Raw genomic sequence first — 115,343 nt, forward strand, 5'->3', positions numbered from 1 at the left:
TCGGTTTTCAGCCCCGAACTCAAGCTCTTGACCACCTCGTTGCCAAGGTCGTGGAGGTTGACGATGGTAGTAAGCCGTTTGCTCAGGTTCTTGATCGTCGTCTGATAGGGATGGCGCTTGGGAATAATGACGACATCGACAATATAGGAGAGCAGGTTGCGCAGTGGATGAATGATCAGAACCGTAGCAACTCCGAGGATGAACGAGAGCTGGAAGATGTTGCCCGGGTCGAAGTTGGAGTTGTTCATCTGGATGAAGGAGAAGATCAGTAAATACACCACCGAGGCAGCTGCCGCGAGTATGGTGGAGTAGATGATGGAGAGCCCCAGACGCGAGTAGTTGATCAGCTTGTACTTGTAGATGGTGTAGAACAGGAGAACGGCGTTGATGGTGGCGGCAAAAATATCGATGGGATAGCGACCGAGCTCGGGAAAGACGTTCATGAAAATGCCGATGAGCATGATGGCCACACCGATCAGGGGAAGGGCGAGATTCTTGTGAAACCCTTGGCTGGAGCGTCGTTTCGCCCCGAAGAGCAGCATAAGCAAGGTGAAAATCAGATAGACGTAGCTTAACGAGTATGCAGAGAGAGCTCCAGGAGCGAGCTTATAGTAGAATAAATTATCCGCAGTAAAACCTACATCGCTGACGATATTTCCGGAGAAATTGAGGTACATCAGGGGGATGATCAGCAGGTAACTGAGCTTGATGATGACAAAAATCGTCCGTTTTTGTATTTCCAGGATGTCGACAACAAAGCTGCACAGGGCGTAGGGAACCGAAAGAAGGCCGATGAGCATGATACGGTTCCAGAACAGGGGCGTATACAACGGGCTGTTGAGGTGCATCATCATCGAGCCGAAGCTCCAGATGGAGACAAAAATCATGTAGAGCTGGAAGGACCAATAGAAACGATCTTTCTTGTATTGGAGAAATCCGAATATGACAAATGACACATATAAGATAAACGCTACCGCAGGGATGATGGTCGAGACATCAATAATCATGGGGATTCCTCGTTTTTTCTTTCACTTACGTAAAATTTGTATTAGTATAAAGTCAATTTATGAACTTAATCAAACTATTTCTGCTGGGAGCATGCGGGTATTTGCTTGCAGCCCTATACGATATTGCGTTGCTGTATAAAAAAACCTGGCTTGTCAGGCTTTTGTATGCAGGCTTCTTCCTGACAGGACTTCCGTTTGTCTTCTTTTTCTTTCTCCATACTTCCCCCCACCCTGTTGCTCTGCAAGTCGTCCTTCTGCTTCTGATGGGCTTTTTCCTGCTGCTGACCATCTATTCGGTCCTCTTGGAGCTCCCCTTGCACGGGGACGGGACACTCTATACCAAGGGAACGTACAGCATATGCAGGCATCCGGGTTTTCTTTGGTATTCTCTTTTCACCTTGTTGACCGCCTCATATTTCTGGTATGCTCCACTTGCTTGGGTGTGCCTCGGATACATATGCTGCAATCTCGCCCTTATAACGTTGGAGGATTTGGTGCTGTTTCCCAGAATGTTCACCCAATATGAGTCCTATAAAAAGACAACACCTTTCCTCATCCCCTTTTAGGGCTGGCGGAACCGGAGAAGCTCGCAATGACTAGACATATTGTTACTACTGATGATGATCCTGCTATCCGTAAAATTCTGCAAATCATGCTGCGCAAAGAGGGGTACCTGGTGACTGCCTGCGAGGAGGGCAACGCTCTTCTGAACCTTCTCAAGGGTAGTGAGAACTCCATCGACCTTATTCTGCTGGATATTAAAATGCCGGGGTTTTCAGGACTTGAGCTGCTGGAGATGATTTCAGCAAGCTATCCCCAGATTCCCATCATTATGATCACCGCCTTCAACGACCTCGATACCGGCATGCGTGCCATCCGCCTCGGCGCCGCCGATTACCTGGCAAAGCCGGTGCACCGCGAGGCTCTGCTTGCCACCGTCAAGCGCGTGCTTGAACAGGCCGAGAAAGAGCGGCAGTTGCTGGAAAAGCAGTTCAAGTCTCAGCATCAACAGGCGTTGCTGGAAACCGAGCTCAAGGAGGTTCTCATCTCCCTCAAGGACACGACCATGGCTACCTTGGAAGCGTTCAGCGAAACCATCGAGCAAAAGGATTCCTATACGAAGGGGCACTGCAACCGGGTGCGCAACCTAGCTGTCGCGCTGGGCAGGGTACTGAACCTTCCCGGTGAGACTCTGGATATTCTTGAAGGTGGATCACTGCTCCATGACATCGGCAAGATCAGCATTCCTGAAGACATTCTCAATAAGGACACCTCGCTCAGCGAAGAGGAGTATGCGATCATCAAGACTCATCCGGAAGCCGGGCAACGCATCGTAACACACCTTCCCTACCTCAAGCGCTACATCCCCATTGTACGCAACCATCACGAGCGAATCGACGGGCTGGGATACCCCGATGGGCTGAAGGGTGAGGATATTCCCCTTGAAGTGAGAATCGTCAGTCTTGCCGATGCCTATGATGCCATGACCAGCAGCCGGGCCTACCGGGCCGCCCTTCCCACCGAGATTGCCATTGAGGAGCTCAAGTTCTTCAGCGGAACTCAGTTCGATACCGATTTGGTAAATATTTTCATCGAAAACGAGTTATATCTGCTCTAGTGGGCTGTAAACACCAGTACTTGAATATTTGCTTCGAGCGAAAACGGTGAGTAGCAAGGCCAAGAAGGAGAAGATATCTACGATATCTGATCCGACGAGAACGCTGCTACCCGGCGTTTGGGCCGAAGAAAATTAAAGAAATATGATTTACAGCCCACTAGACCTATGTGCCAAATCGAGCGAGACTGAGACAAGGAGGCTTTTTATGGCGGATCCTTGGTATGTCTCTCTGTTCAAGAATTATGCCGAGCACTACGACAACGAATCCTTCACCCAAGGTACGCTTGGTGAGTGCGACTTCATCGAACAGGAATTGGGCTATGACAAGAGCCTTAGTATTCTCGATGTAGGCTGTGGAACCGGCAGGCACACCATCGAGTTGACCAAGCGCGGCTATAGGGTGACAGGAATCGATTTAAGCGAGGCGCAGCTCAGACGCGCCAGAGAAAAGGCGGCCAAGGAGATGCTGGACATCACCTTCCTCCAAGCCGATGCCCGCCGTTTACCCTTTGAAAGTCGATTCGATGCCGCCATCATGCTCTGCGAAGGCGGCTTCTGCCTGATGGAGACCGACGAGGAGAATGAGGCAATACTTGTCAGCATTGCAAGAGCACTGAAGGATGACGCCCTTCTTCTCTTCACCGCCCTCAACGGACTGTTCCCGCTCACCCACTCCCTGACCGAGTTCTACGGCAACGTCGATGATGCAGGCTCGGCATGCCAAGAGAACCACTTCGATGCAATCAGCATGCGCGACAGTAATACAACCATCTTCACCGATGACGATATGATCGAGCACAGCGTCAGCAGCACCGAACGTTTCTACATTCCCAGTGAGATTCAGGCGATGCTTCAAAAGCTTGGGTTTTCGACCATAGAATTCTTTGGTGCAACACTGGGTTCTTTCAGCAGGGATAAGCCGTTGACCAGCGATGATTTTGAATTGCTGGCTGTTGCAAAAAGAAAGCTTGCTTCCAATACCCTGCTCAGTCTCTACACCAAAAGCCTTCAGTCGGGCATGCATCAGAGGGCTTATCGTATGGTTCTCTCCTTCCTAATCACTTTGCAGTCAGCATTGCAAGAGGATTTTCCCCAAGCAAAGGTCACGTCTCTCTATCAGGGGTATCAGGATATGAGTTATATAGCCCTCGTTCCCAAAGCATTTGAACCTCTTGGACTGAAGCTTGCCGTCGTTTACCTGCACAGGGAGAACTCTTTCGAGTTCTGGTTGGCTGCCAGGAACCGCAGCCTGCAGGATGTTTGGAGGGAGAAGCTCAGAACCAAGGTGCATGAGCCTTATACCTTGGTTGAGAAGGGCAAGGGCATCGATGCCATTGTCAGCACCACGTTCGATGGTGAAATTTCCTTCGACAACCAAAGCAGGCTGATCGCCCGATTATGTGATACAATACAGGCGATGCTTTCGGATCTGGACGAACTACTGCAGTAGGAGTTGGGTATGTGGGACGCTGGAAGGTGGTATGAGCAATTCGAAAAGGCTTCTCGCGAGCAGGACTATGACAAGCTGCATGCTCTGCGGCGGGATGTGTTTCTCGATACCGTCGGGGATGTAAGGAAGGGATTTTATACGTCCTCCGGCGGGAAAAAACGTATCTTTGGTGATGAGAAGCCGATGCTTGAAGGTTCAGTCCTCTACCAGAATGAGCTGAAGGCGAACCGACACGAAGAGAAGAAGAGCTCCGTCGTAGAGGTAAGACAACTCGATACTCTGCAGGCCGCCAGGTTGTTGGAAAACCCTCTGGTGCTGAACATGGCCAACCGCCACCAGCCCGGCGGAGGAGTACTCAGCGGGGCAGGAGCCCAGGAGGAGTATCTCTTTCGAGTTTCCAACTACTATCGTTCGCTCTACCAATTCAGCGATATCGGCCTCTCTTTCGACGTCCCTAGACGACAGGAGTCCTATCCGCTGGACCGAAACCATGGCGGTGTCTACTCCTCTCATGTCGCGGTGTTCAGAGGAACGGAACAGGAAGGTTATCCCAAGCTCGAACACCCGTCGGTCTTCTCGTTCGTGGCGGTGGCGGCGATCAACGAGCCCAACTTGATGCGGGACCACAACGACCACTACTGGCTTGAGGACTCCTTCATCGAGCCGACCAAGCGAAAAATCAGGACCATATTCAATATCGCCCTCGTCCATGACCATGAGAACTTGGTGCTCGGGGCTTTTGGTTGCGGGGCGTTCAAGAATCCACCGAACCATATCGCACGGTTGTTCAAGGAGGTTCTTGAGGAACCTCTCTACAAGAACCAATTTTCGCATATCATCTTCGCAATTCTGGATAATCATAATTCATACAGGTATTTCAACCCTGAAGGCAATTTCAAACCATTTCAGCAGGTGTTTGAACCCATCCAAGGACGTTAGACATGCCATTTTTTCTCATCAAAGGTGACATTACCACGCTTTCGACGGACGCCATCGTCAATGCAGCCAATACCGAGCTTAAGATGGGTGGTGGGGTGTGCGGCTCGATTTTCAAGGCTGCAGGCAGAGAACAGATGGAAAATGCCTGTTCAGCCCTCGGCCCCATCAAAACCGGGGCGGCGGTTATCACCCCGGCTTTCAATCTCAAGGCAAGGTATGTCATCCATACAGCCGGTCCTGTCTACAGGGACGGAAAGAGCGGCGAGGAAGCAGAGCTTCGTGCCTGTTACACAAACAGTCTTGCACTCGCAAAGCAACACCGATGTAGAAGCGTCGCCTTTCCTCTGATCAGCAGCGGCATCTACGGCTATCCGAAGGAAAAAGCCGTCAAGGTGGCAACTGATGCAATCCGAAGCTTCCTCAAGGACTCTGACATGGAAGTCTCCTTGGTACTCTTCGATCGGACACAGATACACACACCCCTGCTCAATGAGGTGCAGAAATACCTTGATGCGGCATATGATCCATCGCAGGCCCGATCATTGCTGGATGAAGAGCTGCAGGCTCTACACCATGTCTTTGAGCCGGTGACAGGGGCACCAATGCAAGATGGTTTACAGGCCATGTTGCAAAACCTTGATGAACCATTTTCTGATACGCTGTTACGAATGATCAGGGAACAAGGCAAATCAGAAGTGGAAGTCTACAAGAGGGCCAATCTCGACCGCAAGCACTTCTCCAAGATCAGGAGCGGCAAGGGCTACCTGCCAAGCAAGAAAACAATTCTAGCCCTCGCCCTGGCACTGGAGCTGGACATACAGGATACGGCCTGGCTGCTTGAGCGTGCCGGCTATGCTCTCTCGCCTGCAAGCAAGTTCGATGTCATTGTCGAATATTTCATCAAGGAACAGATCTACGACATCTTCGCAATCAATGAGGTGCTGTTCAGTTACGACCAACCGCTGCTTGGCAGCTGAAAATGTCGCTTTCCAAGTGACCGCCTTGCATGAAGGAAATGGTACTCCTTAGGGGCCTAAGGAGGGCGTTCACATGCAAACTGGATTAACGGAATTGGTTTTCATCCTGGACAAGAGTGGTTCGATGAGCGGTTTGGAGTCCGATACCATCGGAGGGTTCAATGCGATGCTGGACAAGCAGAAGAAGGTTGAGGGAGAATGCTTCATAACGACGGCTCTCTTTGACAACACGTATGAACTGCTTCATGACCATCTCCCGATCAAAGCGGTTAATCCTCTTACGGAGAAGGAGTATTGTGTGGGCGGCAGTACTGCGCTGCTTGATGCCATCGGTCGGACGGTGCATACAATAGAGAATGTTCAAAGGCATATGAAAGCAGAGCAGATCCTGATGGTCATCATCACTGACGGGCAGGAGAATGCAAGCAGGGAGTACAGCTCTGATGCGATTAAGGAAATGATCAAGGCAAAACAGCAAGAGAAGTGGGAGTTCCTCTTCCTTGGTGCAAACATCGATGCGATAGAGACTGCTTCCCACTTCGGCATCCAAGCTGACCGGGCTCAGAGCTTTCATGCCGACAGCGAGGGGATTCAGGTCAACTTCAATGTTGTCTGTGATGCGGTCAGCAGCGTCAGGACATACAAGAAGGTTCCCGAGAACTGGAAAGAAGGGATCAAGCAGGATTTTGAGAAGCGCCGAAGCAAGAAGCGGTGACAACCAAGTCACAAAAGGGGCTGGGGAAACTCCACCCCGGCCCTCTTCCCGATCGCGCTCAGCTGTTCAAACACCTTCAATGAGAGAGGGACGCCGTTGAGGTTGCTGTTTCTTTCTGCTTCATGCTCCTTCTGACCAGCATAATAGACCCGTTCACACCCTTGAGCAGGCTCGGTGTTGTTCAATTCTTCCAACAGCCTGTCCATATCGGTTTTCAATTCCTCGGGGTCCCGGAATACGTCAAGGCGGATGGCTCCGAAGAAATGGCAGACGCGTGCACTGGTGGCCTCACTGTCCATGACGGACTTGCCGAATACCCCGCCGCTGGTGATAGCGGTCATGATATCGACCATGACTGCCAAGCCATATCCCTTGTGCCCGCCAAAGAGTTCTCCCGCACCTCCGAGGGGAATGAGCCCGCCTCCCCTCTGATAGAGCATGTCCTGAAGCAATTGGCCTGCATTGCCGGTTACTTGTCCCTTGGTATCAACCGCCCATCCTTGGGGCAGCTCCCGCTGCTCGCGCTCATACACTTCAATCTTTCCTCTTGTCACCGCCGTGGTGGACATATCCAGGGTGAAGAGCTTGCCTGAGTGACCGGGTATGGAGAAGGCGATGGGATTGGTGCCGAACATCGACATCCGACCGAAGGTGGGCACCCCCAACGCAGCGGTATTGGTCATGCAGATGCCGATCATGTCGTGTTTGGCAGCCATCTCCGCATAATAGCCGGCTATTCCATAATGATTGCTGTTACGAATTGAAGCAAATGCGGCCCCGCTTCCTTTCGCTTTCTCAATCACCTTGGTCATCGTCTGTTTGCTCAGGTACATACCCATGGCTCCGTTTGCATCCAGAACCAAGGAAATCGGTGTTTCACGGAGGATTGACGGAATAACAGAGCTTGCCATGATGCCTTTTCGTATTCCATTCTCATAGCGCCAAAGCCGGGCCACCCCATGGCTGGGGATGCCGCGGGCATCGGCTGCAACCAGAATCTCAGCTGAATCAGCAGCCTCCTCGGATGAGAGGCCCAGGTTGCTGAAAACACCTGCAACAAACTGTTCCAACGCGTTTCGCCCGATCCTGATTTCTTCTTTCATGCGTGACCTCCTGTGAGATTTCCATATGGTAGTGATGATATCTGAAGTGTGCTCTGATGGGTTCGGCCTTTTTCAAGGACCACGGCTGCCTTCCCGCTGTTGACCTGCTCGACACAGACAAAATCCTTCCAGGCATCCAATACTTCCGGATTCTGCCTTGCTTTCTCATCACCGGGATTCCAGACAAAGACCTGTTTCAGGTTTTCCTGTTCCATTCGGATGGTTCGTCCAAGAATAGGATCGTGGAGCACCACAACCGGTCCTGCATGCTCAAAGATGCGGACAAATTCCCCGCCGACGAACACAAGCCCGTTTTGGGAGTACTCCCGATTGCCGTCAGCTCGGTCAACGACGGGACATCCCTCCAGCCCTGTGATCGAGCAGTCCGGCAAGCTGCCGATGTGAAAATACGTGTGGAAGGCTTCTTCAAACGAGATTGGCTGTTCATCAGCATTGGTCACCTGCAGCTCCAATCGCAGGAAAGCGGCGACGGTTATCGTCAGCTGCAGGGAGAATCGATGCGGCCAAATGGAGCGGGTGCATTCGTCATCCTCAGTGGCCAAGATGATCTTGGTCGAACCGTCGGCAATATCATTCACCTCTCTCAGTTCCCATGCCTTGGTGCGAACCAAGCCGTGGAGATACAGATCATCCCTTTTCGGATGCTTGCCAAACCAAGGAAAACAGATTGGAATGCCTCCCCGAAACGGCTTTCCTTTCTCGTATGCACTGTATGGACTCATGAATAATAGATTGCCCTGGCCATTCGGAGTGAAAGAGGCTACATGAGCTCCCTGCAGGTATACCAGGCACCGGGCTTGCTCATTTTCAATAAGGAGAACGCTCAATCCAGCAGGCTCTGAGGCCATCCGAACTGTCTGGGAGAGCTGATGCACGTGTACATGTGCTGCTGTTTCCATCGTTTCGTCTCCTTCTGTGATGGTGAAAACAAGAGCCTTTACAAATCGATAATGCTAAGATATCATTTATCTAAGATATCAGCAAGCCTAAAGGAGGTTCGTTGTGAAAAAGATCATCAGTATCATCTCACTCTTGCTCATCATCGCTTCCGTACTGCTTCCCGCCGCAGGGGTACAGGAAGCGCCCGCACAAAAGCAGTATGTTTTGCGTTTCAATCATGTATTAACACCGCAAGATCCGTATCATGCTGCATTCTTGAATTGGGCTGAAGCGGTCAAGGAAAGGACAAACGGAGGCTTGACCGTCGAAGTCTATCCCAGCGCCCAGTTGGGGGTTGAAGAGGACATCCTCGAGCAAATCCGTCAGGGGGCGAACATCGGACAGAATACCGATGCAGCACGTCTAGGCATGTATGTTCCCGACATGGCCGTGATGAATGCCCCCTACTTTGTCGAGACGCTCGATGAAGTTCAAAAACTGAACACGTTGCCGACCGTACAGGCATGGAAAGCCGAGCTCGAACGGACCCAAGGCTTCAAGGTCCTTTCATTCTTCTGGGTGCAGGGATTCAGGCAAACGGTCACCAATAAGCCGATCACCAGCCCCAAAGACTTGAATGGACTGCGCATCAGGACACCGGGTGCGCCGATCTGGCAGGAGTCCATCAGGGCCATCGGGGCCATTCCGGTAGCCATGAACTACGGGGATATGTTCAGCGGCTTGCAGACCAAGGCCATCGACGGGCTCGAGCTCTCCTTCACCGCCACCTCGACAGGGAATTTCCATGAGGTTTGCAAGTATGTGAATGAAACCAAGCATATCTTGCTGATCAATTTCGAGGTCATCAGCAGCAAGTGGTTCAATTCACTGCCTCCCGAATACCAACAAATCTTGGAAGAAGAGTGCAACAAGGCAGGATTGGAGGTTTCCCGCCAATATCTTGAGGAGTTGGATCCGAAAAACCTTGCACTGCTGAAGAGCAGGGGCATGACCGTCATTCCCGAAGCGCAAATCGACATGAAGGCGTTCAAGGCTGCAGGAGAAGCTGCTTACGTAAAACTCAACCTGCAGGCGGCCCGGGACAAGATCTATGCTGAAATGGGCAAAGCCAAGTAAGCAAGCAGGGTCTTGATTCGATTGTACAGTCGGTATTCTTTTACCACTTTTACCAGGTATGCGGGTGCGTGCAACACGCTCCCGCATCATGATACCAATGCATGTTTTCTGCAGTCTTGAGAAAGGGGGTTTCCATGCGGAAATTCTATGAACGAATATGTAGACTGGAAGTCATAGTCTCGGCAGTATTCCTGTCAGCCAGCTGCCTGCTCATATTCATTGGCGCCTTGGCCAGATCGGTGGACAAGCCGGTGAACTGGTCCCAGGATTTTTCTCTTTTCTTGTTTGCTTGGAGTGTTTTCTTGGCTGCAGATGTTGCATTGCGCCATGACAAATTAGTGAAAATGGAGCTGTTGCTGCTCAAAATCTCGGAAAAGAGTGCCAGAATCATCACCATCATCAACTACCTGCTCATCGTCGTATTTCTTGCCGCTCTCGCAGTCTACGGGGTGAAGCTCAGTTTCATCTCCTATCGAAGAGTGTTCCAGGGCATTCCAGGCTTCAGCTATACCTGGGTGATCCTCTGTGTACCTGTTGGTTGCACGCTGATGATCATCACCTCGATTCTAAAACTCAAGAATCTGTTCCAGAGCTGCAGGAAGGGGGTCTGACATGCTGCTTGTAACAATCCTATTCATCGTATTTCTTGTCATGGGCATGCCTGTGGCCTTCGCAATCGGAATATCAGGAATGGCATTCTTTCTTCAGCATCCCGAGCTGCCCTTCACCATCACGGTCCAGCTGCCTATTTCCCAGACACAGAACTTTGCCATGCTTGCTGTCCCCCTGTTCATTTTTGCAGGGAATCTGATGAACTCATCGGGAATCACCAAACGCCTGATGAAGCTCTCCTCGGTCCTGACCGGACATATGCACGGGGGACTGGCACAAGTCAGCGTGGTGCTCTCCACCTGCATGGGAGGGGTTTCCGGTTCTGCCATTGCCGATGCCTCCATGGAGGCACGGGTGCTCGGGCCTGATATGATCGAACGGGGATACTCAAAGGGATATACCGCAAATGTCATCAGCTGGACGGCCCTCATTACTGCAACCATTCCTCCAGGGGTGGGCATCATCCTGTATGGGACTGTCGGAGAGGTCTCCATCGGCCGGCTTTTTGCTTCAGGCATGCTGGTGGGCCTGCTTATGATGATCGGCTTGATGATTACCGTTTGGATCACTTCCACACGCCGCGGCTACGGGGCTGAACGGAAGAAAGCGACCACAAAGGAAGTATTCTCTGCAATCGGAGAGAGCATTTGGGCTCTATTATTCCCCATCCTCTTGTTGGGAGGCATCCGCAGCGGCATCTTCACACCTTCTGAAGTGGGAGCCTTTGCCTGCATCTACGCCATAATCATAGGCGCTTTCATCTATCGGGAGCTGGACTTCCTCAAAATTGCCAGAACACTCGGAGACACGGTCATCGATGTCGGGGCTATTATGTTCATCATCGCCCTCTCAGGTATTTTCGGATATGGGATTCCTCTGGAAAACATCCCCAAACTGCTTACGGATGCAATATTGGGTATTTCCCAAAACCAATATTTGGTCATGCTCATCATCCTCGGAATTTTAGTCATTCTTGGCATGTTCATGGATGGTTCGGTCATCATCCTCCTTTTCACCCCGATCTTCCTTCCTTTGGCGAAGGCGGTCAATATTGATCCGGTCCACTTCGGCATCCTGTTCTGTACCATCATCACAATGGGAAACATGACCCCGCCGGTGGGCTTGGCTATGTATGCAGTGTGCCAGATACTCGATATTCCATTAACCGACTACATCAAGGATATGTGGGCGTTTTTCTTCACCGTCATTGTATTGGTGGTGATCCTGATGTTCTTCCCCAGACTTGTTTTATTCCTGCCGAACTTGTTGTTCGGGTAAATCATAAGGAGAGTCGACTATGAAATTGGATGGAAAACTTGCCGTCATCACCGGTGCAGCCCGCGGTATAGGAAGAGAGATTGCAATCCGCTTTGCAAAGGAGGGTGCTGCAGTAGTCCTGGTTGATGTACGGATTCCGGCCGAGACCGAGCAAGTAATACAAAGCTTCAGCCCGAATGTGTTGTCCGCTGTTGTTGACATTGCCGATGCTGAGGCTGTGGAGCGCCTGGTCCAACAGGTTCATGCCTGGAAAGGTCCTGTTGATATTGTAGTGAACAATGCAGGTATCATCACACGGGAAGGAATCCTCGACTTGACCCCGCAGCAGTGGCGCAAGGTCATCGACGTCAATGTGAACGGAACGTTCTATATGTGCAAGGCATTCCTGCCCGATATGGTGGCCAAACGCTGCGGGAAAATCGTCAATGTGACGTCCATAGCGGGAAAGATCGGCGACATCACCGCAAGTCCTGCATACGGCACCTCCAAAGGTGCTGTCAATACCTTCACCCGTTCACTTGCCCGCCAGTTGGCGGAGTACGGCATCACAGTCAATGCCGTGGCTCCCCATGCCATTGAGACGGACATGAGTGCTGAATGGTCGGAGGAGAAACGAAGAAATGTGGTCGCTTCGATTCCTCTCAAGCGGATGGGGACATCCGGCGAGGTAGCCGCTGCAGTACTCTTCCTGGCCTCTGATGAGGCTTCCTTCATCACCGGGGAGACGTTGAACGTCAATGGTGGTTACTTGATGGACTGAGATTCTTCATCGCCGGCAAGAAAAGCACCGCTGAGGATGTTTTTCTTGCTGGTATGCAGATGCTTCTCTATGATTTTCAGTGCAACCGGCGAGTGATGTTCCAAGGCTTCCAGGAGATCGATATGGTCTTGGAACGTCTGTGAGTAGTTCGGCTTGATTCCGATATCATACATATACTTCATATTCAGGTGCAGGTTCAACTCCTTGTAGGACCGATGGATGAACTCATTGTCACACAGGGAGCAGAGCATGAGATGATATTGGCAGTCGAATTTTATATACGTAGGGAGATTCTCTTGCGCCAGAGCTTCCGCCATCGCAGAAGTGAGGGCCTTCAGGGGTTCCAACCTCTCTTTCTCAATGGTTTCATAGATGCTCTTTACGGAATAGACTTCCAGCAACTCCCTCATCGCAATTGCAGAGAGGATGGTTTTCTTGGTCGGCGTCCTGAGCAAGCACATGCTTCTGGGCCTGATTTCCACCAAACCATCGATTTCCAACCGCTTCAGGGCCTCACGGATCGGCATCATGCTGACATCAAGTTCCTTGGCCAGCTGCTTGGTACTCAAGGTATCACCATAGTTGAATCGGCCACCGATGATGGAATCACATAGATACTGATAGACTTGCTCCGCCAAACTCCGTTTATCAATTACAGCAACCGGTTCCTGCTTCATAGGACTCCCTGATACTCATTATTCTATCTTAAATCTATTATATCAGAATTTGAAATCGTTTTACAATGCACCGAAAGGTGAGAGGGTAATTTACACCCAGGCACTCTTTGTGGTTTGCGTGTCACGATGGTTTTCAGATTCCTTTCCAGCTTCCTTCCTGCATTGAATCAGCATATTCTGCCATGGTAGAGTATGCTGATTTATTGATGAGGAACCCATGTATAAAAATGCCCTGATCGTCCTTATGCTCTTTTCTGTATTGTTCTTTTCCAGCTGCCAGAAGTCGGAAGGGACTTCCGAAAACGCCAGCCCCCCAACCCTGACCGTCGGTATGATGAGTGCCGTCGACGCTGCTCCCTTTTATGTTGCGCTTGAAAAGGGGTATTTTGCAGAGGCCGGAGTCGATGTAAATCTGGTTCTCTTCACCAACGGCCAAAACCGCCAGACTGCCTTGCAGACCGGGCAGGTCGATGGGGCCATGACGGACCTCGTCGCCCTCATCACCCAGACAGCCAGCGACTTCAAGCTCATCGGTACGCTTTCAACCGACGGCGACTTCCCTCTGCTTGCAAAGCCGGGCCTTGAGGAGAAGCAGGCTGTTTCAGCTGGAACAATGGAGATCAGCGTGACCAACTACCTGGTCGACCAGTACTTGTCCAAAAACCATTCGGTCTCCAAGGTCTATATCAATGAAATCCCCGCTCGCCTTGAGGCGGTTGTCTCCGGTCAGCTGGACGCCGGCATATTCCCCGAGCCCTTCGCCTCCATCGGGGCCCTCAGGGGCTTGGAGAAGCTTTTCTTTCCAGGTATTCCGTCCGAAAGCCTGAACCTCATCGCCTTCACTGAGAAAGCAATCCAAGAGAAAGCGCAGGCGCTCAACATTTTCCATAAAGCGTATGCAAAGGCGGTGAAGGCCATCAAGGCGGACGAGAATCTTGCACGTGATGTCCTGTTGAAATACATTCCCAACCTTCCCTCTGAAATCCAGGATTCAATCCATCTGCCGGCCTACCAGGACCCCAGGCTCCCCAGCACTGCTTTCATGCAGGAAATCATGGACTGGACGGCTTCGGTTACCGGTGCATCCTACCAATTCGCTCCTACCGCCATGATCGACTCCCGCTTCATAGAGGGCCTTTGATGCTGAGCATCCAACATGCCGAGCTGTGCTATGGCACCAAGGTCGCGTTCTCCAACTTCTCGTTGGAAGTACAAGAAGGCGATATGGTGAGCATCATCGGCAAGAGCGGATGTGGAAAGACCAGCCTGCTGTATGCAATAGCCTCATTGCTGCCGCTGAGCAGGGGCGCTATTGCAACGCAGGGTGAGTGTTCGATTATGTTTCAGCAGGACCGTCTCCTTCCGTACAAGCGGGTGTTGGACAATGTATTGCTGGGCCTTCCTAAAAAGATGGAAGACGAGGCGCAGGCGTTGCTCTCCTTGGTGGGACTCGAGGAGAAAACAAACAACTTTCCCAAGCAGCTCAGCGGAGGGGAGAGGCAGCGTGTCGCCTTGGTGCGCAGCTTGATCCGCAATCCTCGTCTTCTCTTGCTCGACGAGCCCTTTGCTTCCTTGGATGAACAGACACGCGAGCGGCTGCAGGATGAGGTGAAGATGTATGTCCGGGAGCATCAGATTACGTTGCTGCTGGTCACCCATAGTATCAGCGAGGCTGTGTTCATGGGCAGGCGAATCATCGTTATGACTAAAGAAGGTATCTCCTTTGAGACGGAGAATCCTTATCATGAGCTTGGCGACGTACGCAGCAAAACCCAGGCATTTGAGTTGCAACAGACCTTGCGCTTGCACTTGGGAGGCAACCGATGAAGTACCTGAGAGGTTTTCTGGTTGTGCTCATTGGTTGGTACCTGCTTGCCTTCTTACTGCAGGGACCGATCATCCCCTACCCGCATGCAGTCTTCTTGCATCTGGTTTCCAGCATGCAGACGTCAAAACCTTACCTGCACTTGTTGTTCTCTCTGTATCGGATTGTCATGGGGATGGCTTTTGCCCTGCTCTTGGCAATTCCTGTTGGTATGCTGGCAGGAAGGACCCAAAAGCTCGACCAGCTCATTTCCCCGGTGCTCTACCTGCTCTACCCCCTGCCCAAGATTGCGTTCCTTCCGGTTTTCATGGTGCTTTTCGGTATCGGGGACCTCTCCAAGATTATGCTCATCGCTGTCATTGTGTTCTTTCCTGCGGCGGTTACGATCCGTGATGGAGTGAAGGAAATCCCGTTTCAATATCTTGAGCTGGCTGCAGCGTACCATCTGACCGCGAAACAGATTATCGCCCATATCGTGTGGCCGGCAATCCTTCCCAGAATCTTCTCTTCCCTCAGGATCACCGTGGGCATTTCGCTTTCTGTTCTGTTCATCAGCGAAAACTATGCAGCTGAGTATGGGCTGGGCTACTACATTATGAACAACTGGGTGATGGCCCAATATGTTGGAATGTATGCAGGCATCGTCCTGCTCAGCCTGCTTGGGTTGAGTCTCTATATAGTCTTGGACGGTCTTGAACGGCTGGCAATTCCAGAAGAAGCCCGATAACAAGCAAAGGAGGAACAAGCCAACGGCTTCTTCCTCCCAACGTTTATTTGCTTACTGTAGTGAATATACTGATCAGGCTTTCTCGCGTGCACTCTTGAGTGCAGTCGCCCACCAGGAGAGCTGGTCGAGCATGTTATTGACCTGGGGCTCAAGATTGGCAAGGTCCTTGACCTGCTTCTCACCGTTCATGATTGGGTAGAAGTCATTGCCCATAATCAGTACCGACTGACGTACCGGTGCCATCTGAAGCTCTACACAGATGTCACGAAGGTGCTGTACTGCCCGTGCACCACCAGCTGAGCCATACGAGAAGTATGCTGCGGCCTTGCGGTTCCATTCGGGATATGCATAGTCCAGGGCGTTCTTTAGGGCTGCAGTGATGCTGTTGTTGTATTCAGCGGTGACGAAAATGAATCCGTCCAGGCTGGCAATCTTTTTCTGCCAGGTTTGTGCAACCTCATTGGTTGAGGGAACGTATGCGTTCGAGGCGACTTCATCGAAAAACGGCATGGGGTAGTCGCGAAGATCGACAATCTCAAAGGCGAGGTCGGTGCGCTTCTTTGCCACTGTTGCTACATATTCTGCTGCCTGCTGTCCTACACGAGCGGCTCTGGTACTGCTTATGATAATTCCAATCTTTGGTACGTTCATGTTCAATCTCCTTAACAATGTTGTATTGCTATATATGTAGCATACAATTTTATTTTGTAATCGTCAAGTAGTTCAATAGGAATTATTTTCTTCCCCGCCTTGTCACAACCTTTACGACGCACTGACCGAGCAGTACACTGTGAATACATAAGCGAAAAAGGAGTCAGGACATGGCAAAAGATCCCAAGGCATCACTACAGGCAGTTGCATCCAAAAAGTCACTGCAAATTCTTATTGCACTCTTGTTTGTTTCGATGGGAATCATCGGGTTCACCTCGGGACGTGGATTGGGCAACCAGATTTCCCGTGAACTTTCCAACATGTTCGGCGGTGACAGTGAACTGTTGCTCTATCTCATCTCCACACTGCAACTGGTCAGCGGTTTGTTTTTGGGCGCCCAGCTCTTCTCCAATTTGATTCCCGACAAGATTGCCAAAATCGCCCATCTGGCCATCCTGATTTTCTGGCTCGCCCTGATCGTCATCCTCGATGTCCTTACCATCGACTTCGGTCGCATCAGCGGTTCCGATTGGTTCACCTGGATCGAGCAGGTGGTGCTGCATTTGATCGTGCTCTCCGGTATTGTGCAGATCCAGAAGTAGGATGCATTATTGGGTAGCTCTTGTTCTCCACACTGCCATTGGATGATTATGGATTCGTTCAATGGTTGTTTCATCATCGAACAGCAGTCCAGGATTATAAGCACCATTCCTAAAGTCTTTACAGAACTGTTTTTCCTTTTCGTTGAGGACAAGTACTTCATCCAAAAACTCTTTGACTATCAATAGTGCCCGATCACATGAGAAATCATCATTCTTTGCAAGTACAGGTTTCAGATACTTCTTTATTTCATTATACGTATACTTTTTTAGGACATTCGATGAGATTGTATCAATATCCATTCCACCACCGACCAAGTTATAAAATACCAAACACTTACGAAATAAAGGTATGTCTGAGATTATTCCTTTTTGGATCAATTGATACATATCATAGAGGTCTCTGGAAGCCTGCCTGGAAAGCAGTGCATTTGCCTTACTGGCAATGAGCTCAAGAGGATCAAGCATACGTGTTTGTGCCTTGTGTGATCCCAACATGATTGTTGACAGTACGCAATAGGGAAGGATATGAGCTCTGTCCAAGTAATCTCTAATTCCCTAAATCTTTTCTCACCACAAGGTGGGAAACCAGTTTGATCTATACTAACCAAGATTCCAGCGGCTTTTCCGTATAATTTCCTGCAAACATGTTGTATTTATGTCCGAGTCGTGCTATAAAAGTGGTGAGAATATTTATTATCACCACATGGAGGCATGCATCACATGGCCAACAAATTCATCCGGTATGAGCTGAAAAACGGAGCCGAATACGCCTCGGTCTGCCTCCCTATGCGCGTCGACGGCAGGAAAGTCAACAAAACCGAGAACCTCGGGCGTGTTCTGGACAAGCAACAGGGTATTTTCAAGAACCGTGAACGCGGCGTCTTCCGGTACACCCTCGAGCAAGGCTACCAGGACGCTCCCGCAGAAAGCCATGCCATGGCATTGAAACCCAAAGGGCCGGAACGTCTGATCCTCGATTTCGGCGACGTGCATGTCCTGCATGAGTATCTGAAGACGACCCCCTACCATGCGGTTCTGACATCCCTGCTTCCAGACCAGGGCGACACGCTGCTTGCCCTGGTATACTACCAGATCCTTGCAAGCGGGGCCCGCTGGTATGCCGGGTCCTGGTACGAGGGAAGCTACGCGAGGCTGCTGCTCCCCCGCGCCGCCCTGGGCAGCCAGCGGATCAGCGAGTTCCTTTCCGTTTTGGGTGACGAGGCCCTGCAAAGACGGTTCTTTTGCACATACCTGGCCAAGCAGTTCCCCGCCGAGACCGTCCACGGGCTGCTGCTCGACAGCACAGGACTGCCGAACAGCATCGATTTCCCCTACACTGCATACTCCAACCATGGCGGGCAGGTGAGCGTGGAGACAAGGCTCATCTATGTCACCGACCGGCTCAGCGGGATGCCCTTGTACTTCAGGTATGTTGCGGGCAACGTGATCGACGTATCGACCCTCAAGGCGACCATCGGGGAGCTGCAGATGTGCGGGATCGCTGCCGACTACGCCATCCTGGACGCCGGATACTTCACCGAGGACAACATCAAGGCTCTGCATGAGAACGAGATAGCATACCTGACAAGGCTGAAGCCCAACCGCAAGCTGTACAAGCAGCTGGCCGCCGCCCATGCGCAGGCTCTGCAGCACGGGGGCAATCTGGTCAGCTACAATGGCAGGGCTGTCTATATCAAACGGGTCCCCTGCACTGTAACCTCCGGCATCGACGCCTTCGCTTACATCGGCATCGACATGCTGCGCAGGTCCTATGAGATGAATGCGATGCTGGTGAATGCCGTCGAGGATGATCTCGGCCCGGAGGAGATCGACGGCAACCTCTCCAAGCTCGGATTGTTCATCATGATATCATCCGAGGAGATCGACACCAAGGAGTTGCTTCCCCTGTACTATGCCCGCCAGCAGATCGAGCAGGTGTTCGATATCACCAAGAATTATGCCGACATCCTTCCGCTGAGGGTACATGGTGAGGATACGTTCAGGGGGCACCTGTTGCTGTGTTTCATCGCCACCATCATCTGTAAGCGGCTGCAGGGGGAGTTGGACGCAAAGGGTGTAAACCTCATCGGCTTGTTCAAGGAGCTGAGGAACCAGAAGTGCAAGGTGTACGATTCTCTGGTGGTGGTCCAGGAAGCAACCAAAAAGGTGAACGACTCCTACAAGGCGCTCAAATTGAAGAGCCCGGACAAGATCCCTAGGTAGCTTGGCCAAATTTGTGGTGAGAAAAATCATCGGGAATTAGAGGTAATTGATTTCTACTCTGATATTATCCGTATTTCCACTTATCGTGTCATACGTAAGAAGAAAACTGTCCATCGCATAGTGCCCTCGAGCTTTCTCAGAGATGGAATAACCTGAATCCAACACAAATTCATAAAATGTTCTTTTGAAGGCTTGCCTGACTACTGCAGTATCCTCTTTTGAAAGGTTTTGTGCAAAGTCCAAATCAATGTCAACAGAAAGTCTCGGTATATCCAGTATACATAGATTTATTGCTGTCCCCCCTTTCAAGGCAAATTCACCTGTATCCGGGGAAGTAGTATGTATATATGAAAGTATATCAATCAAACGCACAACCTTTTCAACATTACTCTTGATAAAATGAGTCTTCGCCGCAATAGCCTCTATCTCTTGTTTTGCATACACGTTCACATCTACCTTCCTCCATGCAGAAGCGTTTCCAAACTTTCATAAGCAGGGGCATACAGCTTCCAATCAGGATGATAGATGTAAGGCATGCCCATGTCGGTCAGCCAATATTTCTTTCCCTCACCTACCTGACTTTGCATGTACCAGAAGAAAGCATCGGACAAGAGAAGCTCCTCCTTGAACATCGATAGGAGATACCCTGCTTTCTGGTAGAGCCGCTTGTTGTCGTATTGCTTCAATATCTCAAGGACATGTTGTTCCTTGAGATGCTTGACTGCATCCAAGGCGTAGATTACTTCTTCAATTCCTCCTGCATATTTCAGATTGTCTATGCAATCGATGATTGTCCGTTCCTTGCTCGTAACTCGCAGTATTGCACCATAGTTGATGTGCTCAATCCAATCAGGACTGGTACTGATTACATATTCGTAACGGACGTCGTCATATTCAAAAGGTCGAAATTTTTTTGAATCGGAGATGTATAGAGTAGCATACGCTTGATTTGCTAAACCATGATAATCGAGAGCTGCATGATAAGAGACGTAGGCTGTCTGGCTGATGGAAGAACCGATTAAGAATTTATTAGCATAAACACTCCCTGTGGTCAAATCCATGACTGCATACATATCCCTTCGAATGCGTGCAATGAGATGATTCTCGATCGCCATTTCCAGCCAGTATCGACAAGCTGAGGGGGTTTCGAATAGAGGAAGGATATCATTTTTTGTAAACACTACTTTGCTGGTAATATCGATTATGTTCATATGCAGACCTTCTATTCTTAGAATAACTCAATAGAGTTGCTTTAACAACCTTTATGTTCTATTTTTAGAATTTTTATCAAAAGTCCAACCAGTTTATACGAAATACGGGCAATACACCCATGCCGGATACATTTCCCATCCTATGACATGCTGAACCGTGTATTACACTCTGCCAATGAACTCCTTGATCCCCTCGTGATATACCTCGGCATCATCCCACATGGCCATGTGACTGCCCTCGGGACAATACAAATAGGAGCCATTTGGCAGCTGTTCGCTCATCCACTTCATGTAGGCAGGGTCCATGGTGTCATACTCCGCCCCGATGACAAGGGCGGGTGTCTTGATATGCTTGAGGTCTTTTGATCTGTCCCAGGTTGCCAAAACACCGGAAATCCCGAATTCACTGGGTCCCTGCATGTAGACGTAGAGGTCCTGATTGACATGAGTCAGGGCGTTCATAACGCACTCAGGCCACTGATCCATGGGACGGCGAAGCACGTGCTTCTCGTAGTGATGAGGCATTAAAAGAGATTCATATTCCTCGCTGGAGTACTGCCCTGCTGCTTCTAGATCCTTGATGCGGGCAAGCACCTTAGGGTCCATCTGCGGCCCGAGTACGTCATCTGCATACTTCTGATAGGCCGTACAATCTGCCATCATGTTGCTGATGATCAGGCCCTTGAGCGCCTCTGGGTGGGCAAGTGCGTACTCCATTGCCAGCACCCCGCCCCAGGAGTGGCCGAGCAGAAAGAAGTTCGAGGCATCAAGGCCCAAAGCCTTGCGTACTTGATCGACTTCATCGACAAAGCGCGCAATGGTCCAGAACTTTCGATCGGCAGGATTATCGGAGTTGAGGCTTCCAAGCTGGTCGTAGTAGATGTACTCGATATCACTGTCGGCAAAGTGGGTATCGAAACTCTGAAAGTACTCGTGCGTCATCCCAGGTCCACCGTGGAGAAGAAGCAATCTCTTGGTTGGATTGCTGCCGCACCGCTGCGTCCAGACTTTATATTCGCCGTACGGGGTGGTGATGGGTATCATTCTGACTTCTGTTTGCATGAAATGCCTCCATTGGGGTTAGATGATACCAGTATAGCGTAGTATTGGGATTTATTCTCGATTGGTTGAAATACGCAGAAGAGTAAGTATCACTACCCTTCTGCGTCAGTATTCATACAATCGTGATGATGCATACAGTCCTGTGTCGAGAATTGCCTTTCCTTTCAGCTTTTCGGAACCTGCAACACTCCTGGGTCCGAGGCATGGAATTCCTTGTCAAACCAGAACCCCTTGGGATGCAACTTTGTCCTGTAGCGATTACGGGGGGCTGGTATAGGGTCGGTTGCCCGAAGCATCGCAGCCGTCAACTCAGTGAGCATGTCCGCCTTTATCGCTTGATACATTTCTCCATCCCAGAGGTTATTAATTTCCATCGGGTCGTCTTTCAAGTTATAAAGGTACCCTGTCCCCAGCATATCAACTTGAATCTTGTACTCACCTTTTCTGAGCATTCTCACCTGGCTGCACTGCGTCCAGGTATTGAGACAGTCGAAGGTCTCCCACAGGTGGCAGGCTTTCTCCTCTTGAGGAGTGAGATTGTCTTCTTCGTCCCAATAGAGACCTCCAAATCCAGTCTCACTATAAGCAACCTCATACTCCTTGGGATCATAGGCAGTGTTTTCCAAGAGCGGGCGAAGACTCTTTCCCTGCACTCCGAACGGTGTATGAACACCCAGGTAATCACAGAGGGTGGGAAGAATATCTACGATATTCACAAAATTGGCTCCCACCCTGCCCTGGTTGGCAATACCCGGGCCCCGCCAGATCATCGGAATATGAGTCAACACATCACTAAGGTCGGGACCTTTGCGTACCAAGCCATACTCTCCCATGAAATCGCCATGGTCGGAGAGGAAAATCACCAGGGTGTTGTCCAACAGGTTTCGCTGCTCAAGCCCCTCGATGAGGCGTTTGAACTGGTCATCGATCAGGCGCAACATACCCAAGTAGTTTGATCGGTCTCGATTGATTCGTTGCTCGATCTCAGTTCCCAGTACCTTCTCCCAGATACCACGAATCCACGTATACCGAGGACCTTTCCCTTCCAAGTTTTCCGGTCCTGTAGAGAGTGGAGGAAGCAGGTGGGGAGGAAACATGCTGAAGTACGGCTCACACACTTGGTACGGATTATGAGGTTCAGCGAAGGAAACCCATGCAAAGAATGGTTTTCCAGTTTCCTTCACTTCGTCCACAAACTTCAGTGCCGAACTCACATTGCGATACGGAAGCTGGTCTGATACATCACCAGGAGAGGGCTCCATTGAGTCAATGAATTTGAGTGTTTTTAAATAGTCATCAAGTTTCTGCTCAGACTGAGAAAGATGTTGCCTATCCTCCACCCCCAGATGCCCGTTCACCTCATGAAAATCAAATTCCTCTACCTTGTGATGGCTGTGGTTTTTCCCGCAGAGAGCGGTTGTATAGCCTTGTTGTTTCAGAACGTCCAACAAATCCTCGGTATACACGGCATCAGCTGCATTATGGTTGGTACGCACACAGTGCGATTGGCAGTAGCGGCCGGTGAACATGCTTACCCGAGCAGGCATGCAGGTAGGATTGGGCGTATAGGCTTGTGAAAAATCAACACCCTTTTCTGCAAAGGAGTCAAGAAAAGGCATGGTATCCAGAGAATACCCTGCCGCCTTCCTAAGGTCGTGGCGTTGCTGGTCGGTCATCACAATGACAATGTTTGGTTTCATACATTACCCCTTTACCGCCCCGATCATGACGCCCTTCACGAAATGCTTCTGAACGAAGGGATAAAGAACCAGGACTGGAACACTCGAAACTACGATTACTGAATATTTTATACCTTCGGCCATCTTGATCTTGTCCCCCATGCCTACATCATTGGTACCCATCTGCTCGGTTTGACCCAGCAGCAGGATGTCGCGCAGGATGATTTGCAGCGGAAACAGTTCCTCGTTGCGCAGGTAGATCAAAGCACTGAAATAGGAATTCCAGTGGGAGACTGCATAGAAGAGAATGAGAACGGCAATGATCGAGGAAGAAAGCGGTAGAACTATGCTGATCAGCGTCCGGATATTGGAGCTGCCGTCGATCATTGCCGACTCATACATTTCATGGGGAATGCTATTCTCAAAAAACGTCTTGGCAACGATGAAGTTGTATGTGGTGATGGCCACCGGAAGCACAATGGCCCAGATGGAGTCGTAGATCCCCAAATCACGCACCAACAGATAGGTAGGAATCATGCCGCCGTTGAAATACATCGTAAAAACTACAAACAATGTGATGGGACGTCGGAAAGGCATGTCCTTTCTGGAAAGCGGGTATGCAAGCATGATGGTCATCACTACGTTGATGATGGTGCCCAGCACGGTATACAGAATCGTATTGCGATAGCCGAGCCAGATGCTTTCGTTTTCCAGCACCATTTTATAGGGTTCCAGGGTCAATCCTCTCGGAAACAGTATCACTTTGCCCCTGAGGACCAAATCAGGGTCGGAGAAGGAGGCTGAAAGTACAAAAATCAAGGGATACAGGACGATGAGAATCGTACCAATGGAGAGCACATTGACCACAGTATTGAAAAGCCGGTCATCGGAGGTTATCGAGCGGTGTGCCATTTCTGCCTCCTACCACAAACTGGTTTTGGTGAATTTTTTCACCAATGTATTGGAGAAGAGCAACAGCAGGAAATTTATCAAGGAGTTGAAAAGTCCTACTGCAGCACTATAGCTGAACTGCCCTTTCTGGATGCCGTTCTTGTAAATGAACGTGGAGATAATCTCGCTGCTGCTCATGTTGATGGGATTCTGCATCAATAAGACTTTCTCAAAGCCGATCTCCATCAGGCTTCCCATGCGCATGATGAACAGTATGAGAATTGTCGGCAGCAACCCTGGCAGTGAGATGTGAATGATTTTCTTAAAGCGGCTGCAACCGTCGATGGTAGCAGCTTCATAGAGCGTGGAATCGATCGCCGTCAATGCAGCGATGTAGATGATCGAGTTGAATCCCATCGACTGCCAGACGTTGGAGAAAACAAACAATGTTTGGAAATACTGGGCCTTGGCCATGTAATCGGCAGCGGGAAACCCAAAAAGTCCTAGGAACTTATTGAAGATCCCATAATCAACATTGGAAAACAGGTTGAGCATGCTTACCACCACAACCACTGAGAGAAAGTGCGGAATATAGGTGATGTTCTGTACGGTTCTTTGCAGGCGCTTATGCTGTATCTCATTTATCAATAATGCGAGGAAAATCGGAATCGGGAATCCGATTGCCAGCTGATAGATACTCAATGAGATGGTGTTGTAGATAATCTCCCAGAAATAGTATGAATCGAAAAATTGGCTGAAATATCTCATTCCCACCCAGGGACTGGCGGTAATACCCAAGGAAGGGTTGAACCTTCTAAACGCTATCTGCAACCCATACATCGGCACATATTTGAATACAACATACCAAGCAAGGGGAATGAGCAACAAAAGGAACAAGTCCAGCTTTGCGTACACACGCTTCCAAACACGTTTAGACATACAGCCTCCTCAGCCAATTTGCAGGCTTTCCGTGTGTTGGGAAAGCCTGCAGTTACTCGTATGGTTTTACAGCCGATCGAAGGCCTGCTGATACAATTTTTCGAGCTTTGCAATGCCAATCTTATCCAAGGTGGCGCAGTATTCGTCCCATTTGTCGAATTTCCATTCTCCGAGGATGAACTTTGTCACTGCTTCGTCACGATACTTATAGAGGTCTTGAACTATGGTGACAAACTCCTCGCTCTCCTCCTGGGTGAAGCTCGGTTGCAGGTAGACTTGCTCGGGAAGGTAGGGCACCATCATCGCCGACACTTCTTTGGTGAGAGCTGACGCAACCACACCGTCGGTATCGTTGGTGATGACCTGCGGGAAGCCGCCGCCGGGTACCAGGTTTATCTGCCCGAGAGCTGTCATGAAGCCCTTGGGATCCTTGAGGATGGAGTCGACGAAGACCGGGGTGCCGTTTGCGTCAAGCGTATAGGTTTCATTCTCAATCCCGTAGCGGAAGAAAAGCGATCCTTCTTCAGAGTAGAAGTAATCGACCCAGCGCATGGCCACTTCAGGATTCGTACACACATTACTGATCGCAAAGGCCCCGACTGCCAGAACGCCGGAGTTGGCATCGCTCCACAGCTGGTCTCCATAGGGGCCCTTGATCGGAGCATAGCCGGTGAACTGGTTCTCAACCTTGAGGAAGACATCACTGTAGGGCATGTAGAAAGCGCCGAAGAGTGCGTTGGAGAGGTTCGAACGCCAAGAGGGAAGGTCACGCTTGTAGTAGTCCTTCCACAAGAGTTTCTCTTCATACAACTGGTTGAGGAATTGCAGGTAGCTCTTGAACTTCGCGTCCTTAAGCCAAATATGCACCTTGCCGTTTTCAATGTTGATCGTTTCCTTCATCTGATGATCGAGACCGAAGGAACCTCCGAGCACATAGATGGAGCTTGCTTCACGGATTCCCAGTGGAATTTCATCCTTCAAGCCGTTGCCGTTCGGGTCCTTGTCGCGGAAGGCTCTCAGGACTGTAATCAGCTCATCTGTGGTGGTGGGAGCCTTCAGACCAAGCTTTGCCAGCCACTCCTTGTTGATCCACTGCTTGAATCCCATGCGGCCGGTATTGCTCAGATCCAGCTCCGGCAGGGCATAGATGTTACCGTCTGCACTGGTGATGGAGGCAAGAATCGTGGGATACTTGGCCATGAGTGCCATGAAATTGGGAGCGTACTGCTTAAGCAGATCGTTGAGAGGAATCAGCTGGCCGCTTTCCATACCATACTTGGCAATTTCCACTTTTGACAGCTGGGCACGTACGAAGACATCAGGAAGGTCGTTGGAGGCAAAGAGAAGGCTCTTTTTCTCATCGTATCCCTGGGTGGGAACTTCCTGGTAGTCCATAATCACATTCGAAAGCTTCTGGTATTCAGTAAGCATCTTCACGTTCTTCCACTCTGCGGTATTCTGGTCGCGAACACCAAAAACCTTCAAGGTAACCGGCTCGGCAACAATTGGAAAGCCGGATGCGTTCAGTCCAGCCGTTGGGGCTGCGGGAACTGTGACAGCAACTTCCTTGTTTCCTGCTGCAGGGATTGACATCAGCAGCACAACAAGCACAAACAGTACCATTACTGATTTTTTCATGGCATTATCTCCTTTTCTAGAAAAAGCGTACCATGGTGTTTTCGTTCGATGGAAAACTTGTACTCTACATACTTTATCGATTACTCAGTTTTTTTTACCCAACTCTTGTTCCATGTACCCAATTGGTGTAATTCCTTCTACATCCTTGAATACCTTGAAAAAGTAATTATAGTTTTTAAATCCGCAATCGCCGGCTACTTGCTTGAGAGGGCACCCTTGGAGAATCTTGGTTTTTGCCTTTTGAATTCTTGTCAGGCTGAGATACTTGGAAAAGGTAACCTTCATCTCATGGTGGAAAATCCTGCTTAGATACGATGCATTCACTCCAATGCTTTTTGCGCATTTCTCAAGGGAGATGTTCTTGTAGTAGAAATGATCAACATAGGAAGCCGCCAATTGGACATTATGAGAGGCTGAGCTCTGCTGCAGCAATTCCAGAAGCGAACGATATCGATCTGAGAGACCTGCAGCCAACAGTTGTCCATCCCCCTGATCAATCAGGCGTATAAGAAGGGACAACTCAGGTTCGCTCTGAAAGGAAAGAGAGTACTTGGAAGCAAATGCTGCAAGGAAATCGAGAATTTCCTTGGTGATCATCAGCCTTGAAGCGGTAAACTGCATTGCAGGCAGACTGTAGACATCCTGCAAGGCGGTGGTGAAGGAAACCAGGTTCCTCTGTTCGATGGCAAGCAATATATGGTTTTGTTGCTCAAGGGTAAGAGCCAGTTGATGACTCTCTCCCGGTTTTTGAGGTTCGATTTGCAGTGATGTCTCGATGCTTGGCTTTGCCGTTGATGACGAAGGAGCGAATATCAGGTTGGCTTCCATGGATTTCAAACATGCCAGCAATTGATCTCCGGTAACACGGTGCTTGAGGATGTAGTCATGAGCTCCATTTTTCAGGATCTCACGTACATAGTCATAGGTATCATAACTAGAGAGCGCCAGCATCCCGACTCTTGGATAGTATTTGGCTATGAAGGATGAAAGCGACACCCCGTTCTCCTCGGGCATGAAAACATCGAAGATTACGATGTTGATGACCATTGTTTCCAAGGCCTGCTTCGCTTCAGCAACGCTATGTGCAATGGCGCAAACCCGATATCCATTGGCAGACCAATCGACAAGGCCGGCAATATATTGAATGGCTAGGACTTCATCGTCCACTAATAATATGTTCATAAGGGTATGTGTAGTTCCACAACGGTACCAACATTCACAAAGCTGGTGATGAACCCATTATATGGCTCCCCATAAATCATGCGGATCCTGCTGAAAACATTGGAAATCCCCACACTGCTCAAGTAGTGCATATCCTTGGACACCTGGGCCACCAGCTTGTCAAGGTGCTCCTTCTGGATTCCTTTTCCATTGTCGGTGACGGTGATATGAATGCCATCGTCAAGTTTGTACGCTTTTACGGTGATGTTCCCGTCCTTCTTGTTGGCGATGCCATGAATGAGCGCGTTCTCCACGATTGGCTGCAGTAGCAATTTAGGAATCTTATGGGACAAAAGCTCTTCATCTATCTCCCAAACGGTTTCAAATTCCTGCTGATACTTGAAGCGCTGAATCAGAAGGTACTGCTTGATGTAGTGAATCTCCTGCGAAAGAGGTATGAACTCATCACCTTGTCCCAATACTGCTCGCAGTAGTTCCACCATGGCTGTTGCCACTACCTCGATTTCCTTCACTCCCTTTAAATGCGCATAGTATTTCATGCTGTTGATGGTGTTGTAGACAAAGTGCGGCTGAATCTGCGACTGCAGGATGGCAAACTCGCTTTCACGTTTTTGCTTCTCTGTCTGCTTGATTTGCTCAAGCAGATCCTCAATTTGATCCATCATGGTGTTGAAAACGGCAGCCATCTCCCCTATCTCATCTTCAGATACTACAGAAGAGCGGACGTGGAGGTTGCCCTTCCCCACTTCGTGCATGCTCTTTCTCAGCTCGCTGATATTACGGTACAGCCGGGATGTGAGCAGCCAAGAGGCGAGGAAAATCAAAGGAAGTGAAATGAGAATGATCAGGATGACCGTCGAACGAAGCCTCAGTGCATCCCCGAGTAGCACCTGGTAGGAGATGATGCCTATAGTGGAGATACCTTCAGTCTGCCCATCTTGAACCAACATGAGGTTTTCACGGGTATAGCTTTCCATATCTGTTTCGCCCAACAGTACCGCAGCTATTTCGCTCTGTGAGATTGGTTGCTGCGCAGACGCTTTATTATCAAAGAGCAGTTGCCCGTTGAGATAGGTGGCAAGGTAGAGCTGCTCGGCCGAGGTAAAAGAGAAAAGTTTCGAGGAGAGATAGGAATAATCGAGCTCTGCCACCACCAAGGCGAGAGGCTCCTTGTCGGCAAACAATGTACGAGTATAGACTAATCGTTTTTCTTTTGCAAAGTAATGGAGTTTGGGAGCGAGCGTCGCAAAGGCAGCCTGCATCCAAGGTTGCATCATCTGGCCTTTCAGCAAGAGGCTGCCTCCCGATTGAAACACATTCCCGTTGGCACTGAAGACCGATAACTGGCTGATGTACTCCTTGTTAGTCACGAGATTGCTCAGGTAGGAATCAACTGCTTTCTTCTGGAGAAACCACTCATAGGAAGCTTCCACCAAGGAAGTAGTTGCAGCTTCCTTGATAACGGGATTCATGGTGACCATCAGGGTAATGCCCCGGGAATCCTCCAGCATGGAGTCCAACTCGGAAGCATTGTTCCCGATGATGCCCTGCATATATTGCAGGGCATTGCGTTCAATGATGACCACTACTTGGCGATAGATGAATACGAGTGAGATTACCATGACCAGCAAGGCTACCAGCATGGTCATCAGGAAGATTTTGCTTTGCAGGGAAAGTCTCTTTCGTTGCACCCGTTCATTCCACCTATTGGTTACTGATATGTTTTGGGAACCTTGGAGAATATGGCGGCTATCCGCTGCATGTCAAACTTCAAGGTTCTGTCGTAGTAGTATATGCCATTTTTCTCCTGTTCGACATCAGTAAGCTGTGTGTAGCAGTAGCCGCACGCATGATCCATTTCGAGAATAACATCGGTAAGGGCCTCAAGCCGGGCATAGAACTCTTCCAAGGTTTTCGGTGATTCGCCATAGCCCCATGAAACAAGGTTCTGGCCTACAATCAGTTCTGAATTCAATTGCGTTGCTGGATCCCACTTGATGCCTCCGTACTCATCGACCAGATAAGGCTGGCCGCTGTACTCGCTCTCGAACTGAGGGAAGTTGCGGAAGGGCTTGCCATCCTTCATCTCCAGCTTGGCTGCAAACTTTTGGGGATCCTGATCATAGGCATGTACTGTCCACAAGTCGGTGACAAAGTGAATGTACCCACTGCTGTCATTTACCGGACGCGATGGGTCGAGCATCTTGCATAAGTTGTATGCATCGCGGTGGAGGCGACGATGTGCATGGGCATCGGTGAAACGGAAGGTTTCGTTCAGCGGCGTCCACGTGATGATCGAGGGATGATTACGGTCGCGCGCAATGATCTCCGCCCATTCGGAGAGGAAATTACGAGCAGGTAATCCCTCCTGATTATATTCCAGACCCCAGCTCGGGCTTTCGCCCCAGCATAAATACCCAAGTCGGTCGGCCCAGTAGAGATAGCGAGGTTCAAATACTTTTTGGTGCAGACGAGCGCCGTTGAATCCTGCCTGTTTGGCAAGCAGGATGTCTTGTCTCAACGCTTCGTCGGAAGGGGAAGTCCATTGGCTGGATGGGTAGTAGCCTTGATCCAGGACAAGGCGCTGATAGAGTTTCTTGTGATTGAGGTAGACTTGATTGCCTTGCACTTGAACATGGCGCATGCCCATGTAGGAGGAGACGGTATCTACAACCGAATTCCCAACCAGTACGGTAAGCTCAAGGGTATACACATAGGGTTTATCAGGGTCCCAGAGTTGCATGAAGGGAATGCTGAGGACGACGGGCGAACCTTCATTGGCCAAGCATTTAGCGAAAGCAGCCAACGAACCATCCTCAGTGAACACTTTGCAGCCGAATTCCATTCCTTCTGCAATTGCTGAGAACCGTGGGATTATTGTCAGCTGTTCACTGTCAATATCGCAGTTCATCTGCACACTTTCCAAACTGAAGGGAGAGACGGCTTCCATCCAGACGGTCTGCCAAATGCCGGTAGTCCGGGTATAGAAGCATTTATAGGAGTGAAGGAAGCTTGATTGCTTTCCCGATGGAATACTTCCATCCTGCAGGTTGCTGGTTGCCTTCACGACAAGGTTATAGCTTTTTCCAGCGCTGACATGCCTTGTAAGATCAATGGTAAAGGGGGTGCTGCCTCCGTCGTGAAAGCCTACCTGCATACCATCGATAAAGACATCGGCATGGTAAAAAACAGCTCCAAAATGCAACAGAACCCTTTTGCCTGCATAGGAGAAAGGAATCTCAAGCGTTCGGTGGTAGAAGATCGAGAAGATCAGGTCCTTGTAGGCCACACCCGACAGCTCACTCTCTGGTGAGAACGGAACAACAATGGTCTTGTCAAAGCCGGTACTCTTCTCTTCCTGGTTGAAGGACTGTTTCTCAGAGAAATAGGGCGGCCTCATATTGATGGTATAGGTCCACTCTCCATTGAGGTTGGTCCACTCCGACCGCATAAATTGCGGATTGGGATGTTCTGGCTTAGGCAGGATTGTCATTGTTCTCTCCTCTGTATTATAAAGTCTACCAGCAACCACAAGTCAGCTGGATTCTAAGTACTCCCAATATTTTGGGGGGTACTCAGAGATTTTTACTTGAAGTAGCATTATAAAACTACATTTAAGAGTGAACGATGAAGGAATTGTTATCACCATGTTGATAAACCAAGCAAAAAACTTCGATATAGAAACAGATTTTCGCTGAAATATGAAGGCATCTTCTGTGAATCATCAAAAGGATTTACGCCCTCTTTGAAACTACATCATACTCATATTCGATTGCTTTAATGTCCAGAACCTTGGTTTTAGTGCAGTGAAACACTGACTCCTTGAAAACTGCAAGGTTTCTCCCCTCTTCGCTCATGGTACTCGTATATTCAATTCCATCGAATCCAAGGCTTTTGATAAAGTCACTGATATACTGTGTTGGCAGATAGTCCAAGGTACTGTCATGTCTGCGAAGAGGTTTTGCAATTTCCGCTCTCATCTTACGTAGGACATCCTGATTGACTGCATACTGTACATAGTCGATATCTAATAAAGAGTTGGCAATAAATGGACTGACTACATCAATTTCAGCAAGATTGATGACTTCGATTTGCTTGAGCAGTCTAAAAGTTCCGATTGAAACATAATCATACATACCAGCACAAATTTCATGCAGTGTCGTTTTCTCTGTATTGGAAAGGTAAAGAACTTGAACACCCTCGGGATTGGCCCTCCCTGCATTCACCCTATGAGCCGGAGGAGCACCCATTTCACTCTTCTTGAATCCTTTTAAATTGGGACAGATTCGCGCCCGATAGAAAACCTCAGCAGGTACATACGTTTTTCTCACACATCGAACGAACGCCTTCAGGACTTCCCTATTCACAAAATTTGTGTGAAATCTGTTGTTCCTCTTAATATCATCAACAAACTTCTGCCATGAGTAGGTTTTTAGGATAGCGTTATGCTCCAGATATTGAGGATTGCAATACTCCGCTATCCCTACTTGTGATTCAAAAAGCTCAGGCTGGGCTAAATACTTGTCATTGCATATCGCAATCATAAGTTTCTGAATAGCTTCGGGATTACTTGAAAAGAGTGTCCAATCTCGAAACAGGCATTCACACAATAAGGCTTTACGCTCATCAGGGTACTCTGAAGGCAAATCTTCAACCACCGAATAGATGTCCAGAAATCCTTCGAATAGTTCTGTAAGAATTGTATTTGATGATATCTCATAGACAGCAGTATGCTCATGTCCACAAAAATCACAGGTCCCAATAGCTTTGGTTGCTTCAACAACTGCAATGATTTCAGAATCCTTAAAACAATGAACACAACATTTCATACAAATAAACCCCCATCAAGCAATTTCTCCATCAATTCGAGATGATGCATAATGGTGAGCTTCTTTAAACTTCCAAGCCCGGGATACGTTTGAGCCTGATAATGATCCAACAATATCTTCAACCCCAATGTTAGAGGCACAACTCTCTCGTTTTCATACCATTCAACCATTTTCTTCAAGGCTTGATAGAATTTCTGGGCAGGATTGTTGATGTCTTGGTTGGAATCAGAAACAAAGTGCCTGACCCTCAGGCTTTTATCGATAGCTGGATACACAATATGGATTGCCACAGCGTAGGGAGCAAAACCAGCCGCATTGTATGAATCACCGATTATTGAGTAGTCTGCGAATCCAACATACCCTTCACTCCTATAATACAGATGAGCATCAGAAAAGAATTCGTCTTCTTTCTGAGAGTAATCGGCATTACGCTCCTGCCGTTGAAAGGAGTCTGTCAGCAAGACTTTATTCGTTGTAATATTGCGCCTGAATACGCCTTCATCTGGAATTACTGTAAAGCGGGGCGCATCCGGGGCAAACAAGCTCTGATACGGTTTGAGCATGTCCCGATCGTTAAGCACGACTACCAAATCTTGCTTCTCAATGCCTGACTCAGTTACAGCAGAGAGAACTCCAGGCAAATCGTTATTCATGATCAGGGCTTGCAGCATAAAAGGTTGCAACATCTCTGCAGCAAAGTCCTGTTTTCTTGAAACATTCCCGGTCGCTCCATCGAAAGCTCCAAACTCTTCCGAAAAGGAACCCACTTCAGGGTTACGAATTATTGCAAGCGGATGCTTCCTTGCATTGAACTGAGTGATTGTGGATACCAAGGTTGAGGAAAGACTGACCGGTTCGATTATCGGGACAATGTGGTCATGCAATAGGTTCTTCTCTACCAAATCACGCAGTGCAAGCAAATCAAATTGTCGCCCTCGAATATAAGGAAAATACATGCGATCACCTCCGATATTGCTGATTCAGAAAGGATTGCAGGGATGCAGCATCCAGAGCTGTTCCCGTATTGAAATAGGCAAGAGAACGCAAGGAATACGGAACTGCTTGTATCTGTTCCTGTTCTATGGATACACGATTTTTCAGCGTTTTCAGTACCACTCGATAGGCTTGATCCAGAGGAATCTTGGAAAATAATGCTTCACATGCTTCATACCAGAAGACAGGAGTCGCTTCAGGCAGGAATCCATGATAGGAGTAAACGACATGCTCGTATTCCCGTTTTCGGAGTAGCTTGAACAAGGCTTGATGAGAAAGTTTACTTGAATCGGCAACAGGCTCTTTTTTCTGCTTTGTGCTGATAGTATTACGCGCTGTCAGGACATAGATGCCGACCGGGCTGTTTGAGAACATGGTGTTCAACCTCGAAAAGGAAGACTCGGGGGCCACCACACAAACATGGTCGAACGCATGGTAATAGGCTTCTATCTGACTTTCCAACCGATCAAACGAATCCAGGTCAGACTTGATCTCATACACCACCGCTTTTCCATTGATGAGGATGAAATCTGCAACAGCCTTTCCAACGGTAACCTGGCTTAATGCCGTTGTCGTGCGTACGCTATGTTTTCCAAGCAGCAAGGTATTGAGCAATGTGTTCTGGTAGAAATACTCATTACGGTAGCACTTGGACATCTGACTATAGAGCTTGTGAATAATCTCACCATTGCTCAATAGATGGGGATGCTGAAAATCAGCTTCAGCCAGTGCTTGATACACTGCATGGCCCTTCTTGGACATTAATGCTTCAAACACTTTCTGTGTAAAGAGTTTATTGTAAAGGCCGTCATGCTTACTCATCCCTATCTGTTCCTCTTCACTGCCTGCCTCATCTTCGCACATCTGCTATACAGATGCAACGATTCTGAAGTCTTGCTTCAAATGGCATCTGTAAGGCTAAGGTTAATCGGATTCTATTTTGCTTGCATGGTATCATTGTCTACAGGAACTTGGCATGAGCAAATCGGATTTGGCCTCTTGAGAGAAATTTCGAAATGCCAATTGAAATCAATCAAGGCTATCAAAGATAACTTACCTATATACATGCTCTGCATGCCACATAAGGTACTCTTTTAATGGTCTCTCCTCTGGATTATTCGGCAGATTTGGAAGTTCCTGCCCATGGTAGGCATAATAAATCTTTCCGTTACCGTAGTCCTGTTTCAGACGGGAACTGACTTCCACATGGTAGGAGGGAGTGACTGTCAGGTATCCTTTGTCATAGAGCGTGTGGATATCCGTTCGGAGCAGCAAGCCATTCTGTACAGAGTAACTACCCTCTTCACTGAAGGGAACGATGTGGGCGGCATCGAGTACGGGAAGCGTCTTCTCCCCGCTGATGGCGCACCTTCTATGGTAGGCCTCGGTAACCATGACTCGGAAGGTCCCTTGCCCGATGCGGTATTTTGCCAGAGTCAAGCCCTCTCTGGCTCCTTCTTCCTTACCTACTGATTCTCTCTCATAAGGCTTTCTGATTCTCTCAAACACAGCATCCAGCAAAGAGTTTCCAATTGGGCTATCCGAATCATACGTTTTACCTTGCACGATGCTCTTGCCCCAATCAGATGGCGCCGGTATCCAATCAGATTCGGGAAAGAAGAAGGGAGAACCGAGAATGATGCACCCAATCTGAGGATTTGAATCGGTGGTCTTTCGATATTTAGCGATACGATTCTCCAGCTCCTCGAAGCTCCGCGTACCATTCTTCTGTCCAAAAGCTTCCCAGGCAAGAAAGCTTGGAAGAATATGGAACCGCACGAAGTAAGCGCCACCGACAATGTAATTCAGCGGGGCATGGAGCTTGAACAAGAAGAGCTCCCCTGGTTCAAGCGCCTTGAAATTGGTACTGCCACCTGGTTTCCAGAAGTTCACTTCGTCATAGGCTTGGGAAGACAACCTCTGATACCACTCATAGTCGGTCACCCCGACAAATGCTTTCATCTCGGCTCCTCCGCTGCCAGCACTCCACTCTCTTCGAAGGCATACCCATCTATTCTGGTCCTGAGAAACAGAGCCAAAGCCTTATCGGTGCAATACACATAGCAACCCTTCATGCCACGACTCATCAGAGTCCTGTAGGTATTACGGATTATGATGTCCACATCCTTGGTTGCTTGTATGTCGCCTTTTCTTACTTTGCCAATCAAGCCATGCAGGGACTTGTCACTCTTTGCACGCTTGGAGAAATCGGTAATGACGCGCCCTTTTTCAAAACGCAGGTCGTTGCCGATGATTACGCCGACATAGGAAAATTCCAGACCTTGAGTGGTGTGGATACACCCAACTTGGTCGATGGAACTCTTGGAAATTGCAAAGGTCGGATCGCTGCTAAGGTTCCAACGCATGGCAAAGTCACCAAGTATAATGTCATTCTCGGTATTCGAACCATTTTTGCTGACCCACTCCCAGCAGTAGCCGGCAACCAGGCGGGCTTTGTTGTCAATACAGTTCTTCTCCTCAATGAGCCTTCTGAGCTCGATGGGGTCATCGAGTACTTTAAAATCGTACTTGATTCCTTCCAGTGTTGGATTAGCCGTCTCCTTCTGGATTCCCAATACACCATCCAACCAAGACAGGTACCCATCCGATCCGTTGCAGCGGAATTGGGAGACAAGCTCCCCTTCCTGCACCTGTGCTCCATACTGCTTTGCCCAGTAAAGGATTTGCTCCCTGTCTCCGTAATCCTGGGCAGTGACCCGCTGATCCTCGTCTAGGAAGAAGACACTGCAGGCGGCAGCGTTCATGATTTCTTTAATCTGGTCTTCACCTGTGATCTTCGGCCCAAGCTGGGTTCTCTTGTTCAGTCGATGTGCCTCATCAACAATGAGCGTCCCGAAGTCATTGGAGTCTGAATCAATGAAACCAGATGAACTCCTGAACAAACTGGATATATTCTTGGTCTTGAACGAACCTTCTTTCAGCCGTCTTTCAAACACGTTGCGCGGAGCACTGTTTTTCGTAACGTATGAGCAGACTTGGCCTTCATTGCTCAATTGGACCAGGAGGTTGATTGCAACGACAGTCTTACCGGTTCCAGGCCCTCCTTTGACCAGAAAGACGCGTTTCTTACCATCAGAGAAGGACTTTCTTGAAAGGGAGAGTATCTGCTCATAGACGATTTTCTGCTCGTCAATGAGCACAAACTCCCGGTTGCCCCGAAGCATTGAGGCTAGAGAGTCCTGCAGGCTCTTCGAAGGCCTGATCGTCCCGTTCTCGATGTAATATAGGGTCTGCTTGGCGTCACCCTTACGGATGTATTTCTTAATAAATGAGCAAAGCTGTTCTGCATCAGAGCGACAGAACAATGGCGACTGTTCAAGCAATCCCGAGAAATAGGGCATAAACAAAGGGTCATTCTGAGCTTTGCTGTAGTAGTTATGCAGGTAGGCGCAGCTCTGCAAAGCAATAGGAACATCTTCAACGCTGGAGTTGTAGTCGGTTATAAACGCTCGGTAGGACCATGCTTGGTAGGAGGGATGCACAGCCTTGTGCTTTCCTCCTCCAAGAAACGTCTTCACGTGCTTGATCTCAGCCTCTTCTTCGGCAAGCAGTAGTTGATCAACTGCTTCCAGAGGGGATACCTCACTCCACTGCTTAAGCTCAATAATTACAGCATTGTGGCGATTGTTTTCATCCAGACCGCTGATAATGAAGTCGACACGCTTGGAGGTATTGGGAATGGCAAACTCGATGGCTACTCCCGAGTCCTGGGGTATCTCAGGATCGAGAAGAATATTCTGCATATGGGTCAATGAGTTGATCCACGACTGCTTTTCACTGCTTCCCACCCGTTTATGCAGCTTTGTTGCCACCAAGTCCTCAATCTTGCGATCGATGGCGTTGGTACGAACGTCGTGAAGAAATTGCTGTTTATCCCCTGCATATACAAGCATTCAAGCCTCCAGGCTAATCGGTTTCTGAGAACTCGGTGTACTTCTTTGCATTTCCATATGCTTTATCTACGGCATACTTCTCACCGTTCTTCTTGAGCTTGTTATGTATGATGGTAGGAATATCGACACCAATTGCATCGGCAAAGAGCACGCTGTAGATAAGAATGTCAGCAAGCTCTTCCTCCATCCGAGCATGCTTGCTCTTTGCTTCTACGTCACTACCCGACCACTGAAAGCATTCAAGCAACTCAGCAGCCTCAAGGCTCAAGGAAATCGAGAGATCCTTAGGGGTGTGGAACTGTTTCCAGTTGCGCTCGTCCCGAAAAGCAAGGATGTCAGAAACAGGGAGAGTACAAGTTGAAAACATAGGACCGACTCCATCAACAAGATACTGCTTGTTCACACCAAAGACAGAAGAGAGGGTCTTAATCAGGGATGAGGGAGGATCTAGAACACTAAGAAGGTATTCTTCCTCAGTAATACCTAGCTTCTCAGCAATCTCGGCAGAAGAGAGTCCAAGGTGTTTCTGAAGAGTGAGTATAGGGTTGTAGTTGGTTGGCATGCGGGTGTCCTTTTTCAAGGTGATAGTATAGCACTTGTAAAACTGAACACAAAGCTACTTTTATGCCCTGCCGGATTATTCATGGTAGTAAAACCCATCGAAGAAGAATCAGACCAAACCCTTAACCAACATCTCCTCAATAAAGTCCTCAGTTGTAACATCATCCGTCGGCTCAAAGCTATAGATGAATTGAGTATGATAATCCAAGAATTTGCCGACGCCATCAGGAACCTCTCTCAGACATATATTGTCATCGACATGCATCCTGTTGAGATTATTCCACATGGTACGGGACTGGTGTTCTGGCAATATTATTTTCCCATTGCTTGACGAGAAGGAAATCACTCCTCGATCAAAAAGCTTGTCAAAGTTCGGAGTCAACAAGAGTGAGTTATGTGGATCCAGCCGCTCTTCATCTGTAGATTCACGCCATGGCTTTATATGACTTGCAATAAGCCAGCCTTTATTATCGACACCGGTGACAGCACACTGTTCGTGCCAAAACGATAACACATTCTTTCGATAAGTTGATTGAGCTGTACGTATGGTAGAAAACTTCTCGGTTTCAGTTCGTTCAGGCAGACTTGAAACTGCATACCCATGCTCTGTTTGGATAACCTCGTCTGCCTGATATATTTTACTTGATCGCAAGTTCATAGCTTCAAGGGATGCAGCATACTCAACCAACTCAAAGACAATATGCGATGGCTTGCCCGGTTCCCAATTAATCTGCATCCGGGTTGGGATTGCCCGACCATAATACACATACGGAGTCTTTCGGCGCTCCTGAAGAAAGATGAACGTGTCATGGGTACCTGCAATAAGCTTTTTCTCAGTTGCCTTGAGTACGTTCTGCCCAGTCCAAAAAAGCCTGGAACCAGACAAGTGATCAAAGTACCCGGGAGTCGAATACTTATCTTTTTCAAGAGTCACAAGCAATATTTGGGCATCAGAACCATCACTGGTAAGCACACCTTTCCTAGAAACCGCATTCGGTTTCTGATTAAGGATGCTCGCCATTTCTTCAAGCGTATAAGCATTCCCGATTTTTAGGATTGATACCAGTTTTCTTGCCAACCCATCCTGTTTTTCCGCAAGGCCATTCATAAAGCCAGGGTACAACAAGTCTGTCTTGAATTCCAGGTATTTTCTAATCTAAATATGCAAGAAACAACTCCCCTACACCCCCATCCCCGCCTCAAACACTGCTTTCAATCCCTCTGGAATCTCTCCTGTGAGTACATAGCCCATGTAGTTGAGGTCATGGTTATAGCCTTCGTAGACTGAGACAGTGAGATTGTGTTTGCCCAGCTTCTTGAAGAGTTCTTGTGTTGCATAGACACCATTTACTGAGGAGTTCTGATCGAACGTGCCGTGAATGATGTGGATGGGGATATCAAGTTGGGGAAGAATCTCCTTGTTTGCCGGCATCTGCTTGTGGGCAGCAAACCATTCGGGAGTGAGATGAATTCCATAGTCGTTCTTCAGGTATTCACGATCTCCTTCTTCAATTGCTTTATAGAGCTCATTTCGTGAAGGTTCGAGCATAATTGCAAAGTCAGCTTCATCAAGAATTCCATCCTTGTTCTGATCCATGTAGTCATAGGTAATGCCAAAGTATCCGGCAATCCCGTTCCTATCTTCAGCAAACTCCTCGGGCGATACAATGCCATCCTTGTCGTAGTCGAAATAGTTGCGATAGAACACCATGCTTGAACCACCGGTCTGCTGCCAGTCCAGGATGGTCATCATATCATCGTACATATAACCACAGAGAATCAGGCCGTCGATGTGCGTTTCTTTTGCAACAAGCGGGGCGATCAGGGTGCCTTCGCTCCAGCCCAAGAGAATAATCTTTGCATGCTTGAGTCCAGGAAGTTTTCTGAGGTACTTCACCATTTCAACCACATCTTTCACACTTGTCTGTGGGATATACTGCTTAAAGAGCTCATCATCGACATAGGTGAAGTATGGAGGCTCATCAGAAGTAGTAACTCCTCGTGTATTGTAACTGAAGAAAGCAATCCCGCGCTTCGTAAACTCTTCTCGAAATAGGTCGAAATAGGTGAATTTCCTATTCTCATCAAGCTGACGCTTGTTGTCGTAGGTATTCGGACCCGAGCCATTGACGTAAATGACCAGTGTTTCAGCTGTATTGCCTTCAGGCATGGCAAGCATGCCTTCAATGGGGTACTCATCGAAAGAAGGAATTATCTGTATTCCCGATTCAATTGTTCTTGTTGAGAGCGAAGCACACCCACTGAGCAACAGTATGGCGCCCAAAAGACAGAGTAACAGCTTTTTCATGAAAACTCCCTTGTTATTGATATCTATCTTATAGTTATAACAATACAAAGAAAGAATTTCCAGTGAAACCCACCCATTATCAAATATGTTCTACTATCTCAAACTCATACGACTGGAAATCTGCGTGCAGCTCAATAGACTCTGATTCTGTCTTCCAAGAAAGAATCAAATGCTGCTTATCATTGAGCTGTTGAGAGAACTCACCCTTGAACGCAGGATGTGTTGAGCGCAGTTCCATCAAAGCAAGAAGCTTTTGCACAACCGGTCGTTTCACTTCCTGTTCAATCTCTTCCAGGGTGTAATAGTGACGGTTGATGTTCCTGCCCTCTTTTGTTTCTTCCAGCAATTGGATGTCATTTTTACCTGCCAGCATCCCCACATAATAGACCTGGGGTGTACCAGGGGAGAAGAACTGCAGGGCACGGGCGAAAAGGTATGCCTTGTCATCCTCCCCGAGGGCTGAGTAATACGTGCAGTTGATCTGATAAATATCCAGGTTGTTGTACTTGGCCGTATTGTAAATGCGCTTCACATTCGCCCCGTAGGTGAACAGATGCTCCTTGGTCGCTTCAATCTCCTCGTCAGGGAGCAAACCTCGCACATCCACCACTCCGATGCCATCGTGGGTATCGAGGGTGGTGAACTGGTTTCTCGGACAAATCTCGTACCAGTTCGAAAGGTAGGAGGCTTCATGAAAGTACAAGGCATGCAATACGAGCATCGGCAGAGCGAAGTCATAGACCGGATAGCCATTTCTCGCAAGCTTCTCCTGAATTGAAAAGTGCTCGTGGATTTCTGGAAGAAGACCCACATCGTAGGCCCTAAGTACATCGGCACAACGCTTTAAAATCTCCCAAACCTTCGGCTCTACGAAGAAGCAATCGGTATCCTTTACTTTTGTCGTATAGGCAAAAGCATCGAGGCGAACCATGGCAGCCCCATGCTCAGCCAAGAACCTTAAGTTATCGTCGAGAAAGCGAAGCCCTTCCTCAGTCTCCAAGTTGAGGTCCACCTGATCATCACCAAAGGTGAACCAGATATTGCGCTTCGTCCCATCAAAGAAGGTAATTGAGCGGATGGGGGCCAGCGGCTTGCGTTTGTAAATCCTGCCGATCTGCTCCTCGGTGGGTGTGCTCCCCCAGAACTTGTCGAAATCGATGAACAGATTTTTGTACTGTGAATCATCACCCTTATCAACGAAGTCTTGAAAATACTCGCTGCTCGTAGAGATGTGGTTGATCATATAGTCGAACATAAGATCATAATCGTCGGCAAGCTTTTTCATATCCGCCCAATCACCAAAGGAGGAGTCGATCTGACGATAGGTCATGGGGGCGAAGCCCCGGTCACCCGAGGAAGGGAAGAACGGCAGAACGTGAATGCCGGTTACGGCCTTTGAGAAATACTTGGAGACGACTTGTTCCAAATCGCTAAGATTGCGACCAAGAGAATCAGGATAGGTTATCAGCATTACACCGTTCTTCATGTAATGCACTATAAGAGAACAACATTCAACAGTCAATTCTTCCTTGTATTTGCCCCTTGCATCCTCTTCATATCCTACCTATACTGTAGGAAACGAGGAGGATGAAATGGATCTATTTGACATCGCAATCAAGCTCGAGCAGGAAGGTGCTCAACTGTATAAGGAATTAGCAAAGAAGGCTCCGACAGAGGGCTTTGCCACCATCTTCAAGATGCTCGCCGACGATGAGAAGAAACATGAAAGCTATTTTAGGGCACTGCAAGGAAAGAGTGCCTTGGTAACGGTCAATTCCACGGTTCTCGAACAGGCAAAACAGGTATTCAAGGCCTTCGACCCCGAAAACTTTACTGTGACCGACGGCCAGATTCCTGCCTATGAGGAAGCTTTGGCAGTAGAGAAGAAAAGCATCGACTTCTATTCAGAGCAATTGTCTTCTCTAGAATTCGAAGCGGAAAAGAAAGCCCTTTCTCAGATTATCTCCGAAGAAAAGCGTCACTATGCAATTCTTGAAGAGATGCTCAAGCTCGTCACCCGCCCCCATCGCTGGGTTGAGGATGCCGAGTTCGGAGTACGGGAAGAGTATTAAGGCTAGACGGGCATGCTGAAACGGCATGCCCATTCCATTTTTCATCAATTCTCGCGTTTCGCAGAGGAGAATCAGACTAGAGCGGCAGAGTTTTTCAGAAGGTTTTTATAGCACGACCAAGTTCTGATGTTATTGCCTGTAGGATATCCTCTGAACTGAATCGTCTCTGGTCACTCTCAGCTTCCTGTTCTGCAAAGAGAAGGCTTTCATATACCAAATCAGCAACATCACGTTCATACTCTGTGTCTTGGCTCATGGATTTAGCATACCATAGTACCAAGACGACCATCACAAATTCCTTTCGCCATACTCATGTTCTTGTTTTGTTTCCAAAATGCACTATAATTAGTGCATCATGGAAACAAATGAACGTGCTTCATATCTCACATTCCGGTCTATCTTCTCTGAAATGGGTTGTTTCTCGATGAACCAAATACGCTTTGGTGGAGGATACAAGGTAGGCAGGAACTCCATCTCCCGTTGGGTCAAGGAGGGCAAGCTGATACAACTCAGACAGGGTATGTATGCGTTTCCTGAAGCATTGCAGGACGGGGACGCCCCGTTCTACATTGCCAACAAGCTCTATGCCCCATCCTATGTCAGCATTCATTCGGCACTTGCTTTCTATGGGATGATTCCTGAAGCAGTAGTCCAAATAACAAGTGTCAGCAGCAGGAAAACCAGCTTCTTTGAGAATGAGCTGGGACAGTTCAGCTACCATACAATCAAGAAAGAGGCCATGTTCGGCTACACCATCGAACAAAGTGCCTTCCATCCGACTTGGGGAATGCTCATCGCTGAACGGGAAAAAGCAATCCTTGACTTGTTGCACCTGTATCCACAGTACACGAGCAAACAGGACATGCTTGACCTGCGCCTGGACCTTGATGACATCGACTTTGCCAGACTCGATGCCTATACAGAGCAGTATGGAGTGAAAGCCCTCGAACGTCGTGTAACCACCTTGAAGGAGGCATATTTATTATGATTGATCTACAGGCATTGCAACACTACTTTCCCGCCACGGTACAACGACGAACCGATTTGGCTGCTTACATGGTAAAAGAATACCTACAGTGCCAAATCTTGGAATACCTAAGCCATACTCCATATATGGAGAACCTCTCTTTCATTGGTGGAACCAACCTTCGATTGATCAAGCGTATCGATCGTTTCAGTGAAGATCTTGATTTCGATTGCAAGAACCTCAGCTTTGAAGCATTTCAAGCGATGACCGACTTGGTAGTCAAGCATCTATTGGACCAAGGGTACAACGTTGAACCCAAACAACAGGAGCATGAGGGACTGCATGCCTATCGAAGAAGCTTATACTTCCCCCAGCTTCTCTTCTCCTTGAACCTAAGCGGTTATAGAAATGCAAAATTCCTTATCAAGCTTGAGATGCAAGACCAAGGATGCGCCTATCCTGTTCAACGTGCCTTTATACAGAGCTGTGGCTTCCATTTTCCCGTCCCTGTTCCTCCTGACGACATTCTATGTGCCATGAAAATCTCAGCTCTGCTTTCAAGGACAAAAGGAAGAGACCTATACGATGCTCAATTTCTTCTTGGGCAAACAAAGCCTAATTACGATTATCTGACTGCCAAACACGGGATTACTTCTGAATCCGAGCTCAAGCATGCAATCCTGGAACGCCTCAAACAAGTCGACCTGTCTCTGAAACAGCATGATTGTGAACATCTGCTCTTCGATAAACAGAAGAGCAGCACCATCCTCTACTTCCCTGACTTCATCCAGTCCTACCTCATTGATTGAGTGCTGACAGTCACTCCCTGTCCAGCAGAAAGGCTCATGCTCACTGTTCCACCGACATCGTAACCAACCGTCTTGATGTGGTACCTTCCTGCCTTGAGGTTATGTGTATGGCTAGCATAGCCAGAGCCTTGGATGAGTGTGACCACCTCCTGTCGAACTTCGTCGATCAGGACAAGCTTGTAATGCGTCGTATCCACCGAACTGGAGGTGGAGATCGTTACGGTTCCACCTTGGTCGCTATCGAGGCGGTAGAGCGTCTCAATGCCATGGAAGCCCCGGAATGACAAGTTTGCACTACGGTTTGTGAGACTAATATCGCGATTGCGATAAAAGAACGAGTCACCGGCCTGCAGCATTCTCTCCTTGTCATCGACCAGGTCCGGTGAGTATGAGCCGAGTGAAAGATTGCCCAAAAAGGTACACGAGGCAAGAACAAAGCAAAGACTGATAATGGCCACGAGACGAGTAGTTTGTTTCATAATATTCTCCTAATACAGCACAACCTTACGTTTGTTACAAAGAAAAAGCACTCAGAAACTCTTCGTAGTTGCGCTTCACTACGAGCAAGTATTGCGTATCGGACAGTGCGATGGTACGCTTTTTTCCTATGAAGCATTTCATCCTGTTGGCCTATATCCTGATCTTCTCCACCGGCTTTGCATCGCTGGCCGGCTTGGCTGTCCTTGCACTTCGACTCTCCCACCCGTTCATCAAACGGATGCTGCTGGTGCAGAGCCTGTTCATCGCCAACCTTGCCCTGGTTGCCGGCTACTATTATGCCAAGCAAGTGATGGATCTTGTGGGAACGACTTCTTCGGTTGACTTCACCTTCGCTGTCATCGCTACGCTTCTCAACCTTGCTCTCTATGGATCGTTGGTCTACTTACTGTCACTTCACTCATTTCGCACTGCACACAAAGGGCTCTCTACAACAGCGCTTGCCCTCTGTCTGACAACCATGGCCATCCAGCTGCACCTTGCTTCTGCATTGTTCGGCGCCCAAGCTTTGACATCATCAGGCCAGTGGTCGGTCATTACCTATCTAGTAGTCGGCTGTGCAATGCTCAGTCTGGGAATCCTGTTGCTCAAGAGCCGGAAGAATGACGACCATCCTTCCTTGAAAACATTGTATGGAGGAATCGGTCTGAGCTGCCTGCTCTTCGTCCCCTTGGGGGCGATGGAGTATGTGTTGGGAGCTTTCACCCAGTTTGCATACCAGCCCCTCAGCCTGGAGTACCTGATGTACCTGCTCATCAACACAACCATTTTGATCGCTGCAGCAAAGGTGCTTGCCAAGCAGCCGCAAAGCGGCTCTGCTTTCGGCGAGCTTACACCCGATACCGCCAAGCGTTTTCTGCTCACCGCCCGCGAACAGGAGATGGCATCCCTCATTGCACAGGGCCTGACGAACAAGGAAATCGCCTTTCGCCTTGGAATATCAGAGGCCACCGTGCGCACCCACATCTACAACCTGTTTCAGAAAGTCGGAGTGCAAAGCCGCATCGAACTGCTCAATGTCCTGCATCAATAAGGTTCTACGACACAGTACGTAGGCTTCTCAACCATTCTTCCGATAGGTTTCTCTTCTTGAACTCCCTACACTTGGGTTCATCAAGGAGTCAACAACCATGCATCACAAAACTATCGTAGTTAGCGTACTTTTACTCTGCTTGCTTCTTCTGGCAACCTCCTGCACTCACACTGCGAAGGTGTTCGATGAGAATGGGAATGTCCTCACCCTGAAGCTTTCCGGCAAAGAGCGGGTATCGATCAACAACACCAAGCAGACCATTTATACTGCAGGAACAACCAAGGACAACCCAATACTTCTTTGGCTCGACGGAGGCCCCGGCGGCTCGGAGCTTGCCTGGGTAAGAAAGTACCTCGGTCCCCTGCACCAACACTTCACCATCGTCTGCTGGGACCAACGGGGTGTTGCTGCAAGCTTTAGTGCAACTAAGAAAGGCAATGCCGTCGAAGACTATGTCCAGGACGTCGTCGCCCTCTCCGAGTACTTGATGGAAAAGCATGGACAAGAAAAAATCTTCTTGCTCGGCCACTCCTGGGGCGGGTTCATCGGAGCCTTGGCCGCCCAGAGAAGACCTGAGCTCTACCATGCTTTTATTGCGGCTTCTCCGCATGTGAACTCCACCGAGAACGACACGATCGGCTACCAGATGATATTGGAGGGAGCAAAACAGCGGGGCGATACCAAAACAATCAAAAAACTTGAAGCCATCGGCCTGCCACCCTACGAAAAGCTGGACAAAAAAGGGAACGTAGTCGGTGACGGGGATGCCTACTATGCAGTGCTCTCCCGTCTGTATTCCTACAGCCCAAACGCCCCTTCTGATGCCGGCTTTCGCTCGGAAATTCTATTTCTCGCCCCCGAGCACTCGCTCTTCGATCGAATCAATCTGATCAGAGGCTTGATGAAAGGAGTGAAAGAAGTCTACCCACAACTGAGGCATCGCAGCCTCGAGGACGAGGCAAATCAGTTCGAATGTCCGCTTATCGTAATCAATGCCGCATACGACTACAGCTGCGTAGCAGCCATCACCGAGCGATGGTTTTCCCACACTAGTGCTCCAAGCAAGCACCACCTCTGGCTTGAGAAATCAGGGCACAATGGTGTGTATACCGAGCCATCGGTGTTCATCGACTTCATGTTCAATGAAGTGTTGCCGCTGAAAGATTAAGGAATAGTTTACAAGATTTTGTAAACTTTTTACCGAAAGCTTACAAATATTTGTAAACATCTTGCATGAAGCAGTTCACCCCTCCTCTTTCCTTATTATTGCAGGGAGGAGGCATGTCGGGTAGGTTTGGGTGAAAAGAGAACAACGATTAGTCGTTATCCAACACCTTTCACTACCAGCTTATAAGTTAAATATAATATTATGCTTGATTTTTACTTATAACTTGCTTATATTATTGATGAAAATTGAATGGAAATTGAAAGCTATCAAACTGGCAAATCATCGATATGCTTATCGAATGAGAGTTGGAAGCTATCGAGTACTATTCAATATACTCGAAACAGTTGAAATCATAAGCGTAGAAGAGGTAAGAAAACGTGATGAACGCACATACTCAGTATAGCAGAGTAGTTGGATCGGACGGTAAAACACATTACTACCTCGTACCCGTAGAAGACTTTCAGAGATTGCTGGCCCATACAAAGCAGGATGAACAAATCACTATCCCCAATGCTGTGGTAAAACTCCATCTGTTGGATGAGCTTTCTGTCATTGCAGCATGGCGAACATATCTGGGTTTAACCCAGGAGGAAGTAGCTCATCGGCTCAATATTTCTCAAGCTGCCTACTGTCAGATGGAAAAGGCGAAACGTCCCAGGCAAGCATCAAGGAAACGGGTTGCCCAGGCGCTAGGTTTGGATGAACAACAGCTTTCTTTCTAAACCTCAAACATCCATCGACTTCATGGTCACTGAAGTGTTGCCGCTGAAAGATTAAGGAATAGTTTGCATGATTTTGTAAACTTTTTATCGAAAGCTTACAAATTTTTGCAAACCTCTTGTCTGAAGCAGTTCACCCCTCCTCCCTCCTTTCATTGCAGGGAGGAGTCAAGTATGGTAGGCTTGAGCAGAAAAGGAACAAGTGTGATGGCAAGATTGGAGAGACTATCAGTAAAAGGATTTACGTCAATACGAAGCCTTGAAGATTTTCCGCTTGCGGATAGTAATATTCTCATCGGGGCAAATGGCTCAGGCAAGAGTAATTTCCTGGAACTTTTCAAATTCATCCGGGCATTTGCCAAATTGCCATTGCCAAACCTCAACCATGCTGATGTGAAGAGTTATGTTTTGGATGCTGGAACAGCCACCGATCTTCTTTACAAAGGAAAAGACTCTGCTCAGCACATCGATATAACACTACACTTCGGAGAGTTTGGATATCGTTTCTCATTAGTCCCAACACAGGATGATTTGTTGCGTATTGAGAGTGAACGTATACAAGATAGCAGTGACGGACCTTGGAGAAGCCTACACTCAGAAGATGGATTCACGCCCGCCCTCCTGGAAGAAAAAGAGAAATCAAAAACACATTCTGAGGAGGCAATATTCGAATCCATTAAGAATTGGCAGATATATCATTTCCATGACACCGGTAGGCTCTCTCCACCAAAACGAACTCAGGATGTATTTGACACGTCATATCTTCGTTTCGATGGATCGAATATTGCCAGTTATCTCCTTTTTCTTAGAAATCATCCCAACTTTGCATCATCATACCGGGACATAGTATCAGCAGTGCGGCTGGTTGCACCCTTCTTTGAGGATTTCATACTCAAGCCTTTTTCAGACGATAAGGTTAGATTACTCTGGAAACAAAAAGGAACAGATTCCCCTATGAAGCCCCAAGCCCTATCTGCTGGAACGCTTAGGTTTGTCTGCCTGGCAACTGTACTTCTACAGCCAAAACATCCTGATACCATTCTTATCGATGAACCTGAGTTGGGATTGCACCCATATGCTATTACCATTTTGGCTGAACTCATGAAAGCAAGAAGCAAAGACACTCAGCTTATTATTGCCACACAGTCAGCGGAGTTGATCAGTCAGTTTGAGCCTGAGGATGTAATTATTTGCGATAGAAAAGAGGGGCAGTCCACATTTAGTCGTCTACAAACAGAACCATTATCAACATGGTTGTCTTCTTATTCACTCGGGGACCTCTGGAAGAAGCAAGTTCTTTCTGGAGGTCCGGTTCATGAGTGATGTTTACTGTATTGTTGAAGGCTACACAGAGCAGACATTTATGCGAGATACTCTTGCTCCTTACTTGGCAGAGAAAGCATGCTTTCTGCATGCAAGACTCATCGGCACACCTGGACACAAGGGAGGTGTCGTTACATTTGCCCGATTTGCAAACGATGCACGCATACTTCTCAAGCAAAGCTCATATACTATGCTCTCTTCTATGTTTGATTATTTTCGTCTGGATGCTTCCTGGCCGGGAATGAAAGATATCCAACTTGCTCACGCCAGCGGAAGAGAATTGTCACCAGAGGAGATTGAGACAATTCTTTCCTAAGCTACAAAAAATGCACTTCATACGCTCTATCCGAACCTTGATGTACAGAGACGTTGCATTCCATACTTCTCAATGCATGAATTCTAGGCTCTCTTGTTCTCTGATGTGAGAATTCTGGGGGATATGCTGCCTCTGGATGGAAACAAATTATGTTCAATAATGGCTGAATATGGAGGAAACCCGGAAAAGATCAACACAAACCGGGCACCTTCAATAATTCTTATCGATATGTACAATGCATACAAAAAGACCATCCATGGATGCACCATTGCAGATTCCATCGGAATACCACGAATCCGTGAGCAATGTTCATGTTTTGAAACGTGGATTGCTTCACTTCTAGAATGAGAAAAACCTTCTAGCCAATCTTCGGCGTTCTGACTATCCTCGGGTCGGTGAAGATGTCCTCTTCATCAAAGCTGGGGGTTGAGAACTCCGACACCACCGCTCCCTCATCCCCTGCCTGAAACCAGTGCTTGGTATTGGGCTTGAGGGTATACTGCTCTCCCGGAAGCAGCTCGATTTCATGAAAGACCGTGTAGAGCCCATCGACCGCTTTGGCCTTGATGGGGTTTGTTCGTTCACCCTCTACGTAGAGAAGCACCCTCCCCCATCGGCAACGGAAGGTCTCCTCCTTGCCGATGTAGGAGCCGAAAGCGGGGTGACGGTGCTCAGGGCACGTCTGGCCGGGAAACAATACCAGCTCCTTGGCACAGACGCGCTCGGTATTCAGGTAGGTGACCAACTCAAGGCCGGTATGAGAAAGGTCGTTCAAACCAAAGTCGGCAACCTCGATTGCATCTTTCTCTTCCTCGGTGAGCACAATCTGTGCCTTCCCAAAGAAAGAGATGGTCCTCTCCACTGCCTTCTCATACTCGCTCTTGCTGATCATACCCTCCCCCTTAATACTGCAAATCCGAGGCCTTGAGCATCTTGTCAAAGAGCTCGCGGGCCTTGTCCAGACTCAAATTCATCAATGGATCGGAGAGGAAGGCGGTGAACAAGAGGTTGTCATCATTATTATAAATCGCCTCAAGGGTCATCTCCTGCACGTCGCTGACCTGCTTGATCAGGTTCTGGATCGCAAGCGGTGGATCGGTGGCTACGATCGGTCTGATCGAATCCTCGCTGATAAGCCCATTGCTCTCCACAATCCTTCCCTTGGGCAGGTAGCTGATCTGTCCCTCGTTGGGCCGGTTGATGTTGGTGACCATGCTCTTATCCCCCATCAGGGAGCGCATGATATCCACGCCCTCCTCATCGGAGAGAACAGCCTTGAGGTCCTCGTCCTTGAACATCTTGCCCCGCTTCTCCGCCGCAGTCCTCATCCTCCACTCATACGGGGTTCTGATCACCCCGTAGGTGTGCAGGTTCTCATCGCTGGTAAGGAAGTAGGGTACAAACTCGGCGAGGTGGCGGTCGCCGGCAGCACCGAGGGCGCCGAAGTCACGCAGGAAAGCCAGGGCGATCTTCTGGTCGCAGTCAAACCACTTCTCATTGGCAAGACGCTCCTTGGCGATTGCAGTCTCATCGGCGAAGGTCGCAGGATCCTGTACTTCCTCGATGAGCTTTGCCATCAGGTCGTGGCCCTGCCAGAAGGCCTTGGTCACGAAGGTGAAGTGGTTCACACCCGTCAGGTCGATCTTGATCTCCCTGCGGTCGGGGGTGGCGACGCCAAACCACTGACTGACCTTCCTTGCCAGGAAGTTCTGGGTATGGAACACCTCATGGCAGCAGCCCAGGGCCTTGATGGCGGGAAATGCCTTGTACAGTGCAGCGGTGCAGAGCGTCATCGGATTGGTGTAGTTGATCACCCAGGCATCGGGGCAGAACTGCTCGATCTTCTTGGCCAGATCAAAAAATATGGGAAGCGCACGGCGTGCGCGCATGATGCCGCCCGGGCCGGTGGTGTCGCCGACCGACTGCAGGATGCCGTACTGCTCGGGAAGCACCAAATCGCCATAGCGGCACTCCGTCTTGCCCGGCTCGATGGAGATGATGACCATGTCGCAGCCGCTGAGGGCCTCTCCAAGATCGTCGATGGCGATGACGTTGAATCGTCCCTCGCTCTTATTGACGGCAAACACCTGATTGGCAACCGCAATGTTGTTGCGGGCGGCCTCTTTATCGATATCGTACAGAACCAAGGTCCCATGGGTCATGGTATTATACGCAAGGTCTTTCATGAACTGGATGGCCCACAGACGGCCACCGCCTCCGATGATGCAGATACGGGTCTCTTTCATCTCATCCCTCCTATCAGTAGGTATAGTCTCTCCCCTTGCTGTCTCTGGGAACAGGTTGTTTACCTTGACATTGAGTATCTTTTTTTGACATTTCCTAGTAGAGTATGCCTATGTATACGCTGGTTATTGTAGACGATGAAAAGGAGCTCTTGGAAGGGCTCAGCAACTACTTCCCCTGGGAATCGATAGGGTTTCAAGTGGTCGGGGCCTTCGGCGACGGCCGAAGCGCACTCTCCTACTGCAGAGAGGAGCGTGTTGATGTCGTACTTACCGACATCCGCATGCCCTTCATGAGCGGCCTTGAGTTGATCGAGCAACTGAAGGCTCTTCCAAGCAGCCCTCTTTTTTGCATCATGAGCGCCTACAACGATTTCGAGTACGCCAAGAAGGCAATAGGCTACGGAGTACAGGAGTACTTGGTCAAACCCGCAGCCTTCGAGGAGATTCGCGCAACCTTTGAAAAGATTCGTCACACCCTCGACGGCACCACCCCTACAGCACACACAGTCTCTCTTCAGGAAGCAGGCAATCCCCTGGTGTCTCAAACCTTCGCTATCGTAGAGAAACGCCTCAGTTCCTGCACCCTGCAAAACATTGCATCAGAGCTCGGTGTGACCACCAGCTACCTCTCCCGGCTCTTCAAGGAGGAGACAGGGCAGAACTTCCAAGACTACCTGCTCTCGGTGAAGATGGAGACAGCCAGACGGATGCTGGAAAGCAAAATCGGGTATAAGAACAAGGAAATAGCCCGTGCTCTGGGGTATCAGGATACACAGAACTTCTGCCGCACCTTCCGAAAATTCTTTGGCAAGAGCCCGCAGAAATTCAAGACGGAGATGGGACAATGAGTGCACGACCATATCGGATAGTCAGGATTTTCATGCGTCACAGCCTCCCGTTGGTCATCGTGGCCTTTCTGTTGGGAGGAGGGGCCATGCTGCTGTCACGCAACTTCATCCGCAGCAACTCGGTGCTCCAGGCGAACCAGAAACTCTCAGCCGTCCAAGCCTATTACGATGTAATCTTGGATGAGATGGACAGCCTGAGCCTGATGTTCAGCACCAACCCCGAGATGATGGCCCGCCTGATGCGGGTCCTTCAGGAAGGGGGGCTTGTCGATCTGGACAACTACCGAGAGCTCCGTCTGATCCGCTCGTTCCTGTCCGCCCCGGCCAACGCCCGGCCGTACATCCACAACATCTACGTATACCTGCAAAACCCGCAGGGCCTGGTCCTCAGTGCAGACCTTGCCTTCATACCTCTCTCACACCTGGAGGACAGCTCCTGGTTCACAACCTACCAGAGTCTGCCTCCATCCAGTCAAAGCTATTCCGAACGCGTACAGCTGAAGGAGGGAACTCCTACCGAGCAGACGATCATCCGCATCATGCGCCCGATAACCAATCAATTGAATGCCCGCATCGGTGTGATCGTGCTGGACATCAAGGAGAACTCATTGGCCCAAGCCTACCAGTTCCAGGAAGGGGAAGTGCTGGAGGTCCGAAGCAGAAGCGGCGAGCTGCTGTTCTCCAATACACCCCTTCAGTACGCAAAAGAGGACATGCAGTACTTTGAAGCGACTTCCAGTAAATACGGATGGGAGTATACGCTTGGAATGTACAAGCCCCTGCTCTACCGACTCTCAACTACCCTGATGTACTACACCATCGCCCTTACATTCATAGCATTGTTGCTGGGCCTGTACCTTACCCATCGAACCAATCGACAGGAGCGCAAATTCCTCTCCAATGTCATGCGCCAGCTCACCCAGGTCGCCGATGCCGACCTTACCGGCGAGGGACCCGAGCAGTACCGCAACATTTTCGACTACCTGAACCACCATGTGATCAAGACATTTTTGGAGCAGGACTATTTGAGGTGGCAGAAGGAGGCGATGGAGTATCGGGCTTTGCAGATGCAGATCAACCCTCACTTCCTGTTCAATACCCTCGATACCATCAACTGGAAGGCGGTCAAACTGTCCGAAGGGGAGAACGACGTATCGCGCATGATCCTGCTGCTCTCCAAACTGCTGAAGTACTCGCTGCAGGTGGATGACTTTGCAGGAGTCCCCCTTTCCAAGGAGCTTGAACAGACCAGCTATTACGTAGAGTTGCAGAAAATCCGATTCCCCGGCCGGTTCACCTACACCGAACAGGTCGATCCGACCCTGCTCGAGGTGAGGGTTCCCAGCCTGCTTCTCCAACCGATCCTGGAGAATTCCTTCAACCACGGATTCGTCGAGAACAGGTTGCTCAACATTACCTTGACGGCTTACACGGCTGAACAGATGCTGAAAATCGTTGTCTCTGACGACGGTAAGGGCATCAATGAATCAGAGCTTGCCGGGCTGAACACCATGGACGGCGATGTGCTGAAGAAAAAGAAATCCCTTGGGCTGATGAACATCAACAAACGTCTGATGCTCTTCTCCCAAGGGAAGTCCCCCATTGTCGTTGCCAGCAGTCCTGAAGGCGGGGTGACCGTTACAATCGTCCTTCCACTGCGAAGAGAGTGATCAGTTCTTCATGCCGGTGGTGGCAATACCCTCGACAAAATACTTTTGGGCGGCGAAGAACAATACGATCGGAGGAGCGATCGAGATCAGGCTCATCGCCAGGATCTGGTTCCAGTCGAACTCGGTGGAGATGTCCATCGTCATTCTCAGGCCCAGTGCCACCGGGTACTTTGCCACACTGCTGATATAGATCAACACATTCAGAAAGTCGTTCCACGTCCAGACGAACTGGAAGACGATGACCGAGAAAATGGCTGACTTGCAGAGTGGAAGCAACAGGTCCCTGAGAATGATGAAGCTGTTGCAGCCATCCAGCTTGCCCGACTCATCCAATTCCAGCGGCAGGCCCCGGAAGAACTGGACCATCATGAAGTTGAAGAAGGGAAAGCAGCCCAGCATCGCAGGAACAATGAACGGCAGGTAGGAGTCCAGCCACCCCAGGTTGCGGAAAAAGATGTAGCGGGGGATGAGGATGACGGTCGCCGGCAGCATCATCGTGGAGAGCATGATGGTGAACAGCGTCTTCTTGAAGGGAAACTCAAAGCGTGCAAAGCCATAACCGATCAAGGTCGCGCTGATTGCGGTGAACAAGACGGTGGGGATGACCATCAAAAAGGTGTTGTACAGGAAGGTGGAGAAGCCGTATTGGCCGGTTCCTTTCCATCCTGCGGCAAATGCACCGAACATCGGGTTCTTGGGCAACAAGCCGATGGTGCCGAAAATCTCCTCGTTGCTCTTGAAGGCCGCTCCGATCATCCACAAAAGCGGATAAGTCATGATGTAGGCGAGGGCGATCAAGAAGAAATAGGAGAGAAATCTTGATAGAGGGGTTTTTCTCTTGATCATAGCGAATCTCCATAGTGGACCCAGGACTCGGAGGAGCGGAAGGTCAGGCTGGTGAAGAAGAGGATGATGGCGAACAGGATCCACGAGAGAGCAGAGGAGTAGCCCATCTTGAAGAACTTGAAGCCTTGGTCGTAGAGCATGAGGCCATAGAGGTAGGTCGACTTGAGCGGACCTCCCTGGGTGATGACGAATGCACTGGTAAAGTCCTGGAAGGCGTTGATCATCTGCATGATGAGGTTGAACAGGATTATCGGAGAGAGCTCGGGTATGGTGATTTGCCAGAAGATGCGCATCCGCCCCGCCCCATCTATGCGTGCAGCCTCATACTGGCTGACGGGTATCTGTTTCAGTCCTGCCAGAAAGAGCAGCATGGAAGAGCCGAACTGCCAAACGGTGACCAGGCTGATGGTTCCCAGTGCATAGCGGGGATCGCCCAGCCAATCCACGGCCTTGATGCCGAAGATGCCTATAAGGTTGTTCACCACCCCTTGGTTCATAAACAGGTACTTCCACAGTACGCTGATGGCGACGCTGCCGCCGAGGATGGATGGTATGTAGTAGAGGGTACGAAACAGGTTGATACCCTTGATGTTCTGATTCAGGATGATCGCTATGACCAGGGCGAAGGAGATCTTGAGCGGGACGGCGATCAGGACATAGTATGAGGTGACTTTCAGCGACTGCAGAAACGTCGGGTCGGCGGTAAAGATTTTCTTGTAGTTTTCCAGACCCAAAAACTTAGGGTCTCCCAAGAGTTGAAAATTGGTGAAGGAGTACCAGAACGAGTTGATCAGGGGAACGAGCTGGAGAACCAGAAACCCAATGATCCAAGGCAGGATGTACAGGTATCCCGTGTAGTTGTAACGTTTGCGTATATGCATCTCAATTCCCTTTGCAAGAGGCCATCCGTCCGTGGTGGACGGATGACCGACGATAACGATTTACAGTGATGCGAGGGTGGCCTCAAGATTCTTGATCAGCTTTGCGGAAGCCTCGGCGGGTGTGAGCTTGCCGAATCCGAACTCATCAATGACGTCCTGCATGACCTGCATGACTTCGCTGTTCATCTGGTAGACGCTCTGAGGAAGGCCTGCCTGGGCGATGCCTTCATTGGTAGCATTCTCCGCCATGGTTGTGATCATGCCTTTCTGTGCAAGGACGCTTCTTCCGACCACGGTGGAAGGAATGCCGCGGGCAAGGCCGAGCAGCTCAAGCGCCTGGGCGTCGGTGAACAGGTAGTTCAGGACCTTGATGGCCTCTGCCTTGTTCTTGGAGTTGTTGTTGACAACGAAGATCTGGGACGGTCTCATCAGGACTCCGCTGTTCTTGGCTCCTGCCATCACGGGGAACTGACGGGTTTCCATCTTCCTGGCTCCGATGTCCTTGTCCATGGAGCTTACCCAAGTCCAGCTGGTGGCCATCTTGCCGTTGATCCAACTCGGGTTCTCCTGGAACTTCTGGTAGAAGAGGGATGTCTGGCTGAAGGGAGCTACAATGCCTTCGTCGAACCAACGCTTGAAATAGGTGAAAGCTTCGGTACCTTGAGCCTGGGTGAATGCAACCTTCTTGTTGCTGTCTACAACTGCGCCGGCAAGCTGTGCAATGTAGATTTCAAACCAGTAGCGAAGGATGTCCGGAGTTGCTCCGCTGAAGTAGGCAGTCTTGTCCTGTGCGTTGATCTTCCTGCCCTCGGTGATGATATTGTCCCAAGTCCATACGGTATTGGGATCGATGCCGAACGAAGAGAGCATGGCCGGGTCGACGATGAGGGTGTTGACGTTGGTTCCGGTGGGAAGACCGAGCAGCTTGCCTTCGTAGGTGCAGTAGTTCTTGAGGAAGTCTGCATCGAACTGGGAGAGGTCGACCATGGAGCTGTCGATGGTTGCAAATACGTCTCCCTTGGAGGCGAGCTCGGCAAGCCAGGGCTGGTCGATCTGGATGATGTCGGCAGCGGTGCCGCCGGCGATCTGGGTGACAATCTTCTGATAGTAGCCGTCCCATCCGCCGTACTCGCCTTCCAACCTCACGTTGGGGTTCTGTGCGGTATAGGCTTCCATGGCCTTGAGGGTCGGCGTGTGGCGGGAGTCTCCACCCCACCAGCTGAGTCTGAGGGTGACAGGTCCGGTTTGTGCTGCAGCTTCTTTCGATCCAGCTGCAAACACAGTTCCCATTGCCAGAAGGGCGATGAGAAGCAGTACTAGGGTCTTTTTCATAACAAGCCTCCATTTGTGAACTAGGTAAGCGTAGTCTGCGGTGGTTTTGTCGCTCTTACCAGCAAGAGAGTTTTGACAAAGTAGTATCATTTCTTGACATTGGTGGAAACGAAACCTCCATTGACCGATGGCTCAAACACTAGTAGCGTACAGGAAACGAGGAGGCCTTGCCATGACTTATATTGATGCCCATGCCCATATTTTTGAACAGCTGTGCGGCTTTGGAGCCGACGGGGAATTGAGGGCTCTGCCCAATGGAAAGGCTGTCTGGGCCACCGGGGAGGTAATCGACCTCATCCCCGCTTCCTATGGTGACACCACCTTCCCTGCCGAGCGACTTCTGGGAATAATGGACGCCCACCATGTCGAGAAGGCTGTACTGCTGCAGGGTGGTTTTCTAGGCTTTGCCAACCACTATCTCCAAGAAATAACAATGAAATACCCCACCCGCTTCAGAGCTGCCGCCACCTTCGACCCTTGGTGCCGTAACGCACAGAAGATCATGGACAACCTGCACAAGAGCTTTTCCATCTTCAAGTTCGAGATGTCCACCGGCTGCGGCATCATGGGAAGCCACCCCGACTTCGCCTTGGACAACAGTCTGATGATGGGTTTCTACGAGCAGATTGCAGCGAAGAAAGGAGTCCTGGTCTTCGACCTTGGAAGCCCGGGCGACGGTTCCCACCAGCCCAAGGCCATCAGCAACATTGCAAAGCACTTTCCTGCTCTTGAAGTGGTCGTCTGCCATCTGGCGAGCCCCAGAAGGCATCACAAGATAGAGCTTACTGAAGCCCTCCAAACCATGAAAGCAGAGAATATACACTTCGACCTGGCAGCCCTGCACCACAAGGTGCGCCCTGAAGACTATCCCTTCCCGACTGCACAGGCGTTCATCAACTTGGCAAAGAGCATAGCAGGCTCAGAACACCTGATGTGGGGAACCGACGCCCCTTCAACTTTGGTGCAGTACAGCTACCAACAGCTGCTCGATTACCAGTTGGCTCTCTTCAGTGAAAAAGAGCAGGGCATGGTGTTTTGGGGGAATGCCGAACGTATATATTTCTTACGATAATTGCATTGTCTCAATACACTAAACTGTACACGATCTCTTCTGACCTTACCCAGCAGCTGTATCTTGTATTTTCAATTTGTACCCGGCCTAGGTCTATGCTAAACTAACAATTACTATTGCTAAACCTTGATGCTGGATGGATTCATGAAATTAAAAGTTATCATAGCTGACGATGAACATAGAATATGCCAAATGCTTGCGAGATTCATTGATTGTGAGGCGCTGAACCTTGAAATTGTAGATATGGCTTCTGATGGGGAAGAGTTGCTGAGCAAAATCAGAACAGAAAATCCAGATATCGTAATAACCGATATTTGCATGCCAAAAGAAAGTGGGATGGAGGTAATTCGTCAAGCAGTTCAAATGGGACTAACTTGTAAATTCATCATAATCAGCGGCTTTCGCCAATTTGATTATGCGTATACTGCGCTTAAATATGATGTTTCTGATTATTTACTCAAACCAGTAGACAAAAACGAATTAAACACTGCATTAGGGAAGATTGCATGGCAGTTACGACATAAAAATGAGAGTATTCCCAGCGGTAAAGAACAGGACATACATCATTATTTCATTCTCAAAGGCGCAAAAAAACTTCTTGCAAAACCAGTTGCTCTGGGAGAACTCAATACAACATACAGAACCAATTTTCAAAAAGGCCTTTTTCAAGTAATTCTCATTCGCATCGATAGTATCGGGAAACCCCGTTCTATTCCAGAAAATCCAGCATCCATTCATCGTGAAGTCCAGAACAAAATTATTGGACATTTGTCTCCGTATTGTCATGATATTATTGCAACAAGAGAGTGGGATGATATCATTGCAATCCTCAATTATCCTGAACGGAATACTGAATCGCTACAATCAGTATTGTATGAGTTGTTTTCCGTCGTCAAACGTAACGTTGAAATGTTTGGTGGAGTTACAGCCACTCTGTGTATCGGTAGTGCTTATGCGGACATCAATAAAATTGACACATCAAAAACTGAAGCAACAGATGCTGCTTGGAAACGGATGGCATCAAAACTGGGAACCATCATCACTGCTGAGGCTCATGGATCCGAACACCAACCATCCCTCGAGCCTACACTACATGCATTGGAACAGCGAATCCAGAAAGCATTCGAGACTTTGAATATCAAAGAGTATTCGACGTGTATTGAGGAACTCTTCTCCTTCCCGTCGCAAGTAATCAGTAGCAGTGAGGTCAAGCACTTTGTCAGAAGCATCCCAGAACTTTTCTTTGAACAACATGAAAGTACACTCGCCGAGATGTATACCATAGAGCACATTGCAAAGGAAATTAGATATGAACTGCGAATGGTTACATCGTTTACCACATGCCGTAGTACACTTATTCGAGTGTTGTCTGGTTTGATGGACGAAGTCCGTGACCATATGTATCAAAGAAACACAAAGCCAATTCGATTAGCTATGGATTTCGTAAAAAGCAAGTATGCCAATCCAATCACCCTCGACGATGTAGCTTCTGAAGTAGGCTTAAGCTCGGTCTATTTCTCCTCCATCTTCAAGAAGGAAACCAGCCAGAATTTCACTGATTTCTTGATGGAGTATCGTATGACTATTGCTAAGAATTTATTGAAAAGCAGCAATCTGAGTATTAAGGAAATCGCTCATGAGGTAAGCTTTTTAGACCCTAGATATTTCAGCAAAGTGTTTAAAAAGATTGTGGGGATTAAGCCGACAGACTATAAGAAAATCTACAGTTAGGATGTTCTCTTGAAAAAATACCATATTATCAGCGAAGAGAAGTTGCATCGAATGATCGATGAGCGAGTCGCAAACCAAATTCTGGAAGCCAACAACAATCACGAACGTGAGTTGCTGATGAAACAAGCGAATATCAGATCTCTACAAGCTCAAATCAATCCCCATTTTCTGTACAACGCTCTTGAGTGCATCCGTGCACAGGCAATAATCGATGGAGCAGAAGAAATCGCTTCAATCACAAAAGCCCTTTCACTTTTCTTTCGATACAATATCAGCATGAAAGGGAACCTGATCACCTTGCAGGATGAATTTGAAAATGTTCAGAACTACATGACTATCCAACAATATCGGTACAAGGACCGCATGTCACTGGAAATTCGGTGTGATCAGCATGACGCAGAACTCATGGATATGCTCTTGCCAAAGCTTGTACTCCAACCGCTTGTGGAGAACTCAATCGTCCATGGGTTCCGTGACATGACAAGCGGAGCATACATCATTATTAGTGCTGAGAAGATTGCGAATCATACCAGTATCAAGGTAATTGACAATGGAAAAGGGATGAGCATTGAAGAATTGAACGCCTTGCGTGATAAATTGAGGAACCAGGAATCCATCCTGCATGATACTCAGGATCAAAATGAGAATGGGATTGCTTTATTGAATGTGAATAGGAGAATCCAACTATTCTACGGTCAAGATTACAGCATGAATATTACCAGTTGCAAAGGTGAAGGAACCCAGATTGAGCTCTTTCTCCCCCGCAATGAAATTTCAAATGCCTATGAGTAATGAACTTTTTCGTGCAGTTAACATTAGTGTCGAGAAGAATAACCAACGGAAATTAAGTCAAGTAAATTTCTCCCTTCATTCCGAGAAAGTACTAGGAATTTTTGGCTTATATGATTCCGGAAAGCGGACGATCCTAGATGCTATTACCGGTAAGGTCGCACTTGATAATGGGTTCTTCTTCGTACGAGGAAAAACCTATCACAAAGGCATGAATGAGTTCAACGAGTTAAAGCTTCAGCGTGTTTCCAATACATCCTCACTGATTCAAGGCCTTTCCATTTGGGAGAATCTAGTTGTCCTCAAAAACCATGGATACCGACAAGTATTTCTTCATAAGACATTTATAATCAAAGAAGTTGAAGAATGCCTGCAAGCCTTCCTGCTGCCATTCAATCCTATTCAGCTTGTAAGTACACTCACCCCATTGCAACAGTTTTTCATCGAATTGCTTCGCTCCTATTTTCTTGGAACCCATATCATTCTAATCGACGATCTTTCACTTGAGCTATCGCGAGAGGAATTGGAATTACTCTCCCAGTTTATCAATCGACTGAAGAAGAGGGGGCTTGCCATTCTTGTGACAAGCAGAAAAGTAACAATATTAAAAGCTATTTCAGATACCATCGTTTTTCTCTCAACTGGTAGCATTGTGCATGCACTTGAGAATGTTTCGCTGGTTTCTGTAGAGCGAATTGATTCCATTCTTATGAACATTTTCCCTGATAAACATAGTTTGAAGCATGTACCAATACAAAGAGATGCCATCGTCATTAGGGCAGACGGGATGCCTTTCGGCAATGACACGAGTTCGTTTGTATTGTATGAAGGAGAAGTTGTTGCATGCATAGATCCTTTCAAGATGGTTAGTGATGTGTTGGAAAAAACCATTACGGCTAGCGCTAAAAACAATCAATTCAGAGTACGGGGAAAGTTACAAAAGCATCTTGGATGGAGGGATAGAGTTGTATTCGTAAATTTCTCAGTTGAAGGAAAAACATTCCATAGCATTCCTCAGTTGCACAATCTTTGCTTTCCCCTGCTATCCCGTTTGACTCGGTGTGGATTCTACTCACACCGATATGAAGCATTCGTTGCGAAAGACTTCTCAAAATGGGCACAGCAGGATATGAGTCCACTTTTAGCATCCCGCGTAAAGGAACTTACTAAACGAGACATTATTTCCATTATCTTGTACCGCCTTCACCTTGCCAACCCGGAAGCAATCTTTTGTCAAGATCCATGGAATGACACCGATTACCTCTCAGGGAGGGCTATTTATCGTGAGCTCGAAACACAAGCACATAAGAATAAAAAAGCCGTTTGCTTTATTATTTCCAATATTGAGAACCTCGATGATTTTGCCGACAGATATTTAGTCATTTCAAGAGATGGGACCCTATACGAAACAGCATTTGATGACATTAGAAAAACTGTATTTAAGTATGACCAAGCAGTAGATACTCTCTAGGAGGCCGGATTCGTGCGTAAAAATACCTTGCTGTATATACTCTATTTGCTCATGATTCTCTTAAGTTTCGGGTGCAGCAACAAAAAAGATGTACAAAAACCACTTGCTGGCTTAAGTCTGCTTACCAGTTCAGATTCTTTTGCATCGGAGATTGCTCAAACTTTTGAGAAAACTATGAATGATTATGGCTTCCGGACGCAAATCCTATTTTGTGACAATAGCATTGAAACCCAGCAACGGCAAATTGCAAATTTCATTGCCAATAACGCAAAACTGATTTTTATCCATTGTGCGGGCGACGGGAACGACTACTGTGAAGTCTTTACTCGGGCAAGAAATAATGGCACCAAAGTGGTGGTGATTGCTCGCGACCTCCTTGATTGTACTGATGTACAATCCGTTGGTGATAGTTTATTAAAAGGTGTAGCTAAAGCTGAAATGGTGAGCCAATTCTTGGATACAGCGTTTCCCGACGCTGCAGATGGTAGTGTAAACGTATTGCTTTTGGAACGTTTGACAAAAACTGGATATATCATGACTTCAGCAGGCATGAAATTACTACAAGAGAAATTTATCAGGCATTTTGATTACAAGAGTTTAGATTTCCAGAAGTATGAGATAGAAGCTGCAATTACTTACATTGACAACACCGGAGAAGAGTATGAGGTCGATGAGCCTGCCGGCGGATTAATGCTTGATGAAACTGGTCATGCGGTTCTAAATCCGTATTATGACTCGAGAATAAGGCTCTATTCTGCTGGCAACAAAGACATCCAAACCGTGTTGGAAGGGCAGGAAGCGGTTGATGAGTTCATTGCAAGGCCGGAAGGCTCAACGCTGCATATAGTCATGGCCTTTAGCGGAGATGCCGCCATCGGGGCAAACCAGAGAATGATGCGCTATGTACGTGATGGTAAGATCCAAAGTGGGATTACCCAATTGGCTGTATTTGGATCAGATGATACAGAAGCGAACAGAGCTCTTTTACTTGAAAGCGGCCTCAATGAAAGTGTGTTTCGAGGTTTTGTTGGATATCGCAGTATTGCATGGGAGGTAGAAACTATGCTGAGAATGGCGATTGAACAAGAAGGGAGGCAGGTTTTGGAACTGGAAGTAACAAAAACAAGGTATGATGCCCAGGAACAAGTAATCAAGCAAGAAATAGGCTCGTATGATTTTCTGAAAAAGTATCAGCTATTTCAGAATTGGATCTAATATAAAGGACTTTGTATGATGGAAAGATTCAGTATCAGGCACCGGCTCTTTTTCAAATTTCTTAACCAATATGTTGTTGCTCTATTCCTTGGATCCCTCATAATTGGTTTTTCAATCATATCACATTCATTTCTTAACGCTGAAAACCTGCTCTTTTTAATTACTCATAACTCCCCATTGATTATTATGGCAGTGGGACTTTCATTCATCATGGTAGGAGGAGGCATCGACCTGTCATTGGGATACCAAATTTCATTGTGCTCTGTAGTCATGGGATATCTTCTTGCGAATGATGCTCACCCACTGGTAGCTATGGCGATGGCTGTTCTCACTGGTGTTGCATGCGGAGCATTGAATGCTGCAGTCATTATCTCCCTAAATATTCCTCCATTTGCTGCCACACTGGCAACACAGTTTATCTTTCGTGCAGTAGCTAATACCATCTCGTCCGGCCGAGCTTATACACGTTTGCCACAGATCGGAAACTGGAATGTACTGAAACCGTTGCTTGGAATAACAACTCATACATGGATTGCTTTACTCTGTTTGCTTCTCTATGGCCTGATATTTTCACTGACCCCTTTTGGAACATATGTGAAGGCCTTGGGCGAGAATGAATCTGCTGTAAAACGTATCGGAATCAGGGTAAATAGAGTCAAATTTGTTTCCTATATTATCGGGAGTTTCTTTTTTGCCATCCAAGCAATCATACTCACATTCCTGAACGGGGTGGCCAGCCCCTCGACAGGAATCGGCATGGAAATCATTGCCATCACTGTAGTATTTCTCGGATGTAATTCATTGCTAAGAAATGAAAGTACAAACATTATAAGTCCTATGTTTCACTTGGGATTAGGAGTGATGATCTTAGCCGTTCTAGAAAATGGTATGCTCTTGGCCGGCTGGAGTGTCAATGCACAATTACTGGTACGAGGCTTTGTCTTAATTTTTGCAATTACACTCTACTATCGACGCAAAATCAATCTACCTCATGCTGAAGACTCCTAAAAGCAAGAACACCTACTCCCTCTCTACCTAGAACTCTAAAAGACACATTAAGAGATTGCACGTATTATTGAAACCGTTGGCTTTACGGCTCCTTTTTACTGCAGCTTAATATAGGTAAAGATTCGCTTTTTGCTTCTCTGAAGCTTAAGTGAAACAAGGAGGATTGATTGTGTTAACTGATTTACACCCAATGGTTCAATTCAAGCCTAATACTTGGGAAATTGATGAATTCGATTGTGCAAGTATTTTTCTGCTTGAGGGGAAAGAGAAGGCAATGCTCATAGACTGCGGAATGGGTATAGGAGATCTGCGTAGCGTCGTTCGAAAGATTACGCGAAAACCATTGGTAGTTGTCATTACCCATGGACATATCGACCATACAGGAAACGCCAGGCAATTTGAAGAAATTTGGATCCACCCCAAGGATGCAGGACATCCTATTCCTCAAGATATTGAGCGCCGACGTGATGATACAAGGCTCATCGCAGCCCGTCAGAAGAATATGTATCCCTATGATTTGTATGTTGATATCCGGGAACCTGGGCCGGACGAACCAATGCCCATCATTCATCATCTTTACGATGGCCAAAAATTCGATCTTGGCGGACGTGTTATTACTGCCTACGAATGTCCTGGACATTCGGTCGGACAAATGATGTTCCTTGACGAGCAATCTCGTTCACTCTTCTGCGGTGATGCCCTTAACTACAATCTTGGTATGCGGGCAACCAGTATTGAGGTAGCAGTACAATCATTGGAACGAATTAGGGATTTAGGATCATACTATGATGGGATCTATAATGGGCACCATGATTTTAGAGCATTGGGGAAGCCTCTAGGTGATGATTGTCTTCCTACTGCAATCGAGATTTGTCATGACTTGTTAGAAGGCACGGCAACACCAATAATGGTCCCAAGTTTCTGGGGTCCTGAACGGCCTGGTAGATTGATGGTTCAGAAAGGCAAGAACTATATCGCATTCGATCCAGACAATATTCATGAGAAAAAGTGATTTGTAGCATACTATTATGAGCTGTCGCCTAAGCCTTTCACTTTTGCGGCAGCTCTTTTTTTATGTTATTGATGATAGTATTGCAAAGAGCATGTCATGCATGCTTTTTTCTTTTATTCACAAGCACATAATATAGAATAGTTGCAATGATCACAGGAATCGTCATCCCTAGGAACATGTTTTTATATCCTGCATAGGCAACGAAAAATCCAGCAATATTACTACCGATGAATACACCAACATCCACACCGATATAACTGGTATTGCTTGCACTTCCCCTTTTCTCTGATGGAGCGGATTTAACACATTCCGCCATTAAAATCGGTTGTTCACCAGCAAGAGCCAAACCCATGAGAATGGATGCTATGATAAAGTATAAAACCGATTGAGCACTTGAAATTACCAACATGGCGACAATGATGCAAAGCTCGCAAGGAATTAAAACCTTCAACGTTCCAAAGCGATCAGACAACCAAGATACCAATGGCCTGAAAGCAAAAACTGTGATTGCCTGGATAGTGAAATAGATACCGATATTCTCAATTCCCATATCAAGAGCATAAATTACCAAGAATGCATTGATGGACCCTTTTGTTACAGAATTACAGAGAATGACAGAAGCGGGAAGAATCGCAGGAAAATATACAATATCCTTGAGTTTGATTGAGTACTTCCTTTTTTGAGGCGGTGTATATTCAATCTTCAAGAAGAACGTGAGAAGTAGACAGATTGTCATCAAGGCTACATTTACATAATACAGATTGTTGTATCCAAACCGGTTTGCAAAGGGAAAAGCAAACATCGGAGCAACAGTACGTGCCAAAGTCTGCCCTATCCCATAGATTCCAATACCGGTAGCCATATTGGTTGCAGAGAAACAAGAAGAAGCGAGTGTCATCATCAACGTAGAACCAACGCCCCAAGCGAATCCGTTCAAGCCCCTGAATACAAGCAGCATCCAGTATTTGTCGGAAACGGTTAGCCCAAATAGGGAGACCAAGATTACGGATAGGCAAACCCGCAGCATAACCAGTTTATTCTCGTTATCCACTATCTGACCAGAGAAGGGTCGCATCAACAGTGCACACATCGCGAAAATTCCCGCCAAGAGGCCAACAGCTTGAGCACTTGCTCCCAATTCATTTGCATATTTCGGCAATGTTATTGATAGCATTGTGCTAGAGTTGTAATTAAAGAATGCAATGACCATGATCACTACAAACATTCTATTGAAAATTGTTCGATCTTTAGTTACCATTTTTCCGACCGATTGCTCTCTTACTTTCACGTTTCCCACCTATATACACTGGATACAATGAGATGCCCATGTATGAATAAATCGAGAATATCTTAAATTTTTAACACGCGCCGATTATAATCCATTCAGCTCCCGTGCTCTGCAACAAGCACAGAAGTGTTTTGGGAGCAATTCTTCCAGTTTCTGTGGTTGATGACATGCATCAACAGCGAACTTGCAGCGTTTGGCAAATCTACAACCAGGCTTGGGATTGATTGGAGATGTCAACTCCCCTTCAATAATTTCAAGTTCTTTCTGGTTATCAATATCAGTTGAAGGAATTGCTGAGAGTAAAGCTTTTGTATATGGATGCAACGGTGTATCAAACAATTCATTCACAGGGCTTGTCTCAACCATTTGTCCTAAATACATAACGCAAATATTATCCGAAACGTGCCGAACGACGGACATGTTGTGAGTGACAAACATATACGTCAAATCGAACTCATCCTGTAAATCTTGTAAGAGGTTCAATATCTGGGCTTGGATAGAAACATCAAGAGAAGAAACAGGTTCGTCACAGACGATGAAATCCGGCTTCAGTGAAAGTGCTCTTCCGATACCTACTCGCTGACGCCTTCCACCATCCAATTCATGTGGATATGCCATCCGCAGTCTATTTTCTATGCCGACCAATTCCATAATCCTGTCGGTTTCTTTCTGCATTTCTGCCTTGGTCATACGTTCATAAAGTTTGAGAGGTTCCATTATCGTTGCCTCAACTGTCATCCTTGGGTTTAGGGACGAATAAGGATCTTGGAATATAATTTGCATCTGGTGACGTAATTGCCTCAATTCATTACCCCTGACATTGGTAATATTCCTACCTTTATAGAACACATCGCCGCTTGTACTGTCTAAAAGATGAATAATTGTTCTTCCTAAGGTAGATTTTCCACATCCTGATTCACCTACAACGCCGGTAGTTTTCCCTGCGTCAATCGAGAATGTCACCCCATCAACAGCATGCAACAATCCACGACGGGAATTAAAATATTTACAAAGATTTTTTACCTCAACAACTGGTGCCATTTGTGTGCTCCTTTTTACTCATTTTTCCGATATTGATACATCGGCAAAGATGGTTCCCCTGGATGGGTAGCAGTGAGATTGACTGCTCGCTGCACTCTGGAGTGGCATAAGAGCAGCGAGGATGGAATTTACATCCATAAGGAAGGTTTGAGGGATCGGGTGGTAGCCCTTTGATATTTGCTAGCCTGGATACATCCTCATTCAGTTTTGGGATGGCACCGAATAGCCCAAGCGTATAGGGATGTGAAGGCTTTCTGAAAATCTCTTCCTTCGACCCATACTCAATAATCTCCCCGGCATATATCACGGCAACGTAATCGCAAACTTGTGCAACAACACCCAGATCATGAGTGATAAGAATCATGGATGTCTCTTTTTCATTTTTCAGTTTGTTGATCATTCGTAAAACTTGGGCTTGGATGGTTACATCCAAAGCAGTAGTTGGTTCATCTGCCAAGAGGACATCTGGGTTACAGGCAAGGGCCATTGCAATCACGACACGTTGCTTCATTCCGCCTGAAAACTGATGGGGATACTCAATATGTCGTTCTGCTGGGATTCCTACAGTTTCCAACATTTTAATCGCGACTTGGAGCGCCTCCTCATAGGATACTTTACTGTGAAGGGAGACTACTTCTGCAATTTGATCACCAACTTTCATAACAGGATTCAATGCTGTCATTGGATCTTGGAAAACCATACTGATACGTTCTCCTCGTATCTGCCTCATTTCCTCCTCATCCAATTCAAACAAGTTTGTTCCTTCCAACATGACCTTTCCTGATATGATTTTTGCAGAAATATCAGGGAGTATTCGCATAAGTGCTTTTGCAATAGTGGTTTTTCCCGCACCAGTCTCTCCAACCAATCCAAGCGTCTTTCCTCGATACAAATCGAATGAAACGTTGTTTACTGCGTGGATGACAGCTCCATCGGAGGTATAGTCCACTATTAAATCACGAACAGACAGATAAGCCTTATCATGTGTTTGCATCGTACTAATTCCTTCTAATTCTTAAGTTTCGGGTCACAAGCATCTCGAAGGCCATCTCCGAACATATTTAGGCCAAGAACTGTAATTGCAATGAACAGCCCTGGGAAAATCACCAGATGTGGGTAGTCGCGTATATAAGCCCTTCCTGCTGAAAGCATGGCTCCCCATTCAGGAGTCGGAGGTTGGACTCCAAGGCCAACGAAACTCAAGGAAGCTGCAATCAGCATAGTATTTGCAATCCACATGGTTGCTGAAACAATCAAAGGGGCCATGGCATTGGGCAATACATGCACAAAGATTATCCGATATCGTTTTGCTCCGATTGCCTCGGCAGCCTCAAGATACTCCATTTTTCGGATATTCATGATTGCGGCTCGCAGAATTCTCGCAAATGAGGGAATTTGAGCTAAACCGATAGCAAGCACCGTCTTGTCAAATCCCGATCCAAACGCTGAAGAGATGGCTATTGTTAACAGGATACCTGGTACAGATTGAATTATATCCAATAGTCGCATAATAATATTATCGATTTTTCCTCCGAAATACCCGGCTATAGATCCTACAACCATACTGATGGACAACGCTACAACTACTGATGATATTCCAATACTCAGTGAGTATCTTCCCCCATACAGAATTCGACTTAAGACATCTCGTCCCAGGTCGTCGGTACCGAAGGGATGTTCCCATGAGGGTCCTTCCAACATAGCACTCGGATTCATCTCGAAGTACGAGTACTTCATAATGAATGGAGATACCAAGGATAGGAAAATTAAGATGACAAATAAAGCAAGTCCAAACATGGCGGCCTTATTCTTCATCAAGCGCTTGATGATTGCTTTTGAATTGCTATTTCTAGACATGCTTCTTTCTCCTTGCAACACCCTCGTACTGAGCTTTGATTCTGGGGTCGATAAAAGCGTACAAAATATCAACGAGAAGGATTATGAAGCAGAAACTGACTGCCAGAAGAATAACGGACCCTTGGACTACCAAGTAATCGCGTTGATTGATAGCAGTTACCATATAGGACCCTATTCCAGGCATAGAAAATACATTTTCGATAATTACGGTTCCACCGAGAGATCTACCAAAATTGCTTCCGGCAACTGTTACAATTGGTATTAATGCATTAGGCAGCGCGTGCTTATAAATTACCTTGTTTTTGGTCTGTCCTTTAGCATGAGCTGTAACGATATAATCCGAGCGAATGACTTCAAGCATACTAGATCTGCTTTGTCTTGCAAGCATGGCCAATTGTCCTAGCGAGTTTGCAATTGCGGGAAGAATGAAATATTGAATTCCCCCAATTCCATAAGCCGGCAGCCAACCTAGTTTCAATGAGAATAGCAATACCAGCATCAAACCCAGCCAAAATGCAGGTATGGATACACCAGCAAGTGCAATCAGCATGCTGATTCTGTCACCCCATTTGTTTTGATGTACCGCCGCATTCACACCAAGGGGAACACCACCAGCCACGGAAATAAGCATGCAAAGCACTGCAAGAGTAAAAGTATAAGGCATACGTCGAACCAATTCGGTGGTGATACTATTATGAGTTATATATGATTCACCAAAATCAAACCGCAAGAATACATTTGCAAGATATTCAACTAATCTAGTAAGAAATGGCTCATTGAATCCCAATTTCTCTCGTAATAGGTTTAATTCCAATTCGGTTGCATCAGAACCCAGGATGATAGCTGCAGGGTCTCCTGGGACGAAATACATAAGCGAGAAAATAAATATCGCGACACCCAGAATTACTGGAATCATCCAGAGTATTCGCTTGATAATATACCTAATCATCCTTTTTCTCCTGATTACACGTGCCTTCAAGAAATGAGGATGTGGAGACAAGTATTGTACAGCTTTACCACATCCTCTTATTCGGGATGGGAGACAACCCAGAGTTATCATCCCATCCATACAAAGCTATTACGTAATGAGTCAATCAATATTTGGCATTGAATTCTGTATTTGCAGGTGCTGGATAGCATTTTGCATCATAGGTGAGCGTCTCTATCCCATCACGACCAACCATGAATGTTATATGAGAGAACAGGCCCATAGCATATGCTTGCTCTTTCATGTAATAATGAAGGTTGTCGACGTCAGTGGTTGAATGTCCATCGAGGGCGTTAGCACGGTCTACATACTTCTGCAACGTTTCATCTTTAACACCATTGGTCGTACCATTCGAATATTGGCGGGAATCAAACTTTGCGCGGTACATGGAGACCAGATAATCTGAAGCTCCTGTATTATCCAGCATGATATCCCATTCATATTTGTCTTTGGTATCAATCTTATAGTTGTTGAATAATGCTTGGTCGTACTGAAGAATGGTTGCTTTGATGCCGGTTGCCATCAAATATCCTTGGATCATTTGAGCAACTTTATTCCTTATGGGAGTATTGTCAGTCATTATACGCAGAGTCAGCTCGTTCGGCTTATACCCAGCTTCAGCAAGCAGTGCTTTAGCCTTTACAGGATCATAGTCATTGTAGTCTTCATTCTCCCATTTTGGGTTGAAATCCGGGAATTGATTACTACCAAAATCCTTCAAAGGCGCACCATATCCACTAACAGCTCCCTTTACCAGCCCCTGCTTATCGATCGAGCGAAGAACAGCCATTCTGAGAGGAAGGTTATTGTAGAATACAGAGTCGGTATCAAGGTTTAAATACATCTGATTGGTGATGTTTGATGCATTTTGGAATACCGTATAAGCCTTATTATCCATGAATCGTTGGGCATCGATATTTGACATATTGACGGCCAAATCAATTGTTTTAGTCTCAAGAGCTATGGCCATCTGGGCGGATTCTTTGATGATCTTGTACTCAATCACATCAGGATTTGCTGCCTGCAACGTAGCCAGTTTTGAAGCATCTTTTTGCCAATGATTATTTGTTTTTCTAAATCTTACTACAGAACCAGGAACATACTTCTCCAATTCATAACCGGTAGTCCCGATTGGTGTGGTAGCCATTCCATCCTTGCTGGCTTCAAAAGCCTTCTTGGAAACAATTCTACAAGAGGCAATAACCTTATTCAGGCCGCCTACGAAGTTTGAATTAAGCTTCAGACGGATGGTGTAATCACTGACTTTTTCAAAGGAATCGATGTAACGCATATTCCCGCTTCCACCCATTTCCTTCATTTTTGCGATGCTGAAAATTACATCGTCGGCATTAATATGATTACCGGCAGTATCATGTACGTAGTCATAGATGGTTACTTCGTATACCAGAGGAGCGACCTCTTTATACTCTTTCATAATGTAACCTTCCAAAACACCTCCTACCTCAGAGAGCTCTCCCAAGTATTCGTATAATGTGTAGGAAATAGTTGCAAAACCAGAACCACTCTTCACAAAGGGAGCCAATGTTCCCGGATCTGCATCAATTCCAACTCTTAGCACAATCTCCTTGGGACCGGCATCCTGTGCGGTAGAGGGCGCTTCTGCATTTCCTCCTGCCCACACATTGGTCACGAGCAACAATGTTACCAAGATTGCTAAAATTCTCCTCATTTTCATAGACACTCCTTTTGAAAATTTCTTTTGTGTATTCAGCACTTCATCTAAACACTATGTGGTGCAGATATCGCCGTAAAGCACATGAAATCAAGAAAAGGTGGAATATCTAAATACGCCTCTACGGGTTATAGGAACTTCTCAAAGGATAGTTTTTCGAAGCCACCGGCTGCGGCATTATGGGAAGCCACCCCGACTTTGCCTTGGACAACAGTCTGATGATGGGTTTCTACGAGCAGATTGCAGCAAAGAAGGGAGTCCTGGTCTTCGACCTGGGAAGCCCGGGCGACGGTTCCCACCAGCCCAAGGCCATCAGCAACATTGCAAAGCAATTTCCTGCTCTTGAAGTGGTCGTCTGCCATCTGGCGAGCCCCAGAAGGCATCACAAGATAGAGCTTACTGAAGCCCTCCAAACCATGAAAGCAGAGAACATACACTTCGACCTGGCAGCCCTGCACCACAAGGTGCGCCCTGAAGACTATCCCTTCCCAACCGCACAGGCGTTCATCAACTTGGCAAAGAACATAGCAGGCTCAGAACACCTGATGTGGGGAACCGATGCCCCTTCAACTTTGGTGCAGTACAGCTACCAACAGCTGCTCGATTACCAGTTGGCTCTCTTCAGTGAAAAAGAGCAGAAAATGGTGTTTCATGACAATGCACAGCGGCTGTATTTTTCATGATGGCAAGCCGCTGAATTGCCTTTCGGAATATGATGCAACAATTCAATTATACTGAGTTTTGTAGTACACTTTCTGCATGAAGTACTTGGACGACTGGAAAAACCATTCCCACTTAAGAATATCTCCTGCGATACTATGGGAGTATAATCTTGCAAGATTCGATTGGGAGAAAATGTGTAAGACGGTAGTACTAAGGGTTATCCAACATGGCACCAAGGATGATTGGTATGCAATGTTGAACCTGTACGGGGGAAAGAAACAGGTGGCGGATATCATGAGGCACATCAAACATATTCCTGCAAGGGATGCCTCTTATGCGGCAATTGTACTTGAGATAGATAAGAAGGAGCTTTCATGCTGCACACCGAGAGTGTAGATTCCAGTACCTTTGAACTTTTACAAATACCAATACCTTGATTAAACAGGTCTCATCGAGACCATCCTCTTCTCGCTCTACCACTTCCGGGAACCCTTTGGGAACATCTTCAGGATTGCTGTCTTGCATCCTGCTGCATATGCAGCGTGGAAGCTGAAGAACATCTATGTTTCAATGGTCTGCCACTGTTTATGCAACATATTCTCAGTCATCATGTTCATCATGGCTTGAACAGACAATACCTTTATCCGAAAGGGTCTGCTCTACCAAGGGAACAAGGCTTGGGCTGAGTTGGTGCAGGTTTGCAAGCTGCCAAGCCAGCTCCTGCCTTTCATCCAAACCAAGCACCTTGACCAACTTCTTTCCGTAATACACAGGCCCCATGCTGTGGTCGGCCATGTGGGCGGTGGCAACCGCCTGCCCTACACTGCGACAGAAGAGTTTGTAGGCTGGGTCTGTAATACCTTGAGCATGCTTGTGTACCACCCGGCTTGCCTTCATTGCTGCTCCGGTTCCGACTTTGCCCTCACTCCACTGCCTTCCAACCTGCATCGCTTCAATGAGAACAGGGTCGATGGGGACGGCAAGATACAAAGCAAGATGTTCAGCCATGGCGAGGGCCCACTTCATCAACAAGCGATGATCGACATCAGAGAGCAAGCCACCCCGGTGTCGGGCAACAAAATTGGGATCACGCATGCTTGCTCCTCACTTCCTGATAGATGTGTGCAAGCAAATCGATAAGCTTCTGGTCAAGATCTTCAGCCGTCCAAAGCTCTTTATGGTGCATATAGGCACTCTTTCGCACCTGATAGACTTCTTTCCACACTACTGTTTCATCCCTATAGGATAGAGGCAGGCTGAGCACCAAGGGAGCAGTATTTCCCTTTTGGTAGCGACCGGGTATCCACACATAGGCAAAGGGCTTGCCAGCAAGGAAGGCAATCTGGCTCTTGGTGATCTTCACACTATAAGGCCCAAGGGCGATAATTGCATTCTCCACTGAAGTGTAGAGATCGTGAGAGCGAGGGAAATTGGTGAAGAATTGCTCAGCTGTCATAGCATGATAGTACTACACCCCCAATCAAATAAAAACATGTGCTTTCCTTTCTTCAATGCTACAATACCAGTAAGAGAGGGCCTGTCTGTGCAGCAAAAACAAATTGTCATTACAGAAAAGCTTCCCATAGGCATCAGCTTGTGCGCCATGGGTGGACCGGTTCGGTACAACGGAAAGGGCATCGATGTTCTTACTGCCTTGGGCAGGGAGAAAAACGACTTCACCTTCTTCCCTGTCTGTCCTGAATGCCAGGCAGGACTTGGAGTCACCCGCGACCCGGTGCACCTTAGCGGTGGCAATGGGGAGCAGGTCTGGACCGGAGAGGCCGAAGTGAAGAACCGTTCGGGAAAGCTGGTGACCAGGGAGATGAAACAAGGTTGTCTGGAGTGTTTGGAAGTACTCAAGCGTTCTGGTGTCAACGCCTTCATCTACATGGATGGGAGCCCCTCCTGCGGGGTGTATCGAACTACCCTCAAGAGTACCAAGCGGGGCAATCCACCCGGTGTATTCGGCTCCCTATTGCTGGACGAGGGGTTCTTCCTCATTCCCTCGAGCGACCTGCAAAGCCCGCTGAAATGGTGGGACTGGAGAAGAAGACTGCTTGCCTTCCACTGGTTTGCCAACCACCCCCTGCACTCGATGCAGGAGCTCTATGAGACATGGTATGTACTGAAGTTCCTCTGCCAAGAACTGGACAATACCTGGGCAAGGGAGATGGGACGAACCCTCGCAGGTCTTTCCAAAGGTGACTTCGCACAATTCGAGCCGACCTTCCGCGCCCAAGTGCTCGACCTGCTTCGCCGCCCTTCCACTACGGTGAAAATCACCAACAGCCTTTGGAAGCACTACTCCCACTACCGCAAAAAGAAGGGCAAGAAAGTCGAGGAGATCAACAGCCCGGACTTCAAGCGCAACGTAACGACCATCGCCAAGGAGCTGAGCAGGATGGAGCGCACCGCCTTGGAGGACGACTTCCTCTTCGGTGCAAGTCCCGTCATCTATCGGGACCAACACCGCATGAAGGCTCTTGAACAGCAGAAAGAGATGGAGCAAGAGGTGTAGTCTGTTTCGTATAGACTGATGCACAGACCAGTGATGTGAGAGGGGCAACCAACACCAAGCCGATGCACCCGATGAGGGTGTGCAGAATTTCTGCGGCAACACTTTGGGAGTTGAGAATGCTCATCAACGGGGTTCCCTGGGCCATGTATACCATCATGATGGTCAGGTAGCTGCCGATATAGGCAAGCAGCAAGGTGGTGGTTTGACTGCCTACCACCGATTGCCCGATGTGCATGCCGCTGGCAAACAACTCTTTGCGAGTTACTCCACGATTGTGCAGGTGCACCTCATCGAGGGCTGCACTGATGTCGACGGCCAAATCAAGGATGGCCCCGCTGCAGGAGAGATAGATGGCGGCCTGTAACAGCTTGGTCAGATTCACCTGCTCGAACCCGGCATACAACAATGATTCAGACCAGCTCATTACCGCACCATGGATGGAAAAGTATGAAGTTCCCACCGTGGCCAGCAGACATGTCACCAAGGAACAAAGCAACGAACTTGCGATGGCGCAATAGGCTTTTTTCGTCAATCCTGCTACCAACAAGAGGCAAGAGACGGTTAATGCCGCCCCTACCAACAGAGCGATGAGGATGGGCTCGTACCCTTTGAGGCAGAGGGGAATGAGGACCTTCCAGATCAACAGAAATGCCAACGTGAAGGAAAGCAGGGTACGAAGACCTTTCCTTCCTGAAACCAACAGCAGCAGGGTTGCAAACAACAGAAGCAACTGCAACTCCTTGGGAAATCGGTAAAGACTGACCATATTGGCAAAGATGATCTGCCCATCCTCACTTTGTTCCAACAACACCCATGCCAAGTCACCTTCCTGGTAGACGGTATCGAACTCAAGTTTACCGCCAAGCAGGTTCACAGCCTTCGTCTCCATCCCCTTGAAGGGGGAGCCGAGCAAGCGGACGGTGATCACCTGCTCGCCCATCCTTACCACGCCTTTATTCAAAAGGGTGGTATTGTCCACGGCAATGACACGGGCCTTGGTCCCAACGGCGTTACTGTAGATTTTCCGTTCGAAGCCGGTGGGAATACGAATCAGGACCAGGACAAGCGCGAGTAAACCTAAGACCAGAATCCGTTCACGAACAACCATCTGTACTTTCATCACGTGTTCCTTTACAAGAATTCTCCCCCCGCAGGGAGGGAGAAGAAGAGAAGAAATTTAGTTTGGTTATACAATACCGGTCAGCTGCTTCAGTTTTGCATACACGTCGGTGTTGTCGTAGGAGCCGGCGAAGAGCTCGCTGCCGCTGCCGTATGCATACACACCCACCGGGGTTCCCGTGTGCGAGTAACTGGTCCAGCCGATGCCCGCCTTGTTGTTCAGGATGTGCGTCAGTGTAACGGAGAACGGATTGTAGCCGCCGTAGAGCAGATAGGCCTGGTCGCCGCCATCGCGCTGTTTTGAGGGAAGCATTGCCTGCTTGAAAGCGGCTTCCAGCTTTGAATACTCCAAGGCAGAGAGTACCAGAGCCTTGTTTGCAGCGGTTTCTCCAGGTGCAACCAGGCCAAAATCGGCCGCAACCATGGAAAGCGCCTGCTCGAAGCGCAGGTTTGGATTCTCCTTCTGCAGCTTGGTGAACTTCTCATCGAAAGCGATGTAGGAGAGCTTTTGGTTGTAAAGGATGTCGAAGGCCGTGTTATAGCCGGTACCGGCATAGCCGATGGTCATTCCGCCTGTTTCATGGTCGCCGGTGACCACGATCAAGGTCTCCTCGGGATGGATCTTGGCAAAATCGAGGGCGACAGCTATGGCCTGGTCGAAGGCGAGCAGGTCATAGATTTCCGCTGCAGCATCATTGGCGTGGCATGCCCAGTCGATCTTGCCTGACTCCACCATCATGAAGAATCCCTCTGGGTTGTCCAATACATCGATGCCCTTCTCTACAAATTGGGCAAGACTTACGTCCATCTCGTTCATATCCATGGCATACGGCATGGATCCGCTGTCCTGGAGTCTCGGATTCTGCGCATACACCTTGCCGCTTGCAGAGGTGAGGTTGAGAATCTGTTGCTTGTTGTCAGTAACCAGATAACCGGCTCTCTCAAGCAGGGTGTAGATGCTCGTTCTCCCACCGTCTTCGGCCTTGCTGATCGCCCCGCCTCCGAAGTAGTCGAAGCCGCTTTCCACCATCTGGACACCGATGTCATAGTAGTTGTTTCGGGAAGGTACATGGGCGTAGTAGGCGGCCGGGGTGGCATGGTTGAGGGTGACTGTCGAAACCAAGCCGACTTTCCAACCCTTCTGCTCCTTAAGCTGTTCTGCAATGGTCTGTCCCACGACCTGCTTGTCGATACCAAGCCCGATGGTCCCGCTGTGGGTCTTATACCCGCTGGAGAGCGACGTGGCCGTCGATGCCGAGTCGGGGCAGAACGAAGTTGCATCGTAGGTTGTCTGCAAGCCGAGGGCGGGAAACTCGGTAAAGGTAAGCGGCTTGAGAGAGAGGTTTCCTTTCTCACTGCTGCCTTTCAGAATCTGGGCCGCGTTGATCTGCACATGGCTCATGCCGTCTCCGATGAACATAAAGACATACTTGGGTTTTGCCTGTGTCTGTACAGAGTCCACCCGATTCTGATTCTCTCCTACAGCCTGTGCCGTAAGAGCTGTGAGTACCGCTGCAACAAGCAACAGCACCATCATCATGTGTTTTCTCATGAATTCCTCCACCATAAAAGTCTGGATGGCCATACGATGAGCTTCAATTGCTAGGCTTTCGCGAGCGATTGGTGAGAAATTTTGCAAAAATGTGTGAATGTTGCCTCTTCCAACCAGGTCGTATGGCTGCTAGGATGGGCGTATGCATGAGTTTCCCAAGCTGAACAAGCGAACACGAAAACGGGAGTTTTCCCTCTACACCGAACAAGAACGCTCGGCTGTGGTGTACTATTGGCTCTTCAGCAGAAAGGGGTTTCGTGAACTCGATACGCTGTGCCTCGGGCTGGATGGCAGGGAAAGTCATGGCTGGCAGTCGATGGGAGTCGCCCACTACCTGGGCCTCGATGAGACCCATCACGGGTTCTTCATCCAAGCCACACCTTCATATGCCTTGACCACCCTGCTCCTCCATAGGAAAGAAGATCCCGCCTTTAGCTTGATTTACTGCTACCTGCGCGACTGGTTTGTCCAGCATCCACAATCAGACGACCTTACGGAGGAATTGGCCAAGGAGAAGGACCCGGACTACCATACCGACCGTGTGGAAGCATCGTACTGGATCAAGGAAACGCTTCTGTCCAAGGCGCCCCAACAGGAAATCGACAAGAAATTGTTGAATCTGCTCTCCATCGATGCTTCTGACCAGACGGTTAAATTGGGGTCCAAGCGGTACTATTACAGCAAGGGGGCACTCAAGCAAGCAGTCAAGTACCTTTACGACTTCCAGTGCCAGATCTGCGGTACCAGGATTTATCGGCCTGGATGGGTGAAGACCTTGAGTCGTGAGGAGCAATGGGAGTTCCTCAATGCCGATGCCCACCATATTCAGCCTCTCTCCCAAGAGGGTCCTGACTCACTGACAAATTTGCTCTGTCTCTGTCCTTCCTGCCATCGACGTTTCCATACCAAACAGTTCACGTTGCTCGAGCACAACTGCAAAGTCGGCTGCGAGGACCAGGTCCTGCACCGAAGCTGGGAGGTACTGAAAAAGCATCCGATATTGTTGAGTCATTCATAGATGCAATAAAGCAAGTTCAGTCTTTTACGACTATTTCAATTGATTTCCACTAATCAGTGCAGACATCAACTTTAGAAAGGCTACCTTCAAAATATACCGGAATCTTCGGTAGGTTGGTTGAAAAATATACAGACAGTGCACAGGCCTCACGATAGTGGCTATGCTTAATTGCCAGATTGTTGCTTGCTTCCCACCATCTCTCATCAATTGGGGTTTGCAGGAGTTTTTGTATTACTTTATCTTTTGGCACCCAAACCGGAGCCAGTTTGAGAGCAATTTCTTCCTTAACCAATTGCAAGGGAAGATCTTGTGCCTTGACATCAACAACAAAGTACTCATTTCGAAACCACCCATTCCCATACTTCTCTTCTATCGAACAAAGCCAACGGTTTACTTCTACCACCATTCCCAATTCTTCTAGGCACTCGCGAACGACACAGGCTTGTAATGATTCACCCAAATCGATTCTTCCTCCTGGCAACAAGTACTGGCTTCTTTTTGTTAGGCAAGAAAACAGAATGCAATTATCCTGCTCAATGATTGCTCGACAACCAGCGCTGATTGCAGGAATGATTGTTTGATCTTGCTGAGAGACTTCGCTTCCTAGAAGTTGAATTTTCATACTCCCCTCTCTAACTTGGATGTTTCATCAAATGCAAATGCGAGTGAATGGAACTTCTCCCTCAAAGGAAGAAGCGTTGTATTGTGACGAGTAGGATGGACACGATTGGTCAATAGTATAGCAGCCATTTTTTTTGATTGTGATATCCACAATGATGTCCCGGTAAATCCGGTATGGCCATAATTTCCTATTCCTGCATTCTCACTTGCAGGGGTAGCTCCACGACTCCCTAATAAAAATCCAATACCTCTTGCTGTTTCCAAATTATAGGTATAGTCCGTTGAGAATTCTCTAACCCGTTCATGAGATATAAAGTTCCCCCGTTGACCGCAACCATCACGCAACAGCATCTGACAAAACCGTACAGTATCGCCCAAGCTTGAAAATACGCCTGCATTTCCAGCCACTCCGCCTAGAAATCTTGCATTTTCATCATGTACAGTACCAACAATCACTTTTTGCAAAGTTTTATCAAATTCAGTTGCTACAATAGTATTCTCACCATATCCTGCTTGCAATGGATTAAATACTGTGTGATCCATGCCAAGAGGAGCAAACACCAAATCTCTTGCTATACTATCCAAAGGAGCTCCAACTATACGCTCCAGAATTTTCCCTAATACAATAAAACCGAAACAACTATACTCGTACTTGGTGCCTGGAGAAGCGATAGGTTGTGTTCCAAGGATATAATCCAACGTTTCATCTGGCTGGCCTACCACAGCGTCTAATCGTTGCTCGGCAACAAATCCTGCAGTATGCGTAAGCAACTGTCTAATCGTGGCGCATCTGTAATTTCCAGAACTTTCGAGATAATGCTGGAGGGGTGTATCGTATTTCAACTGCCCTGAATCACACAAAACACTGCTAATCATTGTAGTGGCCAGCACTTTCGTTAAGGATGCAACATCAAACAAAGCACTCTCCGTCATGAGAATTTGTTTAGGGATGCGCTGTTTCAAACCACCAATATACGTAAAAAGCACCTTATCTTCAGAACAAACTGCTGCCGCAAGGCCTGGACAGACTCCATCATCCATGAGTTTGCCTAAAAACGCTTTTAGCTTATCCTCGTTCGATTCCATAGGGTTTTCTCGAGTGATCCTCAGAGTATCTTCAGATTCTATCAATGCCGCAGATTTTGAGTTGAGTAATAAGATTCCCAGCATGAGTATAGTGAAATGCTGTCAACCCTTCTTCTTTAGCCGCGGCAATATTTTCCTCCATGTCATCAGTAAAAAAAACCTCGTCAGCAGAGACCTTCTCCTTTTCAAGGATATATCGATAGAACGCACGATCAGGCTTTGCCAAATGCATCAGATGGGAAGCATAGACTCGATCGAATATGTCATATTGTTTCAATGTGTGGTGAATTCTAAAATGAGAATCTATAACATTCGTGCCGCAGATTATCCTCATATTCTGCCGTTTCAGTCGTTTAATTACCTCCATGGTGGGGACATCCAATACGGGATGAAAGAACCTCCCAAGCAAGCTCTGTCCGTTTCTCTCAACATTGCTTGAAGTCTCCCTCTCATAAATTGTCCAAAACTTTTCTTCATCAATCAGTCCCATGCTGTGATCGTGCAGTGCATGCTTGATTGCTGATGGCATATCTGCAAATGCTAATTCCTTACGCCCAAGGAAAGGAAGTAATTCTGGGGCCATCTGAAAATCTCGTACAATTACCCCACCCATATCGAACATGCATACCTTAATCATAAGAAACCACCCTATTCTTTGCTTGATGAGAACATTACATTGCCACCTAGAAAATATTTTGAAAGCGATAGAAACAAGACAATTATCGGTATACTTGCCATCATAGCAACAGCCATCATCGCCCCTTCATCCGCATATTTCTCTTCAGTGAACTTGACTAAATAGGCAGGAATAGTTTTCATTACCTCTTTCTGAGAAAGAAGTAGAGGCCATAGCAAATTATCCCATTGCCCTCGGAAACACAAAATCGCAGCTGTTGCAATTGCTGGTGTACTATTTCTGAAAACAAGATGCTTGAACAACCTAAACTCTCCCAAACCATCAATCCGGCCTGCATCCAGCATTTCATCAGGAAATGATAATAAGTATTGTCTCATCTGGAAAACTCCGAATGTATTCAGCACAAAAGGGAGCACTAATCCAGTGTACGTATTTTGAAGATGCAGACTAATAGCAATCATATACATGGGAATCATAATTGCTTCGAAGGGAATCATCATTCTACCCATAATCATTAAGAAAACAATTTTCTGGCCTTTAAATGTAAACTTGCTCAAGCCATATCCAGCAAATGAGGATACGAGTACTGATAGAATAGTAGTGCTCAATGCCACTATCAAGGAATTCATCACCGTACGCAAAAAGGTATAGTTTTTTCCATAGTCAGTGACTGCATTATAGTAGTTCTTCATGAAGAAATCTTTTGGAATCCAACGATACGGCATCCTAAAAATTTCAGACGATTTCATGAATGAAGCAGAGAACATGAATACAATCGGCATCATCAATAATCCAATGAAAACAGCAAAAAGGATATTTATTAGAATGTTAGTAGCTTGATTTGAAACTGATTTATTTCGGAGCATGTATTACCTCTAGTCCTTTGATTCCGATGCTTTCATCCGGACAACGGTGAGAATCATCATGATAAAGAATAAGATGAAGCTCATTACACAAGCCCTACTTATATACCTGTCCCTCATAGCAGTTTTATAAATATTTAGAGTAAGAACATTCAAAGGTGCATGAGGGGCTCCCCGTTGTGTGAACAAGTACTGCGTAGAGAAGCTTTTCATGCTATTGAGCATGGCAACAATTGAAACCATCAACGTTGTTGGTTTCAGCAAGGGCATGATAATTTTGCTGATTGTCTGTCTTGAAGTAGCACCATCGATGGTTGCTGCTTCGATAACTGACGTGGGAACTTTGGCAATACCTGTAGCAATGATAATCGTAAAATAGCCAATGTATTTCCAAAAATATATCAATGCAGTTGAGGTGTATAATTTTATTGGCTGTATCAGCCACATATGGTCCGTACCAGGAGTGTTCAACAAGAAGTTAACAAAACTATTTGCAATCCCTCTGGGGTCAAATAACAGCAACCAAATCAACGCAGCAACAACACTAGATAAAACGGCAGGAGAATAAATAAAAAGCTGTATCATCCGTTGCCCTCGGGTTCGCGTGGTTATAACCAAACCAAATACATGCGAAAAAATTGTAAGTGGAATAAAGGAACTGAGAGCAAAGATTGTAGTAGCCTTAATCGACGCCCAAAACTCTGGGGATGTCAGTATAAAAATGTAATTTTTCAACCCAACGAATTCTGGTTTTTTCAAAGATAAAAGTCGTACATTAAAGAAGGTGTTCCAGAATGCATTCAACATTGGATACAAGGAAAACAAAAAGAAAAAGGCAATTGCGGGAGCTACAAAAAACCACCCCCATCGAGCCTTCTGTTCTTCAATACTGAATTTCCGATTTTTCATTCATAGTTCCTCATTGAATGTACAAAATAAGGGCGGTATAAAACCGCCCTCAACGATGGACCAACTATTCCTCATCAATAATCAATTGGACTTGCCTTCTAAAGTTCTTTAGTACAGTCTCAGAATCCTGATTCTGCATCATTACCGCTTCAACAGCTTGTTTCATCTTCTCGATGATAGCACTACTATTTCCGGAATAGAATGTAAGGGTTGCGTGATCGAGATCGGACTTGAATACGTCTGAATACGGCATAGCTTTGAACGTATCTGATTCAAACAACACATGTGTGGGTTGCACCAGATTTACTCGTTTCAAGTAATCTTCAGAATGAGACAACATGAAATCGACCAAGCGCCAACTCCATACCTGTTTTGCCTCAGGAGTATTGCCATTGACCATGTAATAGTGGCATGAGACATGGCAGGGCACCTTCTGCACTGCATCTTCCCACTGAGGATAAGGGATTACCATCCAATCATCGCTTTCATAGAATGAGGGATTCGAACTTCTCATTCTTGCTTGTTGGTAGAGGCCACTTTCACTCATAGCTACCTGCCCGTCATTCGAGTCGAACACCTTAGAAACTGAGACATACGTAGGTCCTCCAAGATTCTTCCCATACGGGCCCCACATTTTCATGTAATCAAAAAATTTCAACCATGCCGCATCATTAATTACTGCGGTCTTTCCGTCATCGCTCACAAGCTTACCACCCATCTGTTCAACCATCGGAAGCATTTCCATGAGATAATAGGTTGCATAACGGAAATCAAAACCACGACTTAAGATAATGTCACCATTATATTTAACAAGCTTTGAGCTAATTTCCATCATGTCTTCCCAAGTCTTCGGGTAATCTTTATCAGGATCTAGGCCTGCTTCTCTAAAAAGCCTCTTATTCAGATATACAGCAAGATTGGTGTATTCTAGAGGCATGCCATGAATATTCCCGTCCAGGGTCACAGCATCAAGAGCTCCAGGCAGATAACGATTCTTCATCTCATCTATAGATTTCAAGCCTATCCAAGATGGATTCAATGCACTTACTTGGCCTTCAACTACAAACTGCCTGATCACAGACTGGCTTTGGTTGAAAACATCCGGCCCTTCACCTGTGGAGAATGCCACAGTAAGCAATTCTGCCATTTTCCCTGAAGGATAAGTTTGATAATCAACACTTACATTAGGATTCAAAGCAACAAACTTTTCGATCAATTCCTTCTCCAACACACTTCTGTTTGGATCGTCATGGGTCCACAATACAAGCTTCACAGGAGATGAAAGATCTACTCCCTTTTCTACCTGCCCTTTTGCCGTGATACTCATCATTGCTAGTATTAAAACTAGCACAATGACCACTGATTTTTTCATTTCTTCCTCCTAATTCTAACCTCTCCAATTTAAACCAAGTATTAAACTTGGGTTATTCTTTTCTTCATTGCATCCTTTGCCAGTAGCACTGCTCCATCCAAAGCATCCCCTTTGCCTTTGGTAAGAATCACATCGGGGTATACGTTCGAAAGTTGCTCTGAAAATTTCGGCATTACAACCTGGTCATGCTGCAATACTCCACCCGCATATACTAAACAAGCATCACGCAACTTAGGCATTCTCCGAACCACGGAAACAACTAACGAGACCAACTCATTTGCTGCTGCATGAAGTATATCCAACGCCAACAAATCACCTTCTAATCCAGCACGGGTAACAAGAGGAGCAACAGCCGCTATGCTGGCTTTATCAAGCTTCGTTCCATTAAAAAGAGCTACAAAATCTTCAGGTTTTTCAAGCCGAAAATAGGATAATAAGGGTTGGAGTAACGTAGTTTCCAAATCCCGCCCCTCTAGACTTCGAAGAGTCCTTTGTACGGCCTGTTGTGCTATCCACCAAGCTGAACCTTCGTCCCCCAAACGCCATCCCAAGCCACCTGCACGGATTAACATTCCATCAGCAGCCCGTCCTAAAGCAATCGACCCCGTTCCAGCAATAATGCAGAGGCCTTGAACACCCCCCGCTCCTCCTGCTAGCAAGATTTCCGCATCATTGCAAAGAAGGATTGGCACATTCTTGCCAAGAAAGGATTCAAAATAATGTTTAAACTGCACTTTCTCATTCGGACGTGACAGCCCAGCATTTCCAAAGCAACCGCCGATAAGATTTGTAATTGAAACACCTGCTTGTAGACATGCATTTTGTATGAGATCAGTGATGGTTTTCTGTATATCATTGTCGGAGGCATAAGCATTGGTGCTGCGTCCTTCAAGTTTATAGATTACTTCACCTGATAAAGTAGCCAATGCAATTCGGCTGCGAGTTCCTCCTCCATCTATCCCAAAAATCAGTTCTGGTTTTGGCATGAGCCCTCCTGTGTGGAAAGACCCAAATGGGTAGTATCAATCACTTTGTTAATGCTACCCCCATTCTTCTGAAGCAGATTTCTTGCAGAATCGGCTTGAATGTTCAGCAGGGCCATCAGTATTGCAGTCTTTGTTTCCTGCCCGGACCCTGCAAACAATTTTTCGGCCTCTTTCTCTGAACACCCGGAAACTTCACTAATCAACCGCTGGGCTCGTTTCACCAGTTTTGCATTTACCGGCATCAAGTTAACCATAAGGTTGTTGTATACTTTCCCGGTTCGGATCATTGCAGTCGTAGTGATCATATTTAAGGCAAGCTTTTGAGCAGTGCCTGCTTTCATTCTAGTTGACCCAGTTACAATCTCCGGGCCTACGGGAATATAAACTCTGCGACCAGAGTCAATAAGTTCAAACACAGGAGTCTTTTGGTTGCAACTTATTGCACCTACTTTGGCTCCAAGCTGCTTTGCATAGCGAATAGCTTCAACAACAAAAGGAGCTCCACCGGATGCGGTTATTCCTACAAGAACATCCCTTGAGGAAAAACCAACCCGTTGTAGAGCCTCTATACCCGCAGCTTCATCGTCCTCTGCATTCTCGATAGAACGGGTCAGTGCAGGAAGACCCCCAGCGATAATTCCTTGGACCTGTTCAGGGCTGACTCCAAATGTCGGAGGGCACTCTGATGCATCCAGAACGCCTAACCGACCCGACGTACCTGCACCAATATAAAAAAGCCTTCCACCAGAAATAAAGGACTCCACTACATCCTCAACAATGTTTCCAATCTGGGGTAAAGCTTTCTCAACAGCAAAGGGGACCTGCTTGTCTTCGGCATTGATAATACCTAAAATTTCCAATGTATCTTTTGCGTCAATCCTATAAGAAATAGGATTTCGCTGTTCTGTAGTTAATAGTTCATTCTGCATGTTTTTACTATAAGCCATAGAAGCAACTCACTACAACAAATATTTTTAGATACTTTTTAACATATATGATAATTTTTTTCATTTACAAAACTAGGAAAGCCGGCTACCTTAGAAATATGAAACACTACTTATCCATAATCAAACAACTTTTCCCGCATCTAAATCCATCTGAAAAGAAAGTTGCAGACTATATTCTACAAAACTCGAATACTGTAGTAGATGAGAATATCCAAGATTTAGCGGTACTTGCCAAAACTAGTACTGCAGCCATTACACGGTTTTGCAAACGAATCGGATGCGAGGGATTTATGGAACTCCGACTTGCACTTGCACGCGAGATTTTCAGTACATCTCCAATCGAACAAAACACCTTGGTTAAACCTGAAGAAGCAACGAATATTGACGATCTTACTGCTGCATTACTCGATACCATTGTAAGCAGTCTCTTTTCTCTAAAGCCACTTCTTTCCACCGATAAAATCGAGAAAGCAGTTGATATTATCAGCAATTCCCGACATATCCTCTTAATTGGCATAGGCGCTTCAGGGCTTGTAGCCTCGGATTTTCAGCAAAAACTCATTCGTATCGGGATACCAGCATTCTGCCCATCAGACCCCGACATTCAGATAGTTCAAGCATGTTCCCTAAACACATCAGATGTAGCAATCTTATTTTCGTATTCTGGAGAGACCAATCATACTCTCAGAACAGCAATTCAAGCCCATAAAGCTGGAGCGAAAGTAATTGCAGTAACAAGAATCAGACCAAATTCGCTTTCAAAAATTTCTGATATTGTTTTGCAAGTTCCTGATACTGAAGCCCTATTCCGAGAAGGGGCAACACTATCCCGGATTAATCAGCTTGTAGTCGTCGATATTCTATATGCGGCTCTCATCAGCCGGAAAAAAGATGCGGCCGAACATATTAGCAACACCTGGAAAGCTGTTTCACACATTGGAGCTACGTAGGCAACCTCTATCATGTTTCTATCTCGTGCATAGGTACGGCCAAATAGTGGAACTATTCATAAGAAATCTGTTCGTGAAGCAAAGATTAATTATCTCTTAGCCTTCTTTATGGTATACTTACCCAAAGGAGACTCATGGATGGCGACACTGTATGAACGGGCACTGGGATCACTGCTTGGCAGTTTTGTCGGTGATGCCTTCGGGGCCCAAACCGAGTTCAAGCGGGAAAAGGATATCCTGAAGCAATTCCCATCCGGTATCACTGAGATGGATGATGCTGAGCGCTCGGTGGGGAAAGTCGGGGAAATAACCGACGACAGTGAAATGGCCATCATGATGCTCCAGAGCATCCTATCCAATGGCTCTTACTCCCAAAGCCATGTAATAAAAGCCTATCAGAGGTGGCGCAATGCAGGACCGGAAGATATCGGCATCACCATATGTGGAGCACTTGATGGAAGATTGAATCCCAACAGTCAAGCCAATGGTGCGCTGATGCGCATCACACCCTTGGGAATCCTGGGATGCAGGCTCTCCATCCCCGCCTTGATGCAGCTTTCCGACCTCGACTGCTCCATCACCCACACTCATCCCGTCAGCAGGGACTGTAATCGTCTCTTTGTCTTCGCCCTCAGCCTTGCCATCTGCAAGGGCTGGAGCGCCGAGGAAGTATACGCCTACCTCCTCGAGGCAGCACCTTCTTATGTGTCTGAACGGGAAGTGCTGGAGGCATTGCATAAGGCAAAAGATGCACCACCCGAAGGGATTGATGGGAATCTCAAGGGTTGGGTCATCATTGCCTTTCAACTTGCCTTCTATACAGTGCTGCATGCCAGGAATTTCGAGGAAGGCATGATAGAACTTACCATGCGGGCCGGCGATGCCGATACGAATGCCGCCATTTATGGGGCTTTGGCCGGTGCTTTTGCCGGAGAGGCGGGCATCCCTGCCCGTTGGAAGCAGGCACTGAAGCTGACTGCCTGCATCAAGCGGCTGTTCATCTGTGGTGAGGAGCCGCTTGAAGAGAAGGCTGGGGTGTGGACGAAGGCGCTGCTGGATCTGCCGGTAGGAAACGTGTTCAAGTAACTATTTCATTTCGCAGGTTTTTCCTCTTGCTTCTTCCCTTGGCAAAGGCCACACTTCGTCCCATGAAATCCAACATTACCGAAGAGACCTGCAACGGCATCAGCGGGTATCGCTTGTTCTCAGGTGGATACAGTGCATTCATCTGTGCCCACATGGGGGCGAACTGCATCCAGCTGACCAAAGATGATGTGTCGCTGCTGCGCACTCCCCCCTCACGGGAGCAGTTCGCCGCCCAACCAAACCTGTACGGGATTCCCCTGCTTTTTCCTCCCAATCGGATCAAGGAAGGACGATATATGTTTGAAGGAAGGGAGTATCGTTTTCCAATCAACGAGCCTGAGCGTGGTCATCACATCCATGGGTTTTTGAGCAGCACGCCTTTCAAGCCAAGGGCTAGATGGTACAATGAGACCCAAGCTCATATCAGCTTTGTCTATGAGGCTGCTGCAGATGACCCCTATCTACAGTTTGGTCATACATTCAAGGTCGAGTCGGCATTCTCTCTTTCAGAGGCCGGGCTCGGACATGCGTTGACCATCACCAACACCTCAGAAAATGAGATGCCGGTGGGTGTTGGATTCCATACTACGTTCAATGCTGACTTTCTGGGTACCGGAAAGGAAGAGGAGTACGTGCTTTGTTTGGACGCCGGACAGGAAATCCTTATCGACCGGCCGACATTCATCCCTACCGGTGAGTATGTTCAATCCAATGAGCTGCTGGAAACACTGCGACAGGGAACCTATCGTCCATACACACAGGCTCTTTCCAACCACTTCACTACAAAGCGGGAACCGGTGCATGAACTATGGTATATGCACCAACCGAGCCGAACCAGCATCCACTATAGCACGAAGTCCCCCTTGGACTATTGGATGCTTTTCAACAAGGGAGGCTGTGAAGGGTTTGTCTGTGCGGAGCCGCAGACCTGGATCATCGATGCACCTAATTCGAAGCTGGCACCCGAGCAGAGTGGATTTCGTAGTCTTGGTCCACAGCAGAGTCTTACGCTTCGTTCACGTCTTTCAATGACTGCCGGGTAGCCAGCAGTTCCTGGATACCCTTGATGGACCCGAACAGCCCGGCTGCCTCGGTGGGGAGGAATATCTTCTGGCTTGTCCCGTTGGCAAGGTCCTTGGCAATTTCATTCTGTGAACGCAATATCTCCATCATAAGCAGGTTTTCCGACCCGCCTTGCTCGGAGTAGACCTTGCGCACCGCATCAAGACCTACCGCCTTTGCCTGTTGTACCAACTGGATCGATTCAGCCTCGCCTTGGGCGAGCAGGATTTTCTCCGCCTTGATCGCCTCAGCCTTCATAATACGCGATTCGCTCTCACCTTGGGCATTGAGGATCAAGCTCTGCTTGATTCCTTCCGCCTCAAGGATGGCGGCCTGCTTCTTCCCTTCGGCGATGGTGACTTCCTGCCTTCGGGTACGCTCGGCGCGCATCTGCCGCTCCATGTCCTCCTTGAGATCTGCAGGGGGAACTATGTCTTGGATCTCGACGCGAAGGATTTTCACTCCCCATTTGTCGGTCGCCTCATCGAGGATGGTGCGCAGCCGTTGATTCACCGTATCGCGTGAGGAGAGGCTGGTATCGAGATCCATCTCTCCGAAGACGTTGCGCATGGTGGTTTTGGAGAGCTCGCGTATGGCCATGATAAGGTCGCTGATCTCATACAGGGCACGATGGGGTTCCACAATCTGGTAGAAAATCAGGGTATCGACGGTCAGGCTGATGTTGTCACGTGTGATCACCGCCTGCGAGGGGATGTCATAGACCTGCTCGCGAAGGTCGACGCAATAGGCGGAAAGCCCGTCGGGCTTGTAGTTCAGGTGCTTGACCACCCGCTTGCGGTCCAGAAAGGGGATGATGAAGTTGATGCCCGAATCCAGGGTGCGTACGTATTTTCCCAACCGCTCGATGATCATCGCCTGGCCCTGGGGCACTTGCTTGATTCCCTTAAGGACGATCAGAATGACAAAGAATGTAATCGCAAGAATAATATAAAGCTCTTCCATCCCCTACTCCTTTGCAACCAGCAGCTTCACACCGTCAAGCGCCTTCACGGTGACTATCTGGTCGACGGCAAGTGTTTCTGTACCTTTTGCTGTAGCACTCCAGACTTCCTTGCGAACCCGCACCTTCCCCGTCGCCTTGAGTGGATCGATCGGCTCGATGACCACGGCCTGTTGGCCGATCAAGGAGGCTGCGTTTGTGTTGACCCCACGCTTGCTCGTAAGGCGATTGGTGAAGATCCTCCGTACAAACACGGTGAGAATGAGCAGGGTTACGGCAAAGGTAATCAATACCACGGACGTTGAGGCACCAAAATAGACAGGTATGGCTGCAACTATGGTTGCAAGCCCGAACCACATGATGATGAACCCTGGTGTTATGACTTCCATGGCCATCAAGAGAATTCCAACTGTTACGAAAACCCACCACAGATTCATCAGTTCCCCCTTGTGTGCTTCGCACCTAGGCAAAACTGTAGACCCGGTGTTCCCACCTGTCAACCATGCCAATCGGAACACTGTATGTTATTGTGCATCAATGAGCTGATTCCAGCGGTCCAGCAAGCGTTGCTTATTCCCCCCGACCCAGAGTGGGTCGTAGGGAATGTCCCCAAGCTTATTGTTGGGAACCATGTTCGCAGGCAACTGTATATCGGTACGTACGGTCCTGCGGTTGATGTCGCCCATCACTGTCTGAACTTCCTTGCTGAGGATGTAGTCCACAAACTTTCGGGCATTGCCAAGGTTCCTTGCTCCTTTGATAATGGCAATCGGGCTGGGGACCTTCGATGAACCTTCGACGGGATAGACAACCTTCAAATCGGCACCGGCTCTTGCAGACTTGAGGGCCGCCTCTTCGTAGGTGATTCCCACTGCATACCGGCCGTCGGCTACGCCCTCATAGACTGCAGAGGAGGATGTGAGGACTTTCCCGTCCAGGGCCTCTACAAAGCGCTTCATATACGTCCAACCGGTTTCGTTGTCACCCCCCATGCTGAGCAGCTGGATGACAAGCGCCATGAAAGCCGACCCTGACCGCTCGGGATCTGCATGGGCAATGTTTCCTTTGAATGCAGGATTGAGCAAATCAGCCCAACCCTTGGGTGCGGATGCTTCCTCCACCAATGTTGGATTGTAAATAATCACCATCGGATCGATGGTGGTACCATGCCAGCGGTTGCCCGGGTCGCGGGTGACGTCAAGAACTTTGCTCATATGCTTGTGTGCATACGGTTGCAGCAAATTGATGATCGCCTGATAGGAGTCCGAACCTCCTCCCCAGAGAATATCGGCAACAGGAGCTTCCTTTTCTGAGTGGATTCGCTCGATCAAGTCGCCGGTGCCTCCGCTGACAAGCGTAACAGTGATACCTGTATGCTTCTCGAATTCCGAGATGATGGGCTCAGTCCAGTCTGTTGCATGGGAGGTGTAAAGCACCAGCTCCCCCGTTTCAGACTTAGCCTCGCTGGTACCGGTGGCAACGAGATCTGCCGTCATGTAGAGTATTGCTGTCAAGCACACGACTACTTTGTGCATACAGACTCCTTGACGTTGATTGTAAGGCCGATTGGTGCTGCGAACAAGTCGGAATTTCAGGTGATTACATCATGCAGGACTCTCACAGTTCACCCTTCTTGAACTCGAGCGGGGTGACATTGAAACAGCTTTTAAAAATCTTGCAAAAATACCGATAGTCTTTATAGCCCACCAGAAGGGCGACTTCACCCACCTGTCGTTCCTTTTGCTGCAAAAGAGAAGTGGCTATTCGCATCCTGTATAACGTCAGGTACTCAAGAAAAGTATATCCTGTGCGATCCTTGAATAAATTCGAGAGTGTTCTCTCACTTAATCCCATATGCTCGGCGATATCGGCGACGTTCAGATGCTCCGCATAATGTTGTTCGATGACGGAAATGGCTTTTTGGATATATTGGTCACGATAATCCTTCGTGGTACTGACTTTGGTGGGCAGGAATCGCTCGGAAAGCTCTCTTAGCTGTTCCAGTTCGAGATCCTTCTCCCGTTCTTGCTTCCTGTTGTAAATCTCCTTAGCGGCCTTGGAAAGCACTACCATCAGCTCCTTAGGATCGATAGGCTTGAGAATATAGCCCTTGACTCCGTAACCGAGTGCCTTCTGGGCATAGGAGAACTGGGCATGCCCGCTGATAATAATGCACTCACAATCCGGCAATTGATCAGAAAGAATCCCGATAAGCTCAAGCCCATCCATACCGGGCATCGCTATATCGGTAACCAGGATGTCGGGTTCCAATTTGAGTGCAAGTTCTTGAGCATCAATACCATTATCAGCCTCGGCTATAACCACCATTCCCAAAGCCTTCCAATCGGTGGTGAGAATCAAGCCCTTTCTGAGAATGGTCTCATCTTCGGCAACCAACACCTTCAGCCTTTCTTCCATTGCAGCGCTCCTTGCTGTATACGAATCGTAATGGTAGTCCCCTTGCCTACTTCAGAGCTGATGGAGAATTCACAAGCACTGCCATAGTTGAGCGAAAGTCGTCTTTGGACATTCTGCAGGCCTGTACCCTCCTGCATGGCGTCGGCGATTTCCCGATAAGAAGCCATGGACTTCGCCTTCTGGCTCTCCATGCCGACCCCATCATCGGCAATACTGAAGAGTATGGAAGCATCCTCCCGCTTTGCGCTGATGGTCAAGCTCCCCTTTCCCCGTTTCTTCTCAAGTCCATGCATAAGGGCATTCTCCACGAGCGGCTGAAGCAGAAAGCGGGGGATTATGAGTGTATAAAGTTCCGGATCAATATCCCACTCAACTATCAAACGTTCTCCCATCCTACGTTGCTGTAAAGCCAGATAGTGAGAGATAATTGCCAGTTCCTCCTCGAGGGTAATCACTCCCTCGGCCAAATCCAGCGTGCTGCGAAGAAGCAATCCAAGTTCAACAATTGTGGCGGAAGCTTCCTCGGACTGGTTGAGCATGATGTACCATTTAACCAACTCAAGACAGTTGAATATGAAGTGAGGCTTGGTTTGCGCCTGCAAAGCCTTGATTTGTGCCGTCCTGAGGCTCTGCTCCTTTTGTTGGTTGGTCAGCAGCAATCGCTCCATGTCCATTACCATCTGGTTCACCGATTCACCAAGCACACTAAACTCATCATTGCCAGTGATGTGCGTGCGAGCAGAAAAATCACCCTCGCTGACACGCTTCAATAATGCAACAACTTCATCCAGCGGCTTGGAAGCTTTGCGACTGTATCGATAGGCAAGATAAAAGCACAAGAGGGTCATCAGTGTGCCCAGTGAAATACTGATGGTAGCCATAATGGAAGTAATCTCATCGATTTGGGCCAGTGGATAGAGAGAAGCTAGCGAGACCGCAAGCTCACGGTCGGTCTGAACAGAGAGAAGAAAGCGTTGGCCGTTGATGGTGGATACCGGGTTATGCATGCTTTGCCTGTTCTGTCGGATAAAATCAAGCTCTTGCTCGCTGAATATGCCATTGAGCATTCGACTGCTTGTCATATGCTCATCGAGTATTGCCACATACGGAAAGTGTGCAGATACGTACGTTTCCAACACCTCAGCAAGTTGATCAAATTGAACATCGAGAATAATGAAGCCTTCAAAGGAGGCTTGCTTGACATAGCGGGCGAGTGTAAGTATTCGCCCAAGTCCGTCCTGAGCGGCATGGAGGTACAACACGTCCGCTCCATTCGCAAGGAATGCTTTTCGAAGAACACCCCAGCTACGATAGGGTTGTTGCGTGTACTCCAGAGGAGTCTCAACGGAGTTCAATCGAACCTGGCCATCAAGTGATACTACATGCACCGAGGGTTTGAGATGGCGGGCGGTGAGCAGAAGAAACAGTGCATTATAGAGATTGGTTTGTTGTTCCTGAGAAATCTGTGGTGCATACAGAGGAAGAAAGGCTTGGTCGGTGGCAATCGCATCCAACACAGTCAGGGTGTCACCAACCAAGCTCTGAAGCTGAAGAAAGAGGCGTTCATTGACTTCTATTGTTGTTGTGCGTACTCGATCCAACAGAACATTACGCACCAGAGAATAAGCCAGGGGACCGATAATCACCAACGGCAACACGCCGATAAGGAGATACGAGATCAGTAGCTGTGAGAAGAACTTTCTGAATCGTCGTTGCACGCCGGCTCTCCCAATAGAGTTCGAATGGAATGAGTATACCATGGGAAAAGAGCTTTGTTTGTGGCAAGAATATCCTGATAGGGCATGTGGTCAACACTGTGCAAGGAAGAGAAACAACCTCCTGCCTCTTCAACCAATACCTTCCCGGCAGCATAGTCATGGTACTTGAGCCGGAACTCTGCAAAAGCCTCTACACGCCCCATGGCCACATAGCATAAATGAAGCGCCGCCGACCCAAAGTCACGTATATCACCACCCTCTCTGCAAAGAAGCTCATAGATTTTCAAATGTGCAGGGATGAGCAAGGGTACTCGTAAGGGAGGAGGCGCAATACTTACTGCATCATCAATGGACTCAACAGAAGAAATCCGAATTTCCTTGCCATTCAAGAAAGCGCCTGAACCCTGTGCAGCATGAAAGAGTTCATTGGTTTGAGGAGAGAACACAACTCCTAGAACTGGATTTGCGGCAGTCACCTCGTAGGCAATACTGATGGTATAACCGGGGATGCCATGGACCAGATTGTTTGTGCCGTCTATGGGATCGACTATCCAGGTTCCTCCATCACCATACTCAACCAGACCCTCCTCCTCACCAAGGAAGTTGTCCGATGGAAACGACTGATGAATCAAATCACGAATCAGGCGCTCGCTGGCGGTGTCCAAATGGGTGACAACATCACTTTTTCCTTTTGCTTGGAACGCAATATTCGTCATATTAGCGGACAGGATCATTTCACCGGCCTTTCTGGCCGCACTGCAAGCGACTTTCAAACGGTCGGTGAAAAGGGTCCTTGTCATACAACACTCCCTTTACCCTTGGTCAGGGTATTGAAAACAAGCAGGCTGATAATGGTTGCAAACGTTAGGATTGAGGCAAGTGCGGCGGCCGTTCCATACCCGTCTTTCATAATCTCGGTGTAGATGGCCACAGAGATGGTTCCGGTCCTTCCCGAGTAGAGAATGAGGGTGGAACTCAATTCATTGATGGTGGAAATCCAGCTGAGAATGGCTCCCGAAAGAACTCCTGGAAGCATAAGAATTGCTGTAATTTTGAAGAACGTCTTCATCGGGGAAACTCCGAGATTTATCGAAGCCTCTTCACTGCTGAGATCCAGCTGATAGAGAATGCCGGTGCTTGATCGGATGATGTAGGGAATCTTTCGGATCGTGTAGCTGATGATCATGATCGCCGCTGTCCCGGTCAGTACAACGGGAGGCTTGTTGAAGGCCATAACCAAAATGATACCTAATACCGATCCTGGAATAACGTAGGGAGACATGAGAACGAAGTCCAGAATATTGGTGATGCTCGATTTCCGCCTGACAATTACATAGGAAGTGAACATGCCGATGAGAATCATGAACATCATGGCAATGGTGGAGTACAGAAAGGTTCTAGCGATGTTCGCCGAGAGCTTGAACCACACCGAGCGATAACTTTCCAAGCTGAATCCCGGGACAAACAAGGGTCCTCGCGTTTTAATAAAGGATGTGACCATCGTTGTTATCTGAGGAGCCAAGGCGCATAATGCGATGAAGTAACAAAGAATGGTCAACACCACAAACGGCAGCTTTCCAAGTTTCTTCACAGCCGGTGGACGCAGGCCGGACATGGAGTATGAACGCTTTCCGATGGAGATTTTCTGCAACAACAGAACAGACAGGGAACACAGGATGATGATGACACTCAACGTGCTTGCCATCGTGGCGTTACCCCCGATTTCGCTCATGTACTCCTCATAGACAAGAACAGGGAGAACCTTGTAGCCCTCTCCGATGAGCATCGGGGTTCCCAAATCAGCCAGACTCGTCATGAACACGACTACCGCCCCGGCGGTGATTGTGGGCATGATCAAGGGGAATGTAACAGTGAGCAGCTTCTTTAGTCCATGAACACCCAGATTCTCAGCAGCTTCCTCGAGAGAGCTGTCGAATGTCTGAAGCGCCCCTTGGACATACATATAGATAAAGGGGAAGAGTTTAAGGGTAAAAACAAGGATCAAGCCACGAAATCCATAGATGGTAGGAATTTCAATACCGATGTGCCTTACCAGGTTGGTGATGAATCCATTGCGGCCTAAAAGCATGATCCAAGAGTAGGCTCCGATGAAAGGAGGTGAGAGCAAGCTTATAACCACCATGGCATTGAGCAGTTTCTTGCCCGGAATATTGAAACGTGCTACCACATAACCCATCGGAACTCCCAAAAGGATTGCAAAGACGGTAGTCGTGATCGAGACTGCAAAACTATGTTTAAGGGTGTTGAAATAGTATGGCAATCGGAAGAAGTCAACATAATTTATTAATGAGAATCCACCACCCTCGTTGGGAAGGAAGCTGCGCGAAAGCATGCCGATCAGAGGATAGACCAAGAAAAATAGAGCTAAGGCAAACGCGGCGAGAACAACAAAGCCCCAGAATCCGAATCTGTTCAAGCCTTTCTGCAACCAGGTGGGCTCTTTCATACGAGGCTCTCCTTTCCATCGGCGGTAAAAAGATTGACGCTCTTCCGATCAAAGGTCACCCAGACTTTGTCTCCGGTCTTCTTGATGGGCAAACCCTCCTTCAGGTATTCATTGACTTGCAATACACAATCGCCACCCAGTTCGATTTCATAGTTTATGAAGTCCCCAAGGAAGGTGGCAAATTGCACTCTACCTGCAACACCTCCATTTTCGATGGTTTTCAGTGTTGCCTCTTCAGGACGAACCGCCAGCACTGCGTTGCCGGTATATGCTCTTGCCAGCTTCATATCGAAGGCATGGCCAAGCAACGACACTGTATTGCCAGCAACAGAGCAGGACAAAAAACTTGAAATGCCGATAAAGTTCGATACGAATGAGTTCTGCGGACGGGTATAGATTTGCAAGGGAGTTCCTATTTGTTGCACGGTTCCCAGATTCATTACGGCAATCCGGTCGCTCATCGCCAAAGCTTCCTCCTGGTCGTGGGTGACATAGACGGTGGTGATATTCAAGTTCTGTTGAATTTTCTTGATGACCGATCGCATCTCGATGCGGAGTTTTGCATCGAGGTTGGAGAGCGGCTCATCCATCAACAGCACATCAGGCTTGATGACGATGGCACGGGCGAGGGCGATGCGTTGCTGCTGCCCGCCGGATAGTTGCGACGGCTGCCGATCCTTGTACTCGCTCATCTTCACCAGGCCCAGAACTTCTTCTACATCCTTTTCAATTTCCGCTTTTGAATAGCCCCGAGCTTTCAGGCCGTAAGCTACGTTGTCGTATACGGAGAGGTGGGGGAAAATCGCATAATTCTGAAAAACCATGCCTGCATTTCGTTTATAGGCAGGTATCGAATTGATTACCGTTTGTCCGAAGCGGATGGTGCCAGCCTCTATGCTGTTGAAGCCCGCGATCATTCTCAGCAGGGTTGTCTTGCCGCACCCCGAGGGTCCCAGCAATGTGAAGAACTCCCCTTTATCTATTGAAATGGAAACTCTGTCTATGGCAGTAAAGTCCCCATAACGCTTGGTGACTTCCTCAATGAATAATGGCTGACTCATGCTCTCAGGCTCCTTTGGAAGAGATGCCAGGCTTCACGTGGAAGCCTGGACTACAACACGTTTTAGCGACCTACGATAAGATTCTTCCACTGGTTCATGATACGGTCCTTGTTCTGACCAACCCAGACCGTGTCGTACGGAATATCGCCGAGCTTGTCGTTGGGAATCATGATGGAGGGCAGCTGTATGTCGGTGCGCACCGTACGTCGATTGAGGTCACCCATCAGTGCCTGTACATCCTTGCTGAGAATGAAATCGACGAACTTTTTGGCGTTCTCCATGTTCTTGGCACCCTTCACGATGGCGATGGGGCTGGGAACTTTGGACGAGCCTTCGATGGGATAGACAACTTTCAGATTGGCACCGGCTCTCTCATACTTCAAGGCGGCTTCCTCGTACGTGATACCCACGGCATACTCACCGTCGGCTACGCCCTTGAAAGTACCCGAAGACGACCCAAGAAGCTTGCTGTCCAGATTGACAACAAAGTTCTTCATGTATGCCCAACCGGTTTCATTGTCACCTCCCATGGAGAGCAACTGAATGATGAGGGCCATGAAGGCAGAACCCGAACGGGCCGGGTCGGCATGAGCGATTCTTCCCTTGAATTTTGGATTTACAAGGTCTGCCCAACCCTTGGGAGCGTCTGCTGCTGCTACCAACTTGGGATTATAGATGATGACCATCGGGTCGATGGTGGTTCCATGCCAGCGATTGCCCGGGTCGCGGGTTACCGGCAGGACAGAGGACATGTGTGCATGTTCGTAGGGCTCGAGCAGGTCGACAATTACCTGGTAGGAGTCGGAACCGCCTCCCCAGAGTACATCCGAGAGAGGATTGTCTTTTTCAGCCCGAATTCTGGACACCAGTTCTCCGGTTCCTGCACCTACAAGATTGACTTTAATGCCGGTACGGTCTTGAAACTCCTTGATGATCGGATCAGTCCAGTCAGCAGCATGAGAGTAATACAGCGTCAGTTCATTGGAGACGGGTTTAGCCTCAGGCTGTGCAGCAGAGAAGAGACTGATTGATGCAACCAGCAGCATTGCAGTGAGTAACACCATTGCTTTCTTCATATTTGTTCTCCTTTTTTGGATCATACGCGATGACCTAATGGTAGTGTAAAACCGGTCTTTTCCACCCACAAGGCGAGAAAACAGCAATGATGTCGACAGATTCGTAAAATCAACCTATCAAGACAGCCGTAATTGGAGTCATCAGGCAATCTTTGGATTATCATTCCTGATTACGTTTCAGATTCCGGGAATCTCAGTCCCTCGAAAGTGCATGTGTAAGGAGAAGCGGACTCAGAATGCAATCTGCTGATTGTTGGCGATGATCTCCTCAACCTTCAAAGGCTTGGAGAAATAGAAACCCTGTACCTTGTCACAGCCATGTAGAGAGAGAAATTGCAGTTGTTCTTCTGTCTCGACACCTTCTGCCAAGACTTCCATTCCCAGGTTCTTCGCTGTCTGGATGATGCTCTTGATCAAGGCCTTGTCCTTATCCGAACCTGTGGTGATTCCTTGCACGAATTCAATGTCGATCTTCAGTTGGTCGATCGGATAGGTTTTCAATCTGCTGAAGGAGGAGTGGCCGGTTCCAAAGTCATCGACGGCCAGGCTGAGGCCGAGCTGCTTCAACTCAAATATTCGCTCTAGGAGAATCGGCTCGTCCAGGAAAGTCGCACTCTCGGTTATTTCAATTTGAAGTGCATGAACATCAACCCCGGTTTTCTTCAGAATCTTCTTCATATTCTCGACAATGCGTGCGTCCTTGAGCTGCACCACCGAGCGGTTGACCGACATGGTCAACCGCTCTTGGCATGTCTGCTGGAAGGCAATCAATTGCCTGCAGGCTTGCTCGAATACAAACATACCTATAGGACGAATGAGACCCGTCTGCTCAGCCAAAGGAATGAAAAACAGAGGCTGGACCAATCCATATTCAGGATTGTTCCACCGCACAAGCGCTTCAAAGCCACAAACCTTTTGCGTTTCAGTACACATCTGCGGTTGATACATGACAAACAGTTCATTCCGATCAAGAGCACGATAAAGACCGTTGGTAAGGCGCAGCCGCCTAGTTGTCTGTGCCTTCACTTCTTCGTTGCAGAACACCACCTGGTTCTTGCCCTTTGCTTTTGCGCTGTACATGGCGATGTCTGCATTCATGATCAAGGTATGGGCATCTCGTCCATCGGCGGGATGGATGGAGACACCTATGCTTGCAGGCAGGAAGTACTCTTCTTGCTCGAGTACGATGGGGTTCTTGAGCGCCTGCATGATGGCGTTGGTCACCAATAGTAAGTCTTCCTCTTTCGGCCTTCTCACCTCGACAAGGAACTCATCGCCTCCGAAACGTGCAATTACATCCTCCTTATCCAAGACAGAAACAAGCACCTGGGCGATTTTACTCAATACCAGATCGCCTGTTGCATGTCCCGCTGTGTCGTTGATCGACTTGAAGGAATCGAAATCGAGAAACAGGATGGCAAGCTTCTGCCTGCCATCAGACAGCGTAGTAATTGTTTGGTCGACATGGTTGATGAAATAATCACGGTTGGGCAGCTTGGTCAACGAGTCATAGAATGCCAGGCTATAGAGTCTGTCCTGTGACTTCTCTAGCTCACTACGCTGTGAATCGATGTGAGATATGTACCATTCAGAGCGTTGTTCAAACACCCTTATGAGATAAATCAACAGCATCACTGCAATATACGAGATGATGCCCGGGATTGGATCCGGCGAGTTGGTCCTGATCAAGTACAGCACCGAGGAAACAAGGTTCGCACCATTGATCAGCAAGGCGGCGATGACTCCGGTCTTCTTCTGCCGCATGACAAGGTAGATGGATATGAACATCTGAAGCTGTGTTATGATGCCTCGAAAGGTCGATTCATTCAGATTCAAGGCCATTAAAATACTTGAGGAAGCCGTCAAGCGAACCTGCAGGACTGAAATGAGCACATAGAGGGCGACACCGACAAATATGTACGTATACCGCGGGGCAGCATCAATACCTGTTACAACGGGATTCCTGCTTCGCAAGGCTTGTGCTATGAGCACAATGGGCACGACCAGGATGATCGGGGCCAGCTGAGGAAGCTGTACACCAAATGAAGGTAGGTAAATATCGGATGCGCTGCCGACAAGAAAGGCAACAGAGAGGGAGAGCAATATCTGCTTCTTCTGGTGCTTCTCCGTTTCGGTCTTCCAAGCGATCAAAAGGAATAGGCTCAGCAGTGTGTATCCGGTAAAATAGACATAGAACACATAATCCCAAAAGGTATTGGTAGAGGTGAAAAGCCAGCCGAAAGGGGAAAATTCCAAGTTGTATGCATAGAGATTCAGAGGAAGGCCATAGACGACCATCAACAATATCGGGGGAATGAAGAGAGCATAGTGATTGCCTCGCTCTTTACGACCTGTCAGGCGTAGAACGAATACAAGCAGAATCGCATAGAGGTTCGCCCAACCATAGCTGGATACCATTTGTCCCCAAACAGCAATTGTGATGCTGGAAGTGACAGTAGATACGGTCAAACCAAGTGTCCAGATGATCAGGGAGACGACAAGGGCAAAATAGGCGTGATTGGTTTTCGAACTTCGGTCGTTCTGCAGAACCAGAATTCCGGTAACCAACGATACAGTGCATACCGTGATGTAGAGCATGGCGAACAGCGATGTACTGAGCAATGGTTTCTCCCCCTTGGGCGAAGCGCAACTTCTTAATAGTATGCTACCTTTGGAACTGTTGCAATGGGAGATTATTTGTATCTTTTTTGAGAATAAACATATAACTAAATATTCAAGCCCATATTTTCTTTCTCAGAAGCACATTCAACCACCGCTCATCGGCTCTGCCTTCCCTAACATCCTGTGAGTGAGAGACCTGTACCAGCTCAAAGAAAGAAAGCTCAGAGAGGAATGCCTGAAACCCTTGTTCGGTGAAGCAGGTGAATGAGCGTCCATCAGTACTAAAGTCCTCCTCCCTGTCCTTGAAGGAGCAGTAGAGCAGCCCTTGAGGTTTCAATGCCCGATGAAGAAGGCCGAACACTGCAGGTAATTCTGTTCTTGGTACATGCAAGAGCGATGCACAGGCCCAGATTCCGTCGAAGGCTGAGTCATAGTCCAATTCCATAAAGGAGAGCTTTCGGACTGCAAGGCCTGTGAGAGCTCTTGCATGCTCGACCATTGCAACACTGATGTCAAAGGCCTCCACCTTGTAGCCATGCTCAAGAAAATAGAGGCTGTCTCTTCCGCTTCCACAGCCTGCATCCAGGATGGAGCCGCCTTGTGGAAGAAAGGGAAGAAACAACGAGTACTGGACACTCATATCGAGCGAGACGGTAGTGGAGATGTAGCTGTCTGCATGCTTGTCATAGTAGTTCATCAGGGAGGCCTCCGAGGTTTTGATAGTACTGTACGTGTTACCATGCAAGCAAGTTTGCTAGGCTTTACACGCAATATTCATTCTCAATGAGATCATAATTATAGAAATGTACGCAAATTTTGTTATTTTTGAAATATATTTGACAGATTAGGAAAGTGGTCCTATAGTTGAATCAGAAATGAGAACGTTCTCATTTCAAGGGATGCATGGATGAGTACGACTATCTTTGATGTTGCAAGAGTATGCGGCTATTCCAAAACCACAATCTCACGAGCCTTTGCTTCACCAGAAATGGTGTCGGTGGAGACAAGAAACATCATCTATGCGGCTGCAAAACAAGTAAATTATACTCCTGATGCGATTGCCAGAGCCATGGTGCGCAAGAAGACAAACAACCTTGGATTCATCGTCAGCGACCAGCAATACCCTGTAGTGCTAAACCCCTTCTACTCTCCTGTTTTTGAAGGAGTACTCCAAGTAGGAAGAGAGCGAGGCTACTCCGTTTTCATCGCTTCTGAGAAGGACATCCAACTGCCCACCGGTCAAGTCTATGTCAAAAAGCAAATGGATGGTGTCATTATTTGCGGCCAAACCGAGCAGAGCATTATTGAAAGCTTCAGATCACAAAATATACCGGTTGTGTTATTGAATAATGTATTCGACATGGAAGATTTGATTTGCATCACCCTCGATCACTACGGGGGAACCGTCAAAGCTATAGAACACTTGCTTGAACAGGGTAAGCGAGATATCGCAATTATTTCGGGTCATTTCTCGCCGTATGTATATAACGAACGATTCAGAGGATATACCGACACCCTGAAGAACCATGGGATTCCCATCAATGAAGCGTTTATCAAGACGGTAGAACCGACTATGGCGGAGGCTATGCATACCGCTCAGCAACTCCTCTCGCTCAAACATCGACCGGATGCCATCTTTGCAACGAATGATCTCATCGCAATTGGTGCTGTAAAAATTGCCTTACGCGCACATATTGCCATTCCCAAGGATATCGCCATTGTCGGATTTGATGATAGCAACTTCAGTGAAATCATTGAACCGGAACTTACAACCGTACGCATCGACAAGGAAGAGATGGGGAAACTGGCGGCAGGCAAGCTGATAGATATTCTTGAGAAAAACTCTACCGGGAAGCAAGTACATGTATGTGGTACGCAACTGATTATTCGAGGAACAGCTTAAACTTATGATGGAAGTAATATTTATCAACGTGGGATATGGCGATGCAATCCTCGTAAAACTTGGCTTACAATACGGCCTCATAGATGGAGGCAGCAGCCTTCCTCAGGAGTTTGTGGGGAATAGGGTGTCCCTGCAGGAATTCCTAAGAAAAGAACAGGTTTCTACGCTTGAGTTTGTACTCATCACGCACATTCATGAGGACCATGTATGCGGTATAGTTGAAATACTTCACCAGGTGCATATCAAGCGTTTCTTCCTCCCCTATCTCCCGCATATTTCTGACAGCAAAGATGTTGTTATCGGGTCAGACGTCCCATTTAATCTGTTTGCATATGTTAAGGCATTCAATGCATACAAAACCATACTGTCTTATGCAAAAGACAATACCATTCCCTGTATCGATGTTATGCAATTCCAAAGCTTCCATCCTGTGGGTTCTGCCTTGGAAGTCAGAGTTTTGGAGCCAACTGACAACAAAACACAAGCATACACAAAGGCTCTTGAGGTATTGGTTGATGAGAAGGATCAACTGAAAAAACTACAACAGGTAAAGAGGTTGGATGCTATTTCCAATGACCACAGTTTGGTCCTCGCTTTACGATACGAAGGATTTACATTTATTTTACCAGCCGATAATTGTCCGAAGAATTGGCGGGAAAAAACTTTTTCTTTGCTCAAAAATGGGAACGTTCTCAAATTGCCGCATCACGGTCAAAAAGACTCAATAGAAAGCAAACTACTAGAAAACTTGAGAATCCAATATGTGATTACCAGTTCATCAAGCGACAGAAGAAACAACAGTTCCAATGCAGATGTCTACAATCAATTGCAGCAGGTAAACCCAGCGATACAGTTTCTTTTTACCGATGAAACCGAGTATTCACCCTATTTTTCAAGGCCTCACAAAGCCTCAGATGCCATTAGATTCATCGTTGCCGAATATAAATTGGATGTAAAAATGTGACAGTTTGTCACATGAAAATACAAAAGGAGAAAGAAAATGAGAAAATGGTTACTGGTTCTACTCTCGTTGGTGCTGATTGTCGGTACTCTCTTTGCCCAAGGAGCAAAAGAAGAGGTGAAATTCCCGAACAAAAAAGTGACTATTATCATGCCCTGGGGACTTGGAGGAGGTCCTGACACCATTGCACGTAAAGTCGCTTCCTACGGGGAGAAGTATCTCGGGGTTCCCGTCATTGTCGAGAACAAAATCGGCGGAGCCGGAACAATTGCCATGGATGCACTGATGCAGGCAAGTGATGACGGCTATACAATGGTTGTATCCAATGGACCGCTGTTTTCGCTGACACCGGCCTTCGTCCAAGTTAATTACACGATTGAAGACATTACCCCTCTGATCGGCATGCGCATTGTTGAGTTCGTCATTCTATCGAATCCGAAGTACAGCAACATCAAAACGCTTGACCAGCTGATCGCTCTGGGAAAATCAGGGAAAAGCATTAAATATGCCACCACCGGTGGCCCCGGCAATGATAGTTACACGATGATCAGCGTGCTGTTCAAGAAACTTGGCTTGAATGCGCAAGCGGTCCCCTATAGTGGCGGCCAAGATGCAATTAATGCACTACTTGGCGGACATGTCGATATAGCAATCGGATCCCCTCCCGTGTATCGTGAATACGTAAAGAGCGGTGAATTTGCCTGCCTCGGTACCTTCATTCCCGATGGCATCGAAGTAGAAGGTATTGGAAGAATCCCATCCTTCAAGGAACAGGGAATTGGAGCCGAGTTTGTTGGAATGGATTATTTCGCAGTAAAGAGCAGCGTGGATGATGCAAAGAAAGCTGTGCTGACGAAGTTTATCCAGGATGTGTATGCAGATCCTGAGTTTACGGCATTCATGAGCAGTCTCGGTATGGAGGCTTGGACCGCTACTGAAGATGAGATTATCAAGGAAATCGATCTTCAGACAATCGCAATGAAGGAATATATCGATCTGCTTAAATAAGGAAAAATCGAAGGGCAACAGTACGGTTATTCTGTTGCCCTTTGTAAATCGGGAAAGTGTATGAAAGTAAAAATTAACGCAGAAATTGTGGCCGGCCTGTTGTTTACAATAGCCGCAGGGATTCTGTTTCTGATGATTCCTACTGAGATCAATACATTGGAAACCACAGAAATCAATGCACAGACGGTTCCAAAGATAGCCTTAGGCGGACTCGCTATCTTTTCGTTTCTTTTGTTTCTCCAAGGTCTCTTCCTTCTGCCAAAGAAAGAAATAGTATTCTCACAAGAGTTCTATGCCAGCAGGGTATTCAAGGATAGTATTCGTTCACTCATCTATATCGCCATAGTTATCGTGTATGTTGTGTTGTTCAAGCTGTTCGGGTTCATTGCCTCAAATATCTATCTCATATTCGCAGTGCTGATGTATTACGGAGCAAGGAAAAAGTCATACTACGCAATCGCCTTATGCATCAGTGCGTTGGTATACTTCGTGTTCTCCGTTGTCCTGAACATCTCATTGCCCTAGCGAAAGAAGCACCATTCTAAAAGAGGTGAAACACATGGATTTATTCTTATCTGGTTTAGAAATCTTATTCGATTGGCAAATATTGCTCGCAATTCCTCTGGGGTTGATCCTTGGAATCGTTGTCGGGGCGATTCCTGGATTAACCTCGGATTTGGGTATCATTCTCTGTATACCTCTAACCTATACATTGGAGCCTACCGTCGCCATCCTGATTCTGCTGGCCATCTATGTTGGAGGAACGTATGGTGGATCCATTACGGCTATTCTTATAAATACTCCTGGAACATCCGCCAACGCGGCTACGCTGTTTGACGGATATCCCATGACGCAGAACGGTGAGGCATACAAAGCACTTTCCATGGCGCTCTACGCCTCAACAGTTGGTGGCTTGATCAGCGCGTTCGTTCTGCTTTTTGCTGCTCCTCCAATCGCCAAAGTCACACTCATGTTCGGACCTGCAGAATACCTCGCATTGGCGGTATTCGGTCTATCCGTCATTGCAGGAGTCTCGAACAACAGCATTCTCAAGGGCTTGATGGGAGCCTGCATCGGAATATTTGTATCGACCATAGGTCTGGACGTCATAAGTGGTACGATGAGATTCACCTTTGGGAATCTTCAGCTTAGGAGAGGCATTGACCTGATCATCGCCCTGATCGGCCTTTTTGCAATATCCGAAATTCTGATGAAGGCAAAGTATAATCCTAAAACTGATAGGAAAATCGTTGATCCAGCTTCCATTACCCGGTGCAGGATTTCCCAAAAAGAGTACCGTCGTTGCCGGAAGCCCCTGACGATCGGAACCATCATCGGCATCATCATTGGCGCTACACCCGGCACTGGTGGAGGTTTGGCTGCCTTCATCGCTTACAACCAAGTCAAGCAATCGTCAAAGCATCCTGAGACGTTCGGAAAGGGAGAAATAGAAGGGGTGGCGGTTTCTGAATCAGCAAATAATGCCGCTTGTGGCGGTACTATGATTCCCATGTTGACGCTTGGGGTACCTGGAGATGGAGCGACAGCCATACTCATGGGTGCTTTCATGGTTCATGGTTTGGTCCCGGGACCGATGCTTTTCAAAGAGCAAGGAAATATCTTGTTTGCAATCATGCTGGGTTTGATTGTAGTAAACATCAGCCTTTGGCTCGTAGGCAATGTGTTTACAAAATTCTATGCCCATATTACGAGAATTCCCTTTGAGCTCCTTGCCTGTATTGTGTTGACGTTCTGTGCAGCTGGTGCGTATTCAACCAACAACAGCATGTACGACGTCTACTATATCTTCGTATTTGGGATTCTGGCGTACTACTTGCGCTTGATGGATTTCCAGCTGGTTCCCATTCTTCTGGGAATCGTGCTCGGCCCCTTGGCAGAGCTGAACTTTAGAAGGGCGTTGATACTCTCTGATGGAAGCTATTTGATCTTCATTAAGAGACCGATCAGCCTCGCCTTCCTGCTTATAGCTTTTGGTTCAATTCTCGTTTTCACGATCAAGAATTTCCTGCATCAGAGATCTTTAGGAAAGGAAGCTTCGCAGATGGAGTAGATATCGCATTAATCGATAACCACGGTAGAAACAGCCCGCCTCCCTTTGGGAAAAGCGGGCTGATTTTTTGTCTTTGAACTCTGCTTATTTGATTAAGGAAGCAGCTGCCTCATATACCTTGTCTGCGGTGATGCCGAAATACTCATAGAGCTTCTCGGCAGGGCCTGACTCACCAAAGCTGTGCATGCCGATCACCTTGCCGTCAAGGCCGACATACTTGTACCAGTAATCAGTCCAAGCGGCCTCTACGGCTACACGGGCTTTTACTGATGCAGGAAGTACGGCTTCCTTGTAGGCGGCATCCTGCTGCTCGAAGACCTCGGGAGAGGGCATGGAGACAACACGAACGGCCTTCCCTTCAGAAGCAAGCTTCTTGCCTGCTTCAAGGGCGAGGGAGACTTCACTGCCGGTTCCGATGAGTATTACTTCTGGTTTATCTGCAGATTGGTAGAGAACATACGCACCCTTGGAGATCTGAGAGAGCTGCTCGTCTGTTCTCTCCTGAGGCGCGAGGTTCTGACGGCTGAGCAGGAGAGCAGTCGGGCCATTGGTCCGCTTTACCGCACTCTTCCAGGCACAGGCGGTCTCAACAGCGTCACAGGGTCTCCAAGTGGTCATGTTCGGAGTCATGCGCAGGCTTGCAATCTGCTCAACCGGCTGGTGGGTGGGTCCATCCTCTCCCAAGCCGATGGAATCATGGGTGAATACCATAACGTTGCGAAGTCCCATGAGAGAGGACATGCGCAGTGCATTACGGGCATACTCCATGAACATCAAAAAGGTTGCCCCATAGGTGAGGAAGCCACCGTGTAGAGCCATGCCGTTGAGCACTGCAGTCATACCGAATTCACGGACACCAAAGCGCAAATAGGTCCCCTTTCCTGTTGCAGGGTCAAAGTCCTGTACACCCTTCCACTGGGTGAGATTGGAGGGAGAGAGGTCTGCCGATCCGCCGACGAGCTCCGGAAGGAGCTTGCCGAGTACATCCAGGGTCATCTGGCTTGCCTTGCGGCTTGCGACCTTCACCTTCTCTGTCTGCCACTGCTTTACCACGTCGTTGAACGCCTTCTCCCAGTCAGTGGGAAGGTCACCATTGAGTCTTCTCTTCAGCTCGGCTGCTTCTGCGGGATATGCTTTCTCATAGGAAGCAAAGAGCTCGTTCCACTTATGCTCAAGCTTGCCGCCGCGCTCTGTCTGGTCCCAAGCCTTGTAGATGTCTTCGGGAACAAAGAACGGTTCGTCATACTCCCAACCAAGCTGCTTGCGGGCAAGAGCGACTTCATCGCTTCCAAGCGGAGCTCCGTGACAGGACTCCTTTCCACCCTTGTTGGGGGAACCATAGCCGATGGTGGTCTTGCACATGATCAGGGTGGGTTTGGAAGTTTCATACCGTGCTGCAGAAATTACTTTCTGAATTGCATCGGAGTCGTGTCCGTTTACATCCCTGAACACTTGCCAGCCGTATGCCTCGAAGCGCTTGGCGGTGTCGTCGGTAAGCCAGCCCTTCACCTCTCCATCGATGGAGATTCCGTTGTTGTCGTAGATGGCGATGAGCTTTCCAAGCTTCCAGGTTCCGGCAAGCGAGGCTGCCTCATGGCTGATGCCTTCCATCAGGCATCCGTCACCAAGGAAGGTGTATGTGTAGTGATTTACTACAGGAAAGCCTTCCTTGTTAAACTGGGCGGCAAGCATTTTTTCAGCCAAAGCCATACCAACGGCATTGGCAAGTCCCTGGCCAAGAGGTCCGGTTGTGGTCTCTACGCCCGGAGTAAGTTTATATTCAGGGTGGCCGGCGGTTCTGCTGTGCAGCTGTCTGAACTGCTTGAGGTCTTCGATTCCCAAGTCATAGCCGCTTAAATGCAGCAGTGAATAGAGCAACATCGAGGCATGGCCGTTGGAAAGTACGAAACGGTCACGGTTCGCCCAACTTGGATTCTTGGGGTTGTGTGCCATGATTTTTCGCCAGAGAACCTCGGCGATATCGGCCATTCCCATGGGTGCCCCGGGGTGTCCGGAGTTTGCTTTCTGTACACCATCCATACTTAATATGCGGATTGCATCCGCCAATTGATTCGTTTTCATCCTTCCCTCCAATCATGATATAAGAAACACCCCGGGACCTAAGAGAAACCGGGGTGTGATCCTTACTGACAAGATACCGTAGTATCGCTATTTAGTCAAAAGTATCAAAAGCGTTTAATAGCCATAACTAAGAATCATTGCGACGCGTTTGAAGGCAGGCTCTGCCTTCTTCACGATTTCTCTATTGTCGGTTTTCTCGTAATTTGTAAATTGCACGGCCGTAAGCAGAGAAAGGTTCTCGTTGATCTGCGTATTGGCAAGGATGCTCAAGTCGCTGAACAGACCGGTTCTGGCACCATCAAATACATTGTATGCATAGGTTTCAAGCTGGACACCGACAAGGTTGACGATCAGCGGCATTTGGTAGCCGAGTATATACTCACCCTTGTAGTTGAAGCCGTTGACCATTGCTCCGCCATTCTCGAATTCCCAGGCTGTGGTGTTGTCTGTTGCTCCAGTGTAGCCTTTGTAGTTCAATTCTTGGTAGGCACGAATGACAACGCTGGTCCAATCGCCCTTGAGGATGGCACCGGTATCAAACTGGAAGGCTGCCCCTGCTCTTCCCATGTAGTAGGTTCCTGCAAGCTGGTCGGAAGTAAATGCAGTACCAATTCCGCCTGGAGCGATGCGAAGCCCCTCAAGATTCATAAGTGAGAAATCCCAACCTGTTCCGGCTCCACCGCCAAGACTGATTTCCAGAACGGCAATCGGGGTCAAGACTGCGTCCAATGTTGCACTTGCTGCAATCGGGGAGACGCCGATCTGCGTTTTGAGTTTCAGGTTGTTGCCGCTCATCAGCGGACCTTCACCAACAAGCATGGGTATCTTCACCTGATAGGCAGCTTCAGCCTTGGCTTCAATGCCCTTCTTTCCATCCCAAGCACCGGTAAATTTCAGCGTACCGGAAGTAGACGTCTGTGCGAACAAGCCTGCAGAGACCAACAAGACAATCACCAAAGAAAGAATAATCCTAGATGTATTCCGTTTCACAGCTCTTCCTCCAAAGATTAGGTAGGTACAGCATAGCATAGGTATGACAAATGGTTAGCATCTTTGTGCCTTTTACTTTGGTAAAAATATGTGAAAAGAGTACATTAGATATTCTCTAGGAGATTGGGAAAACATGCCTGTTACTCAAGAAACTTATATAGAGTAACGTAGTAATCTGATTTTGCTCTTCAAGAATTAGTGGTTGATATACTCATACAGTTCAGTCAGCTCTGATTGTCTATCACCAATACATAGAATTTCTTCATAAAAATCTATCCGATGGTGATAAATCTACCAAATTATACTTGAACTAATTAGCAACCGACTCCCTACAAGCCGGTTGCCACCATGTTTAATAAGTATCACCCTTAGAAATACGTAGGATTAACAGATCCTAAGAAAGCTTCTGGATGGACATCCACTGAAGCTTCCTTATTGATTCGAAGATTAGCAATCATGCTACAATTGTTGAAAGCATGGTAGGAAACCATTGCATCATTTGTGACCGTTACATCTCTCAGCTGGGTTGGGATGTAGTATAGGTGAACTTGTTGCTCAGGCTTGTAACCATTTTTATAATTCTTGTCATCAAATGTGCCGAAATCAACCTTAACGCCACCAAAATATGGAGCTGCCCCGAAGATAGCCCCAAATAGCCTTTCGCCATAGTTCCCTCCATTTCTTTGTTTGCCGATATGAGGAATGGTAAGGCTCTTCATATTAGCAACACCATTGAAGGCTTCATAGCCGATGTAGAAAACATTCTTTGGAATAACAAACTCACCATCGTCCTCTGAGTTCATCCTCATCAGATTCTTGCATCCCTTGAAAGCATAATCACCAATCGAAGAGACATATTCATTGATTGTAAATTGTGTCAGAGATGTACATCCCTCAAACGCTGCGGTAGGAATGCTTTCCGCGTACGGCAAAGCAAGGGTGGCAAGGCTACTACAATTTGCGAAGCTACCTTCTCCTAAAATGATTACTTCTTGATTAAGTGTCAAATCTTGTATCATTGAGCAGTTGAAAAATGCATGATAATTGAAACTAGAAGCGTTGGTGATTATCACACTTGTGAGATGGATGGGAATGTAATACTGGTGGTATTTTTGCTCAGGCTTGTAACCATTTTTGTAATTCTTATCATCAAATGTACCGAAATCAACCTTTGTTCCACCAAAGTAAGAGTCTGTACCAAACACGTATCCATACAACCCTTCTGCATAGTTGCCGCCAGAACGGTACTTTCCAACAAAGGGAAGAGAGATGGTTTTCAATCCGCTGCAGCCATTGAATGCAGCAAAACCAATTGAATTAACTGTGTCTGGAACGACAAGCGATATGATCTTTGAACAATTCTTGAAAGCATTGTCGGGTATCTGCACAACTTTCTGACCATTGTACGTTGCGGGTATGGAGAGGTCCCCGACAAGCTTATCGGCATAGCCGGCTCTTGCTTTTACTGATAAACCGCCATTTACCGGTGTAAAGTCCAGGAAGAAGTATTGTGCATACAATTGCTGGATGTCGAAATTATAGACCATCGAGCGGTGATGCTCATCGAGTTCTGCATAATTAGCTTGTATCGAAGTGAACAAGGCGTAATCATCATTCGACTTGGTCGCCAACTCATCAATTGCCCTTATAGTTTTCCATACAGTAACCAAAGCATCCAATTCCTTGGCTGTCTCCTTGGGGAGTTTAGAGCGCTGGACTGGAGTCAGAGCACTGTCCAAATTCTCAATCCTGCTAAGGATATTCGTATTCCTGATTGATTCCATCGTTACTTGGGCGATCAATGTTTTAACATTTTCCACCTTCAAGGCATCAGCTCCAGCTTGGATGTCCTCAAGTGATTTTGTACTATTCAAGTACCCATAAAAATCTTGTTTCAGAGCAACATAGTCATCGTAGATAGTTTTGATTTCCTGAGCTTTCTGCTCATCAGCATCTTCAATAGCATAGGCTGTCAGAACATCAATGATACTTTCATAGTATGCATTGTGGAGCTTCAGCAAAGTCTCAGCATTCGTCCTTGAAATCTCTACCAAATGATCGTCCACTTCTTTCTCAATTATCTTGGGAATCTTTGTATCACAGGCAGTTATATGCTGATTGATTTGCATTGAATATTTCTGAATGAATGCAGAAGAAGCCTGGGATGACTGCTGGGCCGAGGCTTTTACTTCCTCCAATGTTGCTAACATATCCAAAGTTATAGTAGCGAGCTGATCACTCTTTTGTGTGTAATCGCTCTCCAAAGCTTTCTTCACTGAAGTGTAGTCAGCATTTACTTCATCCAGTGCTTCTGCTATCAGAAATTTAAATCGGGTATCAATTGCGACATCAAGCTCATCCTTCTTGACCCAACAAGAAGAGAGCAACAAGACCAGAAAGCCAACTAACATGATACATAAGGCTTTTTTCATTATACTACATCCCCCTTTTATGCCTATACGGCTTATAAGCTATGTAGGTTCACGCGTGTATTTTCGCTTGGCAAAGCGTATGGATAGGGGGTAAAAATTACATTAAGCAGACCAAAACTTTGTCTAACGGACTCTACGATGTAACAATTCAAGTCAAAGAATATCACTATCAGTAGCATTGTCAATGATGCCAGGTTCTCATATAGCAAATTATCTTTATATTCACGCTGAACATAGTCTGACCGGCTCTCCAATTTATGAAAGGTTGACCGAGCATATTCAATATATATAAAAAGGCAAAAAAACATACATATTTGACTGCAATTTCATATGTCCATCAGATTGATTTAATAATTACATAGCACAACCAACTGAACCCTTTACAAGGAGACTGACATATCACGCATCCCATAAGGTTTTTCCGTTGATTAGCCCTCACCTCCTGGACAACCTCGCCTTCATCGGAGTGGAGCATCCATAGAGGGCGAAACGGTAGCCAACGTTGTAGATGCTTGAGAGAGCGGCCACAGGAAGAGGTGCATCAAAGTTCTCAAGGCAGAAGATGTCACCTTCCATCCCATAAGCCCCTGAGTATTCAATACGTCTATCCCTGATCATATATGTTCCCCTCAAGCCTCCTTCCGGATAGTTGATATCCATGTAGAGTTCGTTCTGGCTGATGAGGTTTGCATGCTCTGAATCTTCGGTAATCAGGTGAGGCTCTCCGCCATTTGCATCCGGGTAGTACCAATTCAGATAGAGCTTATCAACATATTTTTTGCCATCAGTGCCAGTATATTCGGAGTAAGTGGGATCAATATAAGGGATTATGGGTTTTCCTTGGTTATCGAGTACGAAAGCAACGGAGAAATCAAACGCTGCCAATTGGGTGCCATCCTCGTCTACCAGACCCCACAGAGCACCTTTCTGTGCAGTTTCAAGCATATCTTCGAGAGAAAGAGATGCCGACCATTGGACAGAACTCTGAGGGCCATACGCTTGGGGAAACCGGCCATTATTCACATTCTCCCCTGCAGGATTAAAAATGGCTGCATGTTTTTCGTATTCATCACTGTACACCCTCAGTTCCGCATAATTCCACGCAATCTCACCATCCTCAAGTTCATACTCCAACAGCAGACCCGGGGCGTAAAATTTTCCTGATGGATTGGTATTCCAGAGCGTATTTACCGCCATCAACACCAAATTGTCGAGAATGGTCTGCTGAGTCAGTGAGGTATAGGTTGCATCATCAAAACTCGCTTCGTTGTTTTCTAACGTCTCGGTCGATATTGCAAGGTAGGAATCATCAGAGACAGAAACAGTCCCAAACTCAACATCCCCGGTTATAGCAGTGCGAGGAGGAAGGACGATAAGAGGCTGGTTGCTACCGGCAATACGCAACGTTAAAAATCCAACCAGTTCATGCTTCTGCTCTTCATTCAGTTGGACGATGAACACAATAGACGTATCAGATTGGGGAAGCTCAGAAACGGGAATAGCAAATGGGTCATCACCGGTTACCACAAAGCGCTTGAGATTCCTCACATTGTCATGCGATACAACTTCATTACCTCGATACGTTACCGGCATCAACCAGAGCTCAAATTCATTCTGCTCAACAGAACGAGAACTTCTGGCACTGCTCTCCTCATCAATGGAAACGATATGCAAGGCAGTACTACCTGCAGATGCATGAGCAGTAGGAGCGGGAACAAAGCTAAGTATAGGCTCGACAACCTCACCTACAAATGCTGAATGAGCATTGCATCCAAGCACAAGACTCACTACAAGCAACAAAATTCCTATACTTGCCTTTTTCATCATGCATCCATCCTTTCCTTTGTAAATTGATTGAGATTTACCTGAAGAAAGAATACATG

Annotated in this window: 111 protein-coding genes (1 of these 111 running past the window's edge); 46 read left to right on the plus strand and 65 right to left on the minus strand. The window is 47.7% G+C overall.

Translation table 11 applies throughout. The features are described from left to right. Positions 1 to 1,007, minus strand: the 5' portion of a protein-coding gene (locus MUG09_RS13810; RefSeq protein ID WP_244772022.1) for a GNAT family N-acetyltransferase. Its footprint begins 2,116 nt before the window's first position; the window shows 1,007 of its 3,123 coding nt (coding positions 1-1,007); the start codon lies at positions 1,005 to 1,007; its stop codon lies beyond the left edge, outside the window. Positions 1,008 to 1,066: 59 nt separating this feature from the next. Here MUG09_RS13810 and MUG09_RS13815 point away from each other — a divergent pair, with 59 nt between their 5' ends. The 6 genes from MUG09_RS13815 to MUG09_RS13840 all read left to right on the plus strand — a co-directional run bounded on the left by MUG09_RS13815 (position 1,067) and on the right by MUG09_RS13840 (position 6,706). After that, the gene (locus MUG09_RS13815; RefSeq protein WP_244772023.1) at positions 1,067 to 1,573 is read left to right on the plus strand and encodes a hypothetical protein; all 507 of its coding nucleotides are present in this window, start codon (positions 1,067 to 1,069) and stop codon (positions 1,571 to 1,573) included. 26 nt (positions 1,574 to 1,599) lie between these two features. Next, a complete protein-coding gene (locus MUG09_RS13820; protein WP_244772024.1) occupies positions 1,600 to 2,625 on the plus strand; it encodes an HD domain-containing phosphohydrolase in 1,026 nt (341 codons plus the stop codon). 205 nt (positions 2,626 to 2,830) lie between these two features. Further along, a complete protein-coding gene (locus MUG09_RS13825; RefSeq protein WP_244772025.1) occupies positions 2,831 to 4,075 on the plus strand; it encodes a class I SAM-dependent methyltransferase in 1,245 nt (414 codons plus the stop codon). 9 nt (positions 4,076 to 4,084) lie between these two features. Then, positions 4,085 to 5,014: a TIGR02452 family protein gene (locus MUG09_RS13830; protein ID WP_244772026.1), complete on the plus strand. Its 930-nt coding sequence runs from the start codon at positions 4,085 to 4,087 to the stop codon at positions 5,012 to 5,014. A 2-nt stretch (positions 5,015 to 5,016) separates the two neighbouring features. Beyond that, on the plus strand, positions 5,017 to 5,991 hold the full coding sequence (locus tag MUG09_RS13835) for a macro domain-containing protein (protein ID WP_244772027.1): 975 nt from the start codon (positions 5,017 to 5,019) through the stop codon (positions 5,989 to 5,991). Between the two features lie 73 nt (positions 5,992 to 6,064). Beyond that, positions 6,065 to 6,706: a vWA domain-containing protein gene (locus MUG09_RS13840; RefSeq protein ID WP_244772028.1), complete on the plus strand. Its 642-nt coding sequence runs from the start codon at positions 6,065 to 6,067 to the stop codon at positions 6,704 to 6,706. An 8-nt stretch (positions 6,707 to 6,714) separates the two neighbouring features. Here the strand turns inward: MUG09_RS13840 and MUG09_RS13845 are convergent, their stop codons facing one another. Beyond that, entirely contained in the window at positions 6,715 to 7,809 is a 1,095-nt protein-coding gene (locus MUG09_RS13845; protein WP_244772029.1) for an Ldh family oxidoreductase, read from the minus strand. Then, positions 7,806 to 8,729: a D-hexose-6-phosphate mutarotase gene (locus tag MUG09_RS13850; RefSeq protein ID WP_244772030.1), complete on the minus strand. Its 924-nt coding sequence runs from the start codon at positions 8,727 to 8,729 to the stop codon at positions 7,806 to 7,808. Before MUG09_RS13850 ends, MUG09_RS13845 begins: the two co-directional genes overlap by 4 nt. A gap of 103 nt (positions 8,730 to 8,832) precedes the next feature. Between MUG09_RS13850 and MUG09_RS13855 the strand changes: the two genes are divergently transcribed. The 4 genes from MUG09_RS13855 (at position 8,833) to MUG09_RS13870 (ending at position 12,496) form a co-directional block, all read left to right on the plus strand. Further along, entirely contained in the window at positions 8,833 to 9,846 is a 1,014-nt protein-coding gene (locus MUG09_RS13855) for a C4-dicarboxylate TRAP transporter substrate-binding protein (RefSeq protein ID WP_244772031.1), read from the plus strand. A gap of 134 nt (positions 9,847 to 9,980) precedes the next feature. Continuing rightward, complete coding sequence (locus MUG09_RS13860) at positions 9,981 to 10,457, plus strand: TRAP transporter small permease (protein ID WP_244772032.1); 477 nt, start codon at positions 9,981 to 9,983, stop codon at positions 10,455 to 10,457. A gap of 1 nt (position 10,458) precedes the next feature. Then, complete coding sequence (locus MUG09_RS13865; RefSeq protein WP_244772033.1) at positions 10,459 to 11,736, plus strand: TRAP transporter large permease; 1,278 nt, start codon at positions 10,459 to 10,461, stop codon at positions 11,734 to 11,736. A 19-nt stretch (positions 11,737 to 11,755) separates the two neighbouring features. Further along, complete coding sequence (locus tag MUG09_RS13870) at positions 11,756 to 12,496, plus strand: SDR family NAD(P)-dependent oxidoreductase (protein WP_244772034.1); 741 nt, start codon at positions 11,756 to 11,758, stop codon at positions 12,494 to 12,496. Here MUG09_RS13870 and MUG09_RS13875 read toward each other — a convergent pair. Continuing rightward, complete coding sequence (locus tag MUG09_RS13875; RefSeq protein ID WP_244772035.1) at positions 12,481 to 13,173, minus strand: GntR family transcriptional regulator; 693 nt, start codon at positions 13,171 to 13,173, stop codon at positions 12,481 to 12,483. The two genes, MUG09_RS13870 and MUG09_RS13875, sit on opposite strands and share 16 nt — an antisense overlap. Before the next feature lie 217 nt (positions 13,174 to 13,390). Here MUG09_RS13875 and MUG09_RS13880 point away from each other — a divergent pair, with 217 nt between their 5' ends. From MUG09_RS13880 to MUG09_RS13890, 3 genes are read left to right on the plus strand one after another with little or no spacing between them, the layout of a single operon-like run. Next, complete coding sequence (locus tag MUG09_RS13880) at positions 13,391 to 14,314, plus strand: ABC transporter substrate-binding protein (RefSeq protein WP_244772036.1); 924 nt, start codon at positions 13,391 to 13,393, stop codon at positions 14,312 to 14,314. After that, positions 14,314 to 15,000, plus strand: coding sequence for an ABC transporter ATP-binding protein (locus tag MUG09_RS13885; RefSeq protein ID WP_244772037.1), 687 nt, complete (start codon positions 14,314 to 14,316; stop codon positions 14,998 to 15,000). The genes MUG09_RS13880 and MUG09_RS13885 overlap by 1 nt, the downstream gene beginning before the upstream one ends. Further along, complete coding sequence (locus MUG09_RS13890) at positions 14,997 to 15,725, plus strand: ABC transporter permease (RefSeq protein ID WP_244772038.1); 729 nt, start codon at positions 14,997 to 14,999, stop codon at positions 15,723 to 15,725. Before MUG09_RS13885 ends, MUG09_RS13890 begins: the two co-directional genes overlap by 4 nt. A 72-nt stretch (positions 15,726 to 15,797) precedes the next feature. Here MUG09_RS13890 and MUG09_RS13895 read toward each other — a convergent pair whose 3' ends face one another. Beyond that, positions 15,798 to 16,376 carry an NADPH-dependent FMN reductase gene (locus tag MUG09_RS13895; protein ID WP_244772039.1) on the minus strand — a complete coding sequence of 193 codons (579 nt, stop codon included), beginning with the start codon at positions 16,374 to 16,376 and terminating at the stop codon, positions 15,798 to 15,800. A 170-nt stretch (positions 16,377 to 16,546) separates the two neighbouring features. Between MUG09_RS13895 and MUG09_RS13900 the strand changes: the two genes are divergently transcribed. After that, complete coding sequence (locus MUG09_RS13900; RefSeq protein ID WP_244772040.1) at positions 16,547 to 16,978, plus strand: hypothetical protein; 432 nt, start codon at positions 16,547 to 16,549, stop codon at positions 16,976 to 16,978. 6 nt (positions 16,979 to 16,984) lie between these two features. Here MUG09_RS13900 and MUG09_RS13905 read toward each other — a convergent pair whose 3' ends face one another. Next, the gene (locus MUG09_RS13905; protein WP_280529368.1) at positions 16,985 to 17,518 is read right to left on the minus strand and encodes a nucleotidyl transferase AbiEii/AbiGii toxin family protein; all 534 of its coding nucleotides are present in this window, start codon (positions 17,516 to 17,518) and stop codon (positions 16,985 to 16,987) included. A 180-nt stretch (positions 17,519 to 17,698) separates the two neighbouring features. Here MUG09_RS13905 and MUG09_RS13910 point away from each other — a divergent pair, with 180 nt between their 5' ends. Continuing rightward, complete coding sequence (locus MUG09_RS13910) at positions 17,699 to 19,201, plus strand: transposase (RefSeq protein WP_244772042.1); 1,503 nt, start codon at positions 17,699 to 17,701, stop codon at positions 19,199 to 19,201. Positions 19,202 to 19,237: 36 nt separating this feature from the next. On the opposite strand, the gene MUG09_RS13915 is transcribed toward MUG09_RS13910, so the two are convergent. From MUG09_RS13915 to gtfA, 19 genes are all read right to left on the minus strand, one after another. After that, entirely contained in the window at positions 19,238 to 19,651 is a 414-nt protein-coding gene (locus tag MUG09_RS13915; protein WP_244772043.1) for a nucleotidyl transferase AbiEii/AbiGii toxin family protein, read from the minus strand. A 2-nt stretch (positions 19,652 to 19,653) separates the two neighbouring features. Next, positions 19,654 to 20,412, minus strand: coding sequence for a type IV toxin-antitoxin system AbiEi family antitoxin domain-containing protein (locus tag MUG09_RS13920; protein WP_244772044.1), 759 nt, complete (start codon positions 20,410 to 20,412; stop codon positions 19,654 to 19,656). A gap of 162 nt (positions 20,413 to 20,574) precedes the next feature. After that, positions 20,575 to 21,474 carry a proline iminopeptidase-family hydrolase gene (locus MUG09_RS13925; RefSeq protein ID WP_244772045.1) on the minus strand — a complete coding sequence of 300 codons (900 nt, stop codon included), beginning with the start codon at positions 21,472 to 21,474 and terminating at the stop codon, positions 20,575 to 20,577. Positions 21,475 to 21,638: 164 nt separating this feature from the next. Beyond that, positions 21,639 to 23,174 (minus strand): sulfatase family protein, encoded by a 1,536-nt coding sequence (locus MUG09_RS13930; protein ID WP_244772046.1) that lies wholly within the window; start codon positions 23,172 to 23,174, stop codon positions 21,639 to 21,641. Positions 23,175 to 23,177: 3 nt separating this feature from the next. After that, positions 23,178 to 24,065: a carbohydrate ABC transporter permease gene (locus MUG09_RS13935; RefSeq protein WP_244772047.1), complete on the minus strand. Its 888-nt coding sequence runs from the start codon at positions 24,063 to 24,065 to the stop codon at positions 23,178 to 23,180. A gap of 9 nt (positions 24,066 to 24,074) precedes the next feature. Further along, positions 24,075 to 24,983, minus strand: a complete 909-nt coding sequence (locus MUG09_RS13940; RefSeq protein ID WP_244772048.1) for an ABC transporter permease — start codon at positions 24,981 to 24,983, stop codon at positions 24,075 to 24,077. A gap of 66 nt (positions 24,984 to 25,049) precedes the next feature. Further along, complete coding sequence (locus MUG09_RS13945; RefSeq protein ID WP_244772049.1) at positions 25,050 to 26,621, minus strand: extracellular solute-binding protein; 1,572 nt, start codon at positions 26,619 to 26,621, stop codon at positions 25,050 to 25,052. Between the two features lie 84 nt (positions 26,622 to 26,705). Then, entirely contained in the window at positions 26,706 to 27,803 is a 1,098-nt protein-coding gene (locus tag MUG09_RS13950; protein ID WP_244772050.1) for a response regulator transcription factor, read from the minus strand. Beyond that, complete coding sequence (locus MUG09_RS13955; RefSeq protein ID WP_244772051.1) at positions 27,800 to 29,494, minus strand: sensor histidine kinase; 1,695 nt, start codon at positions 29,492 to 29,494, stop codon at positions 27,800 to 27,802. The genes MUG09_RS13950 and MUG09_RS13955 overlap by 4 nt, the downstream gene beginning before the upstream one ends. 20 nt (positions 29,495 to 29,514) lie before the next feature. Next, the gene (locus tag MUG09_RS13960) at positions 29,515 to 31,296 is read right to left on the minus strand and encodes a glycoside hydrolase family 2 protein (protein ID WP_244772052.1); all 1,782 of its coding nucleotides are present in this window, start codon (positions 31,294 to 31,296) and stop codon (positions 29,515 to 29,517) included. 241 nt (positions 31,297 to 31,537) lie between these two features. Further along, on the minus strand, positions 31,538 to 32,632 hold the full coding sequence (locus tag MUG09_RS13965; protein ID WP_244772053.1) for an RES family NAD+ phosphorylase: 1,095 nt from the start codon (positions 32,630 to 32,632) through the stop codon (positions 31,538 to 31,540). After that, positions 32,629 to 33,588, minus strand: coding sequence for a sce7725 family protein (locus MUG09_RS13970; RefSeq protein WP_244772054.1), 960 nt, complete (start codon positions 33,586 to 33,588; stop codon positions 32,629 to 32,631). The genes MUG09_RS13965 and MUG09_RS13970 overlap by 4 nt, the downstream gene beginning before the upstream one ends. 4 nt (positions 33,589 to 33,592) lie before the next feature. Continuing rightward, a complete protein-coding gene (locus MUG09_RS13975; protein WP_244772055.1) occupies positions 33,593 to 34,447 on the minus strand; it encodes a sce7726 family protein in 855 nt (284 codons plus the stop codon). Between the two features lie 231 nt (positions 34,448 to 34,678). Next, positions 34,679 to 35,587 (minus strand): HNH endonuclease, encoded by a 909-nt coding sequence (locus MUG09_RS13980; protein WP_244772056.1) that lies wholly within the window; start codon positions 35,585 to 35,587, stop codon positions 34,679 to 34,681. Beyond that, entirely contained in the window at positions 35,584 to 37,539 is a 1,956-nt protein-coding gene (locus tag MUG09_RS13985; RefSeq protein ID WP_244772057.1) for a DUF2075 domain-containing protein, read from the minus strand. The genes MUG09_RS13980 and MUG09_RS13985 overlap by 4 nt, the downstream gene beginning before the upstream one ends. A gap of 13 nt (positions 37,540 to 37,552) precedes the next feature. After that, the gene (locus tag MUG09_RS13990) at positions 37,553 to 38,119 is read right to left on the minus strand and encodes a MazG-like family protein (RefSeq protein ID WP_244772058.1); all 567 of its coding nucleotides are present in this window, start codon (positions 38,117 to 38,119) and stop codon (positions 37,553 to 37,555) included. Between the two features lie 90 nt (positions 38,120 to 38,209). Further along, positions 38,210 to 39,208, minus strand: coding sequence for an HNH endonuclease (locus MUG09_RS13995; RefSeq protein ID WP_244772059.1), 999 nt, complete (start codon positions 39,206 to 39,208; stop codon positions 38,210 to 38,212). A 72-nt stretch (positions 39,209 to 39,280) separates the two neighbouring features. Beyond that, on the minus strand, positions 39,281 to 40,408 hold the full coding sequence (locus MUG09_RS14000) for an alpha/beta hydrolase (protein WP_244772060.1): 1,128 nt from the start codon (positions 40,406 to 40,408) through the stop codon (positions 39,281 to 39,283). A gap of 79 nt (positions 40,409 to 40,487) precedes the next feature. Further along, complete coding sequence (gene gtfA, locus MUG09_RS14005) at positions 40,488 to 41,894, minus strand: sucrose phosphorylase (RefSeq protein WP_244772061.1); 1,407 nt, start codon at positions 41,892 to 41,894, stop codon at positions 40,488 to 40,490. A 106-nt stretch (positions 41,895 to 42,000) separates the two neighbouring features. On the opposite strand from gtfA, the gene MUG09_RS14010 reads away from it, so the two are divergent. Further along, entirely contained in the window at positions 42,001 to 42,480 is a 480-nt protein-coding gene (locus MUG09_RS14010) for a ferritin family protein (RefSeq protein ID WP_244772062.1), read from the plus strand. A 94-nt stretch (positions 42,481 to 42,574) separates the two neighbouring features. On the opposite strand, the gene MUG09_RS14015 is transcribed toward MUG09_RS14010, so the two are convergent. Beyond that, positions 42,575 to 42,736: a hypothetical protein gene (locus MUG09_RS14015; protein WP_244772063.1), complete on the minus strand. Its 162-nt coding sequence runs from the start codon at positions 42,734 to 42,736 to the stop codon at positions 42,575 to 42,577. Between the two features lie 99 nt (positions 42,737 to 42,835). Here MUG09_RS14015 and MUG09_RS14020 point away from each other — a divergent pair, with 99 nt between their 5' ends. Beyond that, positions 42,836 to 43,468: a type IV toxin-antitoxin system AbiEi family antitoxin domain-containing protein gene (locus MUG09_RS14020; RefSeq protein ID WP_244772064.1), complete on the plus strand. Its 633-nt coding sequence runs from the start codon at positions 42,836 to 42,838 to the stop codon at positions 43,466 to 43,468. Further along, complete coding sequence (locus MUG09_RS14025; protein WP_244772065.1) at positions 43,465 to 44,256, plus strand: nucleotidyl transferase AbiEii/AbiGii toxin family protein; 792 nt, start codon at positions 43,465 to 43,467, stop codon at positions 44,254 to 44,256. The genes MUG09_RS14020 and MUG09_RS14025 overlap by 4 nt, the downstream gene beginning before the upstream one ends. Here the strand turns inward: MUG09_RS14025 and MUG09_RS14030 are convergent. Continuing rightward, positions 44,241 to 44,735, minus strand: a complete 495-nt coding sequence (locus MUG09_RS14030; RefSeq protein WP_244772066.1) for a hypothetical protein — start codon at positions 44,733 to 44,735, stop codon at positions 44,241 to 44,243. The two genes, MUG09_RS14025 and MUG09_RS14030, sit on opposite strands and share 16 nt — an antisense overlap. Before the next feature lie 128 nt (positions 44,736 to 44,863). On the opposite strand from MUG09_RS14030, the gene MUG09_RS14035 reads away from it, so the two are divergent. The 6 genes from MUG09_RS14035 (at position 44,864) to MUG09_RS16570 (ending at position 49,661) form a co-directional block, all read left to right on the plus strand. Continuing rightward, a complete protein-coding gene (locus tag MUG09_RS14035; protein WP_244772067.1) occupies positions 44,864 to 45,787 on the plus strand; it encodes a response regulator transcription factor in 924 nt (307 codons plus the stop codon). Positions 45,788 to 45,884: 97 nt separating this feature from the next. Continuing rightward, positions 45,885 to 46,955 carry an alpha/beta fold hydrolase gene (locus MUG09_RS14040; protein ID WP_244772068.1) on the plus strand — a complete coding sequence of 357 codons (1,071 nt, stop codon included), beginning with the start codon at positions 45,885 to 45,887 and terminating at the stop codon, positions 46,953 to 46,955. Between the two features lie 380 nt (positions 46,956 to 47,335). Then, complete coding sequence (locus MUG09_RS14045; protein WP_244775390.1) at positions 47,336 to 47,677, plus strand: helix-turn-helix domain-containing protein; 342 nt, start codon at positions 47,336 to 47,338, stop codon at positions 47,675 to 47,677. Positions 47,678 to 47,848: 171 nt separating this feature from the next. Further along, positions 47,849 to 48,997, plus strand: a complete 1,149-nt coding sequence (locus MUG09_RS14050; protein ID WP_244772069.1) for an AAA family ATPase — start codon at positions 47,849 to 47,851, stop codon at positions 48,995 to 48,997. Next, complete coding sequence (locus MUG09_RS14055; RefSeq protein ID WP_244772070.1) at positions 48,990 to 49,313, plus strand: DUF4276 family protein; 324 nt, start codon at positions 48,990 to 48,992, stop codon at positions 49,311 to 49,313. Before MUG09_RS14050 ends, MUG09_RS14055 begins: the two co-directional genes overlap by 8 nt. A 93-nt stretch (positions 49,314 to 49,406) precedes the next feature. Beyond that, the gene (locus MUG09_RS16570) at positions 49,407 to 49,661 is read left to right on the plus strand and encodes a DUF4276 family protein (RefSeq protein ID WP_425314083.1); all 255 of its coding nucleotides are present in this window, start codon (positions 49,407 to 49,409) and stop codon (positions 49,659 to 49,661) included. 10 nt (positions 49,662 to 49,671) lie between these two features. Here MUG09_RS16570 and MUG09_RS14060 read toward each other — a convergent pair whose 3' ends face one another. Both MUG09_RS14060 and MUG09_RS14065 read right to left on the minus strand, forming a co-directional pair. Then, a complete protein-coding gene (locus MUG09_RS14060) occupies positions 49,672 to 50,205 on the minus strand; it encodes a D-lyxose/D-mannose family sugar isomerase (protein ID WP_244772071.1) in 534 nt (177 codons plus the stop codon). Between the two features lie 10 nt (positions 50,206 to 50,215). Continuing rightward, positions 50,216 to 51,559 (minus strand): family 4 glycosyl hydrolase, encoded by a 1,344-nt coding sequence (locus tag MUG09_RS14065; RefSeq protein ID WP_244772072.1) that lies wholly within the window; start codon positions 51,557 to 51,559, stop codon positions 50,216 to 50,218. Positions 51,560 to 51,669: 110 nt separating this feature from the next. Between MUG09_RS14065 and MUG09_RS14070 the strand changes: the two genes are divergently transcribed. Together MUG09_RS14070 and MUG09_RS14075 are read left to right on the plus strand one after the other, a co-directional pair. After that, the gene (locus MUG09_RS14070) at positions 51,670 to 52,407 is read left to right on the plus strand and encodes a response regulator transcription factor (RefSeq protein WP_244772073.1); all 738 of its coding nucleotides are present in this window, start codon (positions 51,670 to 51,672) and stop codon (positions 52,405 to 52,407) included. Then, entirely contained in the window at positions 52,404 to 54,077 is a 1,674-nt protein-coding gene (locus MUG09_RS14075) for a cache domain-containing sensor histidine kinase (RefSeq protein WP_244772074.1), read from the plus strand. The genes MUG09_RS14070 and MUG09_RS14075 overlap by 4 nt, the downstream gene beginning before the upstream one ends. On the opposite strand, the gene MUG09_RS14080 is transcribed toward MUG09_RS14075, so the two are convergent. The 3 genes from MUG09_RS14080 to MUG09_RS14090 are packed head-to-tail and all read right to left on the minus strand — an operon-like array spanning position 54,078 to position 57,136. Further along, entirely contained in the window at positions 54,078 to 54,923 is an 846-nt protein-coding gene (locus MUG09_RS14080; RefSeq protein WP_244772075.1) for a carbohydrate ABC transporter permease, read from the minus strand. It abuts the gene before it with no gap. After that, on the minus strand, positions 54,920 to 55,804 hold the full coding sequence (locus tag MUG09_RS14085) for a carbohydrate ABC transporter permease (protein ID WP_244772076.1): 885 nt from the start codon (positions 55,802 to 55,804) through the stop codon (positions 54,920 to 54,922). The genes MUG09_RS14080 and MUG09_RS14085 overlap by 4 nt, the downstream gene beginning before the upstream one ends. Positions 55,805 to 55,864: 60 nt before the next feature. Further along, positions 55,865 to 57,136, minus strand: coding sequence for an ABC transporter substrate-binding protein (locus tag MUG09_RS14090; protein WP_244772077.1), 1,272 nt, complete (start codon positions 57,134 to 57,136; stop codon positions 55,865 to 55,867). Positions 57,137 to 57,308: 172 nt separating this feature from the next. Here MUG09_RS14090 and MUG09_RS14095 point away from each other — a divergent pair, with 172 nt between their 5' ends. The 7 genes from MUG09_RS14095 to MUG09_RS14125 all read left to right on the plus strand — a co-directional run bounded on the left by MUG09_RS14095 (position 57,309) and on the right by MUG09_RS14125 (position 65,434). Continuing rightward, a complete protein-coding gene (locus MUG09_RS14095) occupies positions 57,309 to 58,208 on the plus strand; it encodes an amidohydrolase family protein (protein WP_244772078.1) in 900 nt (299 codons plus the stop codon). 144 nt (positions 58,209 to 58,352) lie between these two features. Next, complete coding sequence (locus MUG09_RS14100; protein ID WP_244772079.1) at positions 58,353 to 59,939, plus strand: response regulator; 1,587 nt, start codon at positions 58,353 to 58,355, stop codon at positions 59,937 to 59,939. Between the two features lie 9 nt (positions 59,940 to 59,948). Continuing rightward, positions 59,949 to 60,731 carry a sensor histidine kinase gene (locus MUG09_RS14105; protein ID WP_244772080.1) on the plus strand — a complete coding sequence of 261 codons (783 nt, stop codon included), beginning with the start codon at positions 59,949 to 59,951 and terminating at the stop codon, positions 60,729 to 60,731. Next, positions 60,724 to 62,199 (plus strand): ATP-binding cassette domain-containing protein, encoded by a 1,476-nt coding sequence (locus MUG09_RS14110; protein ID WP_244772081.1) that lies wholly within the window; start codon positions 60,724 to 60,726, stop codon positions 62,197 to 62,199. The genes MUG09_RS14105 and MUG09_RS14110 overlap by 8 nt, the downstream gene beginning before the upstream one ends. Positions 62,200 to 62,211: 12 nt before the next feature. After that, on the plus strand, positions 62,212 to 63,414 hold the full coding sequence (locus MUG09_RS14115; RefSeq protein WP_244772082.1) for a substrate-binding domain-containing protein: 1,203 nt from the start codon (positions 62,212 to 62,214) through the stop codon (positions 63,412 to 63,414). Between the two features lie 15 nt (positions 63,415 to 63,429). Next, positions 63,430 to 64,422, plus strand: a complete 993-nt coding sequence (locus MUG09_RS14120; protein ID WP_244772083.1) for an ABC transporter permease — start codon at positions 63,430 to 63,432, stop codon at positions 64,420 to 64,422. 169 nt (positions 64,423 to 64,591) lie between these two features. Next, the gene (locus tag MUG09_RS14125) at positions 64,592 to 65,434 is read left to right on the plus strand and encodes an MBL fold metallo-hydrolase (RefSeq protein WP_244772084.1); all 843 of its coding nucleotides are present in this window, start codon (positions 64,592 to 64,594) and stop codon (positions 65,432 to 65,434) included. A gap of 94 nt (positions 65,435 to 65,528) precedes the next feature. Here the strand turns inward: MUG09_RS14125 and MUG09_RS14130 are convergent, their stop codons facing one another. From MUG09_RS14130 to MUG09_RS14155, 6 genes are all read right to left on the minus strand, one after another. Beyond that, positions 65,529 to 66,722 carry an MFS transporter gene (locus tag MUG09_RS14130; protein ID WP_244772085.1) on the minus strand — a complete coding sequence of 398 codons (1,194 nt, stop codon included), beginning with the start codon at positions 66,720 to 66,722 and terminating at the stop codon, positions 65,529 to 65,531. An 84-nt stretch (positions 66,723 to 66,806) separates the two neighbouring features. Beyond that, a complete protein-coding gene (locus MUG09_RS14135) occupies positions 66,807 to 67,763 on the minus strand; it encodes an ABC transporter ATP-binding protein (protein ID WP_244772086.1) in 957 nt (318 codons plus the stop codon). After that, positions 67,747 to 68,757, minus strand: coding sequence for an ABC transporter ATP-binding protein (locus tag MUG09_RS14140; protein ID WP_244772087.1), 1,011 nt, complete (start codon positions 68,755 to 68,757; stop codon positions 67,747 to 67,749). The genes MUG09_RS14135 and MUG09_RS14140 overlap by 17 nt, the downstream gene beginning before the upstream one ends. A gap of 14 nt (positions 68,758 to 68,771) precedes the next feature. Further along, the gene (locus tag MUG09_RS14145) at positions 68,772 to 69,620 is read right to left on the minus strand and encodes an ABC transporter permease (protein WP_244772088.1); all 849 of its coding nucleotides are present in this window, start codon (positions 69,618 to 69,620) and stop codon (positions 68,772 to 68,774) included. Then, a complete protein-coding gene (locus MUG09_RS14150; protein WP_244772089.1) occupies positions 69,613 to 70,569 on the minus strand; it encodes an ABC transporter permease in 957 nt (318 codons plus the stop codon). Before MUG09_RS14150 ends, MUG09_RS14145 begins: the two co-directional genes overlap by 8 nt. Positions 70,570 to 70,714: 145 nt before the next feature. After that, positions 70,715 to 72,304: an ABC transporter substrate-binding protein gene (locus MUG09_RS14155; protein ID WP_244772090.1), complete on the minus strand. Its 1,590-nt coding sequence runs from the start codon at positions 72,302 to 72,304 to the stop codon at positions 70,715 to 70,717. Positions 72,305 to 72,480: 176 nt separating this feature from the next. On the opposite strand from MUG09_RS14155, the gene MUG09_RS14160 reads away from it, so the two are divergent. From MUG09_RS14160 to MUG09_RS16575, 3 genes are all read left to right on the plus strand, one after another. Next, positions 72,481 to 72,984 carry an amidohydrolase family protein gene (locus MUG09_RS14160; RefSeq protein WP_244772091.1) on the plus strand — a complete coding sequence of 168 codons (504 nt, stop codon included), beginning with the start codon at positions 72,481 to 72,483 and terminating at the stop codon, positions 72,982 to 72,984. Positions 72,985 to 73,060: 76 nt separating this feature from the next. Then, positions 73,061 to 73,360: a DUF6922 domain-containing protein gene (locus MUG09_RS14165; RefSeq protein ID WP_244772092.1), complete on the plus strand. Its 300-nt coding sequence runs from the start codon at positions 73,061 to 73,063 to the stop codon at positions 73,358 to 73,360. Positions 73,361 to 73,423: 63 nt separating this feature from the next. Next, positions 73,424 to 73,591, plus strand: coding sequence for a hypothetical protein (locus MUG09_RS16575; RefSeq protein ID WP_425314093.1), 168 nt, complete (start codon positions 73,424 to 73,426; stop codon positions 73,589 to 73,591). On the opposite strand, the gene MUG09_RS14170 is transcribed toward MUG09_RS16575, so the two are convergent. Then, positions 73,565 to 74,059, minus strand: coding sequence for a putative immunity protein (locus MUG09_RS14170; protein WP_244772093.1), 495 nt, complete (start codon positions 74,057 to 74,059; stop codon positions 73,565 to 73,567). The genes MUG09_RS16575 and MUG09_RS14170 overlap by 27 nt on opposite strands. Then, positions 74,052 to 74,420, minus strand: a complete 369-nt coding sequence (locus tag MUG09_RS14175) for a DUF5655 domain-containing protein (protein WP_244772094.1) — start codon at positions 74,418 to 74,420, stop codon at positions 74,052 to 74,054. Before MUG09_RS14175 ends, MUG09_RS14170 begins: the two co-directional genes overlap by 8 nt. Before the next feature lie 87 nt (positions 74,421 to 74,507). On the opposite strand from MUG09_RS14175, the gene MUG09_RS14180 reads away from it, so the two are divergent. Then, a complete protein-coding gene (locus MUG09_RS14180) occupies positions 74,508 to 75,482 on the plus strand; it encodes a 2-thiouracil desulfurase family protein (RefSeq protein WP_244772095.1) in 975 nt (324 codons plus the stop codon). On the opposite strand, the gene MUG09_RS14185 is transcribed toward MUG09_RS14180, so the two are convergent. After that, positions 75,415 to 76,602 carry a YibE/F family protein gene (locus MUG09_RS14185; RefSeq protein WP_244772096.1) on the minus strand — a complete coding sequence of 396 codons (1,188 nt, stop codon included), beginning with the start codon at positions 76,600 to 76,602 and terminating at the stop codon, positions 75,415 to 75,417. The genes MUG09_RS14180 and MUG09_RS14185 overlap by 68 nt on opposite strands. Positions 76,603 to 76,668: 66 nt before the next feature. After that, positions 76,669 to 78,153, minus strand: coding sequence for an alkaline phosphatase (locus MUG09_RS14190; RefSeq protein WP_244772097.1), 1,485 nt, complete (start codon positions 78,151 to 78,153; stop codon positions 76,669 to 76,671). Positions 78,154 to 78,295: 142 nt separating this feature from the next. Between MUG09_RS14190 and MUG09_RS14195 the strand changes: the two genes are divergently transcribed. Next, positions 78,296 to 79,171, plus strand: coding sequence for an HNH endonuclease (locus MUG09_RS14195; RefSeq protein ID WP_244772098.1), 876 nt, complete (start codon positions 78,296 to 78,298; stop codon positions 79,169 to 79,171). A gap of 49 nt (positions 79,172 to 79,220) precedes the next feature. Here the strand turns inward: MUG09_RS14195 and MUG09_RS14200 are convergent, their stop codons facing one another. The 8 genes from MUG09_RS14200 to murQ all read right to left on the minus strand — a co-directional run bounded on the left by MUG09_RS14200 (position 79,221) and on the right by murQ (position 86,574). Next, on the minus strand, positions 79,221 to 79,793 hold the full coding sequence (locus MUG09_RS14200) for an NUDIX hydrolase (protein ID WP_244772099.1): 573 nt from the start codon (positions 79,791 to 79,793) through the stop codon (positions 79,221 to 79,223). Then, positions 79,790 to 80,962: a serine hydrolase domain-containing protein gene (locus tag MUG09_RS14205; RefSeq protein ID WP_244772100.1), complete on the minus strand. Its 1,173-nt coding sequence runs from the start codon at positions 80,960 to 80,962 to the stop codon at positions 79,790 to 79,792. The genes MUG09_RS14200 and MUG09_RS14205 overlap by 4 nt, the downstream gene beginning before the upstream one ends. Continuing rightward, entirely contained in the window at positions 80,910 to 81,515 is a 606-nt protein-coding gene (locus MUG09_RS14210; protein ID WP_244772101.1) for an HAD-IA family hydrolase, read from the minus strand. The genes MUG09_RS14205 and MUG09_RS14210 overlap by 53 nt, the downstream gene beginning before the upstream one ends. A gap of 11 nt (positions 81,516 to 81,526) precedes the next feature. Continuing rightward, entirely contained in the window at positions 81,527 to 82,381 is an 855-nt protein-coding gene (locus MUG09_RS14215; RefSeq protein WP_425314084.1) for a carbohydrate ABC transporter permease, read from the minus strand. A 9-nt stretch (positions 82,382 to 82,390) separates the two neighbouring features. Further along, the gene (locus MUG09_RS14220) at positions 82,391 to 83,287 is read right to left on the minus strand and encodes a carbohydrate ABC transporter permease (RefSeq protein ID WP_244772103.1); all 897 of its coding nucleotides are present in this window, start codon (positions 83,285 to 83,287) and stop codon (positions 82,391 to 82,393) included. A 64-nt stretch (positions 83,288 to 83,351) separates the two neighbouring features. Then, positions 83,352 to 84,659: an ABC transporter substrate-binding protein gene (locus tag MUG09_RS14225; protein WP_244772104.1), complete on the minus strand. Its 1,308-nt coding sequence runs from the start codon at positions 84,657 to 84,659 to the stop codon at positions 83,352 to 83,354. A gap of 41 nt (positions 84,660 to 84,700) precedes the next feature. Beyond that, on the minus strand, positions 84,701 to 85,645 hold the full coding sequence (locus MUG09_RS14230) for a BadF/BadG/BcrA/BcrD ATPase family protein (RefSeq protein ID WP_244772105.1): 945 nt from the start codon (positions 85,643 to 85,645) through the stop codon (positions 84,701 to 84,703). Then, positions 85,627 to 86,574 carry an N-acetylmuramic acid 6-phosphate etherase gene (murQ, locus tag MUG09_RS14235; protein ID WP_244772106.1) on the minus strand — a complete coding sequence of 316 codons (948 nt, stop codon included), beginning with the start codon at positions 86,572 to 86,574 and terminating at the stop codon, positions 85,627 to 85,629. The genes MUG09_RS14230 and murQ overlap by 19 nt, the downstream gene beginning before the upstream one ends. Positions 86,575 to 86,690: 116 nt before the next feature. Between murQ and MUG09_RS14240 the strand changes: the two genes are divergently transcribed. From MUG09_RS14240 to MUG09_RS14250, 3 genes are all read left to right on the plus strand, one after another. Further along, positions 86,691 to 87,542, plus strand: coding sequence for a MurR/RpiR family transcriptional regulator (locus MUG09_RS14240; protein WP_244772107.1), 852 nt, complete (start codon positions 86,691 to 86,693; stop codon positions 87,540 to 87,542). A 138-nt stretch (positions 87,543 to 87,680) separates the two neighbouring features. After that, positions 87,681 to 88,628: an ADP-ribosylglycohydrolase family protein gene (locus MUG09_RS14245; protein WP_244772108.1), complete on the plus strand. Its 948-nt coding sequence runs from the start codon at positions 87,681 to 87,683 to the stop codon at positions 88,626 to 88,628. A gap of 62 nt (positions 88,629 to 88,690) precedes the next feature. Further along, positions 88,691 to 89,671 carry an aldose 1-epimerase gene (locus tag MUG09_RS14250; protein WP_244772109.1) on the plus strand — a complete coding sequence of 327 codons (981 nt, stop codon included), beginning with the start codon at positions 88,691 to 88,693 and terminating at the stop codon, positions 89,669 to 89,671. Here MUG09_RS14250 and MUG09_RS14255 read toward each other — a convergent pair. The 11 genes from MUG09_RS14255 to MUG09_RS14305 all read right to left on the minus strand — a co-directional run bounded on the left by MUG09_RS14255 (position 89,634) and on the right by MUG09_RS14305 (position 102,710). Next, complete coding sequence (locus tag MUG09_RS14255) at positions 89,634 to 90,653, minus strand: SPFH domain-containing protein (protein ID WP_244772110.1); 1,020 nt, start codon at positions 90,651 to 90,653, stop codon at positions 89,634 to 89,636. The two genes, MUG09_RS14250 and MUG09_RS14255, sit on opposite strands and share 38 nt — an antisense overlap. A 3-nt stretch (positions 90,654 to 90,656) precedes the next feature. Continuing rightward, entirely contained in the window at positions 90,657 to 91,088 is a 432-nt protein-coding gene (locus tag MUG09_RS14260) for an NfeD family protein (RefSeq protein WP_244772111.1), read from the minus strand. Positions 91,089 to 91,175: 87 nt separating this feature from the next. Then, positions 91,176 to 92,186 carry an ABC transporter substrate-binding protein gene (locus tag MUG09_RS14265; RefSeq protein ID WP_244772112.1) on the minus strand — a complete coding sequence of 337 codons (1,011 nt, stop codon included), beginning with the start codon at positions 92,184 to 92,186 and terminating at the stop codon, positions 91,176 to 91,178. Between the two features lie 82 nt (positions 92,187 to 92,268). Further along, a complete protein-coding gene (locus tag MUG09_RS14270; protein WP_244772113.1) occupies positions 92,269 to 93,069 on the minus strand; it encodes a response regulator in 801 nt (266 codons plus the stop codon). Then, complete coding sequence (locus tag MUG09_RS14275) at positions 93,054 to 94,787, minus strand: sensor histidine kinase (protein WP_244772114.1); 1,734 nt, start codon at positions 94,785 to 94,787, stop codon at positions 93,054 to 93,056. The genes MUG09_RS14270 and MUG09_RS14275 overlap by 16 nt, the downstream gene beginning before the upstream one ends. After that, entirely contained in the window at positions 94,748 to 95,587 is an 840-nt protein-coding gene (locus tag MUG09_RS14280) for an inositol monophosphatase family protein (RefSeq protein WP_244772115.1), read from the minus strand. The genes MUG09_RS14275 and MUG09_RS14280 overlap by 40 nt, the downstream gene beginning before the upstream one ends. Beyond that, positions 95,584 to 97,254 carry an ABC transporter permease gene (locus MUG09_RS14285; RefSeq protein WP_244772116.1) on the minus strand — a complete coding sequence of 557 codons (1,671 nt, stop codon included), beginning with the start codon at positions 97,252 to 97,254 and terminating at the stop codon, positions 95,584 to 95,586. The genes MUG09_RS14280 and MUG09_RS14285 overlap by 4 nt, the downstream gene beginning before the upstream one ends. After that, positions 97,251 to 98,315: an ABC transporter ATP-binding protein gene (locus tag MUG09_RS14290; RefSeq protein ID WP_244772117.1), complete on the minus strand. Its 1,065-nt coding sequence runs from the start codon at positions 98,313 to 98,315 to the stop codon at positions 97,251 to 97,253. The genes MUG09_RS14285 and MUG09_RS14290 overlap by 4 nt, the downstream gene beginning before the upstream one ends. 62 nt (positions 98,316 to 98,377) lie before the next feature. Beyond that, positions 98,378 to 99,391: an ABC transporter substrate-binding protein gene (locus MUG09_RS14295; RefSeq protein WP_244772118.1), complete on the minus strand. Its 1,014-nt coding sequence runs from the start codon at positions 99,389 to 99,391 to the stop codon at positions 98,378 to 98,380. 231 nt (positions 99,392 to 99,622) lie between these two features. Beyond that, positions 99,623 to 102,013, minus strand: a complete 2,391-nt coding sequence (locus MUG09_RS14300; RefSeq protein ID WP_244772119.1) for an EAL domain-containing protein — start codon at positions 102,011 to 102,013, stop codon at positions 99,623 to 99,625. Positions 102,014 to 102,125: 112 nt separating this feature from the next. Continuing rightward, complete coding sequence (locus MUG09_RS14305; RefSeq protein ID WP_244772120.1) at positions 102,126 to 102,710, minus strand: class I SAM-dependent methyltransferase; 585 nt, start codon at positions 102,708 to 102,710, stop codon at positions 102,126 to 102,128. A 210-nt stretch (positions 102,711 to 102,920) separates the two neighbouring features. On the opposite strand from MUG09_RS14305, the gene MUG09_RS14310 reads away from it, so the two are divergent. Genes MUG09_RS14310 through MUG09_RS14330 form a run of 5 tightly spaced genes read left to right on the plus strand, consistent with a single transcriptional unit; the run spans position 102,921 to position 107,956 of the window. Further along, positions 102,921 to 103,916 carry a LacI family DNA-binding transcriptional regulator gene (locus MUG09_RS14310; RefSeq protein WP_244772121.1) on the plus strand — a complete coding sequence of 332 codons (996 nt, stop codon included), beginning with the start codon at positions 102,921 to 102,923 and terminating at the stop codon, positions 103,914 to 103,916. Positions 103,917 to 103,920: 4 nt separating this feature from the next. Then, the gene (locus MUG09_RS14315; protein ID WP_244772122.1) at positions 103,921 to 104,880 is read left to right on the plus strand and encodes a ComEC/Rec2 family competence protein; all 960 of its coding nucleotides are present in this window, start codon (positions 103,921 to 103,923) and stop codon (positions 104,878 to 104,880) included. A gap of 36 nt (positions 104,881 to 104,916) precedes the next feature. Further along, positions 104,917 to 105,885: a tripartite tricarboxylate transporter substrate binding protein gene (locus MUG09_RS14320; RefSeq protein WP_244772123.1), complete on the plus strand. Its 969-nt coding sequence runs from the start codon at positions 104,917 to 104,919 to the stop codon at positions 105,883 to 105,885. 60 nt (positions 105,886 to 105,945) lie between these two features. Further along, positions 105,946 to 106,410, plus strand: a complete 465-nt coding sequence (locus MUG09_RS14325) for a tripartite tricarboxylate transporter TctB family protein (protein ID WP_244772124.1) — start codon at positions 105,946 to 105,948, stop codon at positions 106,408 to 106,410. A gap of 34 nt (positions 106,411 to 106,444) precedes the next feature. Continuing rightward, complete coding sequence (locus MUG09_RS14330) at positions 106,445 to 107,956, plus strand: tripartite tricarboxylate transporter permease (protein WP_244772125.1); 1,512 nt, start codon at positions 106,445 to 106,447, stop codon at positions 107,954 to 107,956. 84 nt (positions 107,957 to 108,040) lie between these two features. Here MUG09_RS14330 and tkt read toward each other — a convergent pair whose 3' ends face one another. The 4 genes from tkt to MUG09_RS14350 form a co-directional block, all read right to left on the minus strand. Next, a complete protein-coding gene (tkt, locus tag MUG09_RS14335; RefSeq protein ID WP_244772126.1) occupies positions 108,041 to 110,038 on the minus strand; it encodes a transketolase in 1,998 nt (665 codons plus the stop codon). Positions 110,039 to 110,152: 114 nt separating this feature from the next. Beyond that, a complete protein-coding gene (locus MUG09_RS14340) occupies positions 110,153 to 111,028 on the minus strand; it encodes a hypothetical protein (protein ID WP_244772127.1) in 876 nt (291 codons plus the stop codon). Positions 111,029 to 111,396: 368 nt separating this feature from the next. After that, entirely contained in the window at positions 111,397 to 113,460 is a 2,064-nt protein-coding gene (locus tag MUG09_RS14345) for a leucine-rich repeat domain-containing protein (RefSeq protein ID WP_244772128.1), read from the minus strand. A gap of 435 nt (positions 113,461 to 113,895) precedes the next feature. Beyond that, a complete protein-coding gene (locus MUG09_RS14350) occupies positions 113,896 to 115,287 on the minus strand; it encodes a hypothetical protein (RefSeq protein WP_244772129.1) in 1,392 nt (463 codons plus the stop codon). Positions 115,288 to 115,343 lie beyond the last annotated feature (56 nt).

This window comes from Sphaerochaeta associata (genome assembly GCF_022869165.1).
Lineage (GTDB): Bacteria > Spirochaetota > Spirochaetia > Sphaerochaetales > Sphaerochaetaceae > Sphaerochaeta > Sphaerochaeta associata.

Bases quoted from the DNA above. Each gene is read 5' to 3' on its own strand.
- MUG09_RS13815 (WP_244772023.1), top strand. From the start codon at position 1,067: ATGAACTTAATCAAACTATTTCTGCTGGGAGCATGCGGGTATTTGCTT.
- MUG09_RS13820 (WP_244772024.1), top strand. From the start codon at position 1,600: ATGACTAGACATATTGTTACTACTGATGATGATCCTGCTATCCGTAAA.
- MUG09_RS13825 (WP_244772025.1), top strand. From the start codon at position 2,831: ATGGCGGATCCTTGGTATGTCTCTCTGTTCAAGAATTATGCCGAGCAC.
- MUG09_RS13830 (WP_244772026.1), top strand. From the start codon at position 4,085: ATGTGGGACGCTGGAAGGTGGTATGAGCAATTCGAAAAGGCTTCTCGC.
- MUG09_RS13835 (WP_244772027.1), top strand. From the start codon at position 5,017: ATGCCATTTTTTCTCATCAAAGGTGACATTACCACGCTTTCGACGGAC.
- MUG09_RS13840 (WP_244772028.1), top strand. From the start codon at position 6,065: ATGCAAACTGGATTAACGGAATTGGTTTTCATCCTGGACAAGAGTGGT.
- MUG09_RS13845 (WP_244772029.1), bottom strand. From the start codon at position 7,809: ATGAAAGAAGAAATCAGGATCGGGCGAAACGCGTTGGAACAGTTTGTT.
- MUG09_RS13850 (WP_244772030.1), bottom strand. From the start codon at position 8,729: ATGGAAACAGCAGCACATGTACACGTGCATCAGCTCTCCCAGACAGTT.
- MUG09_RS13860 (WP_244772032.1), top strand. From the start codon at position 9,981: ATGCGGAAATTCTATGAACGAATATGTAGACTGGAAGTCATAGTCTCG.
- MUG09_RS13865 (WP_244772033.1), top strand. From the start codon at position 10,459: ATGCTGCTTGTAACAATCCTATTCATCGTATTTCTTGTCATGGGCATG.
- MUG09_RS13870 (WP_244772034.1), top strand. From the start codon at position 11,756: ATGAAATTGGATGGAAAACTTGCCGTCATCACCGGTGCAGCCCGCGGT.
- MUG09_RS13875 (WP_244772035.1), bottom strand. From the start codon at position 13,173: ATGAAGCAGGAACCGGTTGCTGTAATTGATAAACGGAGTTTGGCGGAG.
- MUG09_RS13880 (WP_244772036.1), top strand. From the start codon at position 13,391: ATGTATAAAAATGCCCTGATCGTCCTTATGCTCTTTTCTGTATTGTTC.
- MUG09_RS13885 (WP_244772037.1), top strand. From the start codon at position 14,314: ATGCTGAGCATCCAACATGCCGAGCTGTGCTATGGCACCAAGGTCGCG.
- MUG09_RS13890 (WP_244772038.1), top strand. From the start codon at position 14,997: ATGAAGTACCTGAGAGGTTTTCTGGTTGTGCTCATTGGTTGGTACCTG.
- MUG09_RS13895 (WP_244772039.1), bottom strand. From the start codon at position 16,376: ATGAACGTACCAAAGATTGGAATTATCATAAGCAGTACCAGAGCCGCT.
- MUG09_RS13900 (WP_244772040.1), top strand. From the start codon at position 16,547: ATGGCAAAAGATCCCAAGGCATCACTACAGGCAGTTGCATCCAAAAAG.
- MUG09_RS13910 (WP_244772042.1), top strand. From the start codon at position 17,699: ATGGCCAACAAATTCATCCGGTATGAGCTGAAAAACGGAGCCGAATAC.
- MUG09_RS13920 (WP_244772044.1), bottom strand. From the start codon at position 20,412: ATGAACATAATCGATATTACCAGCAAAGTAGTGTTTACAAAAAATGAT.
- MUG09_RS13925 (WP_244772045.1), bottom strand. From the start codon at position 21,474: ATGCAAACAGAAGTCAGAATGATACCCATCACCACCCCGTACGGCGAA.
- MUG09_RS13930 (WP_244772046.1), bottom strand. From the start codon at position 23,174: ATGAAACCAAACATTGTCATTGTGATGACCGACCAGCAACGCCACGAC.
- MUG09_RS13935 (WP_244772047.1), bottom strand. From the start codon at position 24,065: ATGGCACACCGCTCGATAACCTCCGATGACCGGCTTTTCAATACTGTG.
- MUG09_RS13940 (WP_244772048.1), bottom strand. From the start codon at position 24,983: ATGTCTAAACGTGTTTGGAAGCGTGTGTACGCAAAGCTGGACTTGTTC.
- MUG09_RS13945 (WP_244772049.1), bottom strand. From the start codon at position 26,621: ATGAAAAAATCAGTAATGGTACTGTTTGTGCTTGTTGTGCTGCTGATG.
- MUG09_RS13950 (WP_244772050.1), bottom strand. From the start codon at position 27,803: ATGAACATATTATTAGTGGACGATGAAGTCCTAGCCATTCAATATATT.
- MUG09_RS13960 (WP_244772052.1), bottom strand. From the start codon at position 31,296: ATGACAATCCTGCCTAAGCCAGAACATCCCAATCCGCAATTTATGCGG.
- MUG09_RS13965 (WP_244772053.1), bottom strand. From the start codon at position 32,632: ATGAAATGTTGTGTTCATTGTTTTAAGGATTCTGAAATCATTGCAGTT.
- MUG09_RS13970 (WP_244772054.1), bottom strand. From the start codon at position 33,588: ATGTATTTTCCTTATATTCGAGGGCGACAATTTGATTTGCTTGCACTG.
- MUG09_RS13975 (WP_244772055.1), bottom strand. From the start codon at position 34,447: ATGAGTAAGCATGACGGCCTTTACAATAAACTCTTTACACAGAAAGTG.
- MUG09_RS13980 (WP_244772056.1), bottom strand. From the start codon at position 35,587: ATGAAAGCATTTGTCGGGGTGACCGACTATGAGTGGTATCAGAGGTTG.
- MUG09_RS13985 (WP_244772057.1), bottom strand. From the start codon at position 37,539: ATGCTTGTATATGCAGGGGATAAACAGCAATTTCTTCACGACGTTCGT.
- MUG09_RS13995 (WP_244772059.1), bottom strand. From the start codon at position 39,208: ATGAATGGCCTTGCGGAAAAACAGGATGGGTTGGCAAGAAAACTGGTA.
- MUG09_RS14000 (WP_244772060.1), bottom strand. From the start codon at position 40,408: ATGAAAAAGCTGTTACTCTGTCTTTTGGGCGCCATACTGTTGCTCAGT.
- gtfA (WP_244772061.1), bottom strand. From the start codon at position 41,894: ATGAAGAACGGTGTAATGCTGATAACCTATCCTGATTCTCTTGGTCGC.
- MUG09_RS14010 (WP_244772062.1), top strand. From the start codon at position 42,001: ATGGATCTATTTGACATCGCAATCAAGCTCGAGCAGGAAGGTGCTCAA.
- MUG09_RS14015 (WP_244772063.1), bottom strand. From the start codon at position 42,736: ATGAGCCAAGACACAGAGTATGAACGTGATGTTGCTGATTTGGTATAT.
- MUG09_RS14020 (WP_244772064.1), top strand. From the start codon at position 42,836: ATGGAAACAAATGAACGTGCTTCATATCTCACATTCCGGTCTATCTTC.
- MUG09_RS14025 (WP_244772065.1), top strand. From the start codon at position 43,465: ATGATTGATCTACAGGCATTGCAACACTACTTTCCCGCCACGGTACAA.
- MUG09_RS14030 (WP_244772066.1), bottom strand. From the start codon at position 44,735: ATGAAACAAACTACTCGTCTCGTGGCCATTATCAGTCTTTGCTTTGTT.
- MUG09_RS14035 (WP_244772067.1), top strand. From the start codon at position 44,864: ATGAAGCATTTCATCCTGTTGGCCTATATCCTGATCTTCTCCACCGGC.
- MUG09_RS14040 (WP_244772068.1), top strand. From the start codon at position 45,885: ATGCATCACAAAACTATCGTAGTTAGCGTACTTTTACTCTGCTTGCTT.
- MUG09_RS14045 (WP_244775390.1), top strand. From the start codon at position 47,336: ATGAACGCACATACTCAGTATAGCAGAGTAGTTGGATCGGACGGTAAA.
- MUG09_RS14050 (WP_244772069.1), top strand. From the start codon at position 47,849: ATGGTAGGCTTGAGCAGAAAAGGAACAAGTGTGATGGCAAGATTGGAG.
- MUG09_RS14055 (WP_244772070.1), top strand. From the start codon at position 48,990: ATGAGTGATGTTTACTGTATTGTTGAAGGCTACACAGAGCAGACATTT.
- MUG09_RS14060 (WP_244772071.1), bottom strand. From the start codon at position 50,205: ATGATCAGCAAGAGCGAGTATGAGAAGGCAGTGGAGAGGACCATCTCT.
- MUG09_RS14065 (WP_244772072.1), bottom strand. From the start codon at position 51,559: ATGAAAGAGACCCGTATCTGCATCATCGGAGGCGGTGGCCGTCTGTGG.
- MUG09_RS14070 (WP_244772073.1), top strand. From the start codon at position 51,670: ATGTATACGCTGGTTATTGTAGACGATGAAAAGGAGCTCTTGGAAGGG.
- MUG09_RS14075 (WP_244772074.1), top strand. From the start codon at position 52,404: ATGAGTGCACGACCATATCGGATAGTCAGGATTTTCATGCGTCACAGC.
- MUG09_RS14080 (WP_244772075.1), bottom strand. From the start codon at position 54,923: ATGATCAAGAGAAAAACCCCTCTATCAAGATTTCTCTCCTATTTCTTC.
- MUG09_RS14085 (WP_244772076.1), bottom strand. From the start codon at position 55,804: ATGCATATACGCAAACGTTACAACTACACGGGATACCTGTACATCCTG.
- MUG09_RS14090 (WP_244772077.1), bottom strand. From the start codon at position 57,136: ATGAAAAAGACCCTAGTACTGCTTCTCATCGCCCTTCTGGCAATGGGA.
- MUG09_RS14095 (WP_244772078.1), top strand. From the start codon at position 57,309: ATGACTTATATTGATGCCCATGCCCATATTTTTGAACAGCTGTGCGGC.
- MUG09_RS14100 (WP_244772079.1), top strand. From the start codon at position 58,353: ATGAAATTAAAAGTTATCATAGCTGACGATGAACATAGAATATGCCAA.
- MUG09_RS14110 (WP_244772081.1), top strand. From the start codon at position 60,724: ATGAGTAATGAACTTTTTCGTGCAGTTAACATTAGTGTCGAGAAGAAT.
- MUG09_RS14120 (WP_244772083.1), top strand. From the start codon at position 63,430: ATGATGGAAAGATTCAGTATCAGGCACCGGCTCTTTTTCAAATTTCTT.
- MUG09_RS14135 (WP_244772086.1), bottom strand. From the start codon at position 67,763: ATGGCACCAGTTGTTGAGGTAAAAAATCTTTGTAAATATTTTAATTCC.
- MUG09_RS14140 (WP_244772087.1), bottom strand. From the start codon at position 68,757: ATGCAAACACATGATAAGGCTTATCTGTCTGTTCGTGATTTAATAGTG.
- MUG09_RS14145 (WP_244772088.1), bottom strand. From the start codon at position 69,620: ATGTCTAGAAATAGCAATTCAAAAGCAATCATCAAGCGCTTGATGAAG.
- MUG09_RS14150 (WP_244772089.1), bottom strand. From the start codon at position 70,569: ATGATTAGGTATATTATCAAGCGAATACTCTGGATGATTCCAGTAATT.
- MUG09_RS14155 (WP_244772090.1), bottom strand. From the start codon at position 72,304: ATGAAAATGAGGAGAATTTTAGCAATCTTGGTAACATTGTTGCTCGTG.
- MUG09_RS14160 (WP_244772091.1), top strand. From the start codon at position 72,481: ATGGGAAGCCACCCCGACTTTGCCTTGGACAACAGTCTGATGATGGGT.
- MUG09_RS14165 (WP_244772092.1), top strand. From the start codon at position 73,061: ATGAAGTACTTGGACGACTGGAAAAACCATTCCCACTTAAGAATATCT.
- MUG09_RS14170 (WP_244772093.1), bottom strand. From the start codon at position 74,059: ATGCGTGATCCCAATTTTGTTGCCCGACACCGGGGTGGCTTGCTCTCT.
- MUG09_RS14175 (WP_244772094.1), bottom strand. From the start codon at position 74,420: ATGACAGCTGAGCAATTCTTCACCAATTTCCCTCGCTCTCACGATCTC.
- MUG09_RS14185 (WP_244772096.1), bottom strand. From the start codon at position 76,602: ATGAAAGTACAGATGGTTGTTCGTGAACGGATTCTGGTCTTAGGTTTA.
- MUG09_RS14190 (WP_244772097.1), bottom strand. From the start codon at position 78,153: ATGAGAAAACACATGATGATGGTGCTGTTGCTTGTTGCAGCGGTACTC.
- MUG09_RS14195 (WP_244772098.1), top strand. From the start codon at position 78,296: ATGCATGAGTTTCCCAAGCTGAACAAGCGAACACGAAAACGGGAGTTT.
- MUG09_RS14200 (WP_244772099.1), bottom strand. From the start codon at position 79,793: ATGAAAATTCAACTTCTAGGAAGCGAAGTCTCTCAGCAAGATCAAACA.
- MUG09_RS14205 (WP_244772100.1), bottom strand. From the start codon at position 80,962: ATGCTGGGAATCTTATTACTCAACTCAAAATCTGCGGCATTGATAGAA.
- MUG09_RS14210 (WP_244772101.1), bottom strand. From the start codon at position 81,515: ATGATTAAGGTATGCATGTTCGATATGGGTGGGGTAATTGTACGAGAT.
- MUG09_RS14215 (WP_425314084.1), bottom strand. From the start codon at position 82,381: ATGCTCCGAAATAAATCAGTTTCAAATCAAGCTACTAACATTCTAATA.
- MUG09_RS14220 (WP_244772103.1), bottom strand. From the start codon at position 83,287: ATGAAAAATCGGAAATTCAGTATTGAAGAACAGAAGGCTCGATGGGGG.
- MUG09_RS14225 (WP_244772104.1), bottom strand. From the start codon at position 84,659: ATGAAAAAATCAGTGGTCATTGTGCTAGTTTTAATACTAGCAATGATG.
- MUG09_RS14230 (WP_244772105.1), bottom strand. From the start codon at position 85,645: ATGCCAAAACCAGAACTGATTTTTGGGATAGATGGAGGAGGAACTCGC.
- murQ (WP_244772106.1), bottom strand. From the start codon at position 86,574: ATGCAGAATGAACTATTAACTACAGAACAGCGAAATCCTATTTCTTAT.
- MUG09_RS14240 (WP_244772107.1), top strand. From the start codon at position 86,691: ATGAAACACTACTTATCCATAATCAAACAACTTTTCCCGCATCTAAAT.
- MUG09_RS14245 (WP_244772108.1), top strand. From the start codon at position 87,681: ATGGCGACACTGTATGAACGGGCACTGGGATCACTGCTTGGCAGTTTT.
- MUG09_RS14250 (WP_244772109.1), top strand. From the start codon at position 88,691: ATGAAATCCAACATTACCGAAGAGACCTGCAACGGCATCAGCGGGTAT.
- MUG09_RS14255 (WP_244772110.1), bottom strand. From the start codon at position 90,653: ATGGAAGAGCTTTATATTATTCTTGCGATTACATTCTTTGTCATTCTG.
- MUG09_RS14260 (WP_244772111.1), bottom strand. From the start codon at position 91,088: ATGAATCTGTGGTGGGTTTTCGTAACAGTTGGAATTCTCTTGATGGCC.
- MUG09_RS14265 (WP_244772112.1), bottom strand. From the start codon at position 92,186: ATGCACAAAGTAGTCGTGTGCTTGACAGCAATACTCTACATGACGGCA.
- MUG09_RS14270 (WP_244772113.1), bottom strand. From the start codon at position 93,069: ATGGAAGAAAGGCTGAAGGTGTTGGTTGCCGAAGATGAGACCATTCTC.
- MUG09_RS14280 (WP_244772115.1), bottom strand. From the start codon at position 95,587: ATGACAAGGACCCTTTTCACCGACCGTTTGAAAGTCGCTTGCAGTGCG.
- MUG09_RS14285 (WP_244772116.1), bottom strand. From the start codon at position 97,254: ATGAAAGAGCCCACCTGGTTGCAGAAAGGCTTGAACAGATTCGGATTC.
- MUG09_RS14290 (WP_244772117.1), bottom strand. From the start codon at position 98,315: ATGAGTCAGCCATTATTCATTGAGGAAGTCACCAAGCGTTATGGGGAC.
- MUG09_RS14295 (WP_244772118.1), bottom strand. From the start codon at position 99,391: ATGAAGAAAGCAATGGTGTTACTCACTGCAATGCTGCTGGTTGCATCA.
- MUG09_RS14305 (WP_244772120.1), bottom strand. From the start codon at position 102,710: ATGAACTACTATGACAAGCATGCAGACAGCTACATCTCCACTACCGTC.
- MUG09_RS14310 (WP_244772121.1), top strand. From the start codon at position 102,921: ATGAGTACGACTATCTTTGATGTTGCAAGAGTATGCGGCTATTCCAAA.
- MUG09_RS14315 (WP_244772122.1), top strand. From the start codon at position 103,921: ATGATGGAAGTAATATTTATCAACGTGGGATATGGCGATGCAATCCTC.
- MUG09_RS14320 (WP_244772123.1), top strand. From the start codon at position 104,917: ATGAGAAAATGGTTACTGGTTCTACTCTCGTTGGTGCTGATTGTCGGT.
- MUG09_RS14325 (WP_244772124.1), top strand. From the start codon at position 105,946: ATGAAAGTAAAAATTAACGCAGAAATTGTGGCCGGCCTGTTGTTTACA.
- MUG09_RS14330 (WP_244772125.1), top strand. From the start codon at position 106,445: ATGGATTTATTCTTATCTGGTTTAGAAATCTTATTCGATTGGCAAATA.
- tkt (WP_244772126.1), bottom strand. From the start codon at position 110,038: ATGAAAACGAATCAATTGGCGGATGCAATCCGCATATTAAGTATGGAT.
- MUG09_RS14345 (WP_244772128.1), bottom strand. From the start codon at position 113,460: ATGAAAAAAGCCTTATGTATCATGTTAGTTGGCTTTCTGGTCTTGTTG.
- MUG09_RS14350 (WP_244772129.1), bottom strand. From the start codon at position 115,287: ATGATGAAAAAGGCAAGTATAGGAATTTTGTTGCTTGTAGTGAGTCTT.